This is a genomic window from Comamonas sp. MYb21 (assembly GCF_037479395.1).
Taxonomy (GTDB): domain Bacteria; phylum Pseudomonadota; class Gammaproteobacteria; order Burkholderiales; family Burkholderiaceae_C; genus Comamonas.
The window spans coordinates 87086-198714 of sequence record NZ_JBBGZC010000007.1 but is presented as its reverse complement, the minus strand read 5'-3'; the positions used below and the strand labels follow the sequence as shown (position 1 = coordinate 198714).

Genomic DNA, 111629 nt, shown 5'->3' with positions numbered 1-111629 from the left:
GCCAGTCTGCGCGCGGGGCACTGAACCCAGGCGCTCAAACACGGCAAAGGCCGAGACGCGGCTCGCTTCGGTCTGCATGCCATGCACCAGCACCGGCAGGCCTTCGCGTGCCAGCAGCAAGGCCAGCAGCGGGGTCAAGGTGGGCAGGCGGCGCGCGCCGTTGTAGCTGGGCAGGACCACGGTGGGCAAGGCGGCGCTGCTGTGAAAGCGGGCGATGCGCGCATGGACGGCTTCCCAGAGGCCGCACATCTCTTCGGCCGTTTCCCCTTTGATGCGCATGGCAATGCAAAAGGCGCCGATTTCATAGTCGCTGACCCGGCCATCGAGTATCTGCGCCATCACATCGCTGGCCTCGATGCGGCTGAGGGCCTTGGCGCCGCGTGCGCCGCGCCCGATTTCCTTGATGTAGTGCTGTATGGCCATGGCAGTAAAAAATGCGTTCACCCATTATTTTAGGTTTTATATATACGGAAGTAATAAGAAAAATCAGCCCATCCGGCATCTCGGGTATGCCAGGGCACTGCCTGCCGATAGCGCCGGTTAACGAAGATTTGCGCCCCTCTGTATTGCACTGCCATGCTGAACGTCTACTATCTGCATTCTGTGCCACGCCCTTTGGGCTTTTGAAAGGAAAGAACATGTCCGCATCTCCCTCTATGGTCGACGAGCTCCTCGCGCAACTGCAGGGCGCTCCGATCCAGCAGATGGCCCAGAGCCTGGGCCAGAGCGAGGCCCAGACCGAGCAGGCCGTGCAGGCGGCTGTGCCAATGATGCTGGGCGCGCTGGGCAACAACGCGCAAAGCGCGGGTGGCGCCAGTGCCTTGTTCGAGGCATTGCAACGCGACCATGGCGCGGCAGGCGGTGCTGGCGCAGGCCCAGACCTGGGCGGGCTGCTGGGCTCGCTGTTGGGTGGTGGCGGTGGTGGTGCGCAAGCCGGCGGCTTGGGTGGCCTGGGCGGTCTGGGTGGCATGCTGGGCAGTGTGCTCGGTGGCGCTTTGGGCGGCGGCGCTGCGGCGGGCTCGGGTGCCGGCTCCGCATCGCCTGCGGCTCTGGATGGCGCCAGCATTCTGGGCCATATCTTTGGCGGCCAGCAAGACCAGGCCTCGGCCAATCTGGGCCAGGCCACAGGCCTGGGCGCCAATGCCGGCAACCTGCTCAAGATGCTGGCCCCGCTGGTGATGTCGTTCCTCGCGCAGCGTGTCATGTCGGGTGGCCTCAACTCCTCGCAGCTGGGCAATGCGCTGGGCCAGGAAAAAGCCCAGGTGCAGCAGCAAGGCGGCCTGGGCGGCGGCTTGCTGGGCTCGCTGCTGGACCAGAATGGCGACGGCAAACTCGATGTCGGCGACCTGATGAAAATTGGCGGCTCGCTGCTGGGCGGCAAGCGCTAAAGGTGCCGTGGCGGGGCTGGCAAACCCTGGCGGCCCGCCAGGATAGCCCCGTCCCCGGGCGCAAAAGCGGCCCAGAGCGCCTACACTTTGGGCCCATGACTGAGCTGATATTGGGGATCGAATCCTCTTGTGATGAAACCGGCGTGGCCCTGGTGCGCACCCGTGGCCCAGGCACGGTGCCCGAGCTGCTGAGCCATGCGCTCTACAGCCAGATCGAGATGCACCGCGCCTACGGCGGTGTGGTGCCGGAGCTGGCCAGCCGCGACCATATCCGCCGCGTGCTGCCGCTGACACAAAAAGTGCTGGATGACGCGGGCTGCACGCTCGCGCAGATCGATGCGATTGCCTTTACCCGTGGCCCGGGGCTAGCAGGCGCCTTGCTCGTGGGCTCAGGCGTGGCCTGCGCGATGGCGGCGGCGCTGGACAAGCCGGTGCTCGGCGTGCACCACCTTGAAGGCCATTTGCTCTCGCCGTTTTTGAGCGAAGACCCGCCCGAGTTCCCCTTTGTGGCGTTGCTGGTCTCCGGCGGCCACACGCAGCTGATGCGCGTGGACGGCGTGGGCCGCTACCAGATTCTGGGCGAGACCATCGACGACGCGGCGGGCGAGGCCTTTGACAAATCGGCCAAGCTGCTGGGCCTGCCCTACCCCGGTGGGCCCGAGCTGTCCCGCTTGGCGCAGGGCGGCGACCCGGAGGCCTTCAAGCTTCCACGCCCGTTGCTGCACAGCGGCGATCTCGATTTCTCCTTTGCAGGCCTGAAGACAGCGGTGCTGACCCAGGCGAAAAAGCTGGGCGATGGCCTGGAGGCGCGCAAGGCGGATTTGGCCGCATCGACGCAGGCGGCCATTGTGGATGTGCTGGTGAAAAAGACCTTGAATGCCTTGAAGGAGACCGGCATGCAGCGCGTGGTGGTCGCCGGCGGCGTGGGTGCCAACCGGCTGCTGCGCGAGCAGCTCAACGACGCCTGCCGCAAGCGCGGCATTCGCGTGCACTACCCCGAGCTGCACCTGTGCACCGACAATGGCGCGATGATTGCGATGGCGGCTGCCATGCGCATCGAAGCGGGGCAGCAGCAGGCCGAGAAGGTCTATGCCTTTGACGTCAAGCCGCGCTGGCCGCTCGATGCGATCGTGCAGCGGCCGACGGCTGCGCAAGAGACATAGACGTTGATACGCTGGTGATGCGCCAGCACAGCATGCAAAAGGGGCCTCCAGGCCCCTTGTGCTTTGTGGTGGCTGCGTTTATGCAATCGCCAGGGTCTGGGTGCTGGGCTGGGTGGTGCTCAGCACCAGTGTCAGCACGCCGTTTTCCAGGCTGGCCTTGGACGCTGCGGCATCGATGCTGGCAGGCAGCTTCCAGGCGCGCTGGATGCTGCGTGGTGCGCCTTCAATGCTGGTCAGGCGCACGGTCTTGTCCTGCAGCTCGATGCGCAGCTGTTCGCGCGACAGGCCGGGCACATCGATGCCGATGCTGAACACGGAGCCGTCTTGCTGCACGGTGCCCTGGCTCGTGGTGCCCGTCGTGGTGGCTTGCAGGAAGCGCTGCAGGGCGGCATCCATCGCGGAAGGGGAGACAGCGTAGGCCGAGCGGTGCATCAGAGGGGTCATGATCATCTTCAATCCTTGTGAAACAGGGCAGCGGGTTTGCTGCTCGATGACTGATAGTTGGATGAAGAAGCCGCAATTTCAAGAGAAAATTGCTGGATTTTATTTTTGCAGTGCAGGCCTTGAAAGCCTGCGGATCACGTCCATATGTGTCGCCCGGCCAGCGATCAAGGTGCGCTGAAATTGGCCGGATCGGGCGTGCGCTGCTGGCGCGCCTTGCTGCGCAGATAGGCCTTGGCGGCCGCTTCGGCAGTCGGGGAGTTGCTGGTCTCGCTGCTCGGCTCGGGCGTGCTGGGCTCGCTGTCCGCTGCTGCGGGCGCACCGCTGCGTGCAAGTGCAATGGCCTGGCCCAGCTCGACCACCGACATCGCGTAAAAGCTCGAGAGGTTGTAGCGCGTGATGGTGTAGAAATTGGGCGTGCCCACGACGTACTGGGTTGCAGCGCTCGCGTTGGGCAGCTCGATCAGTGCCAGCGGGCCATTGTGCTGGTCGCCTGGTGCCTGGATGCGCAGGCCCAGCGCAGCCATCTCGGCGGCGCTGAAGCTCGGCTTGATATCGGGGGCGAGCAAGGTCTCCAGCTGTGCGGCCGTGCTGTTCACCTGCACATCGTAGTAGGCCGGCATGCCGCGCTGCCAGCCATGGGCGACAAAGTAGTTGGCCACAGAGCCGATCGCATCGGCCGTGCTACCAAACAGGTTGATCTTGCCGTCCCCATCAAAATCGACCGCGTAGTTGGACCAGCTGGTCGGCATGAACTGGGGCATGCCCATGGCGCCGGCGTAGCTGCCCACCGTGTCGAAGGGGTTGCTGTCGGTGAGGTAGGCCGTGGCCAGGAACTGCTCGAGCTCGCCCCGGAAGTACTTGGCCCGGTCGGCCGCGCGCGGGTGGCTGGCGGGATAGTCAAAGGCCAGGGTGGCCAGCGCATCGACCACCGTGAAGTTGCCCATCTGCTGGCCGTAGATGGTCTCGACCCCGATGATGCCGACGATGTACTCGGCCGGCACCCCATAGGTCTGCTCGGCACGGGCCAACGTGGCGGCGTTCTCGTTCCAGAAGCGCAGGCCGGCGCGGATGCGGATCGGCTCGACAAAGCGGCTGCGGTAGCCGCGCCAGTTCTTGACGCCAGCGGGCCCCGTGCGCGGCGTCATCAGGCGCTGCACGGTGGCATTGAAGCGGGCTTGCTTGATGCTGGCGCGCAGCCAGGCCTCATCGATATGGCGGCGCTCGGCGACTTCGCGGACAAAGGCTTCGGCCTCAGGCCGGTTGGCATAGCTGGATGCGGTGGGGGCGGAATCAACGCTGCGGGACTTGTTGGTCGTGCTCTTTTGTGCGTAGGCGCCCGTTGCGCACAGGCCGGCGTAAAGGAGGGCCACAGTGGTCTGAAGAATTCGGTGCATGGGGTTTTATACCTTGTTTGCCAGGGCCCGCAGGCGGGACCAGGGCAGAAGTCGTAATTGTTTGCGAAGCGCTGCCAGCTCGGCCTTGGGCGCTGACTCGCCGGTGGCATGCGCGTAGCGCTGGCGCTCCATCGCCTTGAGCCATGGGCCAAAGGCGGGCGCCACCTCGGGTGCCTGGGCGTGCAGCATGCGTGCCAACGCGCGCGGCGTGGCCGCATGGCCCTGGGCGGCCTCGGGCAAGCCCGCCTGGCGCAGGCGTTTGCGTGCCTGGCCCAGCAGGGCCAGCCAGGGGTCTGTGCGCCTGCGCTGGTACTGCAGGGCCAGCACCACGATGATGGCTGCTGCCAGCACCAGGCCACCCAGAATGCGCACCAGATCCATCCAGTTGGGGCTGGACAGGCCCAGCTTGCTGAGCATGTCCATTTGCTCGCGCTGGGTGTAGTTCAGCACCCACTGGTTCCAGCTGTTGTTGACCGCTTCCCAGACCGCGCGCATGCGCTGCAGCCCGTTGATGGTGGCAGCATTGCTGACGCTGAAGCCCATGAAGTTGGGGGTGTTGAGGCGCTGTGCAGCGCCAATGCGGCCGGGGCTTACTGCGCCTGTCGGATCAAACCGCACCCAGCCTTGTTCTTCGCCCAGCCACACTTCGGCCCAGGCATGGGCATCGGCCTGGCGCACGGTCCAGTAGCCGTCGACGCTGTTGGCTTCGCCCCCTTGGTAGCCGGTCACAATGCGCGCGGGCACGCCGGCGCTGCGCAGTGCAACCACAAAGGCGGCCGAGATATGCTCGCAAAAGCCTTCCTTGCGGTCGAACCAGAACTGGTCGGCCGCCTGGCCGGTGTAGACGCCCGGGTCCAGCGTATAGGTGTAGCCGCCGCTGCGCAGCTGCCCCAGCAGGCGCTGCACCAGTTGGGCGCTGCGGTCGGGGCGCTCGCCTACCTCGGCGCTCAGCTGCGCCACCCAGGCCTGGGTGCGCGGGTTGCTGCTCGCCGGCAGCCGGCGGTTGAAGGCCAGCTCGCGCTTGCCCGCCTGCATGCCAAACTGGTAGCGCGTGTGGCTCTCCACCGCGATGCGGGTCACCTCGGTAATGGGCCGGCTGCTGAGCCACTGCAGATCGCCGGTGCTGTAGGCGCGGCCGCGTGGCAGCGTGGGCGCCTCTCGGGTCAGGTCCAGGGTCAGCAGCCAGGGCTTTTGGTGCGGCTCCAGGGTCAGCTCGTAGCGCAGCGCCTCGCCTTCGGTGCGGATGTCGGCAAACATCCGGTCATCGGGATTGCGAAAGCTGGGCGTCGCGCGCCAGGTTGTGCCATCGAAATCGGACAGCACTGGCCCGCGCCAGTACAGCTGGTTGGCGGGGGGCGGCCGGTTTTGCGGTGTGTCGAACTTGACGCGAAACGCAATGCCCTCGTCCTGGGCCAGCGATGCGACCGAGCCCACGGTCATCTCCTCGGACAGGCCGGTCTTGGCCGTCGGGTTCTGGGGCACGCCCCAGAGCGGCGCCATGCGCGGGAAAAAGACAAACAGCGCCAGCGTGAGCGGCGCGCCAATGGCCACCATCTTCAGCGACAGGCCTGCCGCAAACTTGAGCGAAGGCTGGCCCACCGGCATATGCGCATGGACCAGCGCAGTGAGCAAGCCCACCAGGCCCATGGCAATGGCCAAGGCCGTCAGCAGCGACTGCGAATGCAGAAAGTTGGCAATCAGCGCAAAAAAGCCGAGGAAGAAAATGACCATCGCATCGCGCTTGGCACGCAGCTCCATGGTCTTGAGCGTCAGCAGCATGCTGACCAACGTGACGCCGGCATCGGCGCCCAAGATGGTGCGGTAGCTGAACAAGGTCAGACCAACGACCAGCACCAGCAAGGCCAGCAGCTGCCAGCGGCCGGGCAGCGGTTTTTGCAAAAGCGCAATGCGGCCGCGCCAGGCGAGCAAGGCATAGGCGAGTGCCGAGGCCCACAGCGGCAAGGTGGCCGTGAGCGGCAGCAGGATCCAGCCGACGACGGCGAGCAAAAAGAGAGTATCGCGCGCCTCGCGTGGCAGGCTGGACCAGCGGCTCGCGCCCGCGGTGTGGGCAGGGTTGAAAACAGAGGGCATTGTGGTGCTCCTAGGCCAGCGCCAGTGCGCGCAGACAGGCCTGGCGGTGCGCGGGCCCGCTGTCGGCGGCTTGCTCGGCGTTGGCCGCTCCCAAACGCAGTCCGTAGCGCAGGCCTTGCTGGTCGGCCATCACCACCCAGGCGGCCAAGCGCGAGAGCTGGGCTTCACGTTCTGCCAGGCCGCATTGGCTGGCATCGAGCCACAGGTCCTGCTGCGCCTGGTGCTGGTTGTCGCGCACGACAAAATGGCCACTGCCGGTGGCCAGCGAGGTCGCCGCTTTCTTCCAGACCACCAGCTTGAGCGGGTCTCCGCGCCGGTAGCTGCGCACGCCATCAAACTCCCCACTGCTGGCCCGCAGGCTGGCGCTGCTTCCGGTGCCGGCATCGGCCAGGCCCAGCGGCAGTGGCGGTGGGTTGGTTTCTGGGCTGGGGTAGACCAGAGCCTTCTCGGTGGTTCTAAAGACGGTCCACATGCGAAAAACGCCGAGTGGAAAGCGCGTCTCGACCAGCACCGCAGGCAGACTTTGGTAGCCGCGCCGCTCGGCCGGTGTGCTCAGTTGCATGGGGGTGCTGGCTTGCGCGGGGGCGTCCACCTGGCTGAGTTCATGGCCTTGGTAGTGGCGTATGCCCAGTGCATAGCGGCTGCGCCGGCTGGGGTTGTCCAGACGCAGATCCAGGCGCAGCGGCTGGCCAGCAAACTGCGCCTCGGGGGCATGCAGCTCCAGCTGCAGACCCAGCAGATTGCGGTAGCCGATACCCACCGACACCAGCGCCGCGCCGGTGAGCATGAAGGTCAGCAAAAAGCCCAGGTTGAGCTGAAAGTTGATACTGGTCACCAGCAGCACGAGCAAGGTGAGCGCCAGCATCCAGCCCGCACGCGTGGGCAGCAGGTAGAGGTTGCGGCGGCTGACGGCATGGCGGCTGGCGCTGGGCAACTGGGCCAGCCACCACTGGCGCATGCGCTGGCGAAGCCGCTGGATAGGGCGGTTGCGGGGCTGCCCTGAAGCCGCTGGGGGCGCACTCACACTACTGCAGCGCCACGCTGTCCATCATCGCGCGCACCTGCTCGACCGCGCTGCGCCCCGAGGTACTGACCGGCACCAGCCGGTGCGCGGTGGTCTGCGGCAGGATGGCCTGCACATCATCGGGCGCGACATAGTCGCGGCCCTGGATCAAGGCCTGCGCCTTGGCGGCCCGGATGAGGCCAATGCCTGCGCGCGGGGACAGGCCCTGCACAAACCACTGGCCCGAGCGGGTAGCCGCGATCAGCGCCTGCACATAGTGGATCAGCGCATCGCTGGCGCGCACGCTGGTCACTTCCTGCTGCAGGAACTTCAGCTCGACGGCCGAAGTGAGTGCCGGCAACTGGTTGGCGATGTCGCGGTGGCCTTGGCCGGCCAGCAACTGGAACTCGGCCGCCTGGTCGGGGTAGCCCAGCGAGATGCGCATCAGGAAGCGGTCGAGCTGGCTCTCTGGCAGCGCATAGGTGCCCAGCTGGTCGAGCGGGTTCTGCGTGGCGATGACAAAGAAAGGCTGGGGCAGCGGGCGCGTGGCACCCTCCACCGTCACCTGTTTTTCTTCCATGGCCTCCAGGAGCGCGCTTTGCGTCTTGGGGCTGGCGCGGTTGATTTCATCGGCCAGCAAAACCTGGGTGAATACGGGGCCGGGATGGAACACAAAGGCCTGCTGCTCGCGCTCATAGACCGACACGCCGGTCAAGTCGCTGGGCATCAGGTCTGCAGTGAATTGCACCCGCGCAAACTGCAGCCCCAAGGTGCGGGCCAGCGCATGCGACAGCGTGGTCTTGCCCACACCTGGTACGTCTTCAATCAGCAGATGTCCTCCCGCCAGCAAACAAGTCAGACAATCCTGAACCTGCGCCGGTTTCCCCACAATCACCGTGTTAAGCTGAGTCAATAATTTTTGTATGGTGTGCTGTGTCTGCATACCAGCACAATAAACGACAAAGGCAGTTAAGGAGACGAAAACTGTGTCCAAGACAGGTTATTTCAGCCACCGTGATTGCTGGCTGCACGACATGGGGCCTGCCCACCCGGAATGCGCTGCTCGCCTGGATGCGATTGAAGACCGCTTGCTGATCACCGGGGTGGGGGACGCGTTGGAGCGGCGCGACGCCCCCAAGGCCAGCATGTCCGATCTGGAACTGGGCCATGAGCGCCTGCATATTGCGTCGATCCGTGGCCTGTCCGAGATGGCGGCCGACAACCAGGCCATTGGTGGCCCGCAGACCCTGATGCTGGACACCGACACCGCCGTCAACGGTGCCACCTGGAATGCCGCGCTGCGCGCCTGCGGCGCGGCGCTGGCTGCCACCGATGCGGTGATCAGCGGCGAGATGGAAAACGCCTTTTGCGCCGTGCGCCCGCCGGGCCACCATGCAACGCGCAAGCAGGCCATGGGCTTTTGTTTTTTCAACAATGTCGCCGTTGCCGCCAAGTATGCGCTGATGCGCCACCAGCTCAAGCGCGTAGCGATTGTCGATTTTGATGTGCACCACGGCAATGGCACCGAAGACATCTGCGCCGGCGACCCGCACATTTTGATGGTGGGCATTTTCCAGCACCCCTTCTACCCGCATTCGGGCGACAAGGACCCGGCGGCTAATATGCTCAATGTGCCGGTGCCAGCCTACACCAAGGGCATGGACATCCGCGAGATCGTCGAGACCTACTGGATCCCGCGCCTCGAGGAATTCAAGCCCGAGATGGTCTTCATCAGCGCCGGCTTTGATGCCCACCGCGAAGACGACATGGGCCAGCTGGGCATGGTCGAGGCCGACTACGCCTGGATCACCCACCGCATCAAGGACATTGCGCGGCGCTTTAGCAAGGGCCGCATCGTCTCCTGTTTGGAAGGCGGCTATGTGATGACGCCGCTGGCAGCCAGCGTGGAAGCCCATATCCGCGTGCTCGCCGATCTGTAAACCCCTTTTGAGGAACTGGCCATGACGGACAGCAAGCTGCTGGTGCAGACCCGCGATGCGCGTGGTGTGGTGACCTTGTGCATGAATGATGCGGCGCGCTTCAATGCACTGGGCGATGAGATGCTCGCTGCCTTGCGCGCCGCGCTGGCGGCCATTGCGCAGGATGCCTCCGTGCGCGTGGTGGTGCTGGCCGCGCAGGGCCGGGCCTTTTGCGCGGGCCATAACCTCAAGGACATGGCGGCCCATCCTGACCGCGCCTGGTACCAGGACCTGTTCAACCGCTGCAGCCAGGTGATGATGGCGATCCAGAAGCTGCCTGTGCCGGTCATTGCGCGCGTGCAGGGAATGGCGACCGCCGCCGGCTGCCAGCTGGTGGCGCAGTGTGACCTGGCCGTTGCCAGCACCGACGCTAGCTTTGCCACCAGCGGCATCCAGTACGGCCTGTTCTGCGCCACGCCCAGCGTGCCCCTGGTGCGCAACATGCCCATCAAGCAGGCGATGGAGATGCTGCTGACGGGCGAATTCATCAGCGCCGAGCAGGCCCTGGCCCAGGGCCTGGTCAACCGGGTGGCGGCGCCCGAGCAGCTCGATGCCGAGCTGGAAAAGCTGGTCGCCGCCATCGTCAGCAAACCGGCCACTGCCGTGCGCATGGGCAAGGCCTTGGTCTACCAGCAGCGGGAGCTGGGCATCGAAGCGGCCTACCAGCTGGCCAGCCAGTGCATGGCCTCCAACATGATGGACAGCAATGCGCAGGAAGGCGCGCAGGCCTTTGCGCAAAAGCGCAAGCCGGTCTGGTCTTAGCCCCAGGCTGCGCTCAGCCGCGCGTCCCAGGAACTCTGCCGCTCCTACAAACGGCAGCGCCCTATCGGTGATACGGTACGGAACCAGCATATGCTTGCGCGTATGCTTTTTTTGGACCCTATGAGACCGGCGCATGGATATCTTTGATCGTTTACTACAGGACTTTGAACAGGCCAGCACCTGGCAGGAACTGGCCGTTCTGGTGATTTGCATTGGCCTGGCCTGGCTGCTGACACGCAGTTTTTACCGCCACCGCGACGATGGCAAGCCCTCGGTATGGTTTGGCAAGACGGCCTGGGGCGGGGCGCTGTTCCCGCTGCTGGCGCTGCTGTTCACTGCAGCGGCCCGCATGCTGGTGGAGCACTACCAGCCGGTGTTCTTGCTGCGGCTGGCGGTGCAGATTCTGCTGTCGCTCGCGGTGATCCGCTTGGTGGCCCGGGTGCTGGCCAAGACCTTTCCCAACTCCACCTTGGTGCGCCTGATCGAGCGGATTTTCTCGTGGCTGGCCTGGGGCGTCGCGGTGCTGGGCATCCTGGGTGTGCTGCCGCAGGTGATGGCCCAGCTCGATGCCGTGCAGTTCGCCTTTGGCAAGACGTCGATATCGGTGCTAGAGCTGTTCCAGGGGGCGATATCGGTGGGCATGGTGATGCTGGTGGTGCTGTGGATTTCGACCACCTTCGAGCAGCGCGTGATCGACGATATGGTCAAGGACCTGTCGATGCGCAAGATGGCCGTCAACCTCACGCGCATGCTGCTGATCACGGTCGGCCTGCTGGTGGCGCTGTCGCTGGTGGGGGTCGATCTGACGGCACTGTCGGTGCTGGGCGGTGCCTTCGGGGTCGGCCTGGGCTTTGGCATGCAGAAGATCGCCTCCAACTATGTCAGCGGCTTTCTGGTGCTGATCGAACGCGCCTTGCGCATTGGTGACAACGTGCGCGTTGACGGTTTTGAAGGCCGCATCACCGACATCCGCACGCGCTACACCGTCATCCGTGCCTCCAACGGGCGCGAATCGATTGTCCCCAATGAGACCTTGATCACCCAGCGGGTGGAAAACCTCACCGATGCCGACCAGAAGTTCAATCTGACGACCCAGATTGTCGTGGGCGCAGACAGCGATGTCGCGCAGGTGCGCGAGGTCTTGAAGAGCGCCGCACTGGCGCAGGCCCGGGTGCTGGCCAAGCCCGAGCCCTCGGTATTCCTGGTGAATTTCGCGCCTGACGGGCTGGAGTTCAGCCTGAGCTTTTACATCAACGATCCGATGAACGGCCAGGCCAATGTGAAGTCGGCGGTCAATATCGCCGTGCTCGAGGGCTTGCGCGCTGCCAGCATCGAGATTCCGTTCCCGCAACGTGTTTTGCATATCCAGAACAATAGCGGCGGTGCAATACCTGCCAGCCAGGGCTGATGAACCGCCAACTTGTGCGGAAAATGGAGGCTGCTGCGCAGCGATGCGCCGATAATTGGTCGTTATGGCTCGTCTGGTCATAAAAAAGCACGACCGTGCTGTTTTTGTGCGATGATGGCCTGATCCATGCCCATGGCTGAGTGGCCGCGCCAACGCGCCGCCACTGGCGCAAACCTATTGAACAACTCAGGAGTCGAGGTTTATGAAAGTACTGGTACCCGTCAAACGCGTGGTGGACTACAACGTCAAGGTGCGCGTCAAGAGCGATGGCTCGGGAGTGGACATTGCGAACGTGAAGATGTCGATGAACCCCTTTGATGAAATCGCGGTGGAAGAGGCCGTGCGTTTGAAGGAAAAGGGTGTGGTCACCGAGATCATCGCCGTGAGCTGCGGTGTGACCCAGTGCCAGGAGACGCTGCGCACGGCGATGGCCATTGGTGCGGACCGCGCCATCCTGGTCGAAACCACCGAGGAGCTGCAGCCGCTGGCCGTTGCCAAGCTCCTGAAGGCCCTGGTCGACAAAGAGCAGCCAGGTCTCGTGATCTGCGGCAAGCAAGCGATTGACGACGACGCCAACCAGACCGGCCAGATGCTGGCAGCGCTCGCTGATCTGCCCCAGGCCACCTTCGCCTCCAAGGTCGAAGTCGCTGGCGACAAAGTCAATGTGACGCGCGAAGTGGACGGCGGTCTGGAGACCCTGTCTCTGTCCATGCCCGCTGTCATCACCACCGACCTGCGTCTGAACGAGCCGCGCTACGTCACCTTGCCCAACATCATGAAGGCCAAGAAAAAGCAGCTCGACACGTTGAAGCCAGAAGACCTGGGTGTGGACGTGAGCCCGCGCCTGAAGACCTTGAGGGTGGAAGAACCCGCCAAGCGCGGCGCCGGCGTGAAGGTGCCCGATGTGGCCACCTTGATCGACAAGCTCAAGAACGAAGCAAAAGTAATCTGACCTTGACCCCCCTGAGTCGCCTGCGGCGCCTTCCCCCCAGGGGGACGACGACCACGCGGCGGGGCGGCCCTTGCTAGTCGTCCCGCCGCACGGGACCGACAGTTTTGAAGGCCGCGAACGACATCTGACACATTGAATGGAAAGACGATAGACATGACCGCTCTCGTTATTGCAGAACACGACAACCAAACGATCAAGACCGCCACGCTCAACACCGTCACCGCAGCCCTGGCTTGCGGCGGTGATGTGCATGTGCTGGTAGCAGGCGAAGGGGCTGCCGCTGCAGCCCAGGCCGCAGCCCAGATCGCAGGCGTTGCCAAAGTCATCCTGGCCGAAGGCCCGGCGCTGAAAGACGGCCTGGCCGAGAACCTGGCCGCGCAAGTGCTGGCGATTGCCGGCAACTACAGCCACATCCTGGCGCCAGCCACCGCCTCGGGCAAGAACGTGGCGCCACGCGTGGCAGCCAAGCTCGACGTCGCCCAGATCAGCGACATCACCAAGGTGGTCAGCGCCGACACGTTTGAGCGCCCCATCTACGCGGGCAATGCCATTGCCACCGTGCAGTCGGTCGATGCGACCAAGGTCATCACCGTGCGCGGCACCGGCTTTGATGCCGCCGCTGCCACTGGTGGCTCGGCCGCGGTCGAAAACGCAGCAGCGGTTGAGGGCAGCGGTAAGAGCAGCTTTGTGGGCCGCGAAGTGACCAAGAACGACCGCCCGGAACTCACGGCCGCCAAGATCATCGTCTCCGGTGGCCGCGCACTGGGCAGCGCCGAGAAGTTCAACGAAGTGATGACCCCGCTGGCCGACAAGCTGGGCGCAGCCATTGGCGCCAGCCGCGCTGCAGTCGACGCGGGCTACGCGCCCAACGACCTGCAAGTGGGCCAGACCGGCAAGATCGTCGCGCCCCAGCTGTATGTGGCAGCGGGCATCTCGGGCGCCATCCAGCACTTGGCCGGCATGAAGGACTCCAAGGTGATCGTGGCGATCAACAAGGACGAAGAAGCGCCGATCTTCAGCGTGGCCGACTACGGCCTGGTGGCTGACCTGTTTGAAGCCGTGCCTGAGATGGCCAGCAAGCTGTAACAACGTGCCAGCAGCCACCCCACGCCGCAACAGCATCCCGCTGACGCTGGATGTGATGGGCAGCGTGGTGGCCGCGAGACGCATCTGAAGGCATCCCCTGGGGGATGCCTTTTTTGTATGCGCGGCGCACCCCAAAACCACAAGCAACGATAAGATGAGGAGACAACGATGAGCTACAAGGCACCTGTCAAGGACATGCTGTTTGCGATGGAGCACCTGGCCCGCATCGACCAGGTGGCACAGATCCCCGGTTTTGAAGAAGCGGGGCTGGAGACGGCGCAGGCCGTGCTGGAGGAATGTGCACGCTTCAACGAAGAGGTGGTGGCGCCGCTGAATGTGGTGGGTGACCTGCAGCCCTCGACCTGGAAGGATGGCCAGGTCAGCACCACGGCGGGATTCAAGGAGGCTTTTGCGCAGTATGTGCAAGGCGGCTGGCAGGGCCTGCAGCACCCGGTGGATGCCGGCGGCCAGGGCTTGCCCAAGACGATTGGCGCAGCCTGTGTGGAGATGCTCAACAGCGCCAACATGAGCTTTGCGCTCTGCCCCTTGCTCACCGATGGCGCCATCGAGGCCTTGCTGACGGCTGGCAGCGATGCGCTGAAAACGACCTACCTGGACAAGCTGGTCTCCGGCCAGTGGACCGGTACGATGAACCTGACCGAGCCGCAGGCCGGCTCGGACCTGGCGCTGGTGCGCACGCGTGCCGAGCGGCAGGGCGATGGCTGCTACCAGGTCTTTGGCACCAAGATCTTCATCACCTATGGTGAGCACGACATGGCCGAGAACATCGTGCACCTGGTGCTGGCCCGGGTGGCCGGCGCGCCCGATGGCGTCAAGGGCATCAGCCTGTTTGTGGTGCCCAAGTTCCTCGTCAATGCCGATGGCACGCTGGGTGCGCGCAACGATGTGCACTGCGTGAGCATCGAGCACAAGCTGGGCATCAAGGCCTCCCCCACCTGCGTGCTGCAGTATGGCGACCAGGGCGGCGCCACCGGCTTTTTGGTGGGCGAAGAGAACCGGGGTCTGGAGTACATGTTCATCATGATGAACGCGGCCCGCTATGCCGTGGGCCTGCAAGGCGTGGCCATTGCCGAGCGGGCCTACCAGCAGGCCGCCGCCTTTGCCAAGGAGCGTGTGCAAAGCCGCCCGGTTGATGGCAGTGTGGCCGGCAGCGCCACCATCATCCACCACCCCGATGTGCGCCGCATGCTGATGACCATGCGCGCCTACACCGAAGGCTGCCGCGCGATGGCCTTGACGGCAGCTGCCGCCTTTGATGCCGCCCATGCCCATCCCGACCAGCAGGTGCGCCAGGACAACCAGGCTTTCTACGAATTCATGGTGCCGCTCATCAAGGGCTACAGCACGGAGATGAGCCAGGAGGTGACCAGCCTGGGCGTGCAGGTGCACGGCGGCATGGGCTTTATCGAGGAGACGGGTGCTGCCCAGCACTACCGCGACGCCAAGATCCTGACCATCTACGAAGGCACCACCGCCATCCAGGCCAATGACCTGGTGGGCCGCAAGACCGCGCGCGATGGCGGCCAGGCAGCGCGTGGCATCGCCAGCCAGATCGAGCAGACCGAGCAGGCCTTGAAGGCCAGCAGCTCGGGCGCAGCCCAGGCGTTTGCACGCGCACTGGCGCAGGCACGGCAGGACTTTCTGGCGGTGGTCGACTACGTGGTGGCGGGCAGCAAGACCGCGCCCAATGATGTGTTTGCGGCCAGCGTGCCGTACCTGATGCTGGCGGGCAATCTGGTAGCAGGCTGGCAGATGGGCCGGGCCTTGCTGGCGGCCGAGCAGCAGCTCAGCCAGGGCGCGGGCGACAAGGCTTTCCTCGAAGCCAAGGTGACAACTGCGCATTTCTATGCCACGCATATTTTGGTAAAAACCTCGGCATTGCGCGAAGAAGTTCTGCACGGTGCTGCCCCGGTGATGGCGCTGCCGCAGGACGGTTTCTGAGCGCCATGTCCCACATCTGAAGCCCCCCGCGCGCCTTGGCCAAGGCGCCTGGGGTCTGCGCCGCTCCCACAGCGCAGAAGGCTTTTGCCATTTGAAGGAGACCTTGTATGTCCAAGCTTCCCGGCGCGTTGCAGAACGTGCCTTTTCCGGTCATCGGCTCGCCGCTGTTCATCGTCAGCAACCCCCAGTTGCTGATTGCGCAGTGCAAGGCCGGCATCGTCGGCTCCATGCCCGCGCTCAATGCCCGCCCGGCCGAGCAGCTCGATGACTGGCTGGCCGAAATCACCGAAACCCTGGCGGCACACAACCGCGCCCACCCTGACCAGCCCGCTGCGCCGTTTGCGATCAACCAGATCGTGCACCGGACCAATGAGCGCCTGGAGCATGACATGGCGCTGTGCGAAAAGTACAAGGTGCCCATTTTGATCACCTCGCTGGGTGCACGCGAGGATGTGTTCCAGGCCGCCCATTCCTGGGGCGGTGTGGTGATGCACGACATCATCAACAACAGCTTTGCCCACAAGGCCATCGACAAGGGGGCCGATGGCCTGATTGCCGTGGCAGCTGGTGCCGGTGGCCATGCGGGCATCAAGAGCCCGTTTGCGCTGGTGCAGGAAATCCGCGAATGGTTTGACGGCCCGCTGGCGCTGTCGGGCAGCATTGCGCATGGCCGTGCGGTGCTGGCCGCCCAGGCCATGGGCGCCGACTTTGCCTATATCGGCTCGGCCTTTATCGCCACCGACGAGGCGCGTGCGGTCGAAGAGTACAAGCAGATGATCGTCAGCTCCAACTCGGACGACATCATCTACAGCAACCTCTTTACCGGCGTGCATGGCAACTACCTGAGCCCGTCGATCCGCGCCGCCGGCATGGACCCGGACAACCTGCCGGTCTCCGACCCCAGCTCGATGAGCTTTGGCAAGGACCGCAAGGCCTGGAAAGACATCTGGGGCAGTGGCCAGGGCATTGGTGCCGTCAAGCAGGTGGTGCCCGCTGCCGAGCTGGTGGCCCGGCTCAAGCGCGAGTACTTTGAGGCCCGCGATGCGCTGCTGGCCAGCAGCCCGAGCCGCGCAGCGGCCCCTGCTCAGGCAGCGTAACGCGCAGATACCAACACCGGCCGCCTGGGCTGAACTTTGGCCCTGCGGCGCTGTCCAACCGCGCTTGACGGCTACGGTGTGATGCGATGGAGATACAGTTTTTTGCCCAGGCTGGCGCCCAGCCGCTGCAGCGCCGCCGCTGCCTGGTATGGGCTGCCGCTGGCCTGGTGGCTGGGGCTGGTCTTGCGACCAGCATGGCGCAGGCTGCCGATACCCCGCTACCCGCAGGCGCGCGCAGCATCCGCATCAGCCAGGCGCAATTGCAGCAGGCGGTCGCTGCCAAGTTTCCGCTGGCCCGCTCCTGGCAGGGCATGGTCGTCATCCAGCTGCAAAAGCCCAGTGTGCAATTGCTGGCAGCCAGCAACAGCCTGCGAGCCGCCTTCGATATCTGGGTGACGGAAAAGCTGATGGGCAACGAATACCCCGGCCAGATGACCTTGGACTTTGGCTTGGCCTTTCAGGATGCCGATGCCAGCATCCGCCTGCACAACGTGCATGTGCAGCAGCTGCAGATGCAGGGCGTGCCCGCTGCCTACCAGGGCATGTTCCAGACCTATGCACCCCGCCTGGCTGAGCAGGTATTGCAAGGCCTGCTGGTCTATGAGCTGCCCGCCAGCCAGCGCATGCTGCTGCAAGGCCTGGGCTATACGGTCGAGCGCATGGAGGTGCAGGAGCAAGGCCTGCGCATTGTGCTGGCGCCCAAAACGGCCACTGCTGCGCCAGCGCGTTAGGCCAGCGTGTAGGGATAGTGGACGGATAGGCCCGGCGCCAGTTGCTCCATCAGCGCCAAGGCTTGCGGCGCCAGCGCCAGACCCTGGTCTTGCGCCGCTTCCAGCTGGGCCATCAGATCGGCCAACTGCAGCCATTGCCCGGCATCGATGCCCAGCAGCTGGGGCAGGGCGTCGGGCCCGGCACTGTGGTCCAGAAAGGCGACGGCCTGCTGCTGGTCACGGCTCAGCAACCAGGCATCGCCGCTGCCCGAGCAGGCAAACACCCACCAGTCTTGGCCCAGCTTGGCCAGCGGGGCATCGCGCCCCCACGTTTCCTGGGCAGCGGCCAGGTGGTCCAGCAGCACAAAATCGCCGGCGATCTCGGTCGTGGGCAGGCCATGGCCGGGCATCAGGCCAGGCACCACAGCGGGCCAGGGGCTGCCGGGCCAGAGCCGCTCGGCAATGGCGGCCGGGGCTTGCAGGGCCAGCATCTCAGTCGTTGCCTTCCTTGCGGGCGGGCGATTTGCCGGTCAAGCGGTCCTTGATGGTCAGCACCCGGGTGACAGCGCTGCCCATGCCCATCAGCTGCAGGGCCGTGTCGGGGTTGAGGCGCTGCACATCGTCAAACCAGGTCATCAGTTTGTCGATCAGGTCGTACATCTCCTGCATGCGCTGCTGGGCGTATTGCTCGTCGGCGGAATGGGTTTCCTGCAGCAGGGCGGAGCGCAGCATCGACTGCGTGGGTTCGATCTCGCGGCGGCGGCGCTCTTCGGCCAGGGTGCGAAAGATCTCCCAGACATCGGCCGGCGCTTCAAAGTATTCGCGCCGGTCACCCGGCTGGTGGCGCATATGCACCAGGCGCCAGGATTGCAGCTCCTTCAAGCCCATGCTGACATTGGAGCGCGAGAACGACAGGCCCTCGGCAATCTCGTCGGCATTGATCGGCTGGGGCGAGAGAAAGATCAGCGCGTAGATCTGGCCCACGGTGCGGTTGATGCCCCAGCGGCTGCCCATCTCGCCAAAATGTGACACGAATTGGCGGGTGAGCTCGGGCAGCGGGGTGGGGGCTTGTTTCATGGCGCTGATTATCGGTTTTTTCTGGAAAAGCTGAAACGCCAGGCTGCGATGGCCTGGAGCGCAGCCCCCCGCGCTTTGTAAAGACGGCATATTTCGCTCGGTCCCCGGGGCAGCCCCGTCAACGCAGGCAGAAACAACGGCGTTACATATGGAGTGGCACTGCGCGCGCGGTGCCACACCCTTGTCAGAACATTGCCAGCCTGCGTTGCAATGGCTTGCCCATTGTGGAGTAGCTGGCCAGAGACTATCTTGCCTACCACAACAACCCATAACAAACGAAATCTGTGGCTGGACATGACCAAAGGGGCTTGCTGTGCTGCCATCGTCTGGCACCACCTGGCTTTCTACGGCCCGATGTCGGATGTCGCAGCGCAATTCACCCCCGGCATCATTGACTGGCTGGCGGAATATGCGCGCATTGCCGTGCAGATTTTCCTGGTCATGGGCGGCTTTCTGTCGGCGGCCAGCCTGGCCCCGCAAGGTGTGGCCCGCTTTGGCAGCCCGCTGGCCAAGATCGGCCAGCGCGCGCTGCGCCTGCTCGCGCCTTATTCCGTCGCGCTGCTGCTGGCTGTGCTCATCGCAGCGCTGGTGCGGCCCTGGTTTGCCCACGAATCCGTCCCCGCCGAGCCCACCTGGCAGCAGCTGATCGCCAATGCGTTGATGCTGCAGGACATCAGTGGCGAAGATGCGCTGTCGGCCGGTGTCTGGTATGTGGCGATCGATTTTCAGCTGTTTGCCGCCGTCACCTTGCTGTTTGCCTGGAGCCGCCGCTGGGCCCGCCAGTGGCTGGGCCTGCAACTGGGCCAGTGGGTCGTGCTGGCGCTCACAGCCTTGTCGCTCCTGGTGTTCAACCGCCACAGCGAGCTGGACATGTGGTTTGTCTACTTTATCGGTGCCTATGGCATGGGCATGCTGGCCTTCTGGGGCAGCCAAAGCGCCAAGCCCTGGTCCTGGACGGCCTGCCTGCTCGCTTTTGGCCTCGTGTCACTGGAAGTGGATTTCCGCCTGCGCATTGCGGTGGCGCTGTGCGGCGCCGTCGCGCTGCTGTGGCTGATGCGCCTGCCGGCAGACAGCCGCCTGGTCGACTGGCTGGGCCGCCAGGCGCCCGTGCGCTGGCTGCAGTCGCTGGGCCAAATGGGCTACTCGGTGTTTCTGGTGCACTTTTCCATCGTGGTGCTGTGCAACGCGGTGGTCTCGCATGTCTGGCCGAGCCAGCCCTGGCTGAACTGGCTGGGCATGGGTCTGGCCTTTGCGCTGTCGCTGCTGGCCGGGCGCGCGCTCTACCTGGGGGTGGAGGCGCGTACGCCCAGCTTGCGCTCTGTTGCCCGCTGGGAGCTGGGCCTGGTCGGGGGCGGCCTGCTGGTGACCCTGGTGGGGGCGCGCTTGTCGATGTAGGCAGGCCCTTGCCGGCGCTTGTCGGTTGGCCGCTCAGCGGTGCAGATCGCCTGCGCGCTCGGGCTGGTAGCTGATGCCGGTCACACGCACGGTCATGGTCTTTCCGCCCACGGACGGCCAGGCCAGTTCATCGCCAATCGACAGGCCCAGCAGCGCACTGCCCACCGGTGCAAATACCGAAATCTTGCTGCTGGTGTCGTCCAGGTCTTTGGGGTAGACCAGGGTCAGCTGGAACTGCTTGCCCGATTCGGCAATGTCAAAGTTCACGGTGGAGTTCATCGTCACCACATCCGGCGGAATATCGCTGGGCTCCACGATATCGGCGCGGGCAATCTCGGCCTCCAGATCCGCCTTGCCGGGGAAGGCACTGGCCGGCATGGCCTCCAGCAGCGCTTCCAGGCGGTCCACATCCAGGGATGACAGGATGAGTTGGGGTTTGCGAGACATGAAAACTTCCTCCGGAGTATGTAATCCCCGAATGTAGGCCATGGCTCATTTCGCACCAAAACGGTGCGAATAGCCTTGGTGTGCGCGGCGCTTGCAGAGGCTGCCGGGATGGCGGACAATGCACGAAATACTGTATATAAAAACAGTCATCATCCGTTAGTATGCCTGCCCGCCATCCCTCCATCCACACCGTTGACACTGCCCCGCTAGACGACCCGCAGGTCCTGCAGCGCTGCGCGGACGACCTGGATGGGCCTGTGCCGGTGCGTGTGCCCCTGCCAGTGGCCCGTAAGGGGCGCGGTGCGGTCGGTGCACCCCGCCACCGTTTTGCCAGCGATGTGCGGGAATGGGCTGACGATGGCTGGACCCCTGCAGCCGCTGAGGCGCCTGTAGCAGGGGATGCAGATCTGAACCTGGAAGAAGGCGCCTGGTGGCAGCAGGACGCCGAGAGCCTGCCGACCCAGGTGCACGAGGAGCGGGCACGCAGCGCGATCCAGAAAAACGACTCACCCGATATCTTCTTTGATCACTCGGTCAACCCCTACCGGGGCTGCGAGCATGGCTGCATCTACTGCTATGCCCGGCCCTACCACAGCTACCTGAACCTCTCGCCGGGGCTGGATTTTGAAACCCAGTTGTTTGCCAAGACCAATATTGCCCAGGTGCTCAAGGCCGAGATCAGCCGCCCGCGCTACCAGCCGGCCTCGCTCAATATCGGCTCGGCCACCGATTGCTACCAGCCGATCGAGCGCGAGCTGGGCCTGACGCGGCAGTTGATCCAGGTGCTCAGCGAGGCCGAGCACCCGTTCTCGCTGATCACCAAGAGCAGCGCGGTGGAGCGCGATACCGACCTGATTGCCGCTGCGGCGCGCAAGAACGCCGCGGCCGTCTACATCACGATCACCAGTCTGGACCCACAGCTGACCCGCCTGCTCGAGCCCCGGGCTGCGGCGCCGCACCGGCGGCTGCGCACGATACGCCGGCTGACGGAGGCCGGCATTCCGGTCGGGGTGAGCGTGGCGCCGCATATTCCGTTTTTGACCGAAGACATGGAAGAGGTGCTTGCAGCCGCGCGCGAGGCCGGCGCCACCACCGCCTTCTACACCGTGCTGCGCCTGCCCTGGGAACTCAATGTCGTGTTCCAGCAGTGGCTGCAGGCCCATTACCCACAGCGCGCCGCCCGGGTGATGCAGCGGGTGCGCGACCTGCACCAGATCAGCGAGGCCGACCGGCTGCGCGGCAAGAGCTATGACAGCCAGTCCTTCAGCCGCATGAAGGGCCAGGGCCTGTGGGCCGATCTGGTGCGCCAGCGCTTTGTGCGCGCCTGCGCGCAGCTGGGCTATGGGCGCGAGCGGCTGGAGATGGATTGGCGCGGTTTTGAGGCCTGGCGCGCGCAACAGGTGCAGCAGGCCGTGCGCCAGGGAGGCGCCGCGCAGGCGCCGCACCCTGGGCAGGGAAACCTGTTTTAGCCGCGCTTGCGAGCAGCGGCGACCGTGGTCGGCGGCTGCGCTGCAACGCTTGCAGGCACAGAGGCAGACGCCAGCTGCGCCAAAGTGGCAGGTGGCGCAGAGCGGCCCTTGCAGCTGGCAAAAATATCCAGATCGGCCTGGTGCAGTGCGGTCTGCACATCGGTCAGGCCCAGCATCGAGTGGAACAGGTTGTCATGGCTGATGCGGGCGGTGGCCACGGCCTGCTGCAGGCAGCTGGTGCTCATGCCCATGCGTTGCTGCATGGCGGGCGAGAGCCAGGTGATCCAGGGCACATGCTTTTGCACATCGGGTGCGACGGAATAGGGCAGGCCGTGCAGGTAGATATTGTTCTCGCCCAGCGACTCGCCATGGTCGGCCACATACATCATCGCCGTGGGCTGGCGTTGGCCCTTGCTGGCGAGCCAGTCGATCAGGCCGCCGAGCATGCGGTCGGTGGCGACGACGCTGTTGTCATAGGCGTTGATCAGCGAGGCGCGGTCGCAGGCCTGCAGATTGACGTTGTTGCACTCGGGGCTGAAGCGCTTGTCCTGGCCCAGCGAGCGCTTGAAATAGGCCGGGCCATGGCTGCCCATCTGGTGCAGCACGACGACCACGCCTTTGGCGCGCTGCTCGGCGGGCAGCGCATTGATGCGCTCATCGAGGCCTTCGAGCAAGGCCATGTCCACGCATTCGCCGTCCTGGCACAGCGCCTTGCGGGCCGCAGCGGGCAGGTCGGTCTCGGTGTTGGCGTTGTGCACGCGGGCGCAAACGCCCTTGCAGCCCGATTGGTTCTCGACCCAGAGGACGGCCAGGCCGGCGCGCTGCAGCACATCGAGCAGGTTTTCATAGGACTTGTCGCTGTTCTGGCTGCTGCGCCCCAGATGGGAGAACATGCAGGGCACCGACACGGCGGTGCTGGTGCCGCAGGACCAGGCGTTGGTGGCGACGGCCAGGTCCTGGCGGGCAGACAGCAAAGGCGTCGTGGGGCGCTCATAGCCATTGGTCGCAAAATTGCCGGCGCGGCCGGTCTCGCCGACGACCAGCGCATAGATCGGGAAGCTGGTCTGGCCGGCATAGCTGGCCCCCAGCTTGGCATCTTCGCCAATCGGGTAGAGCGTGGTGTCGCGGTGCTGGATTTGCTGGGCCACCAGGTTGCCAGCGGCATAGACGGTGGACAGCGGGTTCATCATGTAGCGCAGGCTGGTGTGGTTGCGCATGGCCGACGAGATGGGGCGAAAGCCCGCCATCACGACGACCACCATGGCCAGCACAGCCAGCAGCACCATGCCCAGCTGCTTAAGCACCGGGCGCCAGCCTGGGCGCCGTGCCAGGGTCTGGCGCCAGATCCACCAGGTGGGCGGAATCGCAATGGCCCCCACGGTGACCACCAGACTCCAGTGCAGCAGGTCGGCCGCTTCCTTCACATCGGTCTGCAGCACATTGGTGAGCATCGAGGCATCAATGGCGATGCCGTAGTTCAGCATGAAGCAGGCGGCAAAGGCGGCGACCCAGCACAGCGCGATCATCACCGGCTTGGCGGCCCGGCCCCAGCTGATCAGGTTCAACAGCGCCCAGCAGGCGCAGGCAATGGCCAGACCCAGGCTCAGCCCCAGGACCCACTGCTGCGTGCTGCTCAGGCCGTCTGCCTGCGAGATCGCCTTCCACAAGGCCAGATTGCCCACACTGGCCAGCCAGAGGCTGACAACCAGGCTCCACAGCCACAGGGGCCGAGCGGGCGGGTGCGAGGTGCTGGTGGCCAGATCGGCGCTGAAGGGCAGATGGCCGTCGGATGGGGAGGGTGCGGTGGCTGCAGGCTGGGCGGCAGCGCCCCGGCGCGTGACGGCCTTGCCTGTGGGGGTGATAAACCGGGCAAAGAAATTCATCCCGCCATGGTCGGCAGGCTAGCTTAACAAGTGATTAATATGACAAACACCATAAAAAAACCCGCCGAAGCGGGTTTTTGGGGAGCAGTGCTGGCGCAGGCAGTGCCTGGCCGCTGCGATCAGCGCTTGCCGATAGGCTGCACGTCGCGGGCCACCGAGCCGGTGTACAGCTGGCGTGGACGGCCAATCTTGTACTCAGGATCAGCCATTTGCTCGTTGAGCTGGGCGATCCAGCCGACGGTGCGGGCCAGTGCGAAGATGCCGGTGAACAGCTTCACAGGAATGCCGATGGCGCGTTGCACGATGCCCGAGTAGAAGTCCACGTTCGGGTACAGCTTGCGCGACACGAAGTAGTCGTCTTCCAGAGCAATCTTTTCGACTTGCTTGGCCAGTGCGAACAGCGGATCGTTTTCCAGGCCCAGTTCGGCCAGGATCTCGTTGCAGGTTTCCTGCATCAGCTTGGCGCGTGGGTCGTAGTTCTTGTAGACGCGGTGGCCAAAGCCCATCAGCTTGACGCCGCTGGACTTGTCCTTGACCTGCTCCATGAACTCACCGACCTTGGCGATGCCGCCGTTGGCCTGGATGTTTTCCAGCATGTTCAGACAGGCTTCGTTGGCGCCGCCGTGGGCAGGGCCCCAGAGGCATGCCACACCAGCGGAGATCGCTGCAAACGGGTTCGTGCCCGAGGAGCCGCACAGGCGCACGGTCGAGGTGGACGCGTTTTGCTCGTGGTCTGCGTGCAGGATGAAGATGCGGTCGAGCGCGCGCTCCACCACCGGGTTCACCACATACTCTTCGCAAGGGTTGCCGAACATCATGCGCAGGAAGTTGCCTGCGTAGGACAGGTCATTCTTCGGGTACATGTAAGGCTGGCCCGTGCCGTACTTGTAGGCCATGGCCACCAGGGTCGGCAGCTTGGCGATCAAGCGGATCGCCGCAATGTTGCGGTGCTCGGGGTTGGTGATGTCGGTGCTGTCGTGGTAGAAGGCCGACATGCCGCCCACCAGGCCCGTCAGAACGGCCATGGGGTGCGCATCGCGGCGGAAACCACGCAGGAAGAACTGCATCTGCTCGTTGACCATGGTGTGCTTGGTCACCGTGTCTTCGAACTCGGCCTTCTGCGTTGCATTGGGCAGCTCGCCGTACAGCAGCAGGTAGCAGGTTTCGAGGTAGTTGCAGTTCTTGGCCAGCTGCTCGATCGGGTAGCCGCGGTACAGCAGCTCGCCCTTGTCACCATCGATATAGGTGATGGCCGACTGGCAGGCAGCCGTCGAGAGGAAACCGGGGTCGTACGTGAACATGCCGGTCTGCGCGTACAGCTTGCGGATGTCGATGACATCCGGGCCGATCGAGCCCTGGTAAACCGGAAGGTCTACGCTTGCTGCGCCGTTGCTAAACGATAGCGTGGCTTTGTTGTCTGCTAGTTTCATAAAACTGGTTCCTTCTCGAGTTAGTCCGCAAGAGATGCACGTGGTTTTCGGCTGCGCAGCATCTCCAGCACTTCATGAACATCTGGCGTGTCGAGGTCGCCTGTTGGTTCCTTGCGCCTGAGCATCAAGTCCAGCAGGTCGTTGTCCGACAGGTTCATCAAAGTGGTCAGCCCTTGCGCCTGGCGGACATTCAGGCTTGCTCCGTATGTGCGGAAGAACTGCTCGACGAAGATGTCGTTCTCCACCAGGCCTCGGCGACTACGCCAGCGCAGCAGATCGCGCGCACGTTCATCCAGCAGTTCGTTTTCCATCATTGCTCAATCTGGTTTTTACACCGCACGGCGAACCATCAGTTCCTTGATCTTGCCAATCGCCTTCGTGGGGTTGAGGTGCTTGGGGCACACGTCCACGCAGTTCATGATGGTGTGGCAACGGAACAGACGGTAGGGGTCTTCCAGGTTATCCAGGCGCTCACCGGTGTGGTCATCGCGGCTGTCGGCGATGAAGCGGTAGGCCTGCAGCAAACCGGCGGGGCCCACAAACTTGTCGGGGTTCCACCAGAAAGAGGGGCAGCTGGTCGAGCAGCTGGCGCACAGAATGCATTCGTACAGGCCGTTGAGCTCTTCGCGCTCTTCGGGCGACTGCAGGCGCTCCTTCTCGTTGGCGACAAAGCTGTCGGCCATCAGGTAGGGCTTGATCGAGTGGTACTGCTTGAAGAACTGGGTCATGTCCACGATCAGGTCGCGGATCACGGGCAGACCGGGCAGGGGCTTCAAGACGATGTCACCCTTGAGGGTGTTCATGTTCGTCAGGCACGCCAGGCCGTTCTTGCCGTTGATGTTCATCGCGTCCGAGCCGCACACGCCTTCGCGGCAAGAGCGGCGGAACGAGATCGATGGATCGAGTTCCTTCAGCTTGACCAGGGCGTCCAGCAGCATGCGCTCATGACCGTCGAGCTCCACCTCCACGGTTTGCATGTACGGCTTGGCATCTTTATCGGGATCGTAGCGATAGATTTTGAAAGTACGCTTCATTTTGGGATGTTCTTTCGTGGGCTGCGTGGATTTAGAAGGTACGGACCTTGGGCGGTACCGACGGCACGGTCAGCGGCTTGAGTTGCACTGGCTTGTACTCCAGGCTGTTGGCAGCGCTGTACCACAGGGTGTGCTTGAGCCAGTCGATGTCATTGCGGCCCAGTGGGTACTTGGGATCGTCAGCGGGGTGCTCGTAGTCATCCACGGTGTGGGCGCCACGGCATTCCTTGCGGGCGGCGGCCGAGACCATCGTGGCCTGTGCCACTTCGATCAGGTTGGCCACTTCCAGCGCTTCCATGCGGGCGGTGTTCCAGACCTTGGACTTGTCCTTCAGGGTCACGCCACCGACGCGCGCGCGGATGTCGGCGATCTTCTGGACGCCTTCGTCCATGCTCTTTTGCGTGCGGAACACACCGGCGTGCAGCTGCATGCAGGCACGGATGTCGTTGGCCACGTCTTGTGCGTACTCGCCGCTGGTCGACTCGTCGAGCTTGTTGAGGCGCGACAGCGAGAAGTCCGAGGCGTTGTCCGGCATGGGCTTGAATTCGCCGTAACCGTTGACGTAGTTGACGATGTGCTTGCCTGCCGACTTGCCAAAGACCAGCAGGTCCAGCAGCGAGTTCGTGCCCAGGCGGTTGGCGCCGTGCACCGACACGCAGGAGCATTCGCCCACTGCGTAGAGACCGTTGACCACCTTGTTCTCTTCACCATCCCAGACAACGACCTGGCCGTTGATGTTGGTGGGGATGCCGCCCATCTGGTAGTGGATGGTGGGTACCACAGGAATCGGTTCCTTGGTGATGTCCACGTTGGCGAAGTTGTGGCCGATTTCTTCCACCGAAGGCAGGCGCTTGCGAATGGTTTCTGCACCCAGGTGGGTCATGTCCAGCAGGATGTGGTCCTTGTTCGGACCGCAGCCACGGCCTTCCTTGATTTCCTGGTCCATCGAGCGCGAGACGAAGTCGCGTGGTGCCAGATCCTTCAGGGTCGGCGCATAGCGCTCCATGAAACGCTCGCCATCGCTGTTGCGCAAGATAGCGCCTTCACCACGGCAGCCTTCGGTCAGCAGCACGCCCGCGCCGGCCACGCCGGTGGGGTGGAACTGCCAGAACTCCATGTCCTGCAGCGGGATGCCAGCGCGCGCTGCCATGCCCAGACCGTCGCCGGTGTTGATGAAGGCATTGGTCGATGCCTGAAAGATGCGGCCGGCGCCGCCGGTGGCCAGCAGCACCGCCTTGGCGTGCAGCTCGTACAGGTCGCCGGTTTCCAGCTCGATCGCGGTCACGCCGATCACGTCACCGGATTCGTCGCGGATCAGGTCCAGCGCCATCCACTCGACGAAGAAGTTGGTCTTGGACTTGACGTTTTGCTGGTAGAGCGTGTGCAGCATCGCGTGGCCGGTACGGTCAGCAGCTGCGCAAGCGCGTTGCACGGGCTTTTCGCCATGGTTGGCGGTGTGGCCGCCGAAGGGGCGCTGGTAGATCGTGCCATCGGGGTTGCGATCGAAAGGCATGCCGAAGTGTTCCAGCTCGTACACCACCTTGGGTGCTTCACGGCACATGAACTCGATCGCATCCTGGTCACCGAGCCAGTCCGAGCCCTTGATGGTGTCGTAGAAGTGCCATTCCCAGTTGTCGGGAGACATGTTGCCCAGCGAGGCGGACACGCCACCTTGCGCTGCCACGGTGTGCGAGCGGGTGGGGAAAACCTTGGACAAGGCAGCCACGGACAGGCCAGCCTTGGACAGTTCCAGCGCAGCGCGCAGACCGGAGCCGCCTGCGCCGATGATGACGACATCAAACTTGCGCTTGGTGATGTTCTCTTTTGTATAGCTCATTGTTCTCTTTCAATCGCGGGTATCACAGACGCCACAGAACCTGCAGGCCCCAGCCGAGGCAGCCCACCAGCCAGACCAGCACAAAAATCTGCAGCACCAGGCGCAGGCCGACGGGCTGGACGTAGTCCATGAGGATTTCACGCATGCCCACCCAGGCGTGGTAGGCCAGCGCCACCAGGGTGCCCACGGTGATGAACTTCATCCACTGGTGGGAGAAGATGCCTGCCCACTGTTCGTAGCCGATAGGGCCCTTGATCATCAGCACCTGGACCAGCAGGGCCACGGTGAACAAGGCCATCAGCAAGCCGGTGATGCGCTGGGCCAGCCAGTCGCGCAAACCGTAGTGCGCACCGGTCACGACGCGTTTGGAGCCGTAATTGACGGACATGGGGAATCCTTTCTTATTTATCAGTAAATGCAGTCGCGGGCGATCAGTACAGGCCAAACAGCTTGGCACCCAGGATGGCGGTCAGCGCCAGGCTGATGGCAAAGCAGACGATGGCCGAGCTCTTGCCGAATTCCTTGTTGACCGACTTGTGCGAGACATCCATCCAGATGTGGCGCAGGCCGGCGCAGAAGTGGTGCAGGTAGGCCCAGATGAGCGCCAGCACGGCCAGCTTGATGAACCAGCCCGCAAAGATGCCGGCGCCGGTGTTGAAGGCGGCCGTGAAGCGGGCGTAGGAGAATTCGGAGGAGATCGAGGTGTCGAGCAGCCAGACCACAAAGGGCAGCAGGAAGAACATCACCAGGCCGCTGGCGCGGTGCAGGATCGACAGGATGGCTGCCACCGGGAAACGGTAGCCCGGCAGGTCCGTCAGCATGTTGATATTGCGAAACTCAGGCCGCTTCTTCGTGGTATCTGTCATGGTGTGAAATCTTTCGTGGATGTAACTGCTATGTAATCGCTAGGCTCAAACCTGCAAAATTTTATTGCAATGCAGCGCGCAGGTCTAAGGGTTTCTCTTTAACCCCGTGGTGACTACTCAGACTTGACCGGTGCATTAGCTCAGGGTATTGCTGTAATGGTGGGTGTCCGTCCGATAAAGACCTCGTCGTAATTCCATGGGAACATCGTTATAGGTGTAAGCGACGCGCTCGACGCTCAGCAGGGGGGTCTGGCCGTCGATATCGAGCAATTGGGCCTGTGCCGCATCGGGCAGCACGGCGCGCAGTTTTTCCTGGGCGCGCACCATGCGCACGCCGTACTCCACCTCGAACATTGCGTAGGTAGCGCCGGGGTAGTCGCGCATCTGCTCGGCCGTCAGGCCCTTGAAGCTGCTGCTGGGCAGCCAGATGTCTTCGACAATCGTGGGAATGCCGGCAAACACCAGCACGCGGCGCACATGGATCAGCGACTCGCCCGTGGGCACCTGCAGCAGCTTGCAGATCTCGCTGGCGCCCTTGATGCTGCGGCAGGAGATGATGTTGCGCTGCGCCGGACCCTCTTCGTTGAGGTCGCCACTGTCCGGAAGGAGACGCAAGAAGCGGTACTGCACATTGCGCTCGGCATGGGTGGCGACAAAGGTGCCCTTGCCCTGGCGGCGCAGCAGCAGGTTGTCGGCAGCCAGCTCGTCGATGGCCTTGCGCACGGTGCCCTGGCTGACGCGGTAGCGGGCGGCCAGCTCCATCTCGCTGGGGATCATCTCGCCCGGTTTCCAGGCGCCAGCCTCCAGGCTTTGCAGGATCAGGCCCTTGATTTGTTGGTAGAGGGGGCTGAATGCCGGGGTCGCACCACCCACGCTGTCGCCAGCGGACGTGATTCCGGTGTCGTTTGCATTGGGGGTGGAAGATGTCATGCGCTTGTCTTGGGAGAGATTCAATCTCTCGGGTGTCACAGTGGATGTGACATCCAACGGTTCAAATTTACAGCGCGCATTGTATAGCGCATCAGGGGTCAATCATATCTTATATAAGACATAAGACAAATTGACTGAGTGATCTGTTCAAGAGTACACTTATGCGCTGTTTACAGACCTGCCATCGGGGAATCCCGATCGCTGATTCCAGTCGTTTGACACCCTCTCCGATGCTGGCCTGCTTGGACACCTCATTTCTATTTTCTGGAGTTTTCCCATGAGCAAGAAGCCCGTACGTGTCGCCGTTACCGGTGCCGCTGGTCAAATCGGTTATGCCCTGTTGTTCCGCATCGCTTCGGGCGAAATGCTGGGCAAGGACCAGCCTGTCATCCTGCAACTGCTGGAAATTCCTGACGAGAAGGCACAGAACGCGCTCAAGGGCGTGATCATGGAGCTGGAAGACTGCGCTTTCCCTCTGGTGGCCGGTATCGAAGCCCACAGCGACCCGCTGCAAGCCTTCAAGGACACCGACTACGCACTGCTCGTGGGTGCCCGTCCTCGCGGCCCAGGCATGGAGCGTGCTGACCTGCTGGCTGCCAATGCCCAGATCTTCACCGCCCAAGGCAAGGCCCTGAACGCTGTCGCTTCGCGCAACGTCAAGGTGCTGGTGGTCGGCAACCCTGCCAACACCAATGCCTACATCGCGATGAAGTCGGCTCCCGACCTGCCAGCGAAGAACTTCACCGCCATGCTGCGTCTGGACCACAACCGCGCTGCCTCGCAACTGGCTGCCAAGGCTGGCTTCAAGGTCGGCGACATCCGCAAGCTGACGGTCTGGGGCAACCACTCGCCAACGATGTACGCTGACTACCGCTTCGCCACCGTGGACGGCAAGTCGGTCAAGGACGCGATCAACGACCAGGCCTGGAACAAGGACGTGTTCCTGCCAACCGTGGGCAAGCGTGGCGCCGCCATCATTGCTGCACGTGGCCTGTCGTCGGCTGCATCGGCAGCGAATGCCGCCATCGACCACATGCGTGACTGGGCCCTGGGCTCGGCTGGCGAATGGGTGACCATGGGCGTGCCTTCGAACGGCGAATACGGCATCCCAGCGGGCATCATCTTCGGCTTCCCAGTGACCACCGAAAACGGCGAATACAAGATCGTCGAAGGTCTGGAGATCGACGCGTTCTCGCAAGAATGCATCGACAAGACCCTGGCTGAGCTGCAAGGCGAGCAAGACGGCGTCAAGCACCTGCTGTAATCCAAGGCCGATCCGCATGCTTGCATGGAATGCCCAGCTCTACAGCCGGTTCGAGGACGAGCGCACGCGCCCGGCCGCCGAACTGCTGGCGCGCGTGGCCCTGCCCAGCGATACCGCCTATGTGGTGGATCTGGGTTGCGGGCCGGGCAATTCCACCGAGCTGCTGGCCCAGCGCTTCGTGCATGCACGGGTGCTGGGGATCGACCAGTCGCAAGACATGCTGGCCGCTGCGCGCCAGCGTCTTGCGCATGTGCATTTTGAGCAGGGCGACATCGCCCACTGGCAGGCTCCACTGCACAACGGGCGTTTGCCCGACCTGATTTTTGCCAATGCGGCCCTGCAATGGGTGCCAGACCACGTGCAACTGCTGCCCCGCTTGATGGACATGTTGGCGCCCGGTGGTGTACTGGCCGTGCAGATGCCGGACAACCGCGATGAGCCCACCCACCGCCTGATGCGCGAGGTGGCAGCGCTGCAGCCCTGGGCTGCAGAAATCGGCGATCCGCATGCCTTGCGCACGGATTTGCTGGCCTTGAATGATTACTACGATGTGTTGGCCCGTGATGCGCAGGTGGATGCCTGGCGTACGGCGTACCAGCACCCAATGGACAGTGCGGAGGCGATTGTCCAATGGGTTCGTGGCACGGGTCTCAGGCCCTTTCTCCAGCCTCTGCGTGCCGAGCTGCAAACCAGCTTTGTGGCCGAGTACACCCGCCGCATCGATGCCGCCTATGCCTTGCGCAGCGATGGCCGGCGCCTGCTGGCCTTCCCCCGCTTGTTTTTGGTGGCCAAGCGCCCCATCTGACGATTAGTAGCCATGAGTGTCTCCGCCATCCATCCCGCACAGGTACTGCTGGGCGCCCAGTCTGGGGCCCTGGCACTGCCGGTCTGCGACCACTACAGTGGCGTGGAAGAGCGCATGCGCAAGAGCCTGGCCCTGCAGGCACAGATGATGCAAGAGTTTGGCCGCTGCGTGTTCGATGTGACCTTGGACTGTGAAGACGGCGCGGCCGTCGGCCAGGAAAAAGTCCATGCCCAGCTGGTCGCCTCGCTCGCCAAGAACGCCGCGCCCGGCGCCCGGGTCGCTGCCCGCGTGCATGCGGCCGACCACGCCGCGCTGGCCGAAGACATCGCCACCATCGCTGGCGAGGCGGGCGAGCAGCTCTGCCACATCATGGTGCCCAAGGTCGAGTCGGTCGACGACATCGATAAGGTTGACCGCTTGCTGCAGGCGGCCACCAGCACCCCGGTGCCGCTGCATGCGCTGATCGAGTCGCCCCAGGCTGTGCACCGCGCTTTCGAGATTGCCGCCCACCCCCGCGTGCAAAGCATCAGCTTTGGCCTGATGGATTTTGTCTCTGCCCATGGGGGCGCGATCCCCTCCAGCGCCATGGGCGTGCAAGGCCAGTTCACACATCCGCTGGTGCTGCGCGCCAAGCTGGAGATCGCCGCTGCCTGCCACGCCTACGGGAAAGTGCCGTCGCACTGCGTGGTGACCGAGTTCAAGAACCCCGATGCGATGGAGCAGGCAGCCCGCCGCGCCTATGGCGAGCTGGGCTACACCCGCATGTGGAGCATCCACCCCGCGCAGATCCGCCCCATCTTGCAGGCCTTCGCGCCCACGCAGAGCCAGGTCGATGAAGCGGCCCGTATCGTGCGGGCAGCGGCCGACGCGCAATGGGCGCCGATCAGCGTCGACGGGGTCTTGCATGACCGTGCAAGTTATCGTTACTTTTGGCAAATTTTGGAGCGTGCCGCGCAGACGGGTTGTCCGTTGCCGGGTACAGTGCGGGAGTGGCTGTAACCATCCGGGTCCAGCCCTTTTCCTGTTTCTTGCGTTGTATCGCGGGAGTTGTTATGAAAAATCGCGTGATTTCTTTGTTGGTCTTGGTTCCTGCGCTGACTCTGGCCATGGGCAGTGTGCAGGCGCAAGACAAGACGGCGGCCAAGCCTGCTGCCAAGGCCGCAGCGGCCAAAACCACCGCCGCCAAGAAGGCACCGGCCAAAAAGGCCCCTGCCAAGCGTGCATCCACCGCCAAGAAGGGCGCAGCGGTTGCCGCTGGTGCCGGCGCAGCCGCTGCGGCCGCGTCCATTCCTGCCCAGCAGACCCTGACCCCCGCCGAGCTGGCGATTGCCGAGCAGGTCTACCAAGGCCGCATCAGCTGCGAGCTGGGTGCCTCGATCAATATCGCCAAGGATTCGGTCAACCCCGGCTACTTCTTCGTTGAAGGCAAGGGCTTCAAGTACCACATGGCCCCGGTGGCCACCTCCACCGGCACCATCCGCCTGGAAGACCAGCATGCTGGCGCCATGTGGCTGCAAGTGGCCAACAAGTCGATGCTGATCAACCGCAAGCTCGGTCAGCGCCTGGCCGATGAATGCATGAGCCCTGAACAAAACCAGGTTGCCGAGGCCATCAAGAAAAACCCACCTGCCGCACTGTTTGAAGGCAACGGCCGCTGATAAGAACAGCGGCGCGGCTGCCCGACGCCTTGCGAGCGCCCCACCATTGAAATAGAGAACCGGAGAACGTATGTTGAAAGCCTACCGCGACCATGTGACTGAGCGTGCCGCTCTGGGCATCCCCCCACTGCCGCTGGATGCCAAGCAGGTCGCTGACTTGATCGAGCTGATCAAGAACCCGCCTGCCGGTGAAGAAGCATTTCTGCTCGATCTGCTGACCCACCGCGTGCCGCCAGGCGTGGACGATGCCGCCAAGGTCAAGGCTTCCTTCCTGGCTGCCGTGGCACATGGCGACCTGAAAGTGGCGCTGATCTCCAAGGCCAAGGCCACCGAGCTGCTGGGCACCATGGTAGGTGGTTACAACGTTCATCCGCTCATTGAGCTGCTCGATGACGCAGACGTGGCCGCCGTGGCTGCCGATGCGCTCAAGAAGACGCTGTTGATGTTCGACTTCTTCAATGACGTCGCCGACAAGGCCAAGGCCGGCAATGCCAAGGCCAAGGAAGTGGTGCAAAGCTGGGCCGACGCCGAGTGGTTCACCTCGCGCCCCGAAGTCGACAAGAAGATCACCGTCACCGTGTTCAAGGTGCCCGGCGAGACCAACACCGACGACCTGTCGCCCGCGCCAGACGCCTGGAGCCGCCCCGACATTCCTCTGCACTACCTCGCGATGCTGAAGAACACGCGTCCTGACGCGGCCTTCAAGCCTGAAGAAGACGGCAAGCGCGGCCCGATGCAGTTCATCGACGACCTGAAGAAAAAGGGCCACCTGGTGGCCTACGTCGGCGACGTGGTCGGCACCGGCTCTTCGCGCAAGTCGGCAACCAACTCCATCGTCTGGGCCACCGGCCAGGACATTCCCTTTGTGCCCAACAAGCGCTTTGGTGGTGTGACCTTGGGCGGCAAGATCGCTCCGATCTTCTTCAACACCCAGGAAGACTCGGGCTCGCTGCCGATTGAAGTGGACGTCTCCAAGCTGGAGATGGGCGACGTGATCGACGTGCTGCCCTACGACGGCAAGATCCTCAAGAACGGTGAGACCGTTGCCGAGTTCCAGCTCAAGAGCGATGTGCTGTTTGACGAAGTGCGCGCCGGCGGCCGTATCAACCTGATCATTGGCCGCTCGCTGACCGCCAAGGCCCGCGAAGCGCTGGGTCTGCCCGCATCGACCGTGTTCCGTCTGCCCCAGGCGCCTGCCGAATCCAAGGCCGGCTTCACCTTGGCGCAAAAGATGGTTGGCCGCGCTGTCGGTCTGCCAGAAGGCCAGGGCGTGCGCCCCGGTACCTACTGCGAACCGCGCATGACCACCGTGGGCTCGCAAGACACCACGGGCCCGATGACCCGCGATGAGCTCAAGGACCTCGCTTGCCTGGGCTTCTCCGCCGACATGGTGATGCAGTCCTTCTGCCACACGGCCGCCTACCCCAAGCCCGTGGACGTCAAGACCCACCGCGAACTGCCCAACTTCATCAGCAACCGTGGTGGCGTGGCCCTGCGTCCTGGTGATGGCGTGATCCACAGCTGGCTCAACCGCCTGCTGCTGCCTGACACCGTGGGCACCGGCGGTGACTCGCACACCCGTTTCCCAATCGGCATTTCCTTCCCCGCAGGCTCGGGCCTGGTGGCCTTCGGTGCTGCCACCGGCGTGATGCCGCTGGACATGCCTGAATCGGTGCTGGTGCGCTTCAAGGGCGAAATGCAGCCGGGCGTGACCCTGCGCGATCTGGTGCACGCGATTCCGCTGTACGCGATCAAGGCCGGTCTGCTGACCGTCGCCAAGGCTGGCAAGATCAACGAGTTCTCCGGCCGCATCCTGGAGATCGAAGGCCTGCCAGACCTGAAGGTCGAGCAAGCGTTCGAGCTGTCCGACGCGTCCGCCGAGCGCTCTGCCGCTGGCTGCACGATCAAGCTCAACCCTGAGCCGATCAAGGAATACCTGACCTCGAACGTGGTTCTGATGAAGAACATGATCGCCGACGGTTATGCCGATGCCAAGACCTTGCAGCGCCGTATCGAGAAGGTCGAAGCCTGGCTGGCCAAGCCCGATCTGCTCGAAGCCGACAAGGACGCCGAATACGCGCACATCATCGAGATCGACCTGGCCGACATCAAGGAGCCTATCGTCTGCTGCCCCAACGACCCGGACGACGCCAAGTTCCTGTCCGACGTGGCCGGCACCAAGATCGATGAAGCCTTCATCGGCTCGTGCATGACCAACATCGGCCACTTCCGCGCTGCAGCCAAGCTGCTGGGCGGCCAGCGTGACATCCCCGTCAAACTGTGGGTGGCACCTCCCACCAAGATGGACCAGAGCGAGCTGATCAAGGAAGGCCATTACGCCGCCTTTGGTACCGCCGGCGCCCGCACCGAAATGCCCGGCTGCTCGCTGTGCATGGGCAACCAGGCCCAGGTGCGCGAGGGCGCGACGGTCATCTCGACCTCGACCCGCAACTTCCCCAACCGTCTGGGCAAGAACACCAATGTGTTCCTGGGCTCGGCCGAGCTGGCCGCGATTGCATCGCGCCTGGGCAAGCTGCCCACCAAGGAAGAGTACCTCAAGGAAATGGGCGTGATCGATGCCGACAAGGCCTCCGTCTACCGCTACATGAACTTCAACGAAATCTCGGAATACGCCGAGGTTGCCGAGAAGATCTAAGCCTTTTGGCCTGCGTGCAGGGGTTTGCAGCCTCTGCCCTTGCAACCCGCTTCGGCGGGTTTTTTTATGCCATGTATCTAGGTTATGCGTGCTGCCCTGTGCAGAAAAAACGGAGGTATGCACAATGTTCGCTGGCCGCAGGCTGGCGCCTGTGCGCCCGCGCGCCTGGCCATGCCAGGTTTGCGCGCCCAAGTTTTGAACTGCCCGACTGGAGAAATGAGTCCGATGAAGATGTGGAAATATGTGGTGGCGCTGCTGGTGCCTGGAGTGATGACCAGTGCCAGCCTGGCGCAGGTGCAGAGTGGCGCCACGGACAGCGCAGCCTCTGCCGAGGTGACAACTGCGCAGGCGACGCCTTGCGACGGCGCGGTGATGTATGCGCTGGACAACTGGTACCAGGTGCAGCGCTGCGAAAGCGCGGGCTTCTTGCTGCCCGAAGACATTGCCCAGAGCAGCGCCGATTTTCTGGCCGCGCACCAGGGCATCGAGCAGGATGTGCGCAGCCAAAGCCCGCGCGCGCAGCAGGCGCTGGCCTTTGCCGGCACCAGCCCCTGGGACTGGAATGACCCGGGCAACCGAGGCACCCTGGAAAACCTCTGCCGCGACACCTTGCAGTCACAAAAGCGCATGGTGAGCGAGCCCAGCTGGCGCGAATCACTGAGCTGCGCGCGTTGATCAACGCACAGCGGGCAGGGCGCCCAAGCGCCAAACGCCCGCCTTTGTGGGACTGACTGACCTGGAGCCTTGAGCAGCCTATGAAGCCAGGCTGCCCAGGCCGCCAGGGCGTGTCGCCTAGCCTAGGCGCACGTCGAAGTAGGCCTCTTCCACGCCAATCCCCTGAAAGCCCGCCTGCCGCGCCTTGTCAAAAGCCTTGAGCCAGGCGCGTGCCAGCACCTCTTGCTGGGCGGAGATCTCACCGCCTTCGGCGGCATCGGTAAAGGCGCTCAGCGCTTCGAGCATGTCTTGTTCATCGGGGAAAAACTTGCCGATCTCTCTGGCAAAGCGCGCTTCTGCGCGGTGCTTGAGGGCGGGATCAATGCCGTGGCAATCCTGCAGGCTGATGGCGATCGGGGTAGAGACTTCCATAGATTAGATGACTGTTTAAATAAACAGTGTCTAGTATCTCTGCTAACTGTTTATTTGTACAGTTTTTTATTGCGGCAGTCGTTGGGTGTGTGCATCGGCTGCCCCGCGCTGGCCACGCGGGTGGGCCGGCCTTGGGCCCAGCGGCCACCCGGGTTTGCGCAGCGCGTATACAATACGGGCCCCTTGTGCCTGGGAACGCCGCATTGTTCTTGGGCCACTTTTCGTAGCCATGGGTTCCCTCGCCCCCATTGACCAAAAAGGAATGTCATGAACTCCGCTCATGCCGTGCAGACCCCTGTCTCGCGCGTGCCCTTCTATCTCTCCTTGCTGGTGGCCTTCCATATCGCCATCGTCATTGCCAGCAACTACCTGGTGCAGCTGCCCATCTCGCTGTTGGGTTTTCACAGCACCTGGGGGGCCTTCAGCTTTCCCTTTATCTTCCTGGCCACCGATCTGACCGTGCGTCTCATTGGCAAGGCCGAGGCGCGCCGCGTCATCACCCGGGCCATGCTGCCAGCGCTGCTGGTGTCCTATATCGTTGGCGTCATCTTCCATGAAGGGCGCTTCAACGGCTGGGAGGCGCTGCAGACCTTCAACAGTTTTGTCTTCCGCATTGCGCTGGCCAGCTTTGCCGCCTATGTGCTGGGCCAGCTGCTCGACATCCAGGTGTTTGACCGCATTCGCCAAAAGAGCCATGCCTGGTGGATGGCGCCCGCTGCCGCCTCGGTGTTTGGCCAGGCGCTCGATACCGCCGCTTTTTTCTCCATCGCCTTCTGGCGCAGTGCCGACCCCTTCATGGCCGCCAACTGGGTGGAGATTGCACTGGTGGACTATGTCATCAAGCTGGCTGTGAGCCTGCTGCTGTTTGTGCCCGCCTATGGCGTGGTGCTGGCCGCGCTGGTGCGCTCGATGCGCATGCCGGCGGCAGCGACTGCTGCGCCCTGACCGGCAGATCCGTTGGGCCGAGGGCCTGACGGGATGCTCACCAAACAAAAGGCCGCCAGAATCAAATCTGGCGGCCTTTTGCATGGGCGCTTGCGTAGCTCAGGTCTGGCTTTGCAAGTAGTTGGGCAGGCCCATCATGTTGATCAGGCTGAGCTGCTTTTCCAGCCAGTAGGCATGGTCTTCTTCGGTATCGCGCAACTGGGCGAGCAGAATGTCGCGGCTCACATAGTCGCTGTGCTTCTCGCACAGTTCCATGCCCTGGCGCAGGCCGGCGCGCACTTCGTATTCGGTGTCCAGGTCCTTTTGCAGCATCTCGGGCACGGTCGCGCCGGGCGTGAATTCCTTGGGGCGCATGTCGGGGCGGCCGCCCAGCATCAGGATGCGGCGCAGCAGTGCGTCGGCATGCTGGGTCTCTTCCTGCATCTCATGGTCCAGGCGGGTGAACAGCTTGCTAAAGCCCTGGTCTTCGTAAATGCGCGAGTGGGCAAAGTACTGGTCGCGTGCGGCCAATTCGCCACGCAGCAGGTCCTTGAGGTAGTCGACGACGTCGGGATGGCCTTGCATGTTCTTGTTCTCGGGTGAGTTTGCGAAGCCTGCAGTATCGCGTGTCTGCGTGCGCTTGGTTGCGAAAGCAGCCAAATGCCCATGTAGCACCGCTCTGGATGCGGGCTGTAAGCAGATGCATTCGCATTGCCTATGCCGCCAGCGCGGAGGCGGGCAGGGGATGGGCCGCGATAGTTCTGGCAAGATCAGAGGTTTTGAAGGGAGCGAGCATGAACCCATCCGAAGCCTGGCAAGCGCAAGTGCACCCCATCGACCCGGCAGTGCGCGCCGACATCGAGGCCAAGTTGGCGCAGATCGAGATCGAGCACCAGGTGCGCATTCTGTTTGCCTGCGAGTCCGGCAGCCGGGGCTGGGGATTTGCATCGCCCGACAGTGACTACGATGTGCGCTTCATCTATGCACCGCGCCTGCCCTGGTACCTGAGCGTGAGCGAGCAGCGCGATGTGATCGAGCTGCCTATCTCTGACGTGTTCGATGTCAACGGCTGGGAGCTGCGCAAGGCGCTGGGCCTGCTCAAAAAGGGCAATGCCACCTTGATCGAATGGTTTGATTCTCCCGTGGTCTACCAGGCCGATCCGCTGTTTGTGGCCGACATGCGCGCCGCCATCGAGCGCGTGCACCTGCCCGAGCGCACGCACTACCACTACCTGCACATGGCGCGCAAAAACTACCGCGAGTACCTGCAGGGCGAGACGGTGCGGCTCAAGAAATACCTCTATGTGCTGCGCCCGCTGCTGGCCTGCCTGTGGGTGGCGGAGGGCCGGGGCGTGGCACCGATGCGCTTTCAGGATCTGGTTGATGGCACCGTCGTCGACCCGGCGGTGCTTGACGCGATTGCGGCGCTGCTGGTGGTCAAGCGCGCGGCCAAGGAGTCCGAGCATGGTGCTGCGATGCCGGTGCTCAATGCCTTTATCGAGACCACCTTGGAGCAGTTGGAGGCCGCCCCCGCGCCGCAGACACCGGGCGTGGACTTTGCGCCGCTCGATGACTTGCTGCTGCGCACCGTGCTGAGCGGCCACACGGGTTGATCAGGCGCTAGGGCCAGGGGCTTGCACGGCCTGCACGGCAGATTGCAGGCTCAGCAGCAGCTTGTGCACCAAGGGGTTGTCCGGCTGGCTGCGCCAGACCGCCAGCAGCTCGGACTGCGGCTGCTCGCCCAAGAGCGGGATGAACACCACATCGGGCATGCCCACGCGCTGCAGCGCGGCGGGCACAATGGCCGAGCCCTGGCCCAGCGACACGAGCGACAGCACCGACAACCAGTGCCGCACCTCATGCCGCACCTCGGGCGCAAAGCCATGGGCCATGCACATCTGGTAGATGCGCTGGTGGTAGAGCGGAGAGACGGCGCTGGAGAACAGCACCAGGCGCTCATGCTTGAGCTGCGCCAGATCGAGCGCGGCATGGCCCGCCAACGCATGCTGGCGCGGCAGGCAGGCCACAAAGGGCTCTTGCATCAGCAGCTGGCTGCGCAGGCCTTCGGGCAGCATCACTGAATGCACCAGGCCCATGTCCAGCTCGGCCTGCTGCAGGCCCAGCAGTTGCTCGGCGCTGTTGAGCTCGCGCATGTCGATGCGCACCTGCGGATGCGCGCTCTGAAAATGGGCCAGCGCCTGGGGCACGCCCCGGTACAGCGCCGAGCCCACAAAGCCCAGGCGCAGATGGCCACTTACGCCCTGGCCCACATCCCGCGTCTCCTGCACCGCCTGCCCGGCCAGCGCCAGCAGCTGGCGCGCGCGTGGCAGCAGGTGGGCGCCGGCAGGGGTCAGGCGCACGCCCTTGCTGCTGCGCTCAAACAGCGCGGCGCCAATTTCTTCTTCCAGCTGGCGGATGGCGACCGACAGCGGCGGCTGCGAGATGGACAGGCGCTGGGCCGCCCGGCTGAAGTGCAGCTCTTCGGCCAGCGTTGCAAAGTAGTTCAGCAGCCGCAGCTCCATGGGGCACTCCTATCTATATTTAATACGTATCGATAAAGATTTTAATAATATTTGACGCGAATAGCGCTGGCTGCTGAAATGGCGCAAAACCCCGCGACCAGAGCGCGAACCCACGCACAAAACAGGCCTAACCACGCGGGCCGGCAGCGCAGTCCCTCCCCGAGCACCTCGCTGCCAGCCCCGCCATCAGGAGACCCGCATGTCCGCACCGGACCCATCCCAGCGCAGCGCCATGGCGCAGGTGGCGCAAGCCCATGCCCACCCCGTGCCCGATCGCCACGGCAGCAATTTCTACAGCACCGACCCGGCTTTGCAGCAGCTCTTGCAGCTCTACCTGCCCGCCGATCTGCTGGCCCATCTGCAGCCCTATCTGCAGCGCATGGGCGAGCTGGCCGGTGGCCGCATCGACGAGCTGGCCAGCATTGCCGACAAGAACCCGCCCACGCTGGAGCACCGCAGCCGCTCCGGTGAAGACCGCCAGCGCATCATCAAGCACCCGGCCTATGAAGAGCTGGAGCGCATTGCCTATGGCGAATTTGGCCTGCAAGCGATCTCGCACCGCGACGACATGCTGGGCTGGCAGGGCAAGATGCCGCCCATCGTCAAATATGCGCTGACCTATCTGTTCGTGCAGTCCGAGTTTGGCCTGTGCTGCCCCTTGTCGATGACCGATTCGCTCACGCGCACCTTGAAGAAATTCGGCGCGCCCGAGCTGGTCGCCAAGTACCTGCCGCAGCTGCTGTCGCTGGACTGGGACAGCCAGGCCCAGGGCGCCATGTTCATGACCGAGCAGGCGGCCGGCTCCGACATCTCCAACACCCAGACCCTGGCCCAGCCACAGGCCGATGGCAGCTGGCGGGTGACGGGCGACAAGTGGTTCTGCTCCAACCCCGATGCCGAGTTTGCAATGGTGCTGGCCCGCGTGGAAGGCGCACCCGCTGGCATGAAGGGCATCTCGCTCTTCCTGCTGCCCCGCAAGCTGGACGATGGCAGCCAGAACCACTACCGCATCATTCGCCTCAAGGACAAGCTGGGCACCAAGTCGATGGCCAGCGGCGAGATCCGCATGGAAGGCGCCACGGCCTACCTGATCGGCGAGCAGGGCCGGGGCTTTGTGCAGATGGCCGATATGGTCAACAACTCGCGCCTGTCCAACGGTGTGCGCTCGGCCGGCATGATGCGCCGCGCGGTCGCCGAGGCCGAGTTTGTGGCCAGCGAGCGCGTGGCCTTTGGCAGGCGCCTGCAGGATATGCCGCTGATGCAGCGCCAGCTGGACAAGCTGCGCGTGCCCGCCGAGCAGGCGCGCTCGATGGTGTTCCAGACCGCGCAGACCCTGATGCGCTCGGACGCAGGCGACAAGGAGGCCTATGCGCTGCTGCGCATCCTGACGCCGATGATCAAGTTCCGCGCCTGCCGCGATGCGCGCAAGGTGACGGGCGATGCGATGGAAGTGCGCGGCGGCTGCGGCTATATCGAGGAATGGACCGACCCGCGCCTGGTGCGCGATGCCCACCTGGGCTCCATCTGGGAAGGCACCAGCAATATCGTCGCGCTCGATGTCGTGCGCGCCATCCAGCGCGAAGGCTCGCTGCCGGTGTTGCAGACCTATCTGCAAGGCCTGCTGAAGGACTGCCGCATCAGCGCCGGCTACCGCCAGGCCTTGGATGCCGCATTGGCCCGCGCCAGTGCGCTGGCCGAGCATGCCGCGCAAGACGGTGGCGCAGTGCTGGCCCGTCAGGCCGCCACCGGTCTGTACAACTGCACCACCGCGATTGCGATGGCCTGGGAAGCCGGCCAGATCGACTCGGCCGAGCGCCTGCGCCTGTCGCAGCTGGTGCTGCTGCACCGCGTGCTGCCGCGCGATCCGCTCGCCAGCGACGCCATTCCGCAAGATTGGCTGGCCTGATTCGCAGATCCGCAGACCGGCAGCGACAGCCCCATCAACACGCAGGCAGCAGACCTGCACCCCTCAATACATGGAGACAAACATGCAAAAATTTTCCTTGAACGCGGCGGCGCTCGCCCTCGCTTGTCTGGCCGGGCTGGGTGGCGTGGGTATGGCCTCGGTGCAAGCCGCTGACAAATTCCCCGACCGCCCGATCATGTTCACCGTGCCCTTCCCACCCGGCGGCCCCACCGATGCGATGGCCCGCATTCTGGCGACGGAGCTGACGCGCGAGCTGGGCCAGAGCGTGGTGGTGGAGAACCGCGCGGGCGCGGGCGGCAATATCGGCGCCGAGTATGTGGCGCGCGCTAAGCCTGATGGCTACACCATCATGTTCGGCACCTCGGGCCCGCTGGCGATCAACAAGAGCCTGTACAAGTCGATCAGCTACGACCCGCGCACCAGCTACGCGCCTGTCATCTATGTGGGCTACCTGCCCAATATCCTGGTGGTGAAGGCCAGCCTGCCGGCCGACAACGTGCAAGGCCTGATCGCGCTGGACAAGGCCCAGCCCGGCAAGCTCAATTTCGCGTCATCGGGCAATGGCGCTTCGTCGCACCTGGCTGGGGTCATGTTCAACAACCTCGCCGGCACCAAGCTGCAGCACATTCCCTACAAGGGCACGGGCCCGGCGCTCAATGATTTGCTGGCGGGACAGGTCGACATGAGCTTTACCGATATCCTCACGGCCATGCCCTATATCAAGGCTGGCAAGGTCAAGCCGCTGGGCGTCGCCACCGCGCGCCGCTCCAGCGCCTTGCCCGACATTCCCACCGTGGCCGAGCAGGGCATGGCCGGGTATGACGTGGGTGTTTTCTTCGGTGTCGTCGCCCCCAAGGGCACGCCGCCCGAGCGTGTGCAGGTGCTCAACCAGGCCTTCTCCAAGGCGCTGGATTCGGACAGTGTGAAAAAGGCCTTTGCCGCGCAGGGCCTGGAGGCATCACCGGACCGGTCGCCTGCCTACCTGGGGCGCTTTATCGCCACCGAAGTGGACAAATGGCAGGCAGTGGTGCAGCAGTCGGGTGTGACGCTGGACTGATCCAACGGGAAACGGAAAAACGGACCATGACAACAACACAGGCGGCCCAAGCAGGCGCTTTGCAGGGCATCAAGGTGCTCGATCTCTCGCGCATTCTGGGCGGGCCGCTGTGCGGCCAGATCCTGGGCGACCACGGCGCCGATGTGCTCAAGGTCGAGCCGCCGCAAGGCGACGACACGCGCAGCTGGGGCCCGCCGTTCCGCGATGGCGTGGCCTCGTACTACCTGGGTCTGAACCGCAACAAGCGCGTGCAGTTCATGGACCTGGCCAGCGCTGAAGGCCAGGCCCAGGTGCGCGCTTTGATGGCGCAGGCCGATGTGGTGGTCGAGAACTTCAAGACCGGCACGATGGAGAAATGGGGCATTGGCTACGAGCAGATGCAGCAGGAGTTTCCGCACCTGGTCTGGTGCCGCGTCACCGGCTTTGGTGCCGATGGCCCGCTGGGCAGCCTGCCGGGCTACGACGCGGCCATCCAGGCCATGGCCGGGCTGATGAGCATCAATGGCGAGGCCGACCGCGACCCGCTGCGTGTGGGCCTGCCGGTGGTCGACATGGTCACCGGCCTCAATGCCGTCATTGGCGTGCTGCTGGCGCTGCATGAGCGCGGCCGCAGCGGCCTGGGCCAGCTGGTCGATGCCTCGCTGTACGACGCGGGCATCTCGCTCTTGCACCCGCATGCGGCCAACTGGTTCATGAACGGCAAGATCCCCGGCCGCTCCGGCAATGCCCATCCCAACATCTACCCCTACGATGTGGTGAACACCGGCAAGGCGCCGATCTTTCTGGCCGTGGGCAATGACCGCCAGTTCCGCCTGATGTGCCAGCACCTGGGGCAGGAGGCCCTGGCCGATGACACGCGCTTTGCCACGGCCGGCCAGCGCTCGGTGAACCGCGATGTGCTCAAGCCGCTGCTTGAAAAAGCCTTTGCCGCGCATGACGGCGTGCAACTGGCCGAAGACCTGATGGCCATTGGCGTGCCCGCCGCGCCGGTGCTGAATGTGGAGCAGGCCTTGCAAGCCCCGCATACTGCGCACCGCGAGATGGTTGTGAAGATGGGCGACTACACCGGCCTGGGCGCCCCGGTCAAGCTCAGCCGCACGCCCGCGTCCTACCGCTTTGCGCCGCTGACCGAAGGCACGGCGTTCTTGGACGCGGCCAACGACCACTGACCCGCACCATTCACCCGCGAAGGCCCATGCCTGCGCTCTGCAGCATGGGCCATTTTTCTGCGCCAGGGACTGTGCTCAGTCCAGCAGGCGAATGCCCGTGCGCTGCACAAACTCCGAGTAGCTGATGGGCTTGCCCGCCTTGGTCGATGGCTGGTTGTCCTGCAGATGCACCCAGCGCTGGCCGGTCGCTGGGTCATATACCATCTTGAACACGGCATCGGGCACCCAGACCTGGCCGTCTCCGATGGTACGGTGCTGCTTGCCAAAAACCGGGCCGGTGATGACAAACACATCGCCCTTGGCGCGGCGGATATAGCGGCGCGTGTCCTGCTCGATCTGCGACCAGGGCTTGCCGTTTTGCGTCGGGTCCTGCGGCACCATATTGGCCAGCGAATAGCTTTGGGCCTTGCCGAACTTGGTGCTCATGTCACCGGCGGCAGCCATATGGCCACGGCTGAGGCCCGAGCGACGGTAGTCCGACAGCTGCGCGCGTTCGCGCGCGGGCAGGCGGGCTTCTTCGTAGAACTTGTCGCTGCGCTTCAAGTCCTTGGCCTGGTCCAGCATGCGGGCATTGAGGCGCTGGGCCACAAAGATCGGCGTCTTGGTCTGGCCCGAATGCAGCACGGCAAACTCTTCAAAACACAAAGGACGCAATTGGCCGTAGGCACTGGTGCTGGGCGGCTTGCCCGAGAAGAACTGCGGGCAGTCATCAAAGCCTGCAGCCAGGGCAGGGGCGGCGGCGCACAGCAGCGCTGGCGCCAGGTAAACAGAGAGGCGGGAAAACATAAGCGCGCAAGTGTTGCACAAGATGGGCCCGCCGGGGACAAAGGCCGGGCAGGCCGTCGGCTATGCGGGCGGTGGATGGCGCTCGCTGCGATGCCTAATGGGCCGCTTCCTGCAAAAAGGTCCACAGCTGCAGCGCCTGGGGCGGCAGCTGGGCCGGGTCGCGGCAGGCCAGCACCAGCTGGCGCGCGGCCCAGTCGGCACTCAGCGGCCGCAGGCGCAGCCGGGCCTGGGGCCAGCGCAGGGTGGCGCATTCTGCAGCGGTGCGCGGCACCAGTGCAGCGCCCAGGCCCATCGTGACCCAGTCGCACAGGGCTTCGAGGTGCGGCGCCAGCGCGCGGTAGCGCAGCGCCACGCCCGCCTGCAGCGCCTGTGCGGCCATCAGCTGGTGCAGCGCATGCTGGGGCAGCAGGCCCAAGAGCGCAATGTCCTTGAGGTGGTGCAGCTGCACATCCTGGGGCAGGGCGGCCAAAAGGCGCGTCGTGCCCAGCAGCACCAGCGGGTCATCGCGCCAGACCTGGGTGTGCAGGCTACCCGCAGGTACGGCGTTGGAGAGCACGCCCATATCGGCTTCGCCTGCCACCAGCGCGCGGGCAATCGCATCGCTGGTGCATTCGCGTAGCTCCAGGCGCAGCTGCGGGTTGGCCTGCATAAAAGCGCCCAGCGGCGCAATCAGGTGCTCGCTGATTGCCGAGGTGTTGGCCAGCAGCTCGATGCGCGTGCCCAGGCCCTGGCCAAAGGCCTGCATGTCGCCAGCGAGCTGCTCCATCTGCAGCAGCATGCGGCGCGCATGGGGCAGCAGCACGGCCCCCGCCTCGGTCGCTGTGACCCCGCGCTTGCTGCGGTGGAGCAAGGGCGCGCCCAGCACCGTCTCCATGCCGCGAATGCGCTCGCTGGCCGATGCCAAGGTGATATGGCAGCGCTCGGCCCCCTGGGTGATGGTGCCGGACTCCAGCGTATGGACAAAAAGGCGCAGGTCTTGCAGGTCAAAGCGCATGGCGGGCGGGAAGCGGTGTCGTGGGGGATGCGCCATGGTAGCGGTCTGCCGCGATGCTGGCTATGGATTTTCCGTAGGGATGATTCGGAAGGCATCACCGCTCAAGGGATCGAACCACATTCCTATGGAAAAGAAGAATGCTTTGGCCTTGGTATGCGTCGAATGGCAGGAGACCGCGCAGTGCATGCAGCAGGCGACCCTGAACCCTCTTGCGCTGGGGTATGCTACGGCGCATGGCTACTTCGTCTTCTGAAAGCAGTGTTGCCGGCACGGCAGCGTTTTCCAAGTTTATGCGCGTGCTGCAGCTGGTGGCAGATGGCAGCGAGCCGCTGGGCATTGCCGAGATGGCCAAGGCGACGGGTTTTCCGCGCCCGACGGTGCACCGCATTGTGGCGGCGCTGCAGGCCGAGCGCATGCTGGTGGAAGTGGGGAGCACGCGCTGCTGGACCCTGGGCCCGCGCCTGGTGCAACTGGCCAGCCGCAGCTGGAGCCGCTCGGGCCTGCGCATGGCAGCGACCCAGGCACTGCGCGATCTGCGCGATGCCACGCAGGAGACCATCCATTTCGCCGTGCCCTCGGGCCATAGCATGGTCTATATCGAAAAGTTGGAGAGCGACAGCGCCGTGCAGATGTCATCGCGCATTGGCACCAGCGTGAACCTCTACTCCACCGCCGTGGGCAAGGCCTACCTGGCCGCGCTGCCGCCCGGCGATGCCAGCGCGCTGATGGCCGAGCTGAGCTATGCGCCGCTGACGGCGCAGACGGTGGGCGATGCGCAGGCGCTGCAGCAGCAGGTGGACGCGGTGCGCCAACGCGGCTGGTCCACCGATGCGCAAGAAAATGAAGAGGGCATTTACTGCTTTGGCGCGGCGGTGCTGGGGCCGGACGGCAGCCCCGTGGCTGCCATCAGCGTCAGCACCTTGCTGTTCCGCCAGCGCGAAGATGTGCAGGCCGCCTATATCCAGCCGCTGCTGCGCACCTGCCGCGCGATTGCCCAGCAGCTGGCGCAAAACCCCAATCTGGTGCATGGCTGATAGTTTGTGCGCAGGGCTGGCGCACTCCGCACAAACTACCGCTTTAGAGCATCACATTTGAATTGGTGATTTTTTTGACCGGCCGGATGGCGCTGTTGTCCGGCTGGATGGATGCGGCCGTGTCACCGCTGTCCCAGTGCGGGTCGTCGATGCTGTCAAAGGCCTGGCGCAGCTTGTCGCCCCAGGTGTTGCGCACCATGCGGAAGTACTCGTTGAACTCGTCGATGCAGGCGATGTTGTCGCAGGCGAGCTGGTCGGTTTCGTACACCACCAGGTCCAGCGGCAGGCCCACCGACAGGTTGGATTTGAGCGTGCTGTCCATGGAGACCAGCGCGCATTTGGCCGCTTCATTGAGGGGGGTCTTGGGCGTCAGCACGCGGTCGAGCACGGGTTTGCCATACTTGGCCTCGCCAATCTGGAAGTAGGGCGTCTCCGCCGTGGCCTCGATAAAGTTGCCGGCCGAGTACACCTGAAAGAGGCGCGGGCTCTCGCCAGCGATCTGGCCGCCAAACACCAGGCTGCAGTTGAAATCTACACCCGCGCGCTCGAGCGCCTTGCCATCGCGCTCCTGGATATGGCGCACGGCAGCGCCCAGCACGCGGGTGGCATCGAACATGCTCTTGGCGTTCCAGATGGTGATGGGCGGCCCGCCGTTCTCGTCTTCGAGTTGCTGGGTCTGCAAAATCTCGCGCACCGATTGCGAGATCGACAGATTGCCGGCAGACAGCAGCACCATGAAGCGCTCGCCGCGCTTCTCATACACCATCATCTTGCGGAAGGTGCTGATATGGTCGAGGCCCGCATTGGTGCGGGAGTCGGAGAGGAACACCAGGCCGGCGTTCAGCTTGATGGCTACACAATAGGTCATGACTTGTCAGCGAGTCGCTTGAGTGAATACAGTAGATCGAGGGCGTCGCGCGGTGTCAACGTGTCGGGTTGCAGCTCGCGCAATTGCGCCTCGACGGCGCTGGGAGTGGGGGTCTCGGCCGAGGCCGGCTGGGCAAACAGGTCCACCTGGGAGTCGCCCGCCTGCTGGCGCGCTTCCAGCGCAGCCAGTGCATGGCGGGCATGGCTGAGCACGGGCGCGGGCATGCCGGCGAGCTTGGCCACCTGCACGCCATAGCTGCGGCTGGCCGGGCCCGGTTGCAGTTCATGCAAAAACACAATGTCGCTGCCCGCCTCGGTCGCGGCCACATGCATGTTGATCGCATGTTTGGCCTTGGCCGGCAGCTCGGTCAGCTCAAAGTAATGGGTGGCGAACAAGGCCAGGGCCTTGGTCTTGTCATGCAGCTGCGTCGCAATGCCGCTGGCCAGCGCCAGGCCGTCAAAGGTGCTGGTGCCCCGGCCGATCTCGTCCATCAGCACCAGGCTGTTGGGCGTGGCGCTGTGCAGGATCTGCGCGGCCTCGGTCATCTCCAGCATGAAGGTGGACTGGGCATTGGCCAGGTCATCGGCCGCGCCGATGCGGGTGTGGATCGCGTCGATGGGCCCGAGCAGGCAGCGTGTGGCGGGCACATAGCTGCCCATGCTGGCCAGCAGCGCAATCAGTGCCACCTGGCGCATATAGGTCGATTTACCGCCCATATTGGGGCCGGTGATGATCTGCAGGCGCTGCAGGCTCGACAGCCGCGTGTTGTTGGCGATGAAGGACGCATTGGAGGTCTCGGCCAGGCGCGCTTCCACTACCGGGTGGCGGCCGGCATCGATGTCGATGCAGGGCTCGGGCACAAACTGCGGCGCGCACCAGTTCAGGGTCAATGAGCGCTCGGCGAGCGCGCACAGCGCATCGAGCGAGGCAATCGCCTGGCCCACGCGGGTCAGGGCGCTGACATGCGGCTGCAGCTGGTCGAGCACCTGCTCGTACAGCCATTTCTCGCGCTGCAGCGCGCGCTCCTGGGCCGACAGCGCCTTGTCCTCGAAGGTCTTGAGCTCGGGCGTGATAAAGCGCTCGGCATTCTTCAAGGTCTGGCGGCGGCGGTAGTCGTCGGGCACCTTGTCCTTGTGGCTGCTGGTGACCTCGATATAGAAGCCATGCACCTTGTTGAACTGCACGCGCAAGTTGCTGATGCCGGTGCGTGCCTTTTCGCGCGTCTCCAGGTCCAGCAAGAAGGCGTCGCAATTGGTCTGGATCGCGCGCAGCTCGTCCAGCTCGGTATCAAAACCGTTCGCAATCACGCCGCCGTCGCGCACCAGCGCGGCCGGTTCGGGGTCGATCGCACGGATCAGCAGCTCCATCGCCTCCAAGGGCGGCTGCAGCGCTTCAAAAATCTCGCCCAGCAAAGGCGCAGGTGCGGCGGCATTGCGCGCCAGCTGCTGCGCTTTTTGCAAGGTCAAACCCAGTGCGACGAGCTCACGCGGGCGCACCTGGCGCAGGGCGATGCGGGCGGTGATGCGCTCCACATCGGAGACACCCTTGAGCTCGGTGCGCAGAATCTGCCAGGGTGCGGCCGACAGCGTGTCGCTGTCGCCGCGCAGCACGCTGATGGCGCCCAGGCGCGCGCGCGCATCGCTGCGGTCACGGCTGGGTTCGAGCAACCAGCTCTTGAGCAAGCGGCTGCCCATGCCCGTCTGGCAGGTATCGATCAGCGAGAACAAGGTCGGGCCGTCTTCGCCGCGCAAGGTCTTGACCAGCTCCAGATTGCGGCGCGTGGTCGCTGGCAGGTCGATCAGCGCATCGTCGCGCACCACATGGATGCTCTGCACATGGGGCAGGTTGCGGCCCTGGGTGTGCTCGGCATAGGTGAGCAGCGCGCCAGCGGCCGCATGGGCGGCATACAGGGTCTGCGCATTCCAGGCCTGCAGGCTGGCCGCGCCCAGTTGCTCCAATAGCTTGCGCTCGCCCAGTTTTTCGTCAAACTGCCAGTCGGGGCGCAGTGCCAGCGGGCAGGTCAGCACGCCGCTGCTGCGCAGCTGGTAGAGCGATTGCTCAAAGCGCTGCGAGGCACCGGCGCTGTAGGCCACTTCGCTGGGCGCAATGCGCGCAATCCAGGCGGGCAGCTCTTCATGCGTGCACTCGGCCAGAAAAATCTTGCCCTGGGTGACGCTGAGCCATGCCAGGCCACAGCGGGCGCGCTGGGCCTGGTGCACCACCAGCAGCATGGCCTCGGCCTTGTCGCTCATCAGCTCGCTGTCGGTCACCGTGCCGGGCGTGACCACGCGCACCACCTTGCGCTCGACAGGGCCCTTGCTGGCACCCACTTCGCCCACCTGCTCGCAGATCGCCACCGATTCGCCGAGCTTGAGTAAGCGCCCCAGGTAGTTCTCCAGCGCATGGAAGGGCACGCCCGCCATCGGAATCGGCTGGCCGGCCGACTGGCCGCGCTGGGTCAGGGTGATATTGAGCAGCTGCGCGGCCTTCTCGGCATCGCCATAAAACAGCTCGTAGAAATCCCCCATGCGGTAGAACAGCAAGGTGTTGGGGTGGTCAACTTTGGCAGCATGGTACTGCTGCATCATTGGGGTATGCGATGAAAAATCGGCTTTTGTCAGCGTTGGATTTTCCATTGGGTTTGAACTCATCTATTGGTATGGGTTGGTATGCATCCAACTTGGCATGGCATGGGTGATGGGGTTGGCACCGGGCCCATAAAGGCGGGCACAACCGGCGGGGCACCAGGGGGCAGGGTGGCTGCGCCTGTGTGCGTCTGGCCGCTATGCGCATCATACAAGGCTGGCTGGGGGGCCATCGGCCTGGGCGGGGTGTGCATATTAACGCAATTGGCCGATCAAGTTGGCGGCCACTCGCATGCAGCGCAAGGAAATATCTGGCAGATCCGCCCTGCAAGGGGTTTTCGGCGCGGGCGGGCACCGCAGCGGCAAGCGCCGCTATTTTTGAAGAGATTTAACACCCCGATGCGAATGTAAAGCCCATCGCAGCGCCTTGAAAATCTCGGTAAAGCTGGCCGTTTCCTACCGCCTCGCCCTCAGGCTTGCGCCATCATGGGCTGCAAGCAAGGCGGTTCTGCCTTGTGCTCTACAAGGATAGGAGGTCCTCAATGACAAACGCAACGACAACATGGATGCGCCGTATCGCCGCCGCTGCACTGGTGGCTACGATGGGGGCTGGCGCCGTCGGCGTGCAAGCGCAACCGCGCCCGCCGCAGGATGCGCAGCGCCATGATGACCGGGGCCGTGCGCAGCCCGATCGCCGCCATGATGCGCACCGGCCCGACGCGCGCAACCACCGGGGCGCGGGGCCGGACCACCGCTGGGTCAAGGGCTCGCGTGTGCCGCCTCAGTACCGGGCGCATGGCTATGTGGTCAATGACTGGCGCGGCCACCGCCTGAGTTCACCCCCGCGCGGCTACCACTGGATCCAGAATGGCGGTGACTACCTGCTGGTGGCCATTGCGTCTGGTGTGGTTGCGCAGATCGTGTTTGGCAACTGATAGACCGTCGGTTATCTGATCGCCCAAAGACAAAGCCCACAGGCATGGCCTGTGGGCTTTGTCGTAGTGGAGCGCGGAGATTTACTCGGCTTGCTCGGCGTCGGGCTCGGCCGGGGTGTCTGCAGCGGGCTCGGCGCCTTCGTCGTTCAGCGCCTGGCGCACGGCAGCCTTGTCGCCCGCGCTGGCAAACTTGCTGTACTTGGCCAGGATAGGCACCAGCTGGCCGTAGATGCGGGGCGTGCCGGCCAGCACTTCGCGCTGCTCCAGAAAGTCGGCTTCGCCGGTGAAGTTGCCGACCAGGCCACCGGCCTCGGTCACCAGCAGCGAGCCCGCTGCCACATCCCAGATGCTCAGGCCCGTTTCAAAGAAACCATCGCTGAAGCCGGCGGCCACATAGGCCAGGTCCAGTGCCGCTGCGCCGGGGCGGCGCACGCCGCTGGTGCGCTGCATCACATCGCCCAGCATGGCCATGTACTGCTTGAAGTTGTCGCCCGGACGGAAGGGGAAGCCGGTGGTGATCAGGGTATCGCGCAGCTGGGTGCGCTTGGACACGCGGATGCGGCGCTCATTGAGGAAGGCGCCACGGCCACGGGTGGCGGTGAACAGGTCGTTGCGGGTGGGGTCGTACACCACGGCTTGCTCGACGCGGCCGTTCACGGCCAGCGCGATGCTGACGCAGTATACGGGGAAGCCGTGGATGAAGTTGGTGGTGCCGTCCAGCGGATCGATGATCCAGATGTGGTTGGAGCGGGGGTTGCCGTATTCGTTGCCCGATTCTTCGGCGAGGATGCCGTGGTCCGGGTAGGCGGTCAGCAAGGTCTCGATGATCGCTTGCTCGGAGGCCTGGTCCACTTCGGTCACAAAGTCGTTCACCTGTTTGGTCGATACCCGCACCGATTCCACGTCAAGCGCGGCACGGTTGATGATGGCGCCAGCAGCGCGAGCGGCCTTGATGGCCATGTTGAGCATGGGGTGCAGGGAGGAGGACGACATAAATTGTGTGGGCGTAAGTGGGGCAGCAAAAACGCTGCGAAACGCTGGGGCAAGAGCGGCTTGTAGATCGCGGCCGGCGATGCGGCAGCGACAATAGGGGCTAGATTGTACCTGCGGTCGATTTTTTTCGCTGGTGCATGTCCATTTTTGCTCGACCTGTCTATGAAAACCCGTTTTGTTCTGATCGAAACCAGCCACGCCGGCAATGTGGGCGCCGCCGCCCGTGCCATCAAGACCATGGGTTTCGATGACCTGGTGCTGGTGCGCCCGCGCTGGAGCAATGTGCTGCGCAAGGAAGAAACCATCCAGCGCGCCAGCGGCGCACTGGATGTGCTGGCCAACTGCCGCATTGTGGCCACCGTGGAGGAAGCGCTCGATGGCATGAGCCACCTCTGCGCCACGGCAATGACCCCGCGTGACTTTGGCCCGCCCGCGCGCACGCCGCGCGAGCACTTTGCGCTGCTGCTGCAAGGCGCGCTGGCCGCCGAGGCTGGGCCGGTTCCACTGGATGAAGACAGCAGCCCCGCAGCCAGCGACGCCGCAGCCGCCAACCCCAGCGGCGAGAGCGGCGTGGCCTTTTTGTTTGGCTGCGAGCGCTATGGCATGGCCAATGAGGATGTGTACCGCTGCCATGTGGCGCTGTCGATTCCGACCAATCCGGATTTTGGCTCGCTCAATCTCGCCTCGGCCGTGCAGGTGGTGGCCTATGACTGGCGCCAGGCACTGGGCGGCTATGGCGTGAGCGATGTGGCGGCGCGGGGCGAGCGGGCCGATGCGCAGCAGGTGGCGGGCATGCTGGCGCACTGGCAGCAGGCGCTGGCCGAGATCGGTTTTCTGGACCTGGATGCGCCCAAGAAGCTGATGCCCCGGCTCAACCAGATGTTCAACCGCGCGCAACTGACCCAGGAGGAAATCCATATCCTCAGAGGTGTTGCCAAGGCCATGCTGCGCACGGCCGAGGCCACAAAACGCTAGACTGGCGGGCCCTCGAATACTTATATAACCATTGTTTCCATGCTTGACCGCCTGCGCTCCGATATTCAGTGCATCCTCGACCGCGATCCTGCCGCCCGCAGCCGTTGGGAGGTCATCACCTGTTATCCCGGTCTGCATGCGATCTGGATGCAGCGTCCTGCGCACTGGTGCTGGAGCCATGGATTCAAATGGACGGGCCGTTTCATCTCGCACATGGCCCGCTGGCTGACCGGCATCGAGATCCACCCCGGCGCGCAGATTGGCCGCAATGTCTTTATCGACCATGGCATGGGTGTCGTGATCGGCGAGACGGCGGTCGTCGGCGACGGCTGCACCATCTACCACGGCGTCACCCTGGGCGGCACCACGCTCTACAAGGGCGCCAAGCGCCATCCCACCTTGGGCAAGAACGTGGTGGTGGCTGCGGGTGCCAAGGTGCTGGGCGGCTTTGAGGTGGGCGATGGTGCCAAGATCGGCAGCAATGCCGTGGTCATCAAGCCGGTGCCAGCCGGTGCCACGGCGGTGGGCATCCCCGCGCGCATCATTGCCTCGCGCCAAGGCGCCAGTGCCGATGTGACCGAGGCCCAGCCCGAGCAGAAGTTTGCCGCCTACGGCGTGACGCAGGAAGACGACCCGCTGTCCAAGGCCATGCGCGGCATCATTGATAGCGCTGCCGGCCATGAGCAGCAGATCACCATGCTCTGGGCCGCTATCGAGAAGCTGTCCGTGCAAAGCAAGCTGGGCGATTGCGTGCCTTGCGATGCGCAGCGCGAAGCCGAGTTCGAAGCCCAGAAGCTGAGCGACCTGGTCGGCAAGTAAGGCCCAGGCCTGTCTTGCCAATAAGCGACTAGCCCAGCTTGCGCACCATGGCGGCACTGGGCGCCAGCACCTGGCCATCTGCGGTCTGCGGCTGCATGCGCGCCACCGGCTGGCCGCTGGCTTTTTCCACCAGGCTTGAATGCGCCTCGCCCGGCGCAAACAGCTGGTCCTCGCCCCATTGGCGCAGTGCCACCACCACCGGGAACAGGCCCAGGCCCTTGGCCGTCAGCGCATATTCCTGGTAGGCACTGCCGTCCGATGCGGGCTGCGTCTGCAGCACCCCCGCATCCACCAGCTTGCGCAGCCGGTCGCTCAGGATATTGCGTGCCATGCCCAGGTTGCGCTGCAAATCGCCAAAGCGCTGCACGCCGTCAAAGGCATCCCGCACGATCAGCAGCGACCAGCGGTCGCCAATGGCATCCAAGGCGCGCGCAACGGGGCAGGGCTGGTGCTGGGTCATGCGGTGTTCTCCAAGTTTTTCCAATCGAGTTGCATTTTAAAACTGGAATGCCTAGAATTCATCTGGTTTTAAATTAAAACTAGATTGGTGATGACTCGATGACTTCCTCTTCCTGTGTCGATATTCCGGGCCGGCAGGTCCAGCGTCCTGCCGTGCCATCAGGCTTGGTGGGGCTGTTCGCCGTGGCCGCTGGCGCCAGCGTGGCCAATGTCTACTACGCCCAGCCGCTGCTCGATGCGGTGGCGCTGGACCTGGGCATACCGCTGGCCACCGTCGGCGGCGTGATCACCGCCACGCAACTGGGATCGGCCCTCGCCTTGCTGCTGCTGGTGCCCTTGGGCGACCGGGTCAACCGGCGCCCCTTGATGGCCTGGCAATTGCTAGCCCTGGTGCTGGCGTTGCTGGCCGTAGCCTTTGCGCCTTCTGCGCCGCTGTTGATGGCGGCGATGCTGGCGGTGGGTTTGCTGGGCACGGCGATGACCCAGGGCCTGATCGCCTACGCCGCCAGTGCGGCGCCGCCCGATGCCCAGGGCCGGGTGGTGGGGGGGGCGCAAAGCGGGGTCTTTATCGGCCTGCTGCTGGCGCGGGTACTGGCCGGGGCCGTGGGCGATGCCTGGGGCTGGCGCAGCGTCTATATGGCCTCGGCGGCGTTGATGCTGGCGATGGCCTTGCCGCTGTGGTGCTGGCTGCCGGTGCTGGCGCATCGGCCATCCAGCCTGGGCTATCGCCAACTGGTGGTATCGATGGGCCGCCTGCTGCGGCGCGACCGGGTCCTGCAGGTGCGTGGCGTGCTGGCGCTATTGATGTTTGCCGCGTTCAGCATTTTCTGGAGCAGCCTGGTGCTGCCGCTGCGTGCGGCACCCTTTGGTTTTTCGCACAGCGCCATTGGCCTGTTTGGCCTCGTGGGTGCCGCCGGGGCCTTGGCAGCCACGGTGGCGGGCCGCTGGGTGGACAGGGGCCAGGCGCAGCGCGCATCGCTATGGGCCTTGCTGGCCCTGCTGCTGGCCTGGCTGCCCTTGGCAGGTTTGGGCGGGCTGCCCGATCCGCGCTGGGCGATAGCGGCCCTGGTACTGGGCATTGTGCTGCTGGACCTGGGTGGCCAGGCCTTGCATGTCAGCAACCAGGGTCTCATTTTTGCGCGCAGCAGCGATGCGCATAGCCGCGTGGTCGCCGTCTACATGCTGTTCTATGCAGTAGGCAGCGGGCTGGGTGCCATCAGCGCCACCAGCGTCTATGCCTATGCGGGTTGGCTGGGTGTGTGCGCACTGGGTGCGGTGGTCAGTGGCGCCGCGCTGCTGTTCTGGTGGGCCACGCACGACTGGATGCGTGCGGATCCTGCGCGCGCCGCTGCGAACGCTTAGGCTGCGGCAGGTTGTGCCTGGCCCAAGGCGGCCAGCATCGCAGGTGCAATGCGCCGGTGCATGGGCGCCACCGGCAGCATGTACAAATGGCCGAGCAGGTTGCGGACATGCACCACCGTTGTGATGGTGATGGCGACCTGGTCCTGGCGGCCGGCGACAGGCGCGCGGTGGACGCTGAGCACCACGTTCAAATGCTTGTCGCTGTCGCCAATCAGTGCCTCCGCTGCGCTGTTCTCCAGCACCGTAAAAACGCCCACGCGCTCGCCCGGCTGGTAGGCGCTGGCAGGGCGCTGCGGGTCGATCTGGGAGAGGGTGCCCAGGTCCTTGAGCCCCACCAGTTGGCCCACCCGGTTGCGGGCCTGCATGCACCACTCAATCCAGCGCGGCGTGCGCGCGACGGCGGCCAGAAAATAGGCCAGCGCCGGCTCGCCGGTCTGCGCGGTGTGGATGCACCAGGCATCCTGAAAATGCGCGCCGGCCAGGCGCTCGGCGATGCGGCTGCCCGCAGGCGGCCGGGTCTCTTGCGGTTGGGTGGGCATGGTGGGGACCAGCGTTTAGGTGCCAGCAGCAGCGAGCCGGGCGCTGGCAGCGCGCAGCCATTGGTCCAGCGCACCCGGCGCATCGCAGGCAATCGCCTGGCGGGCGGGCATGCTGCGCAGCCAGGTGATCTGGCGCTTGGCCAGCTGGCGCGTGGCGGCAATGCCTTGCTCGCGCATCTCGGCCCACAATGCGGGCGGCACGTCGCTTTCGGTCTGCACGGCAATGCCTTGCTGGGCGCAGCGGTCGAGCATCTCCCACATCTGGCGGTAGCCCACGCAGCGCATCGATGGCAGGTTCAGCTGCAAATCGCCGCGCGCGCGCAGCTGCTGCACCTCGGCCAAGAATCCCTGGGCCAGCATCTGGTCGTAGCGCAGCGCAATGCGCGCATGCAGCCAGGCGCGGTCGCTGGGCTCCAGGCTGAAAAGCTGAAAACTGGGCGCCAGCTGCAGCAGTGGCGACGGCCGCTTTTGCTGCGCATGGAAGTGCGACAGCGGCTGGCCGCTGATGCGCCAGACCTCCAGTGCGCGCTGCACCCGCTGGCTGTCGCCCGGCGCCAGACGCTGCGCGGTCACTGGGTCAACCTGGGCCAGCAGCCCATGCATATGGGGCCAGCCATGGAGGGCGGCCTCGGCATCGAGCTGGGCGCGCACCGCCGGGTCGGCCGCAGGCATGTCATCGATGCCATCCATCAGCGCCTTGAAGTACAGCATGGTGCCGCCCACCAGCAAGCTGATGCCGCCCCGCGCATGGATTTGCGCGACCAGCGCCAGCGCATCGCGCACAAACTCGGCCGCGCTGTAGGCGTCCAGCGGGTCGCGGATATCGAGCAGGTGGTGGGGAATGCCGGCCTGCTCCTGCACGCTGGGCTTGGCTGAGCCAATGTCCATGCCCCGGTAGATGAGGGCCGAGTCCACGCTGATGATCTCGACGGGCCGCGCCGCGCCCAGTTGCTGCGCCAGCGCAATGGCAGCGCCGGTCTTGCCGGAGGCGGTGGGGCCTGCCAGGCCCAGGCAGAGGGGAGAGCTTGCAGCGGATGGCACGGTAAAGAAGCGGTGAGCTGGCCACGCAGGGCCCCATGCAGGCATGGGGGCTGGCGCAGACAGCTATCAATACAGGAGTGATGACTGCCCGCCAGTGTAGGGCCAAAGCGAAGCCAACAGGCTGGGCGGGAGTTTTCGATGCAGGGTTGACGCTCGTTCTACAGGGTGGCGAGGTAAATGGGCTGGCGCGCATGGCGCCGTGCCTCTTCTTCGCTGGCCGGCTCGTCCGGGCCCACGCAGACCACGAGCAGCATGCCGGGCAGGTCGATATCGGCATACAGCGCGCGGCGCAGCTCGCTGCGTTGCTCTTCATGGAGGCGAGGGGCCTGCACCAGCAGCAGATGGATGCGCAGCTCGGGCATGCGCGAGTCTGGCTTGCTGAGCAGCCAGGCCTGACTGATGGGCTTGAACAGCGCCAGCTCGCCGCGCAGATCGGCCAGCTCGAACGCGCTCAAATCGTTCACGCGCGTGCCCTGGAACACAGGGGCCTGCTGCAAGCTGTCGAAAAAGCTTTGCTGCTGCAGCTCGGCCTCGCGGGCGCGGTCACGCCACAGGCGCATGGCGGCAGCGTCGTAGCTGCTTTGCTTGGCCTGGGCTTCCAGCATGCCCACCATTGCCCGCGTGGCATAGGGACGGTAGCTCGGGGCGGTCTGCCACAGCGCCTCCAGGCATTTTTGCTGCAAGGCGGTATCGCTGGTGGGCAGGCAGGCGGACAGTCCGGCCAGCGCGCCGGGGTGCTGCGCATCACGGGCCAGCACCTGCTCGTAGAGCTGGCGCACGGGGGCCTGGCGGTCGATCTTGCGCTCAATGCGCGCGCGCTCGATCAGCTCTGCATTGCTGGAGTGGGCCGCATTGGCACGCAGCTGCTGGGCATGCTGCTGCCAGCGCGCCGTGCGTGCATGGTGCTGCTTCCAGGTGCTGGCGTTGTCCTTGCACCAGCGGGCGTCGAACTGCTGCATCCATTGCGCAGCCTTGGGGCCCAGCAGGCTGACGGCACCTTTGGTGGACCAGCTGGGCAGGCCAGGGCGCTCGCCACTGATGGCCTCCACCCGGTCGCGCAAGGCCGGGTGGGTGTCGTCCACATCGCTGATCCGCGCGAGCGCCTGGCGCAGGGCCTGTTGCGCAAATGCCGGCTCGGGCTTGAGGCGCAGCATGTCTTGCATGGCACTGAACGGCCCCTGGGGCAGCGGGTGCTGGGCTGCGCTGCGCCAGTGCTGGCCCCAGAAGGCATCGCTCAGCCAGGCGGCCTTGACCTCCAGCTCGGTCAGTGTGGCAGCCGCCACGTCGGCCCCCAGCAGCTTCGTAGCGATGCGGTCGGCCTCGTACTCGTCCTGCCGGGCCATCGCAAAGGTCTTGGCAGCAAAGCGCGGAAAGTACCAGTTCAGGAACGAGCGGGTGGCTGCGGCCATCGGTCCGTCATCTTCGCGCATGCTGTAGTAGAGCTTGAGCCAGGCGCGGCGCGAGCGGTACACCCAGGCGCTGAGGCGGTTGTGGTTCTCGCGCAGATGGCCGTATTCATGGGCCAGCACCGCCATCACCCTGGCCTTGTCGAGCGCCATCAGCAGCGGCAGGCCAATCATCAGGTAGTTGACCGAGCCGCCCAGCATGCCAAAGCGGGGCCGCTGCCAGATGGCGGCGTTGCAATCATCTTGCAGGTAGACGGCATCGATGGCCGGGCCCTTGACCTTGCGGCGGATGCGATCGAGCGCCTTGAACAGATCCGGAGCGTCGGCCTCGGTAATCGCAATGCCCTCGGGCTCGTCGGCCGGGCCCGTCCACAGCGCCTTGAAACTGGTCCACAGCAGGCCCAGCGCAAACACCAGCGCCAGCACATAGCCGCCGCGAAACTGGCCGCGCACAGCCTGGGTCACGACAAATGCGAGGATGGCCAGACTCAGGACCAGGCAGCCCACCACCCAGAGGTAGCCCAGCAGCGCAAACCGGATGACGCTGCGCCGGTAGGCGGCGCTGTCGTTGGCGCTTTCGATCTCGCTCTCGCGCACCAGATGGATAAAGTCCGCTTGCTCCATGGCCCGCCCCTCATACCTTGTCGTAGTGGTTGTCGTTGTAATGTTCTGGCGCGCAGCAAAAAGCCCCCAGCGCGCTGAACGCTGGGGGCATTGTGCAGTGGGTGCTGACCGGGCGCTACGCCCGGGCGTTTTTACAACACGCCTTGGGCCAGCATGGCGTCGGCCACCTTCACAAAGCCGGCGATGTTGGCGCCGTCGATGTAGCTCATCGAGCCGTCTTCGCGCTGGCCGTACTTGACGCAGGCTGCGTGGATGCCTTCCATGATTTCAAAGAGGCGCTGGTCGACTTCGGCAGCGGGCCAGCTCAGGCGCAGCGCGTTCTGGCTCATCTCCAGGCCGGAGGTGGCGACGCCGCCGGCGTTCGATGCCTTGCCCGGCGCGTAGAGTACGCCGGCCTTTTCAAAGGCCTTGGCCGCTTCGATGGTGCAAGGCATGTTGGCGCCTTCGGCCACGCAGAGCACGCCGTTCTTGATCAGGGTCTGGGCATCGGCCAGTTCCAGCTCGTTCTGGGTGGCGCAGGGCAGGGCCACGTCGGCCTTGATGAACCAGGGGGTCTTGCCTTCGTAGTACTCCACGCCCGGCACTTGCTTGGCGTAGTCGCTCACGCGGCCGTACTGCTTGTTCTTGATGTCCATCAGCTTGACCAGCTTGTCGCCGTCAAAACCGGCCGCGTCGTAGATGGTGCCCGAGGAGTCGGAGGCCGACACCACCTTGGCGCCCAGCGCCATGGCCTTGTCGATGGCGAACTGCGCCACATTGCCCGAGCCCGAGACCGAGACCGTCAGGCCTTCGAAGCTCTTGCCACGGGTCTTGAGCATTTCCTGCGCAAAGTAGACGGTGCCAAAGCCGGTGGCTTCGGGGCGGATCAGCGAGCCGCCAAAGGCCAGACCCTTGCCGGTGAACACGCAGTCGGCGCGGTTGGCCAGCTTCTTGTACATGCCGGCCATGAAGGCCACTTCCCGGCCGCCCACGCCGATATCGCCGGCGGGCACGTCGGTGTCCGAGCCCACATGGCGGAACAGTTCGCTGATGAAGGCCTGGCAAAAGCGCATCACTTCGGCATCGCTCTTGCCCTTGGGGTCGAAGTCCGAGCCGCCCTTGCCGCCGCCCATGGGCAGCGTGGTCAGCGCGTTCTTGAAGGTCTGCTCAAACGCCAGGAACTTGAGCACCGACAGGTTGACCGAGGGGTGGAAGCGCAGGCCGCCCTTGTAGGGGCCGATGGCCATGCTGTGCTGGATGCGGTAGCCACGGTTGACCTGCACCACCCCCTTGTCGTCCACCCAGCTGACGCGAAAGCTCACCACGCGTTCGGGCTCCACCAGGCGTTCGAGCAGGCTGTGTTGGGCGTAGCGGGGGTTCTTCTCGATGAAGGGCCACAGGCTTTCCATGACTTCGGTCACGGCCTGCAAGAACTCGGGCTGGCCGGGGTTGCGCTGTTCGACGTAAGCGAGAAACTGGGCCAGGGATTGGTGTTGCATGGACAAACTTTCAAGGTCTAAAGCCGGCTTGCACTGATTTTGTGCGAGGGCCGAGGTGTGCACAGCGATGGTGCGCCATCGCGCCGAAAACCGACATTATGCCGAATGTGCATGCGTTAATGCATAAAACCCACATGCGATGACCCTGATAAGTCCGTGGATTGCACTGCTTTGGTGCTTTTCTGAGGGCGCGAGCGGCTTTGCCGGCCGGCTGCCATGCCCTGAAATGGGGCTGCGCGGGGATGATGGCTGGCTGTCACCACGGCTACTGCGGTGCAACAAATCTGTGTGCCGATTGTGGTCTTTGCCTTTTTAACAATTGCCTAGGCAATGAATGATTGGATAATCATTGCCTTGTAAACCATTTCAGAAAGGGCCTGCGGCATGACCGATTCGCACCAGGAAAATCCCGCGTCTGCTGGCGAGGAGCAAGAAGCGCTGGCGGGCGGCTTTCCCGAGATTGAAGCCATCCGGCCGGTGGATTTCCCCTGCTGGCTGATGCGCATCATCTCCACCGTGGTGCGTGCCGAGGTGGACCGCCGCATGGAGCCGCTGGGCCTGACGCAGGCGCAGTGGATTCCGGTGCTGCACCTGGCCAGCGGCAAGGCCCATACCTCGGCCGACCTGGCACGCCGCACCCTGCAGACGCCGGGCGCGATGACGCGCCTGGTCGACCGCCTGGTGGACAAGGGCATCATCGAGCGCGAACGCTCCACCGACGACCGCCGCGTGGTCAGCCTGCGTTTGACTGATGAGGGCCTGGCCGCTGCGATGCAGGTGCCCGACATCGTCAAGGGCGTCAACAGCGCCGCGCTCAGCCCCTTGTCCCCCGATGAATTGACCCAGTTCCACGGTTACCTGCGCCGCATCTATGAGGCCATGCCCAACACCTTGTCGGTGGACATGTGCCTGCCCCCCGATGGCTGCGCCAGTGAAGCCACCGATAACTCTGATAACTCCGATAACTCCGATAACACAGCACACCAGCCCGGCAAGGAGAGGGCACTATGACCAGCAGTTTTTCATTTGTGGGCGCCGACCGTCGGCTGGCCCTGTCAGCCATTGCGCTGGCGGCCACCACGTTCATCGCCGGATGCGCCGATATGCGCGGCATCGATACCCATGCCCAGCTGCGCTCGCCGCAGTCCCTGGGCTTGCTCACCGAGCCTTCAGCGGCAGACCAGGCCGCGACCGTGGCCCCGGTTGATGCGCAGTGGTGGAAGGGCCTGGGCGATGCCCAGCTCAACGCGCTGATCGACACCGCGCTGGCCGACAGCCCCAACCTGCAATCGGCGCAGGCGCGCATCCGCAAGGCCTGGTCGCTGGCGCAGGTCAGTGAATCGGCGATGGGCCCGCAGCTCAATGGCCAGGCCAGCGCCACGCGCAACCATGCGCCGGCCAACGGCATGATTCCGCCGCCCCTGGCCGGCAACAACTACAGCACGGCCGAGGCGCGCATCAATGGCAGCTGGTCGCTGGACCTGTTTGGCAAGCACCGCGCAGCGCTCGATGCCGCTGTGGGCTCGGCCCGCGCGGCCCAGGCCGATATGGACGCCGCCCGCGTGCTGCTGACCAGCAATATGGTGCTGGCCTATGTGCAGCTGTCCCGCCTGCAGGCGCAGGAAGAGGTGGCCGTGCGCGCCATTGACCAGCGCGCCCACACCCTGCAATTGGTGCGCGACCGCTATGACGCCGGCCTGGACACCACCTTGGAAGTGCGCCAAAGCGAGAGCGGCGTGCCCCAGGCCAAGGTGCAGCTGCTGCAAGTGCGTGAGCAAAAGCAGCTGGCACAAAACGCGCTGGCCGCGTTGATGGGCCAGCCCGCACGCGCCCAGGAACTGGTGGCTTCGCCCATCGCCCAACTGAGCCTGCCGCGTTTTCCGTCGCAGCTGTCGTCCAACCTGCTGGGGCGCCGGGCCGATATTGTGGCCGCGCGCTGGCGCGTGGAAGCGGCCGAGCAAGGCATTCGCCAGGCCAAGGCCGAGTTCTATCCCGATATCGACCTGACGGCCTTCCTGGGCCTGTCGAGCATTGGCTTCAACAACTTTGCCAAGGGCAGCGCGCGCGAATGGGGCGTGGGCCCGGCGCTGAGCCTGCCGATCTTTGACTCGGGCCGCCTGCGGGCCAATCTGAGCGGCAAATCGGCCGACTATGAACTGGCCGTGCAGGCCTACAACCAGGCGGTGATCACGGCGGTGCACGATGTGGCCGACCAGGTCGCCAGTGCCCGCTCGGCCCATGCCCAGCTGCCCGAGCAGCGCCGCGCCGCCGATGCCGCGCAAAGCGCGCTCGATATTGCCAACCAGCGCTATGCCGCTGGCCTGGGCACCTATTTGAATGTGCTGTCGGCCGAGACCAATGTGCTGACCCAGCGCCAGCAGATGGTGGATGTCGAGGCCCGCATTCTGTCGAGCAATGCCGCACTGGCACAGGCTCTGGGTGGTGGCTACCAGGAGCAGATCCACAGCAGTGACAGCAACGCCAACCCGGACAGCACCACGCCCACCCAGACCAACGCCCCGATGGACAGCGCCAAGAGCTGACCTGCCCACCTCGCGCGTGCAACACACATAAGCAAGACCTTGAAGGCCCAGCCTCTCGTCACATAACTCGCTACGCAATACCATGTCGAACAACAACACCTCCGCTTCTCCCTCCGCCGCGCCCGCTGCCCCTGAGGCACCGGCAGCCCAGCCGCGCAAAAAATGGCTGCTGCGCCTGACCGGCATCGTCATCGTGCTGGGCGCCGCCTATGGCATCTATGACTGGATGGTCAACAGCCATTTCGAAGAAACCGACAACGCCTATGTGCAGGGCAACCTGGTGCAGATCGCGCCGCAGACCGCCGGCACCGTGCAGTCCATCCTGGCCGATGACACCGACTATGTGAAGGAAGGCCAGGCCCTGGTGCGCCTGGATCCGGCCGATGCCAAGGTGGCCTTCGAGCAGGCCAAGGCCAACCTGGCCCAGGCGGTGCGCCAGGTGCGCACCCTGTATGTGAACAATGGCTCCTACACCGCGCAGATCGCGCAGCGCCAGGCCGAAGTGGCCAAGGCCAAGAATGATCTGGTCCGTGCGCAAAGCGACCTCAAGCGCCGCCAGGCACTGACGGGCAACGGCGCGGTATCCAAGGAAGAGCTGAGCCATGCGCAAAGCCAGGTCGATGCCGCCCAGGCCGCTGTCAATGCGTCGCAGGCCGCCGTCAACACGGCGCGCGAGCAACTGGCCAGCAACCAGTCGCTGACCGAAGGCATCAGCGTGAACGACCACCCCAATGTGCTGACCGCTGCGGCCAAGGTGCGTGAGGCCTATCTGGCGATGCAGCGCAACGAGCTGGTCTCGCCCGTCTCGGGCGTGGTGGGCAAGCGCTCGGTGCAGGTGGGCCAGCGCGTGGCCCCCGGCACGCCGCTGATGACCGTGGTGCCGATGAACCAGCTTTGGGTCGAGGCCAACTTCAAGGAAAACCAGCTGCGCAACCTGCGCCTGGGCCAGCCCGTCAAGATGACGGCCGACCTTTACGGCAAGAAGGTCGAGTACAGCGGCACGGTTGAAGGCCTGGGCGTGGGCACGGGCGCTGCCTTCTCGCTGCTGCCCGCGCAAAACGCGACGGGCAACTGGATCAAGGTGGTGCAGCGCGTGCCGGTGCGCATTGCGCTCGATCCCAAGCAGGTGCAGGAGCACCCGCTGCGCGTGGGCCTGTCGATGCTGGTCGATGTGGACATCCAGAACCAGGACGGCAAGCTGCTGGCCGACGTGCCACGCAAGGAGCCGCTGGTGCAGACCAATGTCTATGACGTGCAGGACGAAGGCGCCGATGCGGTGATTGCGCAAGTGATCGCCAGCAATGCCGGCAAGAAGCTGTAAGCGCCCCTTCTTTTGACCAGGGCTGCCCGCTGGGCGGCCCCAAGGATGCGTTATGGCAACTTCCAATCCCTCGCTACCCCACCCGCCGCTCGAAGGCTCGGCGCGCCTCATCGGCACCCTGGCGCTGTCGGCTGCGGTGTTCATGAATGTGCTGGACACGTCGATCGCGAACGTGTCGCTGCCGGCCATTGCCGGTGACCTGGGCGTCAGCGCCAACCAGGGCACCTGGGTGATCACCAGCTTTGCCGTGGCCAATGCGATCTCGGTGCCGCTGACCGGCTGGCTGTCGATGCGCTTTGGCCAGGTGCGCTTGTTCATGCTCAGCGTGACCTTGTTCGTGATCTCGTCTTGGCTCTGCGGCCTGGCCCCGAACATGACGACCCTGATCGCGTTCCGTATCTTGCAGGGCTTTGTCGCCGGGCCGATGATTCCGCTGTCTCAGTCGCTGCTCCTGGCCAGTTACCCGCGCGCGATGGCGGGCACGGCGATGGCCTTCTGGTCGATGACGACCCTGATCGCGCCGGTGATGGGGCCGCTGCTGGGCGGCTGGATCACCGACAACATGTCCTGGCCCTGGATCTTCTACATCAATGTGCCGGTCGGCATGCTGTCCGTGGGCGCTACCTGGGCGATCTTCCGCAACCGGGATTCGGTCCGCAAGGCCTTGCCGATCGATGCGATTGGCCTCGGGCTGCTGGTGGTCTGGGTCTCGGCGATGCAGATCATGCTGGATATCGGCAAGGAGCACGACTGGTTCCAGTCGCCGATGGTGGTCGCCTGTGCGGTGATTGCGGTCGTTGGCCTCTTGTACTTCCTGATCTGGGAGCTGGGCGACAAGCACCCGGTGGTGGACCTGCGCCTGTTCAAGAACCGCAATTTCTGGGCCGGCACCCTGGCCATCTCGGTGGGCTATGGCCTGTTCTTTGGCAATGTGGTGCTGCTGCCTTTGTGGTTGCAGCAGTTCATGGGCTACACGGCAACCGATGCGGGCCTGGTGTTGGCGCCGGTGGGCTTGCTGGCGCTGGTGCTCTCGCCGGTGGTGGGCAAGACCATCCACAAGGTCGATCCCCGGCGCTATGCGACGGCCTCGTTCATTGTCTTCGGTCTGGTGATGTGGATGCGTTCGCGCTTCAACACCCAGGTGGACCTGACGACCATCATGATCCCGACCATCGTGCAGGGCGCGGCCATGGCAGGCTTTTTCATCCCGCTGATGACCATCACCTTGAGCGATATCCCGCCCGAGAAAATGCCCAGTGCGTCGGGTCTGTCGAACTTTGTGCGGATCACCGCCGGTGCCGTCGGTACCTCGGTCGCCACTACCCTTTGGGAGCGCCGCGCCACCTTGCACCACGCGCAACTGGTCGAGCACATCAGCCTGGGCGACGGCCCCACCGCGCAAGTGGTGCAAGGCCTGCAGGCCAGCGGGCTCACGCTGCAGCAGGCGCTCGCCCGGGTCGACCAGCTGGTCAACCAGCAGGCCTTTATGCTGGCGGCCAATGATATTTTCTGGGCCTCGTCGATGCTGTTCCTGCTGCTGATCCCGCTGGTCTGGCTGGCCAAGGGCCCCAAGAAGGGCCAGGGCGGCGGCGGATCGGAGGCGGCATCGGCTGCGCACTGATCTAACACTGCATAGCGCTGCGTACATGGAAAAAGGAAGCCTCGGCTTCCTTTTTTTCTGTCTGGGTGCTGGGGCGCGGTTTAGCGGCCGCGCAAGAACAGTGCGTCCAGCTCCTTCATGCTCAGCTGGCGCCAGGTGGGCCGGCCATGGTTGCACTGGTCCGAGCGCTCGGTGTGCTCCATATCGCGCAGCAGCGCATTCATCTCGTCGATGGTGAGTTGCCGGTTGGCGCGCACGGCGCCGTGGCAGGCCATCGTCCCCAGGATCTCGTTGCGGGCGCGCTGCACGACGGTGCTGGCATCGTGCTGCGCCAGCTCGGCCAGCACGCTGCGCGCCAGCTCCACGGGGTTGCCCTGGGCCAAGGTGGTGGGCGTGGCGCGCACGGCCAGGGTCTTGGGCGAGAAGGGCACGACCTCCAGCCCCAGCTGGGCCAGGGTCTCGCTGTGGTCTTCGGCAGTGGCCACTTCTTCGGGTGTGGCCGAGAAGGTCGCAGGAATCAGCAGTGGCTGGCTGGCAATGGCGCTGTTGGCATCGCCGTCATCGAGCTGGCTTTTGAGGCGCTCGTAGACGATGCGCTCATGGGCTGCATGCATATCGACAATGACCAGGCCCTGGGCGTTTTCCGCGAGGATATAGACCCCATGGATCTGCGCCACGGCCCGGCCCAGCGGCCAGGGGTTGTCAGCCGACTCGGGTGGCAGGGTGGGCACCAGCGGCGCGCCGGCGGCCATCGCACCGGCAGCGGGTTGCGGGTTCCAGCGCGGGCTGGCTTCCTGCACCTGCCAGGGCGTGGCATCGATGCTGGTGGCTGTGTTGCTGGATATGCCTGCCAGCGTTGCATCCGGCGTTGCAGCGCCCCCACCTTGGCCCCAGAGCGCAGCCGTTTGCTGCAGCGCCTGCAGGCCGTTGACGCGGGGCGGGGCCTCAAAGCGCATCGCAGTCTGTGCCTGGGGGGCTGGCGCATAGGCCTGTCCGGGCAAGGCGGTCGGCTGGCCGGCCGTAGCCGGTGTGGGCACTGCGGCCGCAGCATCCAGCAGCTGCTGGGCGCGCGGGGTGGCCAGCGCGTTCTCCACGCCATGCAGCACCGCCTGGTGCACCTCGCGGCTATCGCGAAAGCGCACCTCGATCTTGGTCGGGTGCACATTCACATCGACCCGCATCGGATCGAGGCTGATATAGAGCGCATAGACGGGCTGGCGGTGGCCGTGCAGCACATCCTCATAGGCGGTACGCGCGGCATGGGTGAGCACCTTGTCGCGCACAAAGCGGCCGTTGACATAGCAGAACTGCTGGTCGGCACGCGAGCGCGCGGCATCGGGCAGACCCGCGCGGCCGCGTACCTGCACATGGCCGGCCTGGTAGTTCACGACAATCGATTGCTCGAGAAAATCGGGGCCCAGCACATCGGCCAGGCGCTTGTCCATCGCGCGCTGCTCCAGCTGCTGCCAGGCGGCGTCGTCGGGCTGGTCTGCATCGCTGCGGGGCGGCAGGGTGGCGCGCCATTGCTCGACCAGCTTGCCCTCATGCCAGATCGCAAAGCCTACGCCGGGGCGGGTGAGCGCATGGCGGCGCACGGCCTCGACGCAATGGGCCAGCTCGGTGGCATCGGTCTTCAAAAACTTGCGCCGCGCAGGCGTGCTGAAAAACAGCTCCTTGACCTCCATCGTCGTGCCGGGGTTGCGGGCGGCGGGGCGCAGCTCGCCACTGCGGGCATCGAGCAGGTAGGCGCTCTCTTGCTGGGCGGGGCGCGAGAGCACGCTCATCTCCGAGACCGAGGCAATGGCTGCCAGGGCCTCGCCCCGGAACCCCATGGTGGCCACCGATTCGAGGTCATGCAGGTTGCGGATCTTGCTGGTCGCGTGGCGGCGCAGCGCAATGGGCAGCTCTTCGCGCGGAATGCCGCAGCCATCGTCTTCGACGGTGATCAGCCGCACACCACCGGCGAGCAGGCGCACGGTGATGCTGGTGGCACCTGCATCGAGCGCATTGTCGACCAGCTCGCGCACGACGGAGGCGGGGCGCTCGACCACCTCGCCGGCCGCGATCTGGCTGACCAGCTCATCGGGCAGATCCTGGATGGGACGGCGCGTGGGCGCAGCGCTGCTGCCACTGTGGGCTGCAGGCGTCAAAGCATCGTTGGGGGCGTCTGCCGGGTCAAGGGAGGCGGGTGCGGTATCTGCGGTCATGCAGGGATTTTAGGCAAAGCCGCCTGGCATTCGGGGTAAAGTGTGCAATCGCCACTTTGGGCCCTGGGGCTGCAGTTCCCTAGCCTGCCTTAGTGGTTATCAAGATGGTTTGCCGCAGGGCCTCAGGGCTGCTGCGGTTTTTGTGTAGAGAGGTTGTGTTTTGGAATTCTTCAGCTGGTTCATCGATGCGGGCATGCATCTGATCGACTTCATCTTGCATGTCGACAAGTACCTGGAAGCTTTTGTAACGACCTATGGCATGTGGGTCTATGCGCTGCTGTTTCTGATCGTGTTTGTCGAGACCGGCGTCGTGGTGATGCCCTTCTTGCCCGGCGATTCGCTGCTGTTTATCGTCGGCGCCATGTGCGGTGCGGGGCTGATGAGTTTTCCGCTGGCCACCGGCTTGCTGTTTGCGGCGGCCTTCCTCGGCGACCAGTGCAATTACCAGATCGGCCACCATTTGGGGCCCAAGGTGTTCAAGTGGGAGAACTCGCGCTGGTTCAACCGCAAGGCCTTTGACAAGGCCCATGCGTTCTACGAGCGCTATGGCGGCATCACCATCATCCTGGCGCGCTTCATGCCGTTTGTGCGCACCTTTGCGCCCTTTGTGGCGGGCGTGGCCAACATGAACCGTGCCAAGTTCATTGCCTACAACCTGATTGGGGCGGCCATCTGGGTGTTTGGTATTTGCGCGGCGGGTTACTTCTTTGGCAACCTGCCCTGGGTCAAGGCCAACTTGGAGAAGATCATCTGGGGCCTGATCCTGGTGCCCGGCCTGCTGGCCATCTTTGGTGCCTGGCGCGCCGGCAGGAACGAGAAGGCTGCTGGCACCGTCTGAGCAGCGACTGCACGATGAGCAAGGGACCGCCGAAGCGGTCCCTTTTTTGTGGCTGCAAAGCGGGGTGAGGCTTATACCGTGCGGTTGCGCGCCAGCGGCGGGTTCTTCGCAAAATAGGCCTGGATGCCGCGCATGATGGCGTCAGCGAGCTGGTTTTGGTAGGCGGTGGTGCGCAGCTTGGCTTCTTCTTCGGGGTTGCTGATGAAGGCGGTCTCGACCAGCACGCTGGGGATGTCGGGCGCCTTCAACACGGCAAACCCTGCCTGCTCCACGCGGGGCTTGTGCAGGCGGGCAAACTGGCCCAGCTGGCCCAACACATGGGTGCCGAGCTTGAGGCTGTCATTGATCTGGGCGGTGGTGCTCATGTCCAAGAGCGCGCGCTGTACATGGGCATCGCTGCTGCCGACGCCGGCCACGTTCAGGCCGCCCACCATGTCGGCCTGGTTCTCCTTGTTGGCCAGCCAGCGCGCGGCCGAGCTGGTCGCGCCGCGCTCGCTCAGCGCAAACACGCTGGCGCCGTTGGCCGATGGCTTGGTGAACGCATCGGCATGGATGCTGATGAACAGGTCGGCCTGCACACGGCGGGCTTTTTCGACCCGGGTGTTGAGCGGCACAAAGAAGTCGGCATCGCGTGTCATGAACGCGCGCATTGGGTTGCCGCCCACGCTGCTGTTGTTGATGCGCTCGCGCAGCATATGGCCGATCTTGAGCACGATGTCTTTTTCGCGGATACCGCTGGGGCCGGTGGCGCCAGGGTCTTCACCGCCATGGCCGGGGTCGAGCGCGACGATGATGAGGCGGTCGGTGCGCGATGCCGGGCGGCCGCGTGCGGGCGGTGGAGGAGGAGGCGGCGGGGGCGGAGGAGGTGCTGCAGCCACGACGGTGGGCGGCGGCGCGACCGGTGCAACGGGGGGTGCCACCGGGCGGTTGCCACTCTTGGCAATCAGCTCGGCCAGCGGGTCGGCAGCCTGGGCAGCGGCTGCTGGCGAGGGTGGGGCGGCGGCCACCACGGTGCCCAGCGCAGCGGGCGCGGGCGGGTCGCCGGCAATCGCAGCGGCCACTGACGGTGGCAGGCTGCTGCCCGCCGCAGGCGGGGGCACAGGGGCCGGCGCTGCGGCCACGGCGCTGTGGCTGTTTTCCATCATGCGCTCGGTGATCAGGCTCTCGAGCGGATCGCTGGGCCGGGCGGGGTAGAGGTCCAGCACCAGGCGGTGCTGGTAGGGGGCGACCGGCTTCAAGGTAAAGACCTGGGGCTTGGCCTCCTGCTTGAGGTCGATCACCAGGCGCACGACATTGGGCGAGTTCTGGCCCACGCGGATGCCGGCGATATTGGGGTCGTCCGAGCGGACCTTGGCCACCAGCTCGCGCAGCGCGGGGTTGAGATCGATCCCTTCGATATCGACCGCCAGGCGCGGCGGCTCGGGCACAAAGCGCTGCTCGGTCTTGAGCGGGGTGTCGGACTCGATCGTGACGCGGGTGTAGTCCTTGGAGGGCCAGAGGCGAACTGCAACGATGCTGGCGCCAAAGGCCAGGTGGCTGCTGCCCAGCAGCAGCACCAGGCTGCCGCCGCGCAGCAGATCGCGGCGTGAGAGGCCGTGGTGGCTGGCGGGCGCACCGTCAGCGGTGGTGAAAGGGGCAGAGGCTGGGAGATATTTCGGGGTGTCGCTCACGCTGAAAACCCTTGGACGATGGAGGCACCTGCCGGGGTGAAGGCCTGCAGATGCACCTGGCGTTCTGATTCGTTGATTGCTTCAATACTGATAGCTACATCGGCAATAGGAGTTACCGCTGCAGCCTTCTGCGGCCATTCTGCCACTTTCAGGCCGGGGCTGGCAAAAATATCCCGAAAGCCGGCGTCTTCCCATTCGCGCGGATCGTCGAAACGGTAGAAGTCAAAGTGCCAGATGGGGAAGTCGCGTCCCTCGTGCGGCTCGACCACCGCATAGGTGGGGCTCTTGATGCGGCCCTGCACGCCCAGCGCACGCAGCAGGTGGCGCACCAAGGTGGTTTTGCCCGCGCCCAGATCGCCATGCAAAGTTAGGTAAACATTCGACAGCGCTGCCTGCGCGGCCAGGCGCGCGGCAAAGGCTTCCGTATCGCGCTCGTCTTTCCAGACCAGGTGGAGCGCGGGGTAGGAGGGGCTGGCAGTAGCGTTCAAAATGTCGTTCCCGGGCCGCGCGGGCCCTCAGGTTTTTTACAATGGCAGCACATGGACGCCGCTGATCCCACTTTCATTCAACAGATCAACGACTGGGCGCTGGAGCTGGGATTTTCCCAAATCGGCGTGGCAGGCGTGGATTTGTCGACGGCGGAAACTGGATTGATGCAGTGGCTGGAAAAAGGTTTCCATGGCGAGATGCATTACATGCAGGCCCATGGCCTCAAGCGCGCCCGGCCAGCCGAGCTGGTGCCCGGCACGCTCAGCGTGATTACAGCACGCATGGATTATCTGCCGCAAAACACCGCTGCCGACTGGCAGCGGCAGGAGTGGGAGCGCCACGCCAGGCCCGGCGAGGGTCTGGTGAGCGTCTATGCCCGGGGGCGCGACTACCACAAGGTGCTGCGCAACCGGCTGCAAAAGCTGGCCGAGCGCATCGATGCAGCGCTTGGCGAACACAACCTCGCGCACCGCGCGTTCACCGATTCGGCCCCGGTGCTGGAGGCCGAGCTGGCCAGCCGCAGCGGCCAGGGCTGGCGGGGCAAGCACACGCTGGTGCTGAGCCGCGATGCCGGCTCGATGTTTTTTCTCGGCGAGATCTTTGTCAATATCGCCTTGCCGACGACTGTGCCGGTCACGGCGCATTGCGGCCAGTGCACGGCCTGCATCGATGCCTGCCCGACGGCGGCCATCGTGGCGCCCCAATCGGTCGATGCGCGGCGCTGCATCTCCTACCTGACGATCGAGCTCGATGGCGCCATTCCGGAAGAATTTCGCGCACCCATGGGCAACCGCATCTATGGCTGCGATGACTGCCAGCTCGCCTGCCCCTGGAACAAGTTTGCCCAGCGCGCGGTGCTGCCCGATTTTGATGCGCGCGGCGCGCTGATGGACCAGCAGCTGCCCCATCTGTTTGCATGGGACGAGGCGACGTTCTTGCGCATCACCGAGGGCAGCCCCATACGCCGCATTGGCCATGCGCGCTGGCTGCGCAATATTGCCGTTGCGCTGGGCAATGCCTGGCGCCAGACGGGCGAGGCGCGCTATGCGCAGGCGCTGAACAGCCGCGCGGACCACGACAGCGCCATGGTGCGCGAGCATGTGGCCTGGGGGCTGGGCCAGCGAAGCGCCTGAGCGCTGGCGTGCCCCATGATCAGCCGCTGAGAAAGCCCGAGGCCTTGAGCTGCGCAACCAGCAGTTCGGTAAAGCGCGCATAGCCCGCCGCATTGGCATGCACCTGGTCGGCGCGCATGGCGTCGTTGGCCAGCACCTCGCTCCAGGCCTTGGCGAGCAGGGGTACTTGCTCGTCCTTGGCCAGCGCCTCATAAATGGGGTGGTCCTGAATGCGGCCGGTCAGCGCGGCGCTCATGCTGAACTCGGGCACTGCCACCAGCAACACGGCAATGTGCTGCGCCTTGCATTGCTGCAGCATGCTGGCGATCTGTGCCTGGGCCGCTTGCGCGCTTTGGCGGCGCAGCCAGTCGTTGCCGCCGGCGCAAACAATCACCAGGGCCGGTTGGTGGGTCTCCAGCAGCTGCGGCAGGCGCTGCGCAATCTGGCTGCTGGTTTCGCCGGAGATGCCGGCATTGATGACGTTCCAGCCGGTGCGCTCGGCCAGCAACTGCGGGTAGGACTGCGCGGCGCTGGCGCCGACGCCCTGGGTCAGCGAATCGCCCAATGCGAGCACCGTGGCGCCCGCAGGCAGCGCAGCGGCGAGTGGCGCCTTTTTGCTGCAGGCGGCCAGCCCGGCTACGGCCAGGCCCAGGAAGGGGATGAGCGCCAGGCGCTGGAGGCTTTGGCGGCGTGCGGAATCAATGGTTTTCTCCATAGCCGCCGAGCTTAACCGATGGCCTTGGCAGGCCGCGTTGTTAAACCGGCCACCAGCCCAGCAGGCTGAGTGCAAACGGCAGACTGGCCACGCCGCAGATGGTGGACAAGGTCACCAGCCCCGCGACATAGGCGCCGTTGTAGCCCATGCGGGCGGCCAGCACATAGCAGGTCGATGCGGTGGGCAAGGCAGAGAAGATCAGCAAAATGGCGGCCTGCTGGGCCGACAGCGCCAGCCAGTGGGCCATGCACAGCGCAATCAGCGGCGTGACAAAGTGGCGGATGGCCAGCACTGCGCCACTGAGCAGCTTGCCGCGCGCCAGCAGCCCCAGCTGCATGCCGGCGCCCGCCGACATCAGGCCCAGCACAATGGAGGCCTGGCCGATGCGGGCGACGGTGGGCTCGACGATGGCGGGTAGGCGCAGCCCCAGCAGGTTGCAGATGAGGGCCGTGAGCGTGGCGACGATCAGCGGGTTGCGCAGCAGCTCGCGCATAAAACCATTTTGCGAGCCCTTGGCCATCGGGTAGACGGCGGCAATATTGAACATGGGCACGCAGACGCCGATCAGCACCGAGATCAGCTGCAGGCCTTGGGGGCCGGCCAGCCGGTCGGCCAGCGCCAGGCCGATAAAGGAGTTGAAGCGAAACGCGATCTGCGCGCTGGCAGCGGCGTCGCGGCTGTCCACCCTTTTGCCCAGCCAGGGCCAGCGCGGCAGGGCGTAGGTCATCGCGATGGCGACGAGGCCCGTGGCCACACCGGCCAGCATCAGGTTGGAGGTGCCCTGCCAGTCGATCGGGCTTCTGATGATCGAATAGAACAGCAAGGTGGGAAAGAGGAAGTAGTACACCAGGCTTTCCACCGGCTGCCAGATGGCCCGGTTCAGCGCCGTGTAGCGGCAGACCAGGTAGCCAATCAGAATCAGCGAGAAATCGGGGAAAAGCAGTTGGGCGTAGTTCACCGGCGCAAGCATAGCGGAAGGGCGTTCGCTGCGGCCCAATCGCTGTCGCGGCGGTAAGGCCGCTGCTGGGTGCAAGCCCTGCCAAAGCAGTTGCCAATTGCGCTATCCGCCGCCCCGATGCGGGAAAACACGGGCCATCTGCGGCGCGCTTTGGGGCAGAACCGCCAGGCAACACCGCTAGCATGGGAGCCATGTCCAAGCTGGCCCCAGCCAGCGCCCCAGATCCCGAGGAGACCTCCACCATGATGAACCGCCGACTGTGCCTGGCCATGGCACTGGCGCTGGGCAGCAGCGCTGCCCTGGCCGCTGATCCCTATCCCAACAAGCCCATCCGCCTGATCGTGCCGTTTGCCGCAGGCGGCACCACCGACATCGTGGCGCGCGTGATCTCGGAACCGCTGTCCAAGGCCCTCGGCCAGCCGGTGGTGGTGGACAACAAGAGCGGTGGCGGCGGCACCGTGGGCGCCGCGGAAGCCGCGCGTGCCCAGCCCGATGGCTACACGCTGAGCATCGCGACGGTGTCGACCACGGCCACCAACCCGGCCGTCAACCCCAAGATGCCCTACAACGTGCAGCGCGATTTCACGCCCATCATCAATGTGGCGGCCACGCCCAATGTGATTGCGGTGCACCCGAGCTTTCCGGCCAACAACTACCAGGAGTTCATTGCCGAGCTCAAGAAGAACCCCGGCAAGTACTCGTATGCGACGCCCGGCACCGGCAGCATTGCCCATTTGTTGATGGAAATGCTCAAGTCCGAAACCGGTGTGAACGTGGTGCACATTCCCTACCGGGGTGGCGGCCCGGCCTTGAACGACACGGTCGCCGGCCAGGTCAACATGATTTTTGACAACCTGCCCTCGGCCTACCCCTTTATCCGCGACAAGCGCCTGCGCGCCATCGTGGTGGCCGCCCCCAAGCGCGTGGCCGGGCTGGAGTCCATCCCCACGTTCACCGAAGTGGGCGTTCCCGTGGTCAACCGCAGTGCCTATTACGGCATCGTCGGCCCCAAGAACCTGCCCAAGGAGATTGTTGACAAAGTCAACGCGGCCACCAAAAAGGCGCTGGAAGACCCGAACGTGCAAAAGCGCATCGCAGAGACTGGCTCGGACATCCTGGGCACCACGCCTGAGGTGTTTGCCCAGCAGATGAAGGACGAATACGCGGCCTACAAGGCGGTGGTGGACAAGCAGGGCATCCAGCTGGACTGATCCCCGTCCCTCGTCTGTTCTGCCTCAAAGCGCGTGCGCTTTTCTAGGGAAATCCTAGGGAAATCACGCGCTTTTTGTGCGGTTGCAGCACGGTTGCGGACGTATTAATCCGGTATAAACGCGCTGTGCTGAAAAAGCATTACGTGGCCGTGCGCCATGCGGGTCATCCACCGGCACGCGAACGACGGCCACACCATTTCAAATGAGGAGATTCATCATGCAACGTCGCTCTCTCGTGGGCCTGACCTTGATCGCTGCTGCCGCAGCCACCTTGAGCACTGGCGCTCTGGCCGATACAAAATACCCTAACAAGCCCATTCGCCTGATTGTTCCTTTTGCAGCTGGCGGCACCACCGATATCATTGCGCGCGTGATCGCTGACCCCCTGGGCAAGGAGCTGGGCCAGCCCGTGGTGGTGGACAACAAGGGTGGTGCGGGCGGCACCATCGGCGCGGTGGAAACGGTGCGCGCAGCGGCCGACGGCTACACGCTGGGCATTGCGACCGTCTCCACGGTGGCCACCAACCCGGCGATCAACCCCAAGATCTCCTACGACCCGATCAAGGACTTCACGCCCATCATCAATGTGGCGGCCACGCCCAACATCATTGCGGTGAACCCGAAGTTCCCAGCCAAGGACTACAAGGAGTTCGAGGCCGAGCTCAAGAAGAACCCCAACAAGTACGCCTACTCGTCGTCCGGTACCGGCGGCATCCAGCACATGCTGATGGAGCTGTACAAGAGCCTGACCGGCATCCAGATGACCCACATCGCTTACCGTGGTGCGGGCCCGGCGCTGAACGACACGGTGGCCGGCCAGGTCAACATGATCCTGGACAACCTGCCCTCGACCCTGCCTTTTGTGAAGGACAACCGCCTGGTGCCTATCGTCGTGGCCGCGCCTGAGCGCCTGGCCGTGCTGCCCAATGTGCCGACCTTCAAGGAAGTGGGCCTGGAGCCGGTGAACCGCATGGCTTTCTATGGCATCCTCGCGCCCAAGGGCGTGTCCAAGGATGTGGTGGACCGCATCAATGCCGCTACCAAGAAGGTGCTGGCCGACCCTGCGGTGAAGAAGCGCATCGAAGACACCGGCTCGCTGGTGGTGGGCAACACCCCCGAGCAGTTTGCCGAGCAGATCAAGGCCGAGTTCGACGTCTACAAGGACGTGGTCAAGAAGCAGGACCTGAAGCTGGACTGATCGCCGCTGCCAACATCCCCAAGCCGCCCGCGCAAGCCGGCGGCTTTTTTCATGCCATGATGCCGGGCATGGCAAGCGCTCCACGATCTGCACCACCCCCGTCAGTCCCTCCTTCAGCTCCTTCGTCCGCGCCGGGACGCACTGCAGCGGCGCACCCGGTGATTGACCGTTTTATCGATGCGGTGTGGCTGGAAGATGGCCTGGCGCGCAACACCTTGGCGGCCTACCGGCGCGACCTGGCGCTGTACGGCCAGTGGCTGGCCCAGGAGCACCCTGGCCAGGCGCTGGAGCGCAGCGATGAGGCCCAGCTGCAGGCCTTTTTTGCCACCCGCATGGGCGACAAGGCCAGCACGGCCAACCGGCGCCTCACGGTGCTGCGGCGCTTTTTCCACTGGGCGCTGCGCGAGTCGCTGATCAGTGCCGATCCCACCTTGCGCATGCTGGCAGCGCGCCAGCCGCTGCGCGTGCCCAAGACGATGACCTCGGCCATGGTCGAAGCGCTGCTCGAAGCCCCCGACGCCGGCAACCCACTGGGCCTGCGCGACCGCGCGATGCTGGAGCTGATGTATGCCAGCGGCCTGCGCGTGTCGGAGCTGGTGGAGCTGCAAAGCGTGCAGCTCAGCCTGGCCGACGGCATCGTGCGCGTGGTGGGAAAAGGCAGCAAGGAGCGGCTGGTGCCCTTTGGCCAGGTGGCCCAGCAGTGGCTGGAGCAGTACCTGGCCGAAAGCCGGCCCGCCATTCTGGTCGGGCGGCAAAGCGCGGACCTGTTTGTCACCCAGCGCGGCAGCGGCATGACGCGGGTTGCGTTCTGGATGATCGTCAAAAAATATGCGCAGCGCGCCGGCATCACCGCGCCGCTCTCGCCCCACACCCTGCGCCACGCCTTTGCCACGCATTTGCTCAACCATGGCGCCGATCTGCGCGTGGTGCAGCTGCTGCTGGGCCATGCCGACATCTCCACCACCACCATCTACACCCATGTGGCGCGCGAGCGCCTCAAGGTGCTGCACAGCCAGCACCATCCGCGTGGGTGATCGATCTGCGATCTTGGGCTTGCGGCAGTCGACGGAACCGCTGACGCTATTCCACTGAAGTCCACAAAGCCGGTATTGGCTCCCAGCCGGGCGATGGCTCCCGATCAAGCAGCGCACACACCAAGGCGCCCAAGGCAATATCCAGGCAGTCGCTCGCCGCATGGGCGCCACCATCTTGCTGGTGGGCCTGCAATGCAAAGTGGCGAAAGGCTGTCCAATCCGCCGCCAAGTGGGCCACCAGCAAGCGTGCCAAATCGTAGGACAGCTCGTTCGAGGCACCAGTTTGCGAGAACGATTGGCCATTCCAGAAGGACTGGATGCGATCGGCATTCCAGAACGATTGGTGGCGTGCATGCATTTTGGGAAGGTCTGGGCGCATGCCGGCCGCCGGGCTCAGGCGCTGCTCGGTATTGACGGCCAAGCCTTCGTTCAGCCAGGTGGGCAGCGGCAAGTGGTGGACGTAGGCATGGGTGAGTTCATGCACGATGACAGGCTCCAGCGCCTGGAGGCTGTCGGCCATGGTCACAAAATGCCCGCACCCCGCCTGGATGTACATACCGCTGCTTTCTGCATACTCACCCGCGTCCGGGTAATAGTGCGCGACATAGCGGTAATAGCTCTCCTTGTCCTGGAACACGATGACCAGGTCATGGCCCCAGAGCGGTACTTCGGCCACGCCCTCCAGCACCTGCAGGATCCGCTGGGCGCTTTTATCGATGTAGCTCAGCATGGCCTTGGCGACCACCGGATCGAGGTTGGACAGCAAAAGCGCCGGGCCATGTTCGCGCACCCGAAAGTCTGGCCCCAGCGCTATGGACAGATGGTCAAACCAAGCGCGCTCTGCCATGCTCCAGGCCTGGGCCTGTTCCTCAGTGTCTGGCAGATGCGAAACCCATTCGGACACCGCTGACCAGTCGAACAGGGGCAGGCCGTTGGCGTCCTGCATGACGGAGGCCAAGACAAGTGGCTCGCCCTGAGACATGGCAATCCGGGCTGCAGCGACAGGCGCCTGGGCTGCCGTATCCGCAGCGGAGTTGGGTACAAGAAGAGAGGTCAGCCAACGAAACATGAAGGGCAGGGTGTCATGGAAACCCTGCCAACTATAGGTTGCGCGGCTTGGCTTGAAGCTATTGGCGGACTACAGCGTTGTGAATGCGCCTCGCCATGGATCAAATCCCCAGCGGATTCTTGCGGCCCTTCTCGACCGGATTGGCCAGCAGCTTTTGCGCGGGGTAGGCGCGCAGAAATTCCTTGGCCTTGTAGGCCGATGAACGCAGCCAGGCGTCATAGGCGCCTTCGTTCAGGATGGCGGGCATGGTCTTGTCATTGCCGGGCTGCTGGTAGCGGTTCATCAGCGCATGGGCATTGGCGTTGACGGTGATGATGGCGTAGCTCAGCAGCTCGGTGCCGTCGTCGTCGGTCCAGCGGGACCAGATGCCGGCAACGCCCATCGGCAGGCCGTCAACGCGGGCAATGCGCGTGGGCTTGGCCTTGCCGGTGCGGTAGTCGTCGGTCACGAACGCCATCATCGGCACGATGCAGCGCTGGTTGTTCAGCCAGGCATCGCGAAAGGCGGTGCTGGTGGAGGCGTTGTCGGATTTGACATTCACCAGCTTGGTGGCACGCAGCTGGCCGTCGGATGCGGACTTGACCCAGTGCGGCACCAGGCCCCATTGCGCCGGCACCAGCAGGCGGGGTGTGACCACCGGCACAGCAGCGGGCGCGGGTTCGGCATCGGCGGGGGCACCGCTCGCTGCCGCTTCTGCAGCGGCCTGCTCGGCCAGCGCTGCCTTGCGCGCGGTGTTCTCGGCATCGGTGGCGCCTGTCAGGCTGGTGGTGATAAAGAAGCCGGGCCGGCGCGGCGTCATCTTGCGCTCGCCCATCTCTGCAGGGGGCTCTACCTGGAAGGCGCTGAGGTACAGCTCGGGGGCTTTGAGGGCTTCGTATTGGGTGCTCATGGGCGCAATGGTACGTGAAGGCTGCAGCAGCATTCGCTGGCGCCGGTTTCTGGCAGAAGATAAAAAGCCCACCCTGGGGCAGGGTGGGCTCGGTGGCAAGCCTTGCGGCCGCAGTGCGTATTTTAAATCAGAGCGACTGGCCCAGCTTGCGCAAGAAGCGCTCGCAGGCCTCGAGCTGGCTGATCTCGACAAACTCATTGGGCTTGTGCGCCTGCTCGATATTGCCGGGGCCGCAGACCACGGTGGGGATGCCCAGGTTCTGGAACAGGCCCGCTTCGGTGCCATAGGCCACCTTGCGCGTGGCCTGGTCGGCGGTCAGCGCACGCACCAGCGCGGTGATGGCCGCTTGCTCGCTGGCTTCCAGCGCGGGGGCAGCAGGGCCGGTTTCGATGTCGATGCGGGCATCGGCAAACTCGCGGCGCATGCGCGGCAGCAGCTCGCCGGTCACATAGCTTTGCACCTTGGCCTGGATGCTCTCGGCCGTCATGCCCGGCAGGTTGCGGAACTCGTAGTTGAACTCGCACAGCTCAGGGATGGTGTTGACCGCGATACCGCCCGAGATCTGGTTGGTGGTCATGGTCGTGAACGGCACGTCATAGAACTCGTCGTAGGGGCCGTTGGCCTTGAACTGGTCGGCCACATCGCGGATATGGCAGATCAGGCGTGCGGCGTACTCGATGGCATTGCAGCCCTTGGGCGTCAGCGACGAGTGCGCCGCCTTGCCATGCACCTTGCAGCGGTACAGGTTGATGCCCTTGTGCGCGACCACCACCTGCATGCTGGTGGGCTCGCCCACCACGCAGCCATCGGCCTGCTGGCCGCGTGCCTTCAAGGCGCGCAGCATCACCGGGGCGCCTGCGCAGCCCACTTCCTCGTCATACGACAGCGCCAGGTGGATGGGCTTTTTGCGCGGCATGGCGAGGAACTCGGGCACCAGCGCGACCGATGCGGCGATAAAGCCCTTCATGTCGGCGCTGCCACGGCCGTAGAGCCGGCCTTCCTTTTCGGTCAGGCTGAAAGGATCGCTGTCCCAGTTCTGGCCGTCGACCGGCACCACATCGGTGTGGCCCGACAGCACGATGCCGCCTTGGGTGCTGCCGTCATCGGCCGGCAGGGTGGCAAACAGGTTGGCCTTGTCGCCTTCGGGCGAGTGGATCAGCTCGGCCTTCAGACCCTGGTGGGCCAGTGCATCACGCACGGTTTCGATCAGGGCGAGGTTGGAGTTGCGGCTGGTGGTGTCGAATGCGACCAGCTTTTCCAGCCAGGAGCGGGTGTTCATAGCGCTTCACTTGGTGTTACATGCAAGTGACTGAGTGTAGGGCGCTTGGGCTATGTGGGCAGCGCGCGCTGCCTAAGCTGGGGTTGGGTGTTGGGGTTTTAGATGGGATGGCCCAGTGGCTGGGACAGAACGGAAAACGGGAGCCCGTGGCTCCCGTTGTTGTCAAACCTGTGTCTGTAGGCTGCTATCAGCCCAGCACTTCCAGCAGGCGATCGAGCCCGCCGGTGTTGATGGCCACCTTGGCCTCGGCACGCACGCGTGGCTTGGCGTGGAAGGCGACCGACAGGCCCACCGCACGCATCATCGGCAGGTCGTTGCTGCCATCACCCACGGCAATCACCTGCTCGGGCGCAATGCCCATCAGCGATGCCAGGCCCAGCACGGTGCTGCGCTTTTCTTCGCCGTCGCAGATATCGCCCCAGCTCTGGTCGATCAGGCCACCGGTCAACTGGCCGTCCTTGACCTCGAACTGGTTGGCGCGCACAAAGTCGATGCCCAGCAGGCTTTTGACATGGTCGGCAAAAAAGGTGAAGCCGCCCGAGACCAGCAGCACCTTGAGGCCGGCCGCATGCGCGGCATCGACGAGGGTCTTGGCGCCGGGGGTCAAGGTCAGGCGCTCTTGCAGCACGCGCTCGATGGCGGCCATGGGCACGCCCTGGAGCAGGGCCATGCGCTGGCGCAGGCTGTCCTTATAGTCGGTGATCTCGCCGCGCATCGCCGCTTCGGTGATTGCCGCCACCTCGGCCTTCTTACCGGTGATGTCGGCGATCTCGTCGATGCACTCGATGGTGATCAGGGTCGAGTCCATGTCGAACGCGATCAGCTTGTAGTCGGACAGCTTTTGCGGCGTGGCCAGGTTCTGGATGGTCAGGCCGGGGGCGAATTCGGTAGAGGCACTCATGGGAGCTTTTGAGGGGTGAGGGTAGGGGAATGATAAACGGGCTGCTGGGGACAGACAGGCCGCTCAGGCCGTGGCCACGGCGGCTGCAGCGGTCGTGACGGGCTTGCCCAGGCTGCGCACCACATCGCGCACCATCTGCACGCGGTCCTTGACCTCGGGCAGCGCGCGCTCGATGCGCAGCTTGTCGTTGCCCGCCAGCTTGATGGCCTTGTTCTTCTGGATCAGGCCGATGATGGTCATCGGCTCGATCGGCGGGTTGGCGTAGAAGGTGATGTTGATCACGCCGGGCGCGGCATCGACCTTCTGCACGCCAAAGGGTTCGCAGAGCACCCGCAGGCGGTGCACATCGACCAAGGTCTGGGCCTGCGGCGGCAGCTTGCCAAAGCGGTCCACGATCTCTTCGAGCAGGTTGTCGATCTGGTCGCTGGTCTTGGCGGTCGCCAGCTTCTTGTAGAAGGACAGGCGCAGGTGTACATCGCCGCAGTAGTCGTTGGGCAGCAGCGCCGGGGCGTGCAGGTTGATGTCGGTGGCGGCAGACAGGGGGCTGAGCAGGTCGGGCTCCTTGCCTTCCTTCAAGCTGCGCACGGCCTCAGACAGCATCTCGTTGTAGAGCTGGTAGCCGATCTCCATCATGTTGCCGCTCTGGTTGTCGCCCAGCACTTCGCCCGCGCCCCGGATTTCCAGGTCATGCATGGCCAGGTAAAAGCCGCTGCCCAGCTCTTCCATCTGCTGGATGGCTTCGAGGCGCTGCGCGGCCTGCTTGGTCAGGCCGTCCAGGTCCGGCACCATCAGATAGGCATAGGCCTGGTGGTAGCTGCGGCCCACGCGGCCGCGCAGCTGGTGCAGCTGCGCCAGGCCAAACTTGTCGGCGCGGCTGATGATGATGGTGTTGGCGCTGGGCACGTCAATGCCGGTCTCGATGATGGTCGAGCACAGCAGGATGTTGTAGCGCTGGGCCACAAAGTCGCGCATCACGCGCTCGAGCTCGCGCTCGGGCATCTGCCCGTGGGCCACGGCGATGCGGGCCTCGGGCAGGATCTCTTCGAGCTTCTGGCGGCGGTTCTCGATGGTCTCGACCTCGTTGTGCAGAAAGTAGCACTGGCCGCCGCGCTTCAACTCACGCAGCACGGCCTCGCGGATCACGCCGGTGCCTTCGCTGCGCACAAAGGTCTTGATCGCCAGGCGGCGCTGCGGCGCGGTGGCAATCACCGACAGATCACGCAGGCCATCGAGCGCCATGCCCATGGTGCGCGGGATGGGGGTGGCCGTCAAGGTGAGCACATCGACCTCGGCGCGCATGGCCTTCATCGCCTCTTTGTGGCGCACGCCAAAGCGGTGTTCCTCATCGATGATCAGCAGGCCCAGGTTCTTGAACTGGGTTTTTTCGGACAGCAGCTTGTGCGTGCCGACGACGATGTCGACGGTGCCGTCATCGAGCCCCTTGATCGTGGTGTTCACTTCCTTGCCGGAGCGAAAGCGCGAGACCAGCGCGACCTTGATCGGCCACTTGGAGAAGCGGTCGGCCAGCGTCTGGTAGTGCTGCTCGGCCAGCAAGGTGGTGGGCGCGAGCAGCGCAACCTGCTTGCCACCGGTGACGGCCACAAAGGCGGCACGCAAGGCGACCTCGGTCTTGCCAAAGCCCACGTCGCCGCAGACCAGGCGGTCCATGGGCTGGGGCGAGATCATGTCCTGGATCACCGCATGGATGGCGGCGCGCTGGTCGGCGGTTTCCTCAAAGCCGAAGTCGTTGGCGAACTGCTCATAGTCCTGCGGGCTGTAGCGGAAGGCATGGCCTTCACGCGCGGCGCGGCGGGCATAGATGTTGAGCAGCTCGGCTGCCGTGTCGCGCACCTGCTCGGCGGCCTTGCGGCGGGCCTTTTCCCACTGGCCGCTGCCCAGTTTGTGCAAGGGGGCCTCTTCGGCCGAGACGCCGGTGTAGCGGCTGATCTGCGCGAGCTGGCTGACGGGCACATAGAGCACGGCCTTGTCGGCGTATTCGAGGTGCAGGAACTCCTGCAGCGCCGGTGTGCCATCGGGGTTCTTCTGGCCCACATCCATGTTGATGAGGCCATGGTAGCGGCCGATGCCGTGCTGGGCATGGACGACCGGGTCGCCGACCTTCAGCTCGGACAGATCCTTGATCAGTGCCTCGACATCGCTGGCCTGCTCCTGGCGGCGCTTGCGGCGGGCGCCGCCGGTGGCGGCAAACAGCTCGGTTTCGGTGACAAAGTCAATGCCTTGCTCGGCCCAGCGAAAGCCCTTGGCGAGCGCAGCGGTGGCGATGCCGACGGGCTCATCCGTGGTCTGCTGGAACTCGGCCAGCGAATCAAAGGCCGGCGGGTTGAGGCCGCTGGCGCGGAAGAAATCGAGCAGGCTCTCGCGCCGGCCGTCGCTCTCGGCCAGCAGCAGGGTGCGGGCCTGGCGCTGGGCAATGTGCTGCTGCAGCTTGGCCAGCGGGTCCTCGGCGCCGCGCACCACGGCCAGGTCGCCGAGCTTTTGGAAGATGGCGCTGTGCTCCACGTCTTCGAGCTGGGGGCGCAGCGACAGCTGGGCCATCTGCTTGGCGGTGGCGTAGAACTGGTCGGGGCTCAGGAACAGGCTGTCGGGCGGCAGCACCGGGCGCTCGGGGTCACCCTGCACCAGGCGGTAGCGGTCGCGCGTGTCCTGCCAAAAGCGTTGGAAGGCCGGCTCGATATCGCCATGCAGCACCACGGTGGCCTGGCTGCCCAGGTAGTCGAACACGGTGGCAGTCTCGTCAAAGAACAGCGGCAGGTAGTACTCGATACCGGCCGTGGCCACGCCGTTGCCCATGTCCTTGTAGATGCGGCTCTTGGTGGGGTCGCCTTCGAGCATCTCGCGCCACTTGTTGCGAAAGCGGGCGCGGGCCTCGTCGTCCATCGGGAACTCGCGCCCGGGCAGCAGGCGCACGTCCTTGACCGGGTAGAGGCTGCGCTGGGTGTCGGGGTCAAAGGTGCGGATGGAGTCGATCTCGTCATCGAACAGGTCGACCCGGTAGGGCACAAGCGAGCCCATCGGGTAGAGATCGATCAGGCCGCCACGCACCGAGTATTCGCCATGGCTCACCACCTGGGAGACATGGTTGTAGCCCGCCAGGGTGAGCTGGGCCTTGAGGCGCGCCTCATCGAGCTTTTGCCCGGCCTGGAACGCAAAGGTGTAGCCCGCCAGAAAGGAGGGCGGCGCCAGCCGGTACAGCGCCGTGGTGGCCGGGATCAGCACCACATCGGCTTCGGCCTGGCTGATGCGCCACAGCGCAGCCAGCCGCTCGCTGATCAGGTCCTGGTGCGGCGAGAAGGTGTCATAGGGCAGGGTTTCCCAGTCGGGGAACAGGGCCACGCGCAGCTCTGGGGCAAAAAACGCCAGCTCGTCCTGCAGGCGATGGGCATCGCCTGCGTCGGCGGTGATGATGGCGGTGACGCGCTGCGCTGCGGCCTCGCGGTTGGCCAAGGTCGCGAGCAGCAAGGCATCGGCGCTGCCCGGAGGCATGGGCAGTTGAAAACGTTTTCCGGCGGTGAGCTTGGGGAGTTCCATACGTGGTCCGAACCAGTCCATACACGGACTACAGCCCAGGGCAGCGTGCCGCGCCTGGGCCTGTGCAGCCAAGGCCGCCCCATCAAAGGGCAGGCCTGGCCGCGCAATAAACAGCAAAAGCACGGGTCTGGCTGACAGCGCCGTGCAACCACTCCATTCTAAAATACCCCCATGAACCAGACCACCCGCAACGAATTGATCCCTGCTGTACCCAGGGCTGCACCGGAGGTGGCTGCGCCGGTGACGGTGCCCGCAACGGTGCCACCCGCCGACCCGGGCGCCCAGACCCAGGCGCTGGGCGAGATGCGCCAGGAGGTGGTGGCCAGGTTCTGGGCCTTTTTGCCCTGCGCCGGGGTGGGCGCCCGGGCGGTGGATGCGGCGCGCCCCGCCCATCTGCCCAAGCAGTACCAGCAGGTGGCGGGCTGGCCGCTGGTGCTGCATACCTTGGCCGCCTTTATGGCGGCCAAGCCGCTATCAGGCGTGCTGGTGGGCGTGAGCCCCGGCGATGATTTTTTGCAGCACTACCAGCGGCCAGGCTTTGCCATCAGTCCTTGCGGTGGCCCCAGTCGGGCCGATACCGTGGCCGGCGGCCTGCGCAGTTTGCTCGGTGACTCGGGCCTGGGGGCCCAGCCGCATGACTGGGTGCTGGTGCATGATGCGGCGCGCTGCCTGATCAAGCCCGGCCAGATCGAGCAGCTGATGCAGGAATGTGCGGCCGATGCGGTGGGGGGCCTGTTGGCGCTGCCATTGCCCGATACACTCAAGGCCGCTGCCACCGATGCCCATGGCCAAAGCCGCGTCAGCAGCACCTTGCCCCGGGTGGACAAGTGGCTGGCGCAGACGCCGCAGATGTTCCGTATCGGTACGCTGCTCGAAGCGCTGGAGCGCTGCAACGATGTCACCGACGAGGCCAGTGCCATCGAGGCGCTGGGCTTGCAGCCCCGGCTGGTGCCGGGCAGCAGCTTTAACTTCAAGGTCACCTTCCCGGATGACTTTGCGCTGGCCGAGGCCTTGCTGCTGCAGCGCATGGCCAGCGGTGACAGCCAGGTGGCGGCACTTTTTGATTGAATCCCAGGCGACGCGCTGCACAGCCTTCGCTCCTTAGGCGGGGCTGTGGCGGCTTGCGCTGGGATGCGGATGTAAATGGACAATATAAGGGATAAACATGCTGCAAATGCGCATTGGTGAGGGTTGGGATATTCATGCGCTGGTGCCCGGCCGGGACTTGATTTTGGGCGGCATCCAGGTGCCGCATACCACCGGTTTGCTGGGCCATTCGGATGCCGATGTGCTGCTGCATGCGATCACCGATGCCTTGGTGGGTGCGGCCGGCATGGGTGACATCGGATCGCACTTTCCCGATACCGATGCTGCTTTCCGTGGTGCCGATTCGGCCGTGTTGCTGGCCGAGGCCATGCGCCGTGTGGCCGCCAAGGGCTGGCAGGTCAACAACGTGGACAGCACCGTGATTGCCCAGGCGCCCAAGCTGGCGCCGCATATTCCGGCCATGCGGGCCAATATTGCCAAGACCTTGGGCATTGATGAATCCCAGGTCAATGTGAAGGCCAAGACGGCCGAGAAGATGGGCCCGGTAGGCCAGGGCGCGGCGATGGAAGCCCGTGCGGTGGTGTTGCTGGTGCGAGCTGGCGAGCAGGCCTAAGTCAAACGCTGGCAAGAAAGGATGACGGCCCGCCAGAGGCGGTCATCCAACGTGCCGTGAGGCACCAACTCAGGTCTCTTCGTACTGCGCCAACACTTGCGCCCCGGTGAGCTTGGGGGTGTCATTGGCCAGGTCGTAATACGCAGGCTTTTCGTCGATGAAGATCTGCGAGGCCAGCCGCATGCCGTCTTCGTCCTGGAACAGGCCGGCCGACAGAAAATGCTCGTTGGTGGCCAGCAGGCGGTAGAACAGATGCGTGCCGCACTGGCTGCAAAAGGCGCGCTCGGCCCAGGGGGAGGAGGCATAGCGGCTGACGGGGCCCGTCAGCTCCACCTCGGTACCGCCATGCAAGGTGAAGGCGGGGCCCTCGCCCCAGCGCCTGCACATGCTGCAATGGCATACATGGACATCTTGGACAGTCGGGGCAGTCACATGGACCGCACCGCAAAGGCACTGGGCTTGCATGTCAACTCCTAGGGCAACGGGGTGCCTGCATTCTATGCACAGACGTCGCTTTGTGCCAGCGGCGAGTGCCGCGTGCCGCTGGCCGGGCAGGGGGCGGTCCGCCCGCTACACCTTCTTATTGCAGATCGGCCAGGTTGGTGGGTGCCCCTGGCAGGTGCCGCTTGATCTGCGGGCGCAGCAGGCGGCGCTTGGGCTCCTTGCCAATGGCCTGGTCGGGCGCACGGCGCAGGTAGATGCTGGTGACCAGGCCCGTGCTGCCGTCCGAGGCATTGACCATGCTCAAGCGCCCGCCCATGCGTTGCACGGTTTTCTCGACGATCGACAGGCCCAGGCCCGCGCCAGCGGCTGCCGTGCGGGCTGTGTCACCCCGGTAAAACGGTTTGGTCAGGCTGCTCAATTGGTCCTTGGAGACGCCCGGGCCATGGTCGCGCATGCGGATGGTGACGGTGCTTTCGCTGAACTTGACGGTGATGTCCACGCGGGTGTGCGAGGCGCCCGGCGTCTTGCCATAGCGGCGCGCGTTTTCCAGCACGTTGGACAGCACGCGCGAGAGCTCGATCTCATCGGCATTGACCATCAGCTCTTCGGGCACCTTCATGTGCACCTGCAGCTCCTGGTGGTCTTGCACAGCGTAGACGCATGAGGACACGACGCCGTAGACATTGACCGGCGCGAGCTTGGCGGCATGGTCGGGGCGGGCGTAATCGAGGAATTTGTCAATGGTGGCATCGAGCTGCACGATGTCGGCCACCATGTGCTCGCGCGCGACCTGGTCGAACACGCTCATCTCGGTCTCCAGCCGCAGGCGGGCCAGCGGCGTGCGCAAGTCGTGCGAGATGCCGGCCAGCATGACCGCACGGTCTTGCTCGAGCTTGGACAGGCGCTCGCTCATGCGGTTGAAGCCGATGTTCACTTCGCGGATTTCGCTGGTGACGGCATCTTCGTCGAGCTGCGCGGCAAAGTCGCCTTCGCGCAACCGGTTGGTGGCGCTGGACAGCTGCTTGAGCGGCCGGTTGATGAGGCCCGCGATCACCGCTGCACCGGCGAGCGACAGCGCTGCGGCCGTCAGCACCCACACCAGCCAGGTCTTGCCGCCGGCCGGGTTGACGCGTGAGGGCTCGATCAGGAACCAGTTCTGGTCGCCATCGATGGTAAAGCCCACCCACAGGCCTTCTTCGCCATTGACGCTGCTGGCCACGATGGTGCTGGGGCCCAGGCGCTTGGTCACTTCCTGCGTCAGGCGTGCGCCCAGCGGGGTGGAGTTGTCGATGGATTCGTACACATCCTTGGGCTCACGCGGCACGATGCGCACACCTTCCTGGTCGGCCATGGTCTTGACCAGCGAGACGCGGGCGATGGCGTCCGAATGCATCAGCGCGGCGCGGCTGAGGTTGACCAGTGACGCGATCTGCTGGGCCGTCTGGATGGAGCGGGGCTCGGTCTCGAGCGAGCGCAGGGTCTGCACCCAGGCCAGGATGCTGCCCGTCAGCAAGATGGCGAGCAAAAAGAAGGTGCGCCAAAACAGATTGAGGCCGACGCGGGTGCGCTTGTTGCTGTGCGTGGCCGCTGCGGCGCTGCCATCCAGGGGGGCCAGACCGGACTGGTCGGCGTCGTTAACGGGGGTGGGAGCCATGGGCCGTATGCGTGTTGAAAAGTCGGATCAATGAAGGCCGGGAATGCCTGTACATTCTCGCTGTAAAGCGGGCGGGACACCATGCTGTGCCCGGCAGTGGGGGTATAAAAAAACCGCCCTGCAGCCAGACTGGGGCGGTTTTTGGGGTGCCGGGGTCAACAATCAGTTGGCGCCATCGGGTACGAACACATAGCCCACGCCCCAGACGGTCTGGATGTAGCGAGGAGCTGCCGGGTCGACCTCGACGAGCTTGCGCAGGCGCGATACCTGCACGTCCAGGCTGCGGTCAAAGGGCTCGAACTCGCGGCCGCGCGCCAGCAGGGCCAGCTTTTCCCGCGACAGCGGCTGGCGGGGGTGGCGCACCAGGGTCTTGAGCATCGCGAATTCGCCGGTGGTCAGCGGCAGCTCTTCGCCGTCCTTGGTCAGCACGCGGGTGCTCATGTCGAAGGTGAAGGGGCCGAAGTTGACCACCTCGTTCTCGCCCGATGGCGCGCCCGGCGCTTCTTGCGGTGGGCGGCGGCGCAGCACGGCGTGGATACGGGCCAGCAGCTCGCGCGGGTTGAAGGGCTTGCCGATATAGTCATCTGCACCCACTTCCAGACCCACGATGCGGTCCACGTCTTCCCCCTTGGCGGTCAGCATGATGATGGGGGTGCGGTCGTTGCTGGCGCGCAGGCGGCGGCAGATGGACAGGCCGTCTTCACCGGGCATCATCAAATCGAGCACGATCAGATCCACGGTCTCACGCAGCAAGATGCGCTGCAGGCCCTTGCCATCCTCGGCGATCATGACTTCAAAGCCTTCATGCGACAGATAGCGGCGCAGCAGATCGCGAATACGTGCGTCATCATCAACGACCAAGATTTTGTCGACGCGATTGGTTGCTGTAACCATGGGTGGAATCCTCCGGTTGATATGTAACTTTTACATTTTGACCGTTTTTTGCGAAAAATGCGCAACTCGCCTCCCTTTTTTGACCCATGGTTACAAAGTTTGCGTTACATATGCAGTCTGGGAGGCCATTTCTTACGCAATAAATCGACTTTTTCCTGCATTTATTGCAGAAATTGCCTCTTTTAGGGAAGGTGGGATGATGTTTTTTAAAGATGTTTCATATTTATGCGTTTAATGCATTAGTGGCTTGGGGCGTAAAAAAAGGCGCTTTCGCGCCTTGTTGTGGCTGGGCTGGGCAGCCCAGGCTGGAGCTTATTGCGCCACCCAGCCGCCATCCATGTTCCAGGCCACGCCGCGCACATTGTTGGCCGCAGGCGAGCAGAAGAACACAGCCAGCTCGCCCAGTTCTTCGGGCGTGGTGAACTGCATCGATGGTTCCTTCTCGCCCAGCAGCAGCTTTTTGGCCTCTTCATTGCTCACATTCATTTGGGCGGCTTTGGCATCGACCTGTTTTTGCACCAGGGGCGTGAGCACCCAGCCCGGGCAGATGGCGTTGCAGGTGATGCCGCTGGCGGCGTTCTCCAGCGCGGTCACCTTGGTGAGGCCCACAATGCCGTGCTTGGCCGCGACGTAGGCCGATTTGCCGGCCGAGCCGACGAGGCCATGGACCGAGGCGATATTGATGATGCGGCCCCAGCCCGCCTTTTGCATCGCTGGCAATGCCAGCCGGCTGGTGTGGAAGGCGCTGGTGAGGTTGATGGCGATGATGGCATCCCAGCGCTCGACCGGGAAGTCCTGTACGTTGGCCACATGCTGGATGCCGGCGTTGTTGACCAGGATGTCCACTTGGCCAAAGGTCTGCGCCGCATAGGCAAACATGGCCTCGATGTCGGCAGCCTTGCTCATGTCGGCGCCGTGGTAGCCCACCCGGGCGCCGGAGCCCGCGCTGGTGATGACGTCCTGCACTTCCTTGAGCGGGCCTTCGGCGTCGCCAAAGCCATTCAAGATGATGTTGGCGCCCTGGCGCGCCAGCGCCTTGGCAATCCCCAATCCGATACCGCTCGTCGATCCGGTGACGAGCGCTGTTTTTGCTTTCAACATCCAATATCTCCAGTTACTCGGTTAGTATTCATGCAAACGCATGCATCCATCCTAAGGCAAACCCCAGCCACGGTTTGCCCGGTAGCGCTGCGTTCTTCTATATAAGAGGGGCCATGTACCAAGATCCACGCTTGCAGTATGTCACCTGTGCGGTGGCGGGGAATACGGACACGGGTCGCCAGGGTGCCACGCACCGGATGGCGTATTGGGAGTGGAACGATACCGGGGACCTGAACCACCCGCATGTGATCGTCTGCGCCCATGGCCTGACCCGGCAAGGGCGTGATTTTGATGTGCTGGCGCGGCAGCTGTCGCTGCAGGCGCGGGTGATCTGCCCGGATGTGGTGGGTCGCGGCTACAGCGATTGGCTGGAGGACCCGGCCGGCTACCAGGTCCCTTTGTATGTGGCCGATATGCTGGCCATGCTCCAGCAGGTGCACTGCGCAGCGCCCATTGGCAAGCTCGATTGGGTGGGCACCAGCATGGGCGGTCTCATCGGCATTGGCCTGGCCGGCGAGCCCAGCATCCGGCCGCTGATGCCGGCACCCATCCGTCGCCTGGTGCTCAATGATGTGGGGCCGACCATCGAGGCCTCGGCGCTGGCGCGCATTGGCAGCTATGTGGGCCAGCACATGCTGTATGGCTCCGAGCAAGAGGCGGTTGCGGCCATGGGCCAGCTCTCCAAGGGTTTTGGCCCGCACAGCGATGACGAATGGCTGGCGCTGTCGCGCCCGATGCTGCGGCCCGAAGCCGGCGGCAGCGTGCGCCTGCACTACGACCCGGCCATTGCGCAACCCATGCAGGCGATGACGCCGGAGATGGCTGCCGCTGGCGAGCAACTGCTGTGGCGCCTCTACGACCAGATCGACGCCGTCACCTTGGTGCTGCGGGGTGCAGATTCAGACTTGCTTTCTGCGAAAACGGCCCAATCTATGGCGGAACGCGGCCCCAAGGCGCGGGTGGTGGAGTTCGCTGGTGTCGGCCATGCGCCCACCTTGGTATCTTTTGATCAATCGGCTGCCGTGCTGGCTTTTTTATGCGGTGCGTAGCGCACGCCCCGGAGGGGGTGTGATGGTGGTGACAACATGAAAAGTCTTACGGCAGTCGCTCAGCCCGCGCCAGGCGCGGAACATCTTCCCCCGGAGCCCGTCTCCCCGCTGGTGGCTGCCACTGCCAATGCCTTGCCGATGCAAGACAACGTGCTGGCCCGTGCCCGCGCTTTCTCCGTACCGCTGATCGCCGAAGAGACCCTGGACACGGGCGAGAACGCCCTGCAGCACGCCGATGCCGTCGCTGCCATCCTCAAGCACATTGGTGGCTCCGAAGCCATGCAGGCGGCCGCTTACTTGGTGCATACCAGCGAGCAGTTGAACAAGCCGCGCGAAGTGATCGGCAAGGCCTTTGGCGAGAGCTATGCGGTGCTGGCGGTGGAAACCGTGGCGCTGATGAAGGTGCAGGCGCAGGCGCGCCAGGCCGATGCCGGCCACCTGGTCGATGACCCGGCCACGCAGACCGAGAACATCCGCAAGATGCTGCTGGCGTTCTCGCGCGACTTGCGCGTGGTGATGCTGCGCCTGACATCACGCCTGCAAACCCTGCGCTGGTATGCGGCCACCAAGGGGCCGGTGTCGCCTGCGGTGGCGCGCGAGAGCCTGCAGGTTTTTGCGCCGCTGGCCAACCGCCTGGGCATCTGGCAGATCAAGTGGGAGCTCGAGGACCTGGCCTTCCGCTTTCTGGAGCCTGACACCTATAAGAAGATCGCCAAGCTGCTGGACGAAACCCGGGTCGAGCGCGAACTCTATATGGTGGGCCTGCGCGAGCGGCTTGAATCCGACCTGCGCGCGCACAGCATCAGCGCGACCGTGGCTGGCCGCCCCAAGCATATCTACAGCATCATCAAGAAGATGCGCGGCAAGTCATTGGGTTTTGACCAGCTCTTCGATATCCGTGCGCTGCGCGTGGTGGTGCCCACGGTCAAGGACTGCTATGCAGCGCTGTCCTTCGTGCACGAGACCTTCAGCCCGGTCGAGTCGGAATTTGACGACTACATCGCCCGCCCCAAGCCCAATGGCTACCAGTCGCTGCACACGGTGGTGCGCGACGAGCACGGCAAGGCCATCGAGATTCAGATCCGCACCCAGGCCATGCACGACCATGCCGAAAACGGTGTGGCTGCCCACTGGGCCTATAAGGAAGCAGGCACCAAGGGCTATGCCGGTGTATCTGCGACCAGTGACTACGATGCCAAGATTGCGGTGCTGCGCCAGCTGCTGGCCTGGCGCAAGGACATGGTCGGCCAGACCCAGGACAGTGGCCTCTTTGACGACCATATCTATGTGCTGACGCCCAATGCCGCCGTGATCGAGCTGCCCCAGGGCGCCACGCCGGTGGACTTTGCCTATTCGGTGCACACCGATCTGGGCCACCGCTGCCGGGGTGCCAAGGTTGATGGGCAGATGGTGCCGCTCAACACGCCGCTGCAAAACGGCCAGACGGTGGAGATCGTCTCTGTCAAGGAAGGGCGGCCATCGCGCGACTGGCTCAATGCCGAGCTGGGCTACCTGGTCAGCTCACGCGCCAAGGCCAAGGTGCGTGCCTGGTTCAATGCCCAGGTGATGCATGAGACGGTCAGCCGGGGCCGCGAGCTGGTGGAAAAACTTCTGCAACGCGAAGGCAAGACAGCGCTCAAGCACGACGACCTGGCCGACCAGCTGGGCTTCAAGACCGCAGAGGCGCTGTTTGAGGTGGTGGGCAAGGACGAGCTGTCGCTGCGCACCATTGAGAACATCCTGCGCCCACCCGAACCCCTGCAGGCCGATGACGAGCTGGTGCTGAGCCGCCCGCGCAAGGCCACCGAGGGCTCGGGCAAGGGTGGCGTGCTGGTGGTGGGCGTCGATTCTCTGATGACCCAGCTGGCCAAATGCTGCAAGCCCGCACCGCCCGATCGCATTGGCGGCTTTGTGACGCGGGGCAAGGGCGTGAGCGTGCACCGCCACGACTGCAGCAACTTCCGCGAGATGTGTGCCCGCAATCCCGAGCGCAGCATTGATGTGGAGTGGGGCCTGCCCACCCATGGCCAGCGCTCGACCGAAGCGGTCTACCCCGTCGATGTGGCTGTGGAGGCCCATGACCGCCAAGGCCTGCTGCGCGATATCTCTGAACTGTTCGCGCGGGACAAGACCAATGTGATCGGCGTGCAGACCCAGTCCGTCAAAGGCACCGCCTGGATGACGTTCACGGTAGAGGTGTCGGACTCGGGCAAGCTGGCCAAGGTGCTGGCCTCTGTGGCGACGGTATCGGGCGTGCGCTCGGTGCGCCGCAAATAGGGCTGAAAAGCACTATTTTCAAAAAAAGCCTCAACTTTCCATTTGGGCCGTTTTTTCTGGCTATAATTTGAGTCTTCAACGACAGGCGCGTAGCTCAGCTGGTTAGAGCACCACCTTGACATGGTGGGGGTCGTTGGTTCGAGTCCAATCGCGCCTACCAAATTTTCCCTCTGAAGAAAACCAGACTTCAGGATAACAGGGATTTGGTAAGAAACCTCGCAGAGGTTTCTATTTTGAACAAACCGCCTTCTGGGCGGTTTTTTCATTTCCGGGCATTGGCTCACGCTAGGGCTTCTCACAGCCTCTATGGCTACTGTCGCCATCCATCCCTTCGCATAGGCGGTCACGAACATCGTCATGTTCCGGTGGCCCATCTGCCCTGATAGCCGGCTGGGCTTTCTCCTGTGTCTGAGGCGTGGTGGGAGTGCAGGTATGCAGGGTTGCGTCTGGTATGGCTGGTCTGCACCTCGGCATTTCCACTGCTGCTCGATCGTATCAACACTCGACAAGGCAGCCTGGGGTGCCAGCTTCGCGTTGCTTGCAATGATCGATGCCTGCTGTACTTCCGATGACCCACCAAGGAAGGGGCTGGCATTTGGTAGCATGGGCTTTTCTCAGTGGAGGGGATATGGTCAAATTCGTGGGTTACATGATGCTTGCCGTCGTCGTGTTGATGGTTTTTCTGTCGGGGCTTCGGGTCTGGTCGCTCATGGCAATGGCAGAGGTGGGTCTGCAGCGACCAGGTGCAGTCACGGAGCTGACCATGATGATCCTTTGTGGGGTGGTGATCCCGATTGGTATTGCCACTCTGCTGCTGAAAAAGTAGATGTGCTGACGGCTGTATAGCGCAGCCAGGCAAGTTAACATCGCCCGTTTCAGTGGGCTTTTTTATTGGCAGGACGGGTCACAGGTTGGCAATCTTGAGCGTTGTCTAAATCCGCTCGATGAGATACGCGCTGCTCGCCAGGTTCTGGCTCTGAGGTGGAGCTTCTAGCGAAACTTTGTCGACGCCATATGACCGATTGCGACTGCATCGCTGTGCCCTATCTCCAGGGCTATGGCATCTGGCTGCATGTCTTTTTGTTCGAGGAGAGGGTATGCGTTTCAACTATGCAGCGGTAATGCTTCTAGCATTCGTAAGTTGTTCAGTGCACGCTGAAAGTTTTAGCTATAAGGGGCTGGCCCTGGGCGCTTCTGCGGAAGAGTTGCGAGAAAGGCTTCCAAATTATATGGAAGCTACCTATACCGGCTCTTTATATAATTTCAAATCCATAGACTGTGCAAGAAAAAATCCTGGAAACTCTGAAGCAGTGCAGCAATGCTTGAAAGCAACCTCGTTTGGAGGGGTGCCTGTGGAATCTGGTTCTATATATCTGAAGGCAAATCAAGTATATAGCATTGATTTGAAAGTTAAACCTTGGTATGTTGGTGAATTGATCGGGGCCATCACTGCGCGTTATGGAAAGCACTCCGATAGAAAAACGCTAGAGTACCGAAATGAATATGGTGTGAAATCCGAGGGTTGGATTTATACATGGGTATCCGGAAGCACATCTTTGACGGTGGAGGATAACGGCGGGAAGGAGCTTGCTGTCCGGATTGGGTCGTTCCAGAGCAAGCAAGAAATTTTAGAGTCCATGCGAAAAGCTGCAGAAATAGGCGCCAAGGACTTTTAAGAAGCAATAACGCATATTCCAGCAAGCCTCGGTGGGACCTTGGCTGAGGCCCTGGACAGCCCGAAACTCAACCTAAAACTGCTGTAGCGCGCCGATCATCCTGAACAAGAACCACTGCGCCTACCGCATCAAGCCAGAGGTCAGTGATTCGCTGCGAGAGTCTGGGTACGCCAACGGGATAGGGCCGTACTACTTCTCGCAAGGAAAGTGTGCTTTGAGGGCGATGTAAATGAGAAGCGCCGCTTTGGCATCTCTCGTCTCAGGGTTGCTTTCCAAATACTTCTGCACCACAGCGCTAATTTGCCCATTCGTTACGTTCTGGCGATAGCAAACGGTCCCAGATTGGGAAATCATATCGCTTGCGCCCATGATATATCCCATTCCCACACCGTCTTGCAATGCATTCCCAGGAGTCAGACCCTTGCGCTTGGTACTGGTGAGGTCGTTGAGGAGGTCATTGCCGGAATAGGCATTTGCGCTGGTGGCGGCCACGAGGCACATTGCAGAAATCAGATAGCGAATCAATTCAGTCTCCCAAGGATGCAGTCCAGATTTTATAGGTCAGGCTCTGGCAAAAACCAGCGCCGGGCCAAGGATGTAATACCTCATATTTAGCAAGGCCTGCTGTTTAGGTCCCATGTTGGGCAGCAGGTATCTATGTGCTGGAGTCGCCCGCAAGCTCCGCCAAGCGTAGGAATCTGTCTTCTTTTTTACGATCATGCAGAGAGCCTCTTAAGCAGACCAGCGTACGCTGCTGATGCGCTTGCTGGCGTGCCTCAGCGCCGAGCTCGCATCAAATGCTGCGCCAGTGCCTCAAACGCCGGCAATGACCTCGGATCATTTGCCGCATTAGCAGCCACCGGGTGCGAGCCGTATCGGGCAATGACCATCTGCGCGGTCGGATCGATATAGAGCGCCTGCCCATGCACGCCGCGTGCGGCAAAGGCGCCGTGGGCGTTGTGCGTGATCCACCACATATTGCGGTAGCTCCAGCCAGGCAGGAGGGCGTAGCCGGCTTTGGCAAAATCGGCGCGCCTGCCGCCTTGGCGGATGTCGGCGATCGCGGCCGCAGGGATGATTTGCTGGCCATTGAAATAGCCATTGTTGCGGACCATCTCGCCAAAGCGCGCCAGGTCTCGCAGGCCCGTGTTCAGGCCACCGCCGGCAAATGGGGTGCCGGTCGCGTCGACGGACATATAGGCATCCTGCTCGGCGCCCAGGCGGCTCCAGATGCGGCTGGACAAAAGCTGCGCGACGGACTGGCCGCTGACACGCGCAATGATCCAACCCAGCGCATCGGTATTGGCGGTGCGGTAGCCAAATGCCTCGCCGTGCATGCCTTGCGGCTGAACCGTCTGCAAAAACTCGTAGTAGCTGCGGGGGCCTGTGAAGTCTTTGGGTTTGGGCAGTGGATTGCCTGCGGCCGCATGGGCCCAGACCTCTGCCTTGGGGTCGGCATAGTCTTCGCTGAACCGGATGCCGGTGGTCATGTCCATCACCTGGCGCACCGTGGCGCTGCCAAAGGCAGACATGGCGAGTTCGGGCACATAGTCTGCGGCCTTGCGGTCGGGGTCCAGTGTTCCCTCTGCGACCAGCATCGCAGCCAAGGTGCCGACAAAGGACTTGGTGACCGACATCGCCGCATGCTGGCCATCGGGCTGGAGTGCGCCGGCATAGCGCTCGTAAACAATGCGGCCCTTGTGCAGCACGACGATGCCGTCGGTGTAGTTGGCGGCCAGCGAGTCCCGCCAGCGCATTGTTTCACCGGTATCCAGGCGCTTAAATTCCAAGCCGTCAATATCATCGCGCAAGGCGCTGCGCAGCGGGGCCGCAGGCCGCAGTCCTCGCGAGATATTGACGGTCGGCATCAGCTCGCGAAAGTGCGACACACTCCAGCGCATCGCCGGGAATTGGAAATACGAGCCGTCGTCAAAGCGCAGAATGCGGTCGGCGGGCGGTGGCGATCCCTGCATCCAGCCCAGTTTGATGGGGTCGCTGTCGGCGGCGTCTGGGTAGGGCGGGGAGGGCGAAGCAGGAGCCGCGGCTGCGTTGAGCGCCAGCAACAGCGATGCGGCGATCAGGCCCGGTCTGCGATTCAACCATTGCGGTGCTGCCATGTGCTCTCTCCCATGCGGTAGTGCTGATCGCAGTATCTTATAGAGCAGCCAGCCGCCCTGGCTATGCCGCGCGAAAGATGCACTGCCGTACTGCGGTTGAATGGATGGTTTGCCGGGAAGGCGACTGCAAGACCTATACCTTCCCAAGGAGCCTGAGCAGGGAGGCGCGGCCCCCGCTATACTCCCACCCAGGAGATGACGTTCCTCCTTAACCGCCGCGCCATGCGGCTGATGACGTCTACAGAACCTGACCTGGCTCGGGGCTGTAGACGTTGTCGCGTATACATTTCTTGCCAGGTCAGGCCGATGCACTCGCGCTTTTGACCTGTATGCCCAAACGCTCAACCCTCGAACCCCTTGCACTGCTTCCCCATCTGGGCAAATGGCTGCTGCTGTCGGCCCTGGCGGCCGCTTTGGCGGGGACGGCTTCGGCTGTCTTTCTTTGTGCGCTTGACGCGGCAACGCGCTGGCGCGACCAGCACCGTTGGCTGGTCTGGTTGCTGCCGCTGGCGGGCTTGGCCGTGGGCTGGGTCTACCAGCGCCTGGGCAAGTCGGCCGAAGGCGGCGTCAACCTCATCATGGACGAAGTGCATGCGCCCAAAAATACGCTGCCTTTGCGCATGGGGCCGCTGGCCTTGGTCAGCACGGTGCTATCGCATCTGTTTGGCGCCTCGGTGGGGCGCGAGGGTACGGCCGTGCAGATGGGCGGGGCGCTGGCAGACCAGCTGAGCCAGCGCTTTCGCCTCGCCGCGCAGGATCGGCCCCTGCTGCTGATGGCGGGCATCAGCGCGGGCTTTGCATCGGTGTTTGGCACGCCGCTGGCGGGGGCCATCTTTGGGATGGAGGTGGTGGCTATTGGGCGCATGCGGTATGAGGCGCTGCTGCCTTGTGTGGTGGCAGCGCTCCTTGCTGACCAGATCAGCCTGGCCTGGGGCATCCACCACACGCATTACGCCTTGGGCGTATTGGCCCCCATGGGCTGGTGGCCGGTGCTGGCCGTTGCGATTGCCGGCATTCTGTTTGGGCTGGTGGGCATGCTCTTTGCCACGGCTACGCGCAGGCTTGGTGCCTTCATGAAGAAGCGCGTGGTCTATGCGCCGATGCGGCCTTTTATCGGCGGTCTGGTCATCGCCGCAGCCGTGTGGGCATGCGATGCCTACCGCTATACCGGGCTGGGCATTCCTGAGATCGTGCAGGCCTTTGAGGGCCCCGTGCGGCCCTGGGATTTTCTGGGCAAGCTGCTGATGACGGTGGTCTCCATCGGCAGTGGTTTCAAGGGTGGGGAGGTCACGCCGCTGTTCTACATCGGCGCCACGTTGGGCAATGCGTTGGCGCCACTGTTGCAGATGCCGCTGGGCATGATGGCGGGCTTGGGCTTTGTCGCCGTCTTTGCCGGTGCCGCGAATACGCCCATCGCCACCACCTTGATGGCGCTGGAGCTGTTTGGTCCGCAGATCGGGCCCTTTGCGGCGATCGCCTGCGTGGCGGCCTATCTGTTCTCAGGACACGCTGGCATCTACCAGGCCCAACGCATCGCTCAGCACAAATATGGCCAGCGCCAGGACTAACGGGGCGGTGGTTTGGGCGGGGGCTGTCTGAGCACAGCTGGCCAGGCAGCCGCTCAGACCGCTGGGCTCAGGCCCAGGGCCGCCAGCGGGGAGCCATGCATCTTCTTGGTGGGGCGCTGCCCATCTTTGAGCTCGGCCAGATAGCACTGACCGGGAAAGAACACGGCCTCGACCTCGCGCAGCGACTGCAAGCCAAAGCCTGCCAGTTTGAGCAGCCGCTCGGGATAGGCGGCGATGACTTCTTCCACGGTCGTGATGTTGTGGCGGGCCAGGGCGTTGAATGCGCGGTTGGAGAGCTTTCCTGCAAGCGGTGTGGCGTGCGCGGCTTGCGCATCGTTCAGCGGAGACATCAGATACAGACAGGGTTGTGTTGCGAGTCTTGATGCTAGCACCCCAGTCCTAATACAAGCTTACAACCCTGGGGCGCAGTGCGAGATGCAGCGCATGCCGCTGCAGGCATGAAAAAGCCCTCGGCAGAGGGCTGGTGAAGAGGGAGATGGGTGGAGCCATGCGCACCCATGGAGGGCCATGCGGGGCAGTAGAAATGGCATGGCCCTAAGAGGGATTGGAGGGACTGGCTGAGCTGACCAAGGTCACGATGGTCTTGGGCTTCTGGCCCCGGTAACTGAGTTCATTGCCTTTGTATTCTGGTCTTTCGATCCAGGTGATACGGGAGTCGGGCACGCCATCTGGATAAGAAATTCTGTCCTTTTCATAACGGGCTTGAATCTCTTCCTGGCTCAGTGCCTGAGCCGGAAGGGGTTTGGATGCATAAGTCATGGCTTTCAACTCCTTGAATATCGCTGGAATGCCGGTTCTATGCGAGGCCGCTCCTCGTCGCCACCCCCAGTATGCGCTTTACAAGATGTACTGGGTATGGAATAGCCATAGACAAAGCCATGTTCTGTTGTGATGAAGTCGCAAAGCCGCTCTTGCATGGCAGCTGTGGGAGAGTCCTTACGGTAATGCTGCTTGCACGACTGCAATGCGGGGCCGGTGTTGGTGTGACACTGGAATCACAGCAACCGACCAACCCGCAACCCTCAAGGAGTGACAGATGAACGAAGACACCATCAAAGGCAACTGGAAGCAATTCAAGGGCAAAGTGCAAGAGCAATGGGGCAAGCTGACCAATGACGATCTGGACGTGGTAGACGGCCAGCGCGAGCAGCTGGTGGGCCGCATCCAGGAGCGCGAAGGTATTGCGCAGGACGCTGCAGAAAAGCAGGTCAAGGATTGGGAAACCAAGAACAATTACCGCTGGTAATTCAAGCAGCCTCCCTGGCTTTCGCGAGGGAGGCCTTTTTTATTCTGCATGCAGGCGGCCATCGAACGTGGCCGCCTTGCTGCGTGATGCACCAAGGCCCGAGCCATGAATTCTTCTGACTCCGCATTCCAGACCATCATCAATACCGTTGCAGGCGAACTGTCTGATCTGACCGATCTGGCGCAGGCCACGCGCATTATTTTCAAACTGCTGTTGGCGGCGCTGCTGGGCGGCATGCTGGGCTATGAAAGAGAGGCCAGCGGCAAGGCCGCTGGCTTGCGCACGCACATGCTGGTGGCCATGGGCGCTGCGACCTTTTTGGCCGTGGCGCAACTGATGGGCATGACGCCAATGGATTCCAGCCGCGTGATCCAGGGCCTGATCGCCGGCGTGGGCTTTTTGGGCGCCGGCGCCATTTTGAAACCCGCCAAGGAAAACACCGAGGATGTGAAGGGCCTGACCACCGCCGCTGGCATCTGGTTCACCGCAGCGATTGGTATGGCGGTGGGCGCCGGTGAAGAGGCCGCCGCCATTTTGTGCACCTTGTTTGCGCTGTTTGTGCTGATGGTGCTGCCAAAGAATGTGGTGCCCAAAAAAGGCAGCTGATGCTGCTGTGCCGGCGCATGGCCTGGGCAATAAGCCCGTGTCGGAATTGACCTAGGCCGCTGCCGTGGCAATGCCTACGCAGCCGGCTTGCCATCGGCGGTAAAAAAGGGTTTTGTATGAAGGAACCCCTTATGCGCCGCACACCTGAGGCATCGGCCTCCTCCAGAACCTCCTCCCTGCCGCTGGCCATGGCCTTGACGGCTGCCGTGTCAGCCCTGTGGTACACCGGCCAGCGGGTGCGGGTGCCCAAGAATGTTCGCCCCGTGCAGGACTTTGATGCCGAGCAGTACATGGGCCACTGGTATGAGCTGGCGCGGATTGACTATGTGTTTGAGCGCGGTCTGACCTCTTGCACCGCTGACTACTGCCTGCAGGACGACGGCACGGTGCAAGTCACCAACCGTGGCTTTGACCCCGAACGCGGTCAATGGAAGTCGGCCACTGCCGTGGCCAAGCTGCTGTCCGGCCCCGAGGTGGGCTCGCTCAAGGTGTCGTTCTTTCGCCCCTTGTATGCGGGCTACCATGTGGTCTATGTCGACCATGATGCAGGACACGCCGTGGTGGTCGGTGATGCGGCCAAGTACGCCTGGATTTTGTCGCGCACGCCGAGCATTGATGAAGCTGCCTACACACGCCTGGTGGCCATCGCCGCCAGCAATGGGGTCGATGCCCATCGGCTGATCCGGGTGCCGCATGGCGCGGCGCTGGAGATGGTCGAGAGCAGCAAGGCGGCGTAAGATGGCTGCATAGCCGCTGCATAGCCGCTGCATAGCCGCTGCATAGCCGCTGCAAAGGCTGCGCGAAAGGCATGGGTATTAAATGATATTCATTCTCAACTGGTTTATGATCCAGCCATCGAGAGCGTCAGCCACAGCGCGGCTCTTTGCATCCGTTTCATCGTGGGGCGACCCGGGACCGCAGCGTCTCCAAGGTCGTTTTTGCTAGCCACCGACAGGCCCTTGCGGTCTGTCAGCCAGCCAAGCTCTTTTCTCCACGCATCCGATGGCCCATGCGGTCTGTGTATCGATGTCCCATTCCTCCGCTTCTCCCAACCCATCTTCCAGCCCAGTGGCCGTGCAGGCGCCCCGTGACCAGGAGCACCAGCGCGGCCTGCACCAGATCGACGCCACCATCGTCTCGCTGCAGCGCCCGTCGCCCCACACCTTGCGGGTGGGCATGCATCTGGGCGATGTCGGCAACGACCCGGTCTGGGACGAGGCCAATGTGGCTTTTCGCGTCTATCCGGATCTTGAGGCACCTGCGGTCTCGCGCGTCTATACCGTGCGAAGCTTTGCGCCGCAAACGCGCTGCGCCGAGTTTGATGTGGTGATGCATGGCGGCGACAGCCCCATGATGCGCTGGGCCGCGCAGGCCACCATTGGCCAGCAGCTACGGCTCACTGGCCCCCGTGTCAACATCGTGCTGCCCGACGCCAAGGGCCGGCCTGTGGCGCTGTTCTGTGATGATTCGGGCCTGCCCGCGCTCTACTCGATCTTGCAACGTTGGCCCGCAGGGCTGGGCGGCGTAGGCTGGATTGCCAGCGACGATCTGCATGGGATTGCGGAGCTGCCACGGGTGGCTGGCCTGCAGCTGCAGCGCTTGCCAGGTCATGGGCGCGACCCGCTGCTGCAGCAGGCCCGCCAGTTGGAGGACGCTGCTGGCCATGTGGTCTGGGGTGCGGGTGAGCGCGACGAGATGCGCGCGATGCGCAAATACTTCCAGTCCGAGCTGGGCATGGACAAGGCCGATGTGTCGATTGCCGGCTACTGGAAGCGCGGCGCCAGCAATACCGAAATCGATGCCGAACGCCAAAGCGCCTACCAAAAATTTACCGCCGCTGGCGGCAAGCTGGCGGACTGGGATGACCTGGGGATTGCGATTTAACGCCAGGGCGATCTAAGAACCTGTTCAAAGTCTCTACGCAGCCGCGTTGGAGTGCAATCGGGATGAGTTCGAAGGGGTGGAACGCAGCTTGCACCGGGGTGCAAGCAAGGGCCAGCGCGAAGAAATCGCCCGATTTCACTCCAACCCACAGGGACAGTGGCTTTGCGGGCGGTCTGCGTTGTTGCCAATCCTCGCAATAGCTGGGCTATTGCTGCGGTATGGCGCCTAGCATCCCATCCCGCAAAGACACTGTCGCGGCGCGAGGAGACTTTGAACAGGTTCTAAGCACGCGCCATCCGCATTCACTCACCGGGCAAACGGCCCGGTTTTTTATCGGCTGATGGGTGCGGGCGCTGCTCGGCAAGTGACTGCCCAATGCATTGAATTGTGCGGTGCTTCGCGGCACAATCGCCCTTTTTGCCCTGCACTGCAGGCGCGCGTTCTTCCCGCTCTCTGCTGCCCATGTCTGAACTCAATCTTTCGCTGGTGTTTCTGTTTGCGCTGTCGGTCATTACCTTGCTGATCACCCCGGGCCCCGTGACCTTGCTGGTGGCCCGAGCCGGCCTGGTAGGCGGCATGCGCCATGCATTCGCCACCATTTGCGGCACCAACTTGGCATCGCTGGTGCTGATTTTTTTGTCGGCGCTGCTGATCAAGGGCTTGCTGGTCATCGATGAATCGGCCTTCAAGCTGGTGCGCCTGGCGGGCTGCCTCTACATCGTCTGGATTGCCTGGGGCATGATCCGCGATGCCTGGGCGATGGATGCCGAGCCCGGCAGTGCCATGACTGCGGAACCGGCCCCCGGCAGCAAGCAAGGCGGCTTCAGCCAGGGCTTTATCCTTGGTGTCTCCAACCCCAAGGACATCATTTTCTTTGCGTCGTTCTTGCCGCAGTTCATTGGCGTGCTGCCTGCGCCCGACCACAGCCTGGCGGTGCTGACCGTTGTCTGGGTGGTGCTGGATTTCAGCATGCTGGGCCTCATTGCGCTCCTGGTGCGCAGCTTGATTTCGCCCGCCCGCGAAAAGCGCATCTTGCTGGTCGCGTCCTGCCTGCTGCTGGCCATTGGCGTTGCCGGTTTTGGCTATGGGCTTTATGACCTGATGGCTTAGATCCGCCTAAATCCAGCGCCGCTTCTTCGCTAATCTTCGCTGATACCAAGCCAACAGGCCTGCGACATGCAGGCCTGTTTTTTTATGTCTGCACACTGCTTGGCGGGGACTCAGCGGCTGTCCACTGGCTGCGCAGGCTCTGCCTCATGGGCGGGCGCAGGGCGGCATACCGGCAGCGGCGCAGGTGCTGGCAGGCCAGCGGCCAGGGCCTTGTCATAGGCCTGGATGCGGCGGCGCTGCTCGGCCAGGGCCTGGGGGTCCAGATCGGGGCTGCATGGGGGCAGGGCAGGTGCCGCAGCAGACAGTGCGGAGGCGGCTTCTGATGCAGCCGGTGCTGCAGCCATCGGTGGCGCTGGCCGTTCGGCCGCGCGTTTTTCTTCGGCCGCCTGCGTTCTGGCAGCGGGTGGAACAGCAGGGTATGCGGGTGCAACGGCGGCTGCAGCGGGGGCCGCAGGTGCTGGCATCGGCGGCGCTACCGGCGTAGGCGCGGCTGCCGACGGCATGCGGCGCTCTGCCTGCGGCACAGGTGCGATGGCTGGCGCGGGGCCGGTGTTGGCGCTGCTTGCGCCTGCGCCAGCCGCAGAAGCGGGGGCAGGCGCGTGCGCTGCGTCGGCGGCAGGGCTTGCAGCCTTTTCCATCGGTGCCGCTTCGCTGCGCATCTTGGCGCTGGCGGGGCTCGCCGCCCTGTCAGTACCAGCAGGTGCGGCGGGCGCTGCGGGCGCGCTAGGTGGCGGAGGCGGTGCCGATGCAGCGCTGGGCGCGCTGTCCATTTGGGGCGCCTCCAGCTGCGGCGCGCCAGGCTCATTCAGGTGCTGCAGCGCCAGCCAGCTGACCAGGCCAATGGCGGCCAGGCTGCCCAGGGCCTGCAGCCACCAGCGGCGGTCATTGGCGGCTTCGCCTCGGAAGTGCTGGCCTTGCTGGCCGCTGCTGTCCAGACCGGCCGGTGTAGCGGCTGGCCTGAGGCCCTGTGCGGCTTTGGCGCGCGCATGGGCCAGGATCTGCGCCGTGCTGGCGTCGCTTGGGCCGGCGTCCTGCGCGCTGGCCTCGCGGTAGAGGTCGACCAGGGCATCGGGCCGCTTGGGGTCTTGCGGTGCGTTCATGCGGTCACCTCGATGGCCTGGCGCAGTTTGGCGCGGGCATAGCGCAAGCGGCTTTTGGCGGTTTCCTGGGTCACCTGCGTAGCTGTGGCAATGTCGGCCACCGACATATCGGCCTCGGCCTGCAGCAAAAAGGCCTCGCGCTGTTCGGGCGGCAACTGGGCCAGGGCAGCGAGCAAAGCACGCGCCAGGTCCTTGCGGCCCTGCAGGCGCTCGGGGTCAAAGCCGGAGTTGGCAAACAAGGTCTCGGCCAGACGCATGCCTTCGCTGTCCTCTTCGTCGAGGCTGCGGTGGGCCTTGTGGCGGCGCCAGTGGTCCACCAGTTTGTGGTGGGCCAGGGTAAAAGCCCAGGTCGTGAACTGCGCCTGGGGTTGGTAGCGCTGGGCGCCATCGACCAAGGCAAACCAGGTCTCCTGCGCCAGGTCATCGGCGAGCGCGGCATTGCCGGTGTTGCGGAAAAAATAGCGCCACAGGCGCTGGCTGTGGCGATGGTAGAGCTGCTCGAACGCCGCGACTTGGCCGCCAGCGTAGGCCAGCATCAGCGCTTGGTCGTCTTGCAGTGCATCTACCATGCGGCAGATTATGCAAAAGCCTGCGCCCGCTGGTGGCCCCTGTGGAGAAAATCGCACGCCGCAGCACATCTTTGGCTGCGGCGGCAGGCTTTCAATAGGCAGGCGGATCAGGTACATAGCCAGAGGGCGATGCCGGAAAGGGGCGGGGCGCCGGCTGCACGGCGGGCTGTGGCGCGCGGATGACGCCCTGGGCCACCAGGTTGGCATAGCTGTCATAGCGGATGCGGATGATCTGCGCCGGGCTGCTGCTGGCGCTGTGGAACGCCGTGGTCCGCGTGGCGGAGCGCTCGAGCGCGCCATGGCCCGTGCCCAGGCGCGGCGCCACCGGTGTGGGCGCGGCGGCGGGGGCGGTGGCCTGGCGCGATTGGGCGGCGACTGAGGCATTGGGCGCGGCAGCGGCGGCAGGGCTGGAAGGCGGTGGCATCGCAGGCGCTGCGCTATCGGCGCTGCTGGCTTCGGCGGCCGGTGCCGTGCTTTTTTGCGTGGCGCTGTTGCGTGCGATCGGGGGCTGGGGCCGGGGTTCGCGCTCGCGGAACACCGCCACCCCAATCACGCCGATATCGCGCGGCCGGCCGGTGCGTGCGGCATACGCGTCTTCGCTGTGCGAGAAGTAGAAGGCCGCCACCTGCTGGTCGCTCTTGCGCCAGCCTGCAATGGCCCATTGCTGGCGGCTGGCCAGCACATAGCCGTCGTCGGGCACGGCCGCCGCAGTCTGGCCGCTGATGGTATTGATGCCATCAATGCTGAGCACGGCCAGGATGCGGCCCCGGCTGCGGTTCTTGATATCAACCGCATAGCTGCTGCCCGGCTGGCCCGCCACCCAGTACTCGCCCTGGTGGTAGTACAGCGGCAGGCGCTCGCCGCTGCTGCGGTCGATGATTTGCACATCGGCCAGTGGGCTGGCCTGCGCGGGCAGGCTGCCCAGCAGGCTGCTGGCAAACAAGGTCAGTGAGGCCAGTGCGTGGAGGCTACGGGGCTTGCGTGCGCGGCACGAAGCAGGGGCGGGGGGAAGGATGGTGTGCATGGCAGGGCGCTGCAGAAGTGGTGGTCTGCCCTGAATCGCGCTGCCCGCCCGCAAGGGGTTAAAGGACCCCGCCTGCAATCGTATTTATTTGTAAGTCACCTTGGCAGCTGCAGCGCAGGCGCTCCCACGGCGCCTGCGCTGCAGCTGCGCTTACTTCTGCGTGACCAGCGAGCAGGTGCTCTTGGAAAGCGGCTGGAAGGCCTGCTCACCCGGGATGGTGTCGAGGATCTTGTAGTAGTCCCAGGGGCCCTTGGATTCCTTGGGCGTCTTCATCTGCACCAGGAACATGTCATGCACCATGCGGCCGTCTTCGCGCACATAGCCGTTTTGCGAGAACATGTCGTTGATCTTCATGGTCTTGAGCTGCTTGGTCACGGCCAGGCCGTCGTCGGTGCCCGCCGCCTCGATGGCCTTGAGGTACTGGGTGACGGCCGAGTAGACACTGGCCTGGTTCATCGAGGGCATCTTCTTCATGCGGGCCTGGTATTTTTTCGCCCATTCGCGCGAGGCATCGTTGCGGTCCCAGTAGAACGCAGTTGCAAAGGTCAGGCCCTGGCCCAGTTCCAGCCCCATCGCATGGGCATCGTTGATATAGATCAGCTGGGGCACAAAGGTGAGGTTTTTGGTCATGCCAAACTCGCGCGCCGTCTTGATGGAGTTGACGGTGTCCTGCGTGGCATTGGCCAGCGCGATCACCTGGGCCTTGCTGGCCTGGGCTTGCATCATGAAGGACGAGAAATCGCTGGCATTGAAGGGGTGGTAGACGGTGCCCAGCACCTTGCCGCCCCCTTCCTTGACGAAGTCGGTGACCGTGGCTGCCGTCACCTTGCCGTAGGCGTAGTCGACGGCCACGATGTACCAGTCCTTCTTGCCCTGAGCCAGGATACTTTGCACCGCCGATTTGCCCAGCGAGTACGAATCGACCGTGTAGTGGATCGAGGTGGGGCCGCAGAATTCATTGGTCAGCCCGGTGGACAGCGCGCCCGTGCTGATGGCGACCTTGCCGCGCTCCTTGGCCATCGTGAACACCGCGCCGGCGATGGCCGAGTTGTTGATGTCGACGATCATGTCCACGCCTTCGGCATCCCACCACTGGCGTGCCTTGGTGCCGCCGATATCGGCCTTGTTCTGGTGGTCGGCAAAGACCACTTCCACCGGCTTGCCCAGTACCTTGGCGCCAAAGTCTTCGACCGCCATCTTGGCCGCCTCGACCGAGCCTTTGCCGCCCGAGTCTGCGTACTGGCCCGACATGTCGCTGAGCACGCCGATCCTGACCTTGTCATCGGAGATGCCGGCGGCCTGGACGGCCAAGGTGGCGCATGCCAGCAAGCTGGCAGCAGCGGTGGATGTGCGAAGGGTCATGCTTGTCTCCTGTCTGTTTTTTGTCGTCGTTGGCAGTGCCGGGCTTTGCTGCAGCGCGGCCCAGGCCTGTGCAGGCATTATCAAAAGCGATGTCGCGGGTGATCACGGTGCTTCCCCTAGGGCGCTGGGCAAACCAGTCCCATCTGCGACAAAATGCAAGAATGCTGGCTGCAGCCCGCTGCTGTCTCAGTCATTCGGCTTGAAAGGCCCCGATGGATTCCTCGCACCCCAAACCTGCCCCTTTTGAACCCATGCCGCTCAACGCGATGAAGCTGCTGGTCTTGCTGGTGCTGGTGCTCAGCACCTTTGGCGGCCTGTACTGGGCGCCCGAGATCGATGCGATCTGGGGCCATGGCACGGCCTACCTGTATGGGGCATCGGTGCTGCCGGTGCTGTATGTGCTGCTGGTTGCCGGCTATGCCTTGTACATGCACCGCCATCCGGAGAAAGACGTGCAGGTTGCCCGCACTGACCATGGCACGAAACCATAAGTTCTTTGTGCTGTACCTGCTGGGCCTGGGCTGCTTCATCGGCCTGGTGGCCTGGGCCGAGCGCGCCGGTCTGTCGCGCCAGTGGATCGGGCCGCTCTTTCTGTTTGTGCCGGTGATGATGTATGCGGCCATCGGTGTCTGGGGGCGCACGGCCGATTCGGAGGAGTACTACGTCGCGGGGCGCCGCATTCCGCCGGTCTACAACGGCATGGCCACGGCGGCCGACTGGATGAGCGCGGCGTCCTTTTTGTCGCTCTCAGGTGCGCTCTATTTGCAGGGCTTTGCCGGCACCAGCCAGCAAGCCGGGGGACTGGCCTATCTGCTGGGCTGGAGCGGCGGCTTTGTGCTGGTGGCGCTGCTGATTGCGCCGCAGCTGCGCGCGCTCAATCTCTACACCTTGCCTGATTTTTTCCAGCTGCGTTATGGCGGGCGCTGGCCGCGCGTGATTGCCGCCGTCGCTGCGGTGATGTGCTCGTTTTCCTATGTGGTGGCGCAGATCTATGCGGTGGGCCTGATCGCCTCGCGGCTGACCGGCGTGCAGTTCGAGATCGGCATCATGCTGGGCCTGGGCGGCGTGCTGGTCTGCTCCTTTCTGGGCGGCATGCGCGCCATCACCTGGACCCAGGTCGCGCAGTACGTGATGATCCTGCTGGCCTTTCTGATTCCGGTCTCCTGGCTGGCCTACCAGCGCCTGGGCAGCCCGGTCGCAGCCGTGGCCTATACCCAGGACCTGGGCAAGATCGCCGAGTACGAGAAGGGGCTGCTGAGCGATTCGGCCGAGCGCGATGTGGAGCTGGTGTTTTTGCAAAAGGGCATGCTGTATGAATCGCGGCTGCGCAATATTCCCGCCGCACTGGAGGCCGAGCGCACACGCCTGCAGGAGAAGGTGCAGCAGCTGCGCATCAGCAATGCCGACCTGAACCAGGTGCTGGCTGCCGGGCGCGAGCTGGCAGCGCTGCCGCAGGACGAGGCGAGCGCGCGCGAGCTGTGGACGGCGGCGATGCGCGAGAACTATGCCCGCGCCCAGCCGCTGGGCGGCATGCCCCAGCACACCTTGCCCTATGCGCCGATGCTGGGCTCGGAGCAAAGCGCGCAGGAGCAGGAATGCCTGTCGCGGCGCAACTTCATGGCGCTGATGTTCTGCCTGATGCTGGGCACCGCCGGCCTGCCGCATCTGCTCACCCGCTACTACACCTTGCCCAGCCCGGCCGCTGCGCGCAGCTCGGTGGTCTGGACCTTGTTCTTTGTGGTGCTGCTCTACACCAGCGCGCCGGCGCTCGCGGCCCTGGTCAAGCTGGAGGTGATGCAAGGCCTGGTGGGCAGCCATTTCGATGCGCTGCCGGCCTGGATTGCGCAGTGGACACGCATGGACAACGCCTTGCTGTCGATCGAGGATGTGAACGGTGACGGCATTGTGCAG

At 64.2% G+C, this 111629-nt stretch carries 103 protein-coding genes, 1 tRNA gene and 1 riboswitch (2 of these 105 running past the window's edge); of the genes, 52 read left to right on the top strand and 52 right to left on the bottom strand.

Annotation, left to right across the window (positions count from 1 at the left end; all coding sequences use genetic code 11):
• Positions 1-423, bottom strand: partial view of a DNA-binding protein YbiB gene (gene ybiB / locus WH367_RS12235; protein WP_339536307.1) — the start only. The gene continues 516 nt to the left of window position 1, outside the view; 423 of the gene's 939 nt are visible here — the first part of the coding sequence; it begins with the start codon at positions 421-423; the stop codon falls past the left edge of the window.
• 215 nt (positions 424-638) lie between these two features.
• Here ybiB and WH367_RS12230 point away from each other — a divergent pair, with 215 nt between their 5' ends.
• Both WH367_RS12230 and tsaD read left to right on the top strand, forming a co-directional pair.
• Complete coding sequence (locus WH367_RS12230) at positions 639-1388, top strand: DUF937 domain-containing protein (RefSeq protein ID WP_339521187.1); 750 nt, start codon at positions 639-641, stop codon at positions 1386-1388.
• A 95-nt stretch (positions 1389-1483) separates the two neighbouring features.
• A complete protein-coding gene (tsaD, locus tag WH367_RS12225; RefSeq protein ID WP_339521186.1) occupies positions 1484-2551 on the top strand; it encodes a tRNA (adenosine(37)-N6)-threonylcarbamoyltransferase complex transferase subunit TsaD in 1068 nt (355 codons plus the stop codon).
• Positions 2552-2629: 78 nt separating this feature from the next.
• Here the strand turns inward: tsaD and WH367_RS12220 are convergent, their stop codons facing one another.
• From WH367_RS12220 to WH367_RS12200, 5 genes are all read right to left on the bottom strand, one after another.
• Positions 2630-3001 carry an Hsp20/alpha crystallin family protein gene (locus WH367_RS12220; protein ID WP_339536305.1) on the bottom strand — a complete coding sequence of 124 codons (372 nt, stop codon included), beginning with the start codon at positions 2999-3001 and terminating at the stop codon, positions 2630-2632.
• 158 nt (positions 3002-3159) lie between these two features.
• Positions 3160-4389 (bottom strand): lytic murein transglycosylase B, encoded by a 1230-nt coding sequence (gene mltB, locus WH367_RS12215; RefSeq protein ID WP_339536303.1) that lies wholly within the window; start codon positions 4387-4389, stop codon positions 3160-3162.
• A 6-nt stretch (positions 4390-4395) separates the two neighbouring features.
• On the bottom strand, positions 4396-6480 hold the full coding sequence (locus tag WH367_RS12210; protein WP_339536301.1) for a transglutaminase family protein: 2085 nt from the start codon (positions 6478-6480) through the stop codon (positions 4396-4398).
• A 10-nt stretch (positions 6481-6490) separates the two neighbouring features.
• A complete protein-coding gene (locus WH367_RS12205; RefSeq protein WP_339536299.1) occupies positions 6491-7504 on the bottom strand; it encodes a DUF58 domain-containing protein in 1014 nt (337 codons plus the stop codon).
• 1 nt (position 7505) lies between these two features.
• A complete protein-coding gene (locus WH367_RS12200) occupies positions 7506-8426 on the bottom strand; it encodes an AAA family ATPase (RefSeq protein WP_021026942.1) in 921 nt (306 codons plus the stop codon).
• Positions 8427-8469: 43 nt separating this feature from the next.
• Here WH367_RS12200 and WH367_RS12195 point away from each other — a divergent pair, with 43 nt between their 5' ends.
• The 8 genes from WH367_RS12195 (at position 8470) to WH367_RS12160 (ending at position 17460) form a co-directional block, all read left to right on the top strand.
• Entirely contained in the window at positions 8470-9423 is a 954-nt protein-coding gene (locus tag WH367_RS12195) for a histone deacetylase family protein (RefSeq protein ID WP_312987274.1), read from the top strand.
• Positions 9424-9444: 21 nt separating this feature from the next.
• Complete coding sequence (locus tag WH367_RS12190; RefSeq protein WP_339536296.1) at positions 9445-10224, top strand: enoyl-CoA hydratase; 780 nt, start codon at positions 9445-9447, stop codon at positions 10222-10224.
• Between the two features lie 133 nt (positions 10225-10357).
• Positions 10358-11632, top strand: coding sequence for a mechanosensitive ion channel family protein (locus WH367_RS12185; protein WP_021026939.1), 1275 nt, complete (start codon positions 10358-10360; stop codon positions 11630-11632).
• A 202-nt stretch (positions 11633-11834) separates the two neighbouring features.
• The gene (locus WH367_RS12180) at positions 11835-12584 is read left to right on the top strand and encodes an electron transfer flavoprotein subunit beta/FixA family protein (RefSeq protein ID WP_339536294.1); all 750 of its coding nucleotides are present in this window, start codon (positions 11835-11837) and stop codon (positions 12582-12584) included.
• A 153-nt stretch (positions 12585-12737) separates the two neighbouring features.
• Positions 12738-13670: an electron transfer flavoprotein subunit alpha/FixB family protein gene (locus tag WH367_RS12175; RefSeq protein WP_339536292.1), complete on the top strand. Its 933-nt coding sequence runs from the start codon at positions 12738-12740 to the stop codon at positions 13668-13670.
• A gap of 168 nt (positions 13671-13838) precedes the next feature.
• Positions 13839-15632, top strand: coding sequence for an acyl-CoA dehydrogenase (locus tag WH367_RS12170; protein WP_339536290.1), 1794 nt, complete (start codon positions 13839-13841; stop codon positions 15630-15632).
• Between the two features lie 107 nt (positions 15633-15739).
• A complete protein-coding gene (locus tag WH367_RS12165) occupies positions 15740-16729 on the top strand; it encodes an NAD(P)H-dependent flavin oxidoreductase (protein WP_339536288.1) in 990 nt (329 codons plus the stop codon).
• An 86-nt stretch (positions 16730-16815) separates the two neighbouring features.
• Complete coding sequence (locus tag WH367_RS12160; RefSeq protein WP_339536286.1) at positions 16816-17460, top strand: hypothetical protein; 645 nt, start codon at positions 16816-16818, stop codon at positions 17458-17460.
• Here the strand turns inward: WH367_RS12160 and WH367_RS12155 are convergent.
• Together WH367_RS12155 and WH367_RS12150 are read right to left on the bottom strand one after the other, a co-directional pair.
• The gene (locus WH367_RS12155; RefSeq protein WP_339536284.1) at positions 17457-17930 is read right to left on the bottom strand and encodes a hypothetical protein; all 474 of its coding nucleotides are present in this window, start codon (positions 17928-17930) and stop codon (positions 17457-17459) included. The two genes, WH367_RS12160 and WH367_RS12155, sit on opposite strands and share 4 nt — an antisense overlap.
• A gap of 1 nt (position 17931) precedes the next feature.
• Entirely contained in the window at positions 17932-18516 is a 585-nt protein-coding gene (locus WH367_RS12150) for a GbsR/MarR family transcriptional regulator (protein ID WP_239808945.1), read from the bottom strand.
• Positions 18517-18726: 210 nt separating this feature from the next.
• Here WH367_RS12150 and WH367_RS12145 point away from each other — a divergent pair, with 210 nt between their 5' ends.
• Complete coding sequence (locus tag WH367_RS12145; RefSeq protein ID WP_339536281.1) at positions 18727-19911, top strand: acyltransferase family protein; 1185 nt, start codon at positions 18727-18729, stop codon at positions 19909-19911.
• 33 nt (positions 19912-19944) lie between these two features.
• Here WH367_RS12145 and rnk read toward each other — a convergent pair whose 3' ends face one another.
• The gene (gene rnk, locus WH367_RS12140) at positions 19945-20358 is read right to left on the bottom strand and encodes a nucleoside diphosphate kinase regulator (RefSeq protein WP_339536279.1); all 414 of its coding nucleotides are present in this window, start codon (positions 20356-20358) and stop codon (positions 19945-19947) included.
• A 275-nt stretch (positions 20359-20633) separates the two neighbouring features.
• Between rnk and WH367_RS12135 the strand changes: the two genes are divergently transcribed.
• The gene (locus WH367_RS12135) at positions 20634-21827 is read left to right on the top strand and encodes a PA0069 family radical SAM protein (protein WP_445228110.1); all 1194 of its coding nucleotides are present in this window, start codon (positions 20634-20636) and stop codon (positions 21825-21827) included.
• Here WH367_RS12135 and WH367_RS12130 read toward each other — a convergent pair.
• From WH367_RS12130 to WH367_RS12095, 8 genes are all read right to left on the bottom strand, one after another.
• Complete coding sequence (locus WH367_RS12130) at positions 21824-23710, bottom strand: phosphoethanolamine transferase (protein WP_339536277.1); 1887 nt, start codon at positions 23708-23710, stop codon at positions 21824-21826. The genes WH367_RS12135 and WH367_RS12130 overlap by 4 nt on opposite strands.
• Before the next feature lie 119 nt (positions 23711-23829).
• Positions 23830-25140 carry a citrate synthase gene (locus tag WH367_RS12125; protein WP_021026929.1) on the bottom strand — a complete coding sequence of 437 codons (1311 nt, stop codon included), beginning with the start codon at positions 25138-25140 and terminating at the stop codon, positions 23830-23832.
• Between the two features lie 20 nt (positions 25141-25160).
• Entirely contained in the window at positions 25161-25454 is a 294-nt protein-coding gene (locus WH367_RS12120; protein ID WP_021026928.1) for an FAD assembly factor SdhE, read from the bottom strand.
• Between the two features lie 15 nt (positions 25455-25469).
• Entirely contained in the window at positions 25470-26174 is a 705-nt protein-coding gene (locus WH367_RS12115) for a succinate dehydrogenase iron-sulfur subunit (RefSeq protein ID WP_021026927.1), read from the bottom strand.
• Between the two features lie 31 nt (positions 26175-26205).
• Positions 26206-28011 (bottom strand): succinate dehydrogenase flavoprotein subunit, encoded by a 1806-nt coding sequence (gene sdhA, locus WH367_RS12110; protein ID WP_339536275.1) that lies wholly within the window; start codon positions 28009-28011, stop codon positions 26206-26208.
• A gap of 22 nt (positions 28012-28033) precedes the next feature.
• Positions 28034-28399, bottom strand: a complete 366-nt coding sequence (gene sdhD, locus WH367_RS12105; RefSeq protein ID WP_021026925.1) for a succinate dehydrogenase, hydrophobic membrane anchor protein — start codon at positions 28397-28399, stop codon at positions 28034-28036.
• Positions 28400-28442: 43 nt separating this feature from the next.
• A complete protein-coding gene (gene sdhC, locus WH367_RS12100; protein ID WP_021026924.1) occupies positions 28443-28877 on the bottom strand; it encodes a succinate dehydrogenase, cytochrome b556 subunit in 435 nt (144 codons plus the stop codon).
• A gap of 135 nt (positions 28878-29012) precedes the next feature.
• Positions 29013-29807, bottom strand: coding sequence for a GntR family transcriptional regulator (locus tag WH367_RS12095; RefSeq protein WP_021026923.1), 795 nt, complete (start codon positions 29805-29807; stop codon positions 29013-29015).
• A gap of 277 nt (positions 29808-30084) precedes the next feature.
• Here WH367_RS12095 and WH367_RS12090 point away from each other — a divergent pair, with 277 nt between their 5' ends.
• From WH367_RS12090 to WH367_RS12065, 6 genes are all read left to right on the top strand, one after another.
• Complete coding sequence (locus WH367_RS12090; RefSeq protein WP_021026922.1) at positions 30085-31071, top strand: malate dehydrogenase; 987 nt, start codon at positions 30085-30087, stop codon at positions 31069-31071.
• A 16-nt stretch (positions 31072-31087) separates the two neighbouring features.
• Positions 31088-31876: a trans-aconitate 2-methyltransferase gene (gene tam / locus WH367_RS12085; RefSeq protein WP_339536272.1), complete on the top strand. Its 789-nt coding sequence runs from the start codon at positions 31088-31090 to the stop codon at positions 31874-31876.
• A 12-nt stretch (positions 31877-31888) separates the two neighbouring features.
• Positions 31889-32875 (top strand): HpcH/HpaI aldolase/citrate lyase family protein, encoded by a 987-nt coding sequence (locus WH367_RS12080; RefSeq protein WP_339536270.1) that lies wholly within the window; start codon positions 31889-31891, stop codon positions 32873-32875.
• A gap of 53 nt (positions 32876-32928) precedes the next feature.
• On the top strand, positions 32929-33534 hold the full coding sequence (locus tag WH367_RS12075; RefSeq protein WP_021026919.1) for a hypothetical protein: 606 nt from the start codon (positions 32929-32931) through the stop codon (positions 33532-33534).
• 70 nt (positions 33535-33604) lie between these two features.
• Positions 33605-36190 (top strand): bifunctional aconitate hydratase 2/2-methylisocitrate dehydratase, encoded by a 2586-nt coding sequence (gene acnB, locus WH367_RS12070; protein ID WP_339521166.1) that lies wholly within the window; start codon positions 33605-33607, stop codon positions 36188-36190.
• Positions 36191-36415: 225 nt separating this feature from the next.
• On the top strand, positions 36416-36865 hold the full coding sequence (locus WH367_RS12065) for a hypothetical protein (protein WP_339536268.1): 450 nt from the start codon (positions 36416-36418) through the stop codon (positions 36863-36865).
• A 117-nt stretch (positions 36866-36982) separates the two neighbouring features.
• Here WH367_RS12065 and WH367_RS12060 read toward each other — a convergent pair whose 3' ends face one another.
• Positions 36983-37276, bottom strand: a complete 294-nt coding sequence (locus tag WH367_RS12060; protein WP_021026916.1) for a hypothetical protein — start codon at positions 37274-37276, stop codon at positions 36983-36985.
• A gap of 267 nt (positions 37277-37543) precedes the next feature.
• On the opposite strand from WH367_RS12060, the gene WH367_RS12055 reads away from it, so the two are divergent.
• A complete protein-coding gene (locus WH367_RS12055) occupies positions 37544-38221 on the top strand; it encodes a 7-cyano-7-deazaguanine/7-aminomethyl-7-deazaguanine transporter (RefSeq protein ID WP_021026915.1) in 678 nt (225 codons plus the stop codon).
• Positions 38222-38320: 99 nt separating this feature from the next.
• On the opposite strand, the gene bfr is transcribed toward WH367_RS12055, so the two are convergent.
• Positions 38321-38785, bottom strand: coding sequence for a bacterioferritin (gene bfr, locus WH367_RS12050; RefSeq protein WP_027010910.1), 465 nt, complete (start codon positions 38783-38785; stop codon positions 38321-38323).
• A 209-nt stretch (positions 38786-38994) separates the two neighbouring features.
• Here bfr and WH367_RS12045 point away from each other — a divergent pair, with 209 nt between their 5' ends.
• A complete protein-coding gene (locus WH367_RS12045) occupies positions 38995-39813 on the top strand; it encodes a nucleotidyltransferase domain-containing protein (protein WP_339536266.1) in 819 nt (272 codons plus the stop codon).
• On the opposite strand, the gene WH367_RS12040 is transcribed toward WH367_RS12045, so the two are convergent.
• Positions 39814-40722, bottom strand: a complete 909-nt coding sequence (locus tag WH367_RS12040) for a LysR family transcriptional regulator (protein ID WP_339536264.1) — start codon at positions 40720-40722, stop codon at positions 39814-39816.
• A 199-nt stretch (positions 40723-40921) separates the two neighbouring features.
• Here WH367_RS12040 and WH367_RS12035 point away from each other — a divergent pair, with 199 nt between their 5' ends.
• From WH367_RS12035 to WH367_RS12025, 3 genes are all read left to right on the top strand, one after another.
• Positions 40922-42628 (top strand): acyl-CoA dehydrogenase family protein, encoded by a 1707-nt coding sequence (locus WH367_RS12035; protein WP_339536262.1) that lies wholly within the window; start codon positions 40922-40924, stop codon positions 42626-42628.
• 82 nt (positions 42629-42710) lie between these two features.
• A complete protein-coding gene (locus WH367_RS12030; protein ID WP_445228108.1) occupies positions 42711-43706 on the top strand; it encodes a Bug family tripartite tricarboxylate transporter substrate binding protein in 996 nt (331 codons plus the stop codon).
• A gap of 26 nt (positions 43707-43732) precedes the next feature.
• On the top strand, positions 43733-44875 hold the full coding sequence (locus WH367_RS12025; protein WP_339536260.1) for a CaiB/BaiF CoA transferase family protein: 1143 nt from the start codon (positions 43733-43735) through the stop codon (positions 44873-44875).
• A 75-nt stretch (positions 44876-44950) separates the two neighbouring features.
• On the opposite strand, the gene WH367_RS12020 is transcribed toward WH367_RS12025, so the two are convergent.
• On the bottom strand, positions 44951-45661 hold the full coding sequence (locus WH367_RS12020; protein ID WP_339536258.1) for a DNA/RNA non-specific endonuclease: 711 nt from the start codon (positions 45659-45661) through the stop codon (positions 44951-44953).
• 94 nt (positions 45662-45755) lie between these two features.
• Complete coding sequence (locus WH367_RS12015) at positions 45756-46691, bottom strand: LysR family transcriptional regulator (protein ID WP_339536256.1); 936 nt, start codon at positions 46689-46691, stop codon at positions 45756-45758.
• 197 nt (positions 46692-46888) lie between these two features.
• Here WH367_RS12015 and WH367_RS12010 point away from each other — a divergent pair, with 197 nt between their 5' ends.
• On the top strand, positions 46889-47689 hold the full coding sequence (locus WH367_RS12010) for an IclR family transcriptional regulator (RefSeq protein ID WP_021027677.1): 801 nt from the start codon (positions 46889-46891) through the stop codon (positions 47687-47689).
• A gap of 43 nt (positions 47690-47732) precedes the next feature.
• Here the strand turns inward: WH367_RS12010 and WH367_RS12005 are convergent, their stop codons facing one another.
• Together WH367_RS12005 and mutS are read right to left on the bottom strand one after the other, a co-directional pair.
• Positions 47733-48557: a proteasome-type protease gene (locus WH367_RS12005; RefSeq protein ID WP_021027676.1), complete on the bottom strand. Its 825-nt coding sequence runs from the start codon at positions 48555-48557 to the stop codon at positions 47733-47735.
• Positions 48554-51145, bottom strand: a complete 2592-nt coding sequence (mutS, locus tag WH367_RS12000) for a DNA mismatch repair protein MutS (protein ID WP_339536254.1) — start codon at positions 51143-51145, stop codon at positions 48554-48556. The genes WH367_RS12005 and mutS overlap by 4 nt, the downstream gene beginning before the upstream one ends.
• A 539-nt stretch (positions 51146-51684) precedes the next feature.
• On the opposite strand from mutS, the gene WH367_RS11995 reads away from it, so the two are divergent.
• Positions 51685-52077 carry an RcnB family protein gene (locus tag WH367_RS11995; protein ID WP_339536252.1) on the top strand — a complete coding sequence of 131 codons (393 nt, stop codon included), beginning with the start codon at positions 51685-51687 and terminating at the stop codon, positions 52075-52077.
• A gap of 81 nt (positions 52078-52158) precedes the next feature.
• On the opposite strand, the gene WH367_RS11990 is transcribed toward WH367_RS11995, so the two are convergent.
• Positions 52159-53070: an inositol monophosphatase family protein gene (locus WH367_RS11990; protein WP_339536250.1), complete on the bottom strand. Its 912-nt coding sequence runs from the start codon at positions 53068-53070 to the stop codon at positions 52159-52161.
• A gap of 162 nt (positions 53071-53232) precedes the next feature.
• Here WH367_RS11990 and WH367_RS11985 point away from each other — a divergent pair, with 162 nt between their 5' ends.
• Together WH367_RS11985 and cysE are read left to right on the top strand one after the other, a co-directional pair.
• A complete protein-coding gene (locus tag WH367_RS11985; protein WP_339536249.1) occupies positions 53233-54045 on the top strand; it encodes an RNA methyltransferase in 813 nt (270 codons plus the stop codon).
• A 39-nt stretch (positions 54046-54084) separates the two neighbouring features.
• On the top strand, positions 54085-54864 hold the full coding sequence (cysE, locus tag WH367_RS11980) for a serine O-acetyltransferase (protein ID WP_339521155.1): 780 nt from the start codon (positions 54085-54087) through the stop codon (positions 54862-54864).
• 28 nt (positions 54865-54892) lie between these two features.
• Here the strand turns inward: cysE and WH367_RS11975 are convergent, their stop codons facing one another.
• Complete coding sequence (locus WH367_RS11975; protein ID WP_021027670.1) at positions 54893-55324, bottom strand: winged helix-turn-helix transcriptional regulator; 432 nt, start codon at positions 55322-55324, stop codon at positions 54893-54895.
• A gap of 98 nt (positions 55325-55422) precedes the next feature.
• Between WH367_RS11975 and WH367_RS11970 the strand changes: the two genes are divergently transcribed.
• A complete protein-coding gene (locus WH367_RS11970; RefSeq protein WP_339536248.1) occupies positions 55423-56685 on the top strand; it encodes an MFS transporter in 1263 nt (420 codons plus the stop codon).
• Here WH367_RS11970 and WH367_RS11965 read toward each other — a convergent pair.
• The 4 genes from WH367_RS11965 to gdhA all read right to left on the bottom strand — a co-directional run bounded on the left by WH367_RS11965 (position 56682) and on the right by gdhA (position 61773).
• Positions 56682-57224, bottom strand: coding sequence for a DUF2867 domain-containing protein (locus WH367_RS11965; protein ID WP_339536246.1), 543 nt, complete (start codon positions 57222-57224; stop codon positions 56682-56684). The two genes, WH367_RS11970 and WH367_RS11965, sit on opposite strands and share 4 nt — an antisense overlap.
• A 15-nt stretch (positions 57225-57239) precedes the next feature.
• Positions 57240-58310, bottom strand: a complete 1071-nt coding sequence (gene miaA, locus WH367_RS11960; protein ID WP_445228107.1) for a tRNA (adenosine(37)-N6)-dimethylallyltransferase MiaA — start codon at positions 58308-58310, stop codon at positions 57240-57242.
• A 113-nt stretch (positions 58311-58423) separates the two neighbouring features.
• Complete coding sequence (locus tag WH367_RS11955; protein ID WP_339536242.1) at positions 58424-60295, bottom strand: M48 family metallopeptidase; 1872 nt, start codon at positions 60293-60295, stop codon at positions 58424-58426.
• Positions 60296-60426: 131 nt separating this feature from the next.
• The gene (gene gdhA, locus WH367_RS11950; RefSeq protein WP_339536240.1) at positions 60427-61773 is read right to left on the bottom strand and encodes an NADP-specific glutamate dehydrogenase; all 1347 of its coding nucleotides are present in this window, start codon (positions 61771-61773) and stop codon (positions 60427-60429) included.
• Between the two features lie 384 nt (positions 61774-62157).
• Here gdhA and WH367_RS11945 point away from each other — a divergent pair, with 384 nt between their 5' ends.
• The 4 genes from WH367_RS11945 (at position 62158) to WH367_RS11930 (ending at position 67258) form a co-directional block, all read left to right on the top strand.
• Entirely contained in the window at positions 62158-62784 is a 627-nt protein-coding gene (locus tag WH367_RS11945; protein WP_312989781.1) for a MarR family winged helix-turn-helix transcriptional regulator, read from the top strand.
• On the top strand, positions 62781-64316 hold the full coding sequence (locus WH367_RS11940) for an efflux transporter outer membrane subunit (RefSeq protein WP_339536237.1): 1536 nt from the start codon (positions 62781-62783) through the stop codon (positions 64314-64316). The genes WH367_RS11945 and WH367_RS11940 overlap by 4 nt, the downstream gene beginning before the upstream one ends.
• A gap of 82 nt (positions 64317-64398) precedes the next feature.
• Complete coding sequence (locus WH367_RS11935; RefSeq protein WP_339536235.1) at positions 64399-65637, top strand: HlyD family secretion protein; 1239 nt, start codon at positions 64399-64401, stop codon at positions 65635-65637.
• Between the two features lie 52 nt (positions 65638-65689).
• The gene (locus WH367_RS11930) at positions 65690-67258 is read left to right on the top strand and encodes a DHA2 family efflux MFS transporter permease subunit (protein WP_021027661.1); all 1569 of its coding nucleotides are present in this window, start codon (positions 65690-65692) and stop codon (positions 67256-67258) included.
• Between the two features lie 80 nt (positions 67259-67338).
• Here the strand turns inward: WH367_RS11930 and mutL are convergent, their stop codons facing one another.
• A complete protein-coding gene (gene mutL / locus WH367_RS11925; RefSeq protein ID WP_339536233.1) occupies positions 67339-69444 on the bottom strand; it encodes a DNA mismatch repair endonuclease MutL in 2106 nt (701 codons plus the stop codon).
• Between the two features lie 193 nt (positions 69445-69637).
• On the opposite strand from mutL, the gene WH367_RS11920 reads away from it, so the two are divergent.
• Entirely contained in the window at positions 69638-70282 is a 645-nt protein-coding gene (locus WH367_RS11920; RefSeq protein WP_043340888.1) for a VTT domain-containing protein, read from the top strand.
• 71 nt (positions 70283-70353) lie between these two features.
• Here the strand turns inward: WH367_RS11920 and WH367_RS11915 are convergent, their stop codons facing one another.
• Both WH367_RS11915 and tsaE read right to left on the bottom strand, forming a co-directional pair.
• Positions 70354-71859 (bottom strand): N-acetylmuramoyl-L-alanine amidase, encoded by a 1506-nt coding sequence (locus WH367_RS11915; RefSeq protein ID WP_339536434.1) that lies wholly within the window; start codon positions 71857-71859, stop codon positions 70354-70356.
• Between the two features lie 89 nt (positions 71860-71948).
• On the bottom strand, positions 71949-72440 hold the full coding sequence (gene tsaE / locus WH367_RS11910; protein ID WP_021027425.1) for a tRNA (adenosine(37)-N6)-threonylcarbamoyltransferase complex ATPase subunit type 1 TsaE: 492 nt from the start codon (positions 72438-72440) through the stop codon (positions 71949-71951).
• An 84-nt stretch (positions 72441-72524) separates the two neighbouring features.
• Between tsaE and queG the strand changes: the two genes are divergently transcribed.
• A complete protein-coding gene (queG, locus tag WH367_RS11905) occupies positions 72525-73574 on the top strand; it encodes a tRNA epoxyqueuosine(34) reductase QueG (RefSeq protein ID WP_339536433.1) in 1050 nt (349 codons plus the stop codon).
• 19 nt (positions 73575-73593) lie between these two features.
• Here the strand turns inward: queG and WH367_RS11900 are convergent, their stop codons facing one another.
• The gene (locus WH367_RS11900; RefSeq protein ID WP_021027423.1) at positions 73594-74268 is read right to left on the bottom strand and encodes a DUF459 domain-containing protein; all 675 of its coding nucleotides are present in this window, start codon (positions 74266-74268) and stop codon (positions 73594-73596) included.
• A 40-nt stretch (positions 74269-74308) separates the two neighbouring features.
• Positions 74309-75238, bottom strand: coding sequence for an AEC family transporter (locus WH367_RS11895; RefSeq protein ID WP_339536231.1), 930 nt, complete (start codon positions 75236-75238; stop codon positions 74309-74311).
• A 233-nt stretch (positions 75239-75471) separates the two neighbouring features.
• Between WH367_RS11895 and WH367_RS11890 the strand changes: the two genes are divergently transcribed.
• The 3 genes from WH367_RS11890 (at position 75472) to xerD (ending at position 78669) form a co-directional block, all read left to right on the top strand.
• On the top strand, positions 75472-76437 hold the full coding sequence (locus tag WH367_RS11890; protein WP_027011017.1) for a tripartite tricarboxylate transporter substrate binding protein BugE: 966 nt from the start codon (positions 75472-75474) through the stop codon (positions 76435-76437).
• Between the two features lie 217 nt (positions 76438-76654).
• A complete protein-coding gene (locus WH367_RS11885) occupies positions 76655-77635 on the top strand; it encodes a tripartite tricarboxylate transporter substrate binding protein BugE (protein ID WP_027011016.1) in 981 nt (326 codons plus the stop codon).
• Between the two features lie 68 nt (positions 77636-77703).
• Entirely contained in the window at positions 77704-78669 is a 966-nt protein-coding gene (gene xerD / locus WH367_RS11880) for a site-specific tyrosine recombinase XerD (protein WP_445228106.1), read from the top strand.
• A 46-nt stretch (positions 78670-78715) separates the two neighbouring features.
• Here the strand turns inward: xerD and WH367_RS11875 are convergent, their stop codons facing one another.
• The 5 genes from WH367_RS11875 to mfd all read right to left on the bottom strand — a co-directional run bounded on the left by WH367_RS11875 (position 78716) and on the right by mfd (position 86356).
• The gene (locus WH367_RS11875; RefSeq protein ID WP_339536227.1) at positions 78716-79615 is read right to left on the bottom strand and encodes a hypothetical protein; all 900 of its coding nucleotides are present in this window, start codon (positions 79613-79615) and stop codon (positions 78716-78718) included.
• A 223-nt stretch (positions 79616-79838) separates the two neighbouring features.
• Entirely contained in the window at positions 79839-80627 is a 789-nt protein-coding gene (locus WH367_RS11870) for an SOS response-associated peptidase (protein WP_339536225.1), read from the bottom strand.
• A gap of 127 nt (positions 80628-80754) precedes the next feature.
• Positions 80755-81906: an acetylornithine deacetylase gene (gene argE / locus WH367_RS11865; RefSeq protein WP_021027416.1), complete on the bottom strand. Its 1152-nt coding sequence runs from the start codon at positions 81904-81906 to the stop codon at positions 80755-80757.
• Between the two features lie 187 nt (positions 81907-82093).
• Positions 82094-82807, bottom strand: a complete 714-nt coding sequence (serB, locus tag WH367_RS11860) for a phosphoserine phosphatase SerB (RefSeq protein WP_339536224.1) — start codon at positions 82805-82807, stop codon at positions 82094-82096.
• 63 nt (positions 82808-82870) lie between these two features.
• The gene (mfd, locus tag WH367_RS11855; RefSeq protein WP_339536221.1) at positions 82871-86356 is read right to left on the bottom strand and encodes a transcription-repair coupling factor; all 3486 of its coding nucleotides are present in this window, start codon (positions 86354-86356) and stop codon (positions 82871-82873) included.
• Between the two features lie 303 nt (positions 86357-86659).
• Here mfd and WH367_RS11850 point away from each other — a divergent pair, with 303 nt between their 5' ends.
• Together WH367_RS11850 and ispF are read left to right on the top strand one after the other, a co-directional pair.
• Complete coding sequence (locus WH367_RS11850; protein WP_339536431.1) at positions 86660-87424, top strand: IspD/TarI family cytidylyltransferase; 765 nt, start codon at positions 86660-86662, stop codon at positions 87422-87424.
• A 106-nt stretch (positions 87425-87530) separates the two neighbouring features.
• Positions 87531-88016, top strand: coding sequence for a 2-C-methyl-D-erythritol 2,4-cyclodiphosphate synthase (gene ispF, locus WH367_RS11845; RefSeq protein WP_084635837.1), 486 nt, complete (start codon positions 87531-87533; stop codon positions 88014-88016).
• A gap of 69 nt (positions 88017-88085) precedes the next feature.
• On the opposite strand, the gene WH367_RS11840 is transcribed toward ispF, so the two are convergent.
• The 4 genes from WH367_RS11840 to WH367_RS11825 all read right to left on the bottom strand — a co-directional run bounded on the left by WH367_RS11840 (position 88086) and on the right by WH367_RS11825 (position 92109).
• Positions 88086-88481 (bottom strand): GFA family protein, encoded by a 396-nt coding sequence (locus tag WH367_RS11840; RefSeq protein WP_339536219.1) that lies wholly within the window; start codon positions 88479-88481, stop codon positions 88086-88088.
• Positions 88482-88596: 115 nt separating this feature from the next.
• A complete protein-coding gene (locus tag WH367_RS11835; protein ID WP_021027410.1) occupies positions 88597-90114 on the bottom strand; it encodes a sensor histidine kinase in 1518 nt (505 codons plus the stop codon).
• A gap of 162 nt (positions 90115-90276) precedes the next feature.
• Positions 90277-91008, bottom strand: coding sequence for an osmolarity response regulator transcription factor OmpR (gene ompR, locus WH367_RS11830; RefSeq protein WP_021027409.1), 732 nt, complete (start codon positions 91006-91008; stop codon positions 90277-90279).
• Positions 91009-91320: 312 nt separating this feature from the next.
• Positions 91321-92109, bottom strand: coding sequence for a 3-hydroxybutyrate dehydrogenase (locus WH367_RS11825; RefSeq protein WP_339517484.1), 789 nt, complete (start codon positions 92107-92109; stop codon positions 91321-91323).
• Between the two features lie 113 nt (positions 92110-92222).
• Here WH367_RS11825 and WH367_RS11820 point away from each other — a divergent pair, with 113 nt between their 5' ends.
• The 5 genes from WH367_RS11820 to WH367_RS11800 all read left to right on the top strand — a co-directional run bounded on the left by WH367_RS11820 (position 92223) and on the right by WH367_RS11800 (position 97111).
• A complete protein-coding gene (locus tag WH367_RS11820) occupies positions 92223-93158 on the top strand; it encodes an alpha/beta fold hydrolase (RefSeq protein WP_021027407.1) in 936 nt (311 codons plus the stop codon).
• A 36-nt stretch (positions 93159-93194) separates the two neighbouring features.
• Complete coding sequence (locus tag WH367_RS11815) at positions 93195-95435, top strand: RelA/SpoT family protein (protein WP_409515725.1); 2241 nt, start codon at positions 93195-93197, stop codon at positions 95433-95435.
• Between the two features lie 83 nt (positions 95436-95518).
• A tRNA-Val gene (locus WH367_RS11810) sits at positions 95519-95595 on the top strand.
• A gap of 468 nt (positions 95596-96063) precedes the next feature.
• Entirely contained in the window at positions 96064-96261 is a 198-nt protein-coding gene (locus WH367_RS11805) for a hypothetical protein (RefSeq protein WP_339517541.1), read from the top strand.
• 271 nt (positions 96262-96532) lie between these two features.
• The gene (locus WH367_RS11800) at positions 96533-97111 is read left to right on the top strand and encodes a hypothetical protein (RefSeq protein WP_339517542.1); all 579 of its coding nucleotides are present in this window, start codon (positions 96533-96535) and stop codon (positions 97109-97111) included.
• 189 nt (positions 97112-97300) lie between these two features.
• On the opposite strand, the gene WH367_RS11795 is transcribed toward WH367_RS11800, so the two are convergent.
• On the bottom strand, positions 97301-97636 hold the full coding sequence (locus WH367_RS11795) for a Rap1a/Tai family immunity protein (protein WP_339517543.1): 336 nt from the start codon (positions 97634-97636) through the stop codon (positions 97301-97303).
• Between the two features lie 251 nt (positions 97637-97887).
• On the bottom strand, positions 97888-99228 hold the full coding sequence (locus WH367_RS11790) for a serine hydrolase domain-containing protein (RefSeq protein WP_445228105.1): 1341 nt from the start codon (positions 99226-99228) through the stop codon (positions 97888-97890).
• 182 nt (positions 99229-99410) lie between these two features.
• Positions 99411-99476: riboswitch (Fluoride riboswitch) on the top strand.
• Between the two features lie 81 nt (positions 99477-99557).
• Between WH367_RS11790 and WH367_RS11785 the strand changes: the two genes are divergently transcribed.
• Positions 99558-100796, top strand: coding sequence for a voltage-gated chloride channel family protein (locus tag WH367_RS11785; RefSeq protein WP_339517545.1), 1239 nt, complete (start codon positions 99558-99560; stop codon positions 100794-100796).
• Positions 100797-100849: 53 nt separating this feature from the next.
• Here WH367_RS11785 and WH367_RS11780 read toward each other — a convergent pair whose 3' ends face one another.
• A complete protein-coding gene (locus WH367_RS11780) occupies positions 100850-101146 on the bottom strand; it encodes a DNA-directed RNA polymerase subunit alpha C-terminal domain-containing protein (protein WP_021027399.1) in 297 nt (98 codons plus the stop codon).
• Positions 101147-101351: 205 nt separating this feature from the next.
• Positions 101352-101576 (bottom strand): hypothetical protein, encoded by a 225-nt coding sequence (locus WH367_RS11775; RefSeq protein ID WP_148293193.1) that lies wholly within the window; start codon positions 101574-101576, stop codon positions 101352-101354.
• 277 nt (positions 101577-101853) lie between these two features.
• Here WH367_RS11775 and WH367_RS11770 point away from each other — a divergent pair, with 277 nt between their 5' ends.
• From WH367_RS11770 to WH367_RS11750, 5 genes are all read left to right on the top strand, one after another.
• Entirely contained in the window at positions 101854-102063 is a 210-nt protein-coding gene (locus WH367_RS11770) for a CsbD family protein (RefSeq protein WP_021027398.1), read from the top strand.
• A 105-nt stretch (positions 102064-102168) separates the two neighbouring features.
• Positions 102169-102669, top strand: coding sequence for an MgtC/SapB family protein (locus WH367_RS11765; protein WP_339517549.1), 501 nt, complete (start codon positions 102169-102171; stop codon positions 102667-102669).
• Between the two features lie 131 nt (positions 102670-102800).
• Positions 102801-103406, top strand: coding sequence for a lipocalin family protein (locus tag WH367_RS11760; RefSeq protein ID WP_339517550.1), 606 nt, complete (start codon positions 102801-102803; stop codon positions 103404-103406).
• 289 nt (positions 103407-103695) lie between these two features.
• Positions 103696-104553: a siderophore-interacting protein gene (locus tag WH367_RS11755; protein WP_339536216.1), complete on the top strand. Its 858-nt coding sequence runs from the start codon at positions 103696-103698 to the stop codon at positions 104551-104553.
• 462 nt (positions 104554-105015) lie between these two features.
• Complete coding sequence (locus WH367_RS11750; protein WP_021027395.1) at positions 105016-105663, top strand: LysE family translocator; 648 nt, start codon at positions 105016-105018, stop codon at positions 105661-105663.
• Positions 105664-105773: 110 nt separating this feature from the next.
• On the opposite strand, the gene WH367_RS11745 is transcribed toward WH367_RS11750, so the two are convergent.
• From WH367_RS11745 to WH367_RS11730, 4 genes are all read right to left on the bottom strand, one after another.
• Positions 105774-106763, bottom strand: a complete 990-nt coding sequence (locus WH367_RS11745; protein ID WP_339517915.1) for a hypothetical protein — start codon at positions 106761-106763, stop codon at positions 105774-105776.
• Positions 106760-107332 (bottom strand): sigma-70 family RNA polymerase sigma factor, encoded by a 573-nt coding sequence (locus WH367_RS11740; protein WP_021025586.1) that lies wholly within the window; start codon positions 107330-107332, stop codon positions 106760-106762. Before WH367_RS11740 ends, WH367_RS11745 begins: the two co-directional genes overlap by 4 nt.
• A gap of 91 nt (positions 107333-107423) precedes the next feature.
• Positions 107424-108356, bottom strand: coding sequence for a hypothetical protein (locus tag WH367_RS11735; RefSeq protein ID WP_339536214.1), 933 nt, complete (start codon positions 108354-108356; stop codon positions 107424-107426).
• Positions 108357-108506: 150 nt separating this feature from the next.
• Entirely contained in the window at positions 108507-109718 is a 1212-nt protein-coding gene (locus WH367_RS11730; protein WP_027010617.1) for an ABC transporter substrate-binding protein, read from the bottom strand.
• A 212-nt stretch (positions 109719-109930) separates the two neighbouring features.
• Between WH367_RS11730 and WH367_RS11725 the strand changes: the two genes are divergently transcribed.
• Complete coding sequence (locus tag WH367_RS11725) at positions 109931-110209, top strand: hypothetical protein (RefSeq protein WP_339517558.1); 279 nt, start codon at positions 109931-109933, stop codon at positions 110207-110209.
• Positions 110193-111629, top strand: partial view of a VC_2705 family sodium/solute symporter gene (locus WH367_RS11720; RefSeq protein ID WP_339536212.1) — the 5' portion only. 600 nt of this gene lie beyond the right edge of the window; the window shows 1437 of its 2037 coding nt (coding positions 1-1437); the start codon lies at positions 110193-110195; the stop codon falls past the right edge of the window. Before WH367_RS11725 ends, WH367_RS11720 begins: the two co-directional genes overlap by 17 nt.

Excerpts from the sequence above, each read along its gene's own strand:
- WH367_RS12230 (WP_339521187.1), top strand. The coding sequence starts at position 639 with ATGTCCGCATCTCCCTCTATGGTCGACGAGCTCCTCGCGCAACTGCAG.
- tsaD (WP_339521186.1), top strand. The coding sequence starts at position 1,484 with ATGACTGAGCTGATATTGGGGATCGAATCCTCTTGTGATGAAACCGGC.
- WH367_RS12220 (WP_339536305.1), bottom strand. The coding sequence starts at position 3,001 with ATGATCATGACCCCTCTGATGCACCGCTCGGCCTACGCTGTCTCCCCT.
- mltB (WP_339536303.1), bottom strand. The coding sequence starts at position 4,389 with ATGCACCGAATTCTTCAGACCACTGTGGCCCTCCTTTACGCCGGCCTG.
- WH367_RS12210 (WP_339536301.1), bottom strand. The coding sequence starts at position 6,480 with ATGCCCTCTGTTTTCAACCCTGCCCACACCGCGGGCGCGAGCCGCTGG.
- WH367_RS12200 (WP_021026942.1), bottom strand. The coding sequence starts at position 8,426 with ATGCAGACACAGCACACCATACAAAAATTATTGACTCAGCTTAACACG.
- WH367_RS12190 (WP_339536296.1), top strand. The coding sequence starts at position 9,445 with ATGACGGACAGCAAGCTGCTGGTGCAGACCCGCGATGCGCGTGGTGTG.
- WH367_RS12185 (WP_021026939.1), top strand. The coding sequence starts at position 10,358 with ATGGATATCTTTGATCGTTTACTACAGGACTTTGAACAGGCCAGCACC.
- WH367_RS12180 (WP_339536294.1), top strand. The coding sequence starts at position 11,835 with ATGAAAGTACTGGTACCCGTCAAACGCGTGGTGGACTACAACGTCAAG.
- WH367_RS12175 (WP_339536292.1), top strand. The coding sequence starts at position 12,738 with ATGACCGCTCTCGTTATTGCAGAACACGACAACCAAACGATCAAGACC.
- WH367_RS12170 (WP_339536290.1), top strand. The coding sequence starts at position 13,839 with ATGAGCTACAAGGCACCTGTCAAGGACATGCTGTTTGCGATGGAGCAC.
- WH367_RS12165 (WP_339536288.1), top strand. The coding sequence starts at position 15,740 with ATGTCCAAGCTTCCCGGCGCGTTGCAGAACGTGCCTTTTCCGGTCATC.
- WH367_RS12160 (WP_339536286.1), top strand. The coding sequence starts at position 16,816 with ATGGAGATACAGTTTTTTGCCCAGGCTGGCGCCCAGCCGCTGCAGCGC.
- WH367_RS12155 (WP_339536284.1), bottom strand. The coding sequence starts at position 17,930 with ATGCTGGCCCTGCAAGCCCCGGCCGCCATTGCCGAGCGGCTCTGGCCC.
- WH367_RS12150 (WP_239808945.1), bottom strand. The coding sequence starts at position 18,516 with ATGAAACAAGCCCCCACCCCGCTGCCCGAGCTCACCCGCCAATTCGTG.
- WH367_RS12145 (WP_339536281.1), top strand. The coding sequence starts at position 18,727 with ATGGCTTGCCCATTGTGGAGTAGCTGGCCAGAGACTATCTTGCCTACC.
- rnk (WP_339536279.1), bottom strand. The coding sequence starts at position 20,358 with ATGTCTCGCAAACCCCAACTCATCCTGTCATCCCTGGATGTGGACCGC.
- WH367_RS12130 (WP_339536277.1), bottom strand. The coding sequence starts at position 23,710 with ATGAATTTCTTTGCCCGGTTTATCACCCCCACAGGCAAGGCCGTCACG.
- WH367_RS12125 (WP_021026929.1), bottom strand. The coding sequence starts at position 25,140 with ATGAAACTAGCAGACAACAAAGCCACGCTATCGTTTAGCAACGGCGCA.
- WH367_RS12120 (WP_021026928.1), bottom strand. The coding sequence starts at position 25,454 with ATGATGGAAAACGAACTGCTGGATGAACGTGCGCGCGATCTGCTGCGC.
- WH367_RS12115 (WP_021026927.1), bottom strand. The coding sequence starts at position 26,174 with ATGAAGCGTACTTTCAAAATCTATCGCTACGATCCCGATAAAGATGCC.
- sdhA (WP_339536275.1), bottom strand. The coding sequence starts at position 28,011 with ATGAGCTATACAAAAGAGAACATCACCAAGCGCAAGTTTGATGTCGTC.
- sdhD (WP_021026925.1), bottom strand. The coding sequence starts at position 28,399 with ATGTCCGTCAATTACGGCTCCAAACGCGTCGTGACCGGTGCGCACTAC.
- sdhC (WP_021026924.1), bottom strand. The coding sequence starts at position 28,877 with ATGACAGATACCACGAAGAAGCGGCCTGAGTTTCGCAATATCAACATG.
- WH367_RS12095 (WP_021026923.1), bottom strand. The coding sequence starts at position 29,807 with ATGACATCTTCCACCCCCAATGCAAACGACACCGGAATCACGTCCGCT.
- WH367_RS12090 (WP_021026922.1), top strand. The coding sequence starts at position 30,085 with ATGAGCAAGAAGCCCGTACGTGTCGCCGTTACCGGTGCCGCTGGTCAA.
- tam (WP_339536272.1), top strand. The coding sequence starts at position 31,088 with ATGCTTGCATGGAATGCCCAGCTCTACAGCCGGTTCGAGGACGAGCGC.
- WH367_RS12080 (WP_339536270.1), top strand. The coding sequence starts at position 31,889 with ATGAGTGTCTCCGCCATCCATCCCGCACAGGTACTGCTGGGCGCCCAG.
- WH367_RS12075 (WP_021026919.1), top strand. The coding sequence starts at position 32,929 with ATGAAAAATCGCGTGATTTCTTTGTTGGTCTTGGTTCCTGCGCTGACT.
- acnB (WP_339521166.1), top strand. The coding sequence starts at position 33,605 with ATGTTGAAAGCCTACCGCGACCATGTGACTGAGCGTGCCGCTCTGGGC.
- WH367_RS12065 (WP_339536268.1), top strand. The coding sequence starts at position 36,416 with ATGAAGATGTGGAAATATGTGGTGGCGCTGCTGGTGCCTGGAGTGATG.
- WH367_RS12060 (WP_021026916.1), bottom strand. The coding sequence starts at position 37,276 with ATGGAAGTCTCTACCCCGATCGCCATCAGCCTGCAGGATTGCCACGGC.
- WH367_RS12055 (WP_021026915.1), top strand. The coding sequence starts at position 37,544 with ATGAACTCCGCTCATGCCGTGCAGACCCCTGTCTCGCGCGTGCCCTTC.
- bfr (WP_027010910.1), bottom strand. The coding sequence starts at position 38,785 with ATGCAAGGCCATCCCGACGTCGTCGACTACCTCAAGGACCTGCTGCGT.
- WH367_RS12045 (WP_339536266.1), top strand. The coding sequence starts at position 38,995 with ATGAACCCATCCGAAGCCTGGCAAGCGCAAGTGCACCCCATCGACCCG.
- WH367_RS12040 (WP_339536264.1), bottom strand. The coding sequence starts at position 40,722 with ATGGAGCTGCGGCTGCTGAACTACTTTGCAACGCTGGCCGAAGAGCTG.
- WH367_RS12035 (WP_339536262.1), top strand. The coding sequence starts at position 40,922 with ATGTCCGCACCGGACCCATCCCAGCGCAGCGCCATGGCGCAGGTGGCG.
- WH367_RS12030 (WP_445228108.1), top strand. The coding sequence starts at position 42,711 with ATGCAAAAATTTTCCTTGAACGCGGCGGCGCTCGCCCTCGCTTGTCTG.
- WH367_RS12025 (WP_339536260.1), top strand. The coding sequence starts at position 43,733 with ATGACAACAACACAGGCGGCCCAAGCAGGCGCTTTGCAGGGCATCAAG.
- WH367_RS12020 (WP_339536258.1), bottom strand. The coding sequence starts at position 45,661 with ATGTTTTCCCGCCTCTCTGTTTACCTGGCGCCAGCGCTGCTGTGCGCC.
- WH367_RS12015 (WP_339536256.1), bottom strand. The coding sequence starts at position 46,691 with ATGGCGCATCCCCCACGACACCGCTTCCCGCCCGCCATGCGCTTTGAC.
- WH367_RS12010 (WP_021027677.1), top strand. The coding sequence starts at position 46,889 with ATGGCTACTTCGTCTTCTGAAAGCAGTGTTGCCGGCACGGCAGCGTTT.
- WH367_RS12005 (WP_021027676.1), bottom strand. The coding sequence starts at position 48,557 with ATGACCTATTGTGTAGCCATCAAGCTGAACGCCGGCCTGGTGTTCCTC.
- mutS (WP_339536254.1), bottom strand. The coding sequence starts at position 51,145 with ATGATGCAGCAGTACCATGCTGCCAAAGTTGACCACCCCAACACCTTG.
- WH367_RS11995 (WP_339536252.1), top strand. The coding sequence starts at position 51,685 with ATGACAAACGCAACGACAACATGGATGCGCCGTATCGCCGCCGCTGCA.
- WH367_RS11990 (WP_339536250.1), bottom strand. The coding sequence starts at position 53,070 with ATGTCGTCCTCCTCCCTGCACCCCATGCTCAACATGGCCATCAAGGCC.
- WH367_RS11985 (WP_339536249.1), top strand. The coding sequence starts at position 53,233 with ATGAAAACCCGTTTTGTTCTGATCGAAACCAGCCACGCCGGCAATGTG.
- cysE (WP_339521155.1), top strand. The coding sequence starts at position 54,085 with ATGCTTGACCGCCTGCGCTCCGATATTCAGTGCATCCTCGACCGCGAT.
- WH367_RS11975 (WP_021027670.1), bottom strand. The coding sequence starts at position 55,324 with ATGACCCAGCACCAGCCCTGCCCCGTTGCGCGCGCCTTGGATGCCATT.
- WH367_RS11970 (WP_339536248.1), top strand. The coding sequence starts at position 55,423 with ATGACTTCCTCTTCCTGTGTCGATATTCCGGGCCGGCAGGTCCAGCGT.
- WH367_RS11965 (WP_339536246.1), bottom strand. The coding sequence starts at position 57,224 with ATGCCCACCCAACCGCAAGAGACCCGGCCGCCTGCGGGCAGCCGCATC.
- miaA (WP_445228107.1), bottom strand. The coding sequence starts at position 58,310 with ATGCCTGCATGGGGCCCTGCGTGGCCAGCTCACCGCTTCTTTACCGTG.
- WH367_RS11955 (WP_339536242.1), bottom strand. The coding sequence starts at position 60,295 with ATGGAGCAAGCGGACTTTATCCATCTGGTGCGCGAGAGCGAGATCGAA.
- gdhA (WP_339536240.1), bottom strand. The coding sequence starts at position 61,773 with ATGCAACACCAATCCCTGGCCCAGTTTCTCGCTTACGTCGAACAGCGC.
- WH367_RS11945 (WP_312989781.1), top strand. The coding sequence starts at position 62,158 with ATGACCGATTCGCACCAGGAAAATCCCGCGTCTGCTGGCGAGGAGCAA.
- WH367_RS11940 (WP_339536237.1), top strand. The coding sequence starts at position 62,781 with ATGACCAGCAGTTTTTCATTTGTGGGCGCCGACCGTCGGCTGGCCCTG.
- WH367_RS11935 (WP_339536235.1), top strand. The coding sequence starts at position 64,399 with ATGTCGAACAACAACACCTCCGCTTCTCCCTCCGCCGCGCCCGCTGCC.
- WH367_RS11930 (WP_021027661.1), top strand. The coding sequence starts at position 65,690 with ATGGCAACTTCCAATCCCTCGCTACCCCACCCGCCGCTCGAAGGCTCG.
- mutL (WP_339536233.1), bottom strand. The coding sequence starts at position 69,444 with ATGACCGCAGATACCGCACCCGCCTCCCTTGACCCGGCAGACGCCCCC.
- WH367_RS11920 (WP_043340888.1), top strand. The coding sequence starts at position 69,638 with ATGCATCTGATCGACTTCATCTTGCATGTCGACAAGTACCTGGAAGCT.
- WH367_RS11900 (WP_021027423.1), bottom strand. The coding sequence starts at position 74,268 with ATGGAGAAAACCATTGATTCCGCACGCCGCCAAAGCCTCCAGCGCCTG.
- WH367_RS11895 (WP_339536231.1), bottom strand. The coding sequence starts at position 75,238 with ATGCTTGCGCCGGTGAACTACGCCCAACTGCTTTTCCCCGATTTCTCG.
- WH367_RS11890 (WP_027011017.1), top strand. The coding sequence starts at position 75,472 with ATGAACCGCCGACTGTGCCTGGCCATGGCACTGGCGCTGGGCAGCAGC.
- WH367_RS11885 (WP_027011016.1), top strand. The coding sequence starts at position 76,655 with ATGCAACGTCGCTCTCTCGTGGGCCTGACCTTGATCGCTGCTGCCGCA.
- xerD (WP_445228106.1), top strand. The coding sequence starts at position 77,704 with ATGGCAAGCGCTCCACGATCTGCACCACCCCCGTCAGTCCCTCCTTCA.
- WH367_RS11875 (WP_339536227.1), bottom strand. The coding sequence starts at position 79,615 with ATGCAGGACGCCAACGGCCTGCCCCTGTTCGACTGGTCAGCGGTGTCC.
- WH367_RS11870 (WP_339536225.1), bottom strand. The coding sequence starts at position 80,627 with ATGAGCACCCAATACGAAGCCCTCAAAGCCCCCGAGCTGTACCTCAGC.
- argE (WP_021027416.1), bottom strand. The coding sequence starts at position 81,906 with ATGAACACCCGCTCCTGGCTGGAAAAGCTGGTCGCATTCGACACCACC.
- serB (WP_339536224.1), bottom strand. The coding sequence starts at position 82,807 with ATGAGTGCCTCTACCGAATTCGCCCCCGGCCTGACCATCCAGAACCTG.
- mfd (WP_339536221.1), bottom strand. The coding sequence starts at position 86,356 with ATGGAACTCCCCAAGCTCACCGCCGGAAAACGTTTTCAACTGCCCATG.
- WH367_RS11850 (WP_339536431.1), top strand. The coding sequence starts at position 86,660 with ATGCGCCAGGAGGTGGTGGCCAGGTTCTGGGCCTTTTTGCCCTGCGCC.
- ispF (WP_084635837.1), top strand. The coding sequence starts at position 87,531 with ATGCGCATTGGTGAGGGTTGGGATATTCATGCGCTGGTGCCCGGCCGG.
- WH367_RS11840 (WP_339536219.1), bottom strand. The coding sequence starts at position 88,481 with ATGCAAGCCCAGTGCCTTTGCGGTGCGGTCCATGTGACTGCCCCGACT.
- WH367_RS11835 (WP_021027410.1), bottom strand. The coding sequence starts at position 90,114 with ATGGCTCCCACCCCCGTTAACGACGCCGACCAGTCCGGTCTGGCCCCC.
- ompR (WP_021027409.1), bottom strand. The coding sequence starts at position 91,008 with ATGGTTACAGCAACCAATCGCGTCGACAAAATCTTGGTCGTTGATGAT.
- WH367_RS11825 (WP_339517484.1), bottom strand. The coding sequence starts at position 92,109 with ATGTTGAAAGCAAAAACAGCGCTCGTCACCGGATCGACGAGCGGTATC.
- WH367_RS11820 (WP_021027407.1), top strand. The coding sequence starts at position 92,223 with ATGTACCAAGATCCACGCTTGCAGTATGTCACCTGTGCGGTGGCGGGG.
- WH367_RS11815 (WP_409515725.1), top strand. The coding sequence starts at position 93,195 with ATGAAAAGTCTTACGGCAGTCGCTCAGCCCGCGCCAGGCGCGGAACAT.
- WH367_RS11805 (WP_339517541.1), top strand. The coding sequence starts at position 96,064 with ATGGTCAAATTCGTGGGTTACATGATGCTTGCCGTCGTCGTGTTGATG.
- WH367_RS11800 (WP_339517542.1), top strand. The coding sequence starts at position 96,533 with ATGCGTTTCAACTATGCAGCGGTAATGCTTCTAGCATTCGTAAGTTGT.
- WH367_RS11790 (WP_445228105.1), bottom strand. The coding sequence starts at position 99,228 with ATGGCAGCACCGCAATGGTTGAATCGCAGACCGGGCCTGATCGCCGCA.
- WH367_RS11785 (WP_339517545.1), top strand. The coding sequence starts at position 99,558 with ATGCCCAAACGCTCAACCCTCGAACCCCTTGCACTGCTTCCCCATCTG.
- WH367_RS11780 (WP_021027399.1), bottom strand. The coding sequence starts at position 101,146 with ATGTCTCCGCTGAACGATGCGCAAGCCGCGCACGCCACACCGCTTGCA.
- WH367_RS11775 (WP_148293193.1), bottom strand. The coding sequence starts at position 101,576 with ATGACTTATGCATCCAAACCCCTTCCGGCTCAGGCACTGAGCCAGGAA.
- WH367_RS11770 (WP_021027398.1), top strand. The coding sequence starts at position 101,854 with ATGAACGAAGACACCATCAAAGGCAACTGGAAGCAATTCAAGGGCAAA.
- WH367_RS11765 (WP_339517549.1), top strand. The coding sequence starts at position 102,169 with ATGAATTCTTCTGACTCCGCATTCCAGACCATCATCAATACCGTTGCA.
- WH367_RS11760 (WP_339517550.1), top strand. The coding sequence starts at position 102,801 with ATGCGCCGCACACCTGAGGCATCGGCCTCCTCCAGAACCTCCTCCCTG.
- WH367_RS11755 (WP_339536216.1), top strand. The coding sequence starts at position 103,696 with ATGTCCCATTCCTCCGCTTCTCCCAACCCATCTTCCAGCCCAGTGGCC.
- WH367_RS11750 (WP_021027395.1), top strand. The coding sequence starts at position 105,016 with ATGTCTGAACTCAATCTTTCGCTGGTGTTTCTGTTTGCGCTGTCGGTC.
- WH367_RS11745 (WP_339517915.1), bottom strand. The coding sequence starts at position 106,763 with ATGAACGCACCGCAAGACCCCAAGCGGCCCGATGCCCTGGTCGACCTC.
- WH367_RS11740 (WP_021025586.1), bottom strand. The coding sequence starts at position 107,332 with ATGGTAGATGCACTGCAAGACGACCAAGCGCTGATGCTGGCCTACGCT.
- WH367_RS11735 (WP_339536214.1), bottom strand. The coding sequence starts at position 108,356 with ATGCACACCATCCTTCCCCCCGCCCCTGCTTCGTGCCGCGCACGCAAG.
- WH367_RS11730 (WP_027010617.1), bottom strand. The coding sequence starts at position 109,718 with ATGACCCTTCGCACATCCACCGCTGCTGCCAGCTTGCTGGCATGCGCC.
- WH367_RS11725 (WP_339517558.1), top strand. The coding sequence starts at position 109,931 with ATGGATTCCTCGCACCCCAAACCTGCCCCTTTTGAACCCATGCCGCTC.